Annotated in this window: 93 protein-coding genes and 3 tRNA genes (1 of these 96 only partly in view); 54 read left to right on the forward strand and 42 right to left on the reverse strand. The window is 64.4% G+C overall.

Features of this window, described 5'->3' with window-relative positions; genetic code table 11:
* Positions 1–442, forward strand: the 3' portion of a protein-coding gene (locus ACNEOT_RS01985; RefSeq protein WP_415971701.1) for a DUF2786 domain-containing protein. Its footprint begins 377 nt before the window's first position; only the last 442 of its 819 coding nucleotides appear in the window; its start codon lies off the left edge, out of view; it ends in the stop codon at positions 440–442.
* On the opposite strand, the gene ACNEOT_RS01990 is transcribed toward ACNEOT_RS01985, so the two are convergent.
* From ACNEOT_RS01990 to ACNEOT_RS02015, 6 genes are all read right to left on the reverse strand, one after another.
* Complete coding sequence (locus ACNEOT_RS01990; protein WP_415971702.1) at positions 443–1,255, reverse strand: MerR family transcriptional regulator; 813 nt, start codon at positions 1,253–1,255, stop codon at positions 443–445.
* A gap of 287 nt (positions 1,256–1,542) precedes the next feature.
* Positions 1,543–2,808: an MDR family MFS transporter gene (locus ACNEOT_RS01995; RefSeq protein ID WP_415971703.1), complete on the reverse strand. Its 1,266-nt coding sequence runs from the start codon at positions 2,806–2,808 to the stop codon at positions 1,543–1,545.
* On the reverse strand, positions 2,805–4,565 hold the full coding sequence (locus ACNEOT_RS02000; protein ID WP_415971705.1) for an ABC transporter permease subunit: 1,761 nt from the start codon (positions 4,563–4,565) through the stop codon (positions 2,805–2,807). The genes ACNEOT_RS01995 and ACNEOT_RS02000 overlap by 4 nt, the downstream gene beginning before the upstream one ends.
* 3 nt (positions 4,566–4,568) lie before the next feature.
* On the reverse strand, positions 4,569–6,053 hold the full coding sequence (locus ACNEOT_RS02005) for an ABC transporter substrate-binding protein (protein ID WP_415971707.1): 1,485 nt from the start codon (positions 6,051–6,053) through the stop codon (positions 4,569–4,571).
* Positions 6,054–6,070: 17 nt separating this feature from the next.
* Positions 6,071–6,751, reverse strand: a complete 681-nt coding sequence (locus ACNEOT_RS02010) for an ABC transporter ATP-binding protein (RefSeq protein WP_415971709.1) — start codon at positions 6,749–6,751, stop codon at positions 6,071–6,073.
* Between the two features lie 77 nt (positions 6,752–6,828).
* Positions 6,829–7,554 carry an ATP-binding cassette domain-containing protein gene (locus ACNEOT_RS02015; protein ID WP_415971710.1) on the reverse strand — a complete coding sequence of 242 codons (726 nt, stop codon included), beginning with the start codon at positions 7,552–7,554 and terminating at the stop codon, positions 6,829–6,831.
* 92 nt (positions 7,555–7,646) lie between these two features.
* Between ACNEOT_RS02015 and ACNEOT_RS02020 the strand changes: the two genes are divergently transcribed.
* The 6 genes from ACNEOT_RS02020 to ACNEOT_RS02045 all read left to right on the forward strand — a co-directional run bounded on the left by ACNEOT_RS02020 (position 7,647) and on the right by ACNEOT_RS02045 (position 14,823).
* Entirely contained in the window at positions 7,647–8,156 is a 510-nt protein-coding gene (locus ACNEOT_RS02020) for a TIGR04338 family metallohydrolase (RefSeq protein WP_415971712.1), read from the forward strand.
* A 52-nt stretch (positions 8,157–8,208) separates the two neighbouring features.
* Positions 8,209–8,973: an LLM class F420-dependent oxidoreductase gene (locus ACNEOT_RS02025; protein WP_415971713.1), complete on the forward strand. Its 765-nt coding sequence runs from the start codon at positions 8,209–8,211 to the stop codon at positions 8,971–8,973.
* An 86-nt stretch (positions 8,974–9,059) separates the two neighbouring features.
* On the forward strand, positions 9,060–10,868 hold the full coding sequence (locus tag ACNEOT_RS02030) for an ABC transporter substrate-binding protein/permease (protein ID WP_415971715.1): 1,809 nt from the start codon (positions 9,060–9,062) through the stop codon (positions 10,866–10,868).
* Between the two features lies 1 nt (position 10,869).
* Positions 10,870–11,616: an amino acid ABC transporter ATP-binding protein gene (locus ACNEOT_RS02035; RefSeq protein ID WP_415971717.1), complete on the forward strand. Its 747-nt coding sequence runs from the start codon at positions 10,870–10,872 to the stop codon at positions 11,614–11,616.
* Between the two features lie 133 nt (positions 11,617–11,749).
* The gene (locus ACNEOT_RS02040; RefSeq protein WP_415971718.1) at positions 11,750–13,807 is read left to right on the forward strand and encodes a PhoX family protein; all 2,058 of its coding nucleotides are present in this window, start codon (positions 11,750–11,752) and stop codon (positions 13,805–13,807) included.
* Between the two features lie 329 nt (positions 13,808–14,136).
* Positions 14,137–14,823 (forward strand): thioesterase domain-containing protein, encoded by a 687-nt coding sequence (locus ACNEOT_RS02045; protein ID WP_415971719.1) that lies wholly within the window; start codon positions 14,137–14,139, stop codon positions 14,821–14,823.
* 6 nt (positions 14,824–14,829) lie between these two features.
* Here the strand turns inward: ACNEOT_RS02045 and ggh are convergent, their stop codons facing one another.
* The gene (gene ggh / locus ACNEOT_RS02050; protein ID WP_415971721.1) at positions 14,830–16,167 is read right to left on the reverse strand and encodes a glucosylglycerate hydrolase; all 1,338 of its coding nucleotides are present in this window, start codon (positions 16,165–16,167) and stop codon (positions 14,830–14,832) included.
* A gap of 107 nt (positions 16,168–16,274) precedes the next feature.
* On the opposite strand from ggh, the gene ACNEOT_RS02055 reads away from it, so the two are divergent.
* Complete coding sequence (locus tag ACNEOT_RS02055; protein ID WP_415971722.1) at positions 16,275–16,790, forward strand: DinB family protein; 516 nt, start codon at positions 16,275–16,277, stop codon at positions 16,788–16,790.
* Between the two features lie 13 nt (positions 16,791–16,803).
* Positions 16,804–17,475 carry an SDR family oxidoreductase gene (locus ACNEOT_RS02060; RefSeq protein WP_415971723.1) on the forward strand — a complete coding sequence of 224 codons (672 nt, stop codon included), beginning with the start codon at positions 16,804–16,806 and terminating at the stop codon, positions 17,473–17,475.
* 177 nt (positions 17,476–17,652) lie between these two features.
* Here ACNEOT_RS02060 and ACNEOT_RS02065 read toward each other — a convergent pair whose 3' ends face one another.
* Both ACNEOT_RS02065 and ACNEOT_RS02070 read right to left on the reverse strand, forming a co-directional pair.
* Positions 17,653–18,489: a DNA-3-methyladenine glycosylase family protein gene (locus ACNEOT_RS02065; RefSeq protein ID WP_415971725.1), complete on the reverse strand. Its 837-nt coding sequence runs from the start codon at positions 18,487–18,489 to the stop codon at positions 17,653–17,655.
* Positions 18,489–18,860, reverse strand: a complete 372-nt coding sequence (locus ACNEOT_RS02070) for a VOC family protein (protein ID WP_415971727.1) — start codon at positions 18,858–18,860, stop codon at positions 18,489–18,491. Before ACNEOT_RS02070 ends, ACNEOT_RS02065 begins: the two co-directional genes overlap by 1 nt.
* A gap of 231 nt (positions 18,861–19,091) precedes the next feature.
* On the opposite strand from ACNEOT_RS02070, the gene ACNEOT_RS02075 reads away from it, so the two are divergent.
* Positions 19,092–20,063: an alpha/beta hydrolase fold domain-containing protein gene (locus ACNEOT_RS02075; RefSeq protein WP_415971729.1), complete on the forward strand. Its 972-nt coding sequence runs from the start codon at positions 19,092–19,094 to the stop codon at positions 20,061–20,063.
* Positions 20,064–20,084: 21 nt separating this feature from the next.
* A complete protein-coding gene (locus ACNEOT_RS02080; protein WP_415971730.1) occupies positions 20,085–21,119 on the forward strand; it encodes a helix-turn-helix domain-containing protein in 1,035 nt (344 codons plus the stop codon).
* Between the two features lie 30 nt (positions 21,120–21,149).
* Here the strand turns inward: ACNEOT_RS02080 and ACNEOT_RS02085 are convergent, their stop codons facing one another.
* Positions 21,150–21,497 (reverse strand): LuxR C-terminal-related transcriptional regulator, encoded by a 348-nt coding sequence (locus tag ACNEOT_RS02085; protein WP_415971732.1) that lies wholly within the window; start codon positions 21,495–21,497, stop codon positions 21,150–21,152.
* A gap of 284 nt (positions 21,498–21,781) precedes the next feature.
* On the opposite strand from ACNEOT_RS02085, the gene ACNEOT_RS02090 reads away from it, so the two are divergent.
* The 4 genes from ACNEOT_RS02090 to ACNEOT_RS02105 all read left to right on the forward strand — a co-directional run bounded on the left by ACNEOT_RS02090 (position 21,782) and on the right by ACNEOT_RS02105 (position 28,893).
* The gene (locus tag ACNEOT_RS02090; protein ID WP_415971734.1) at positions 21,782–22,969 is read left to right on the forward strand and encodes a hypothetical protein; all 1,188 of its coding nucleotides are present in this window, start codon (positions 21,782–21,784) and stop codon (positions 22,967–22,969) included.
* A 40-nt stretch (positions 22,970–23,009) separates the two neighbouring features.
* Positions 23,010–26,837, forward strand: coding sequence for a hypothetical protein (locus ACNEOT_RS02095; RefSeq protein WP_415971735.1), 3,828 nt, complete (start codon positions 23,010–23,012; stop codon positions 26,835–26,837).
* Between the two features lie 150 nt (positions 26,838–26,987).
* Positions 26,988–28,412 carry a phenylacetate--CoA ligase family protein gene (locus ACNEOT_RS02100; RefSeq protein WP_415971736.1) on the forward strand — a complete coding sequence of 475 codons (1,425 nt, stop codon included), beginning with the start codon at positions 26,988–26,990 and terminating at the stop codon, positions 28,410–28,412.
* Between the two features lie 55 nt (positions 28,413–28,467).
* Entirely contained in the window at positions 28,468–28,893 is a 426-nt protein-coding gene (locus ACNEOT_RS02105; protein WP_415971738.1) for a pyridoxamine 5'-phosphate oxidase family protein, read from the forward strand.
* Between the two features lie 225 nt (positions 28,894–29,118).
* On the opposite strand, the gene leuS is transcribed toward ACNEOT_RS02105, so the two are convergent.
* Positions 29,119–31,941: a leucine--tRNA ligase gene (gene leuS / locus ACNEOT_RS02110; RefSeq protein ID WP_415971739.1), complete on the reverse strand. Its 2,823-nt coding sequence runs from the start codon at positions 31,939–31,941 to the stop codon at positions 29,119–29,121.
* A gap of 68 nt (positions 31,942–32,009) precedes the next feature.
* On the opposite strand from leuS, the gene ACNEOT_RS02115 reads away from it, so the two are divergent.
* From ACNEOT_RS02115 to ACNEOT_RS02130, 4 genes are read left to right on the forward strand one after another with little or no spacing between them, the layout of a single operon-like run.
* Positions 32,010–32,414, forward strand: a complete 405-nt coding sequence (locus ACNEOT_RS02115; protein ID WP_415973622.1) for an SdpI family protein — start codon at positions 32,010–32,012, stop codon at positions 32,412–32,414.
* A gap of 4 nt (positions 32,415–32,418) precedes the next feature.
* On the forward strand, positions 32,419–33,399 hold the full coding sequence (locus tag ACNEOT_RS02120; protein ID WP_415971741.1) for a DUF1648 domain-containing protein: 981 nt from the start codon (positions 32,419–32,421) through the stop codon (positions 33,397–33,399).
* Between the two features lie 9 nt (positions 33,400–33,408).
* On the forward strand, positions 33,409–34,404 hold the full coding sequence (locus ACNEOT_RS02125) for a bile acid:sodium symporter family protein (protein WP_415971742.1): 996 nt from the start codon (positions 33,409–33,411) through the stop codon (positions 34,402–34,404).
* 36 nt (positions 34,405–34,440) lie between these two features.
* Entirely contained in the window at positions 34,441–35,802 is a 1,362-nt protein-coding gene (locus ACNEOT_RS02130) for a glutamate decarboxylase (protein WP_415971744.1), read from the forward strand.
* Positions 35,803–35,865: 63 nt separating this feature from the next.
* On the opposite strand, the gene ACNEOT_RS02135 is transcribed toward ACNEOT_RS02130, so the two are convergent.
* Positions 35,866–36,483, reverse strand: a complete 618-nt coding sequence (locus ACNEOT_RS02135) for a YqgE/AlgH family protein (protein WP_415971746.1) — start codon at positions 36,481–36,483, stop codon at positions 35,866–35,868.
* A 118-nt stretch (positions 36,484–36,601) separates the two neighbouring features.
* Complete coding sequence (locus ACNEOT_RS02140; RefSeq protein ID WP_415971747.1) at positions 36,602–37,291, reverse strand: TetR/AcrR family transcriptional regulator; 690 nt, start codon at positions 37,289–37,291, stop codon at positions 36,602–36,604.
* Between the two features lie 117 nt (positions 37,292–37,408).
* Here ACNEOT_RS02140 and ACNEOT_RS02145 point away from each other — a divergent pair, with 117 nt between their 5' ends.
* Complete coding sequence (locus ACNEOT_RS02145) at positions 37,409–38,347, forward strand: NAD-dependent epimerase/dehydratase family protein (RefSeq protein ID WP_415971749.1); 939 nt, start codon at positions 37,409–37,411, stop codon at positions 38,345–38,347.
* Between the two features lie 10 nt (positions 38,348–38,357).
* The gene (locus tag ACNEOT_RS02150; protein ID WP_415971751.1) at positions 38,358–39,644 is read left to right on the forward strand and encodes an MFS transporter; all 1,287 of its coding nucleotides are present in this window, start codon (positions 38,358–38,360) and stop codon (positions 39,642–39,644) included.
* A gap of 149 nt (positions 39,645–39,793) precedes the next feature.
* Here the strand turns inward: ACNEOT_RS02150 and ACNEOT_RS02155 are convergent, their stop codons facing one another.
* Positions 39,794–41,260, reverse strand: coding sequence for a CCA tRNA nucleotidyltransferase (locus ACNEOT_RS02155; RefSeq protein ID WP_415971752.1), 1,467 nt, complete (start codon positions 41,258–41,260; stop codon positions 39,794–39,796).
* A 101-nt stretch (positions 41,261–41,361) separates the two neighbouring features.
* Here ACNEOT_RS02155 and ACNEOT_RS02160 point away from each other — a divergent pair, with 101 nt between their 5' ends.
* The 8 genes from ACNEOT_RS02160 (at position 41,362) to ACNEOT_RS02195 (ending at position 52,713) form a co-directional block, all read left to right on the forward strand.
* Positions 41,362–41,934 (forward strand): NUDIX hydrolase, encoded by a 573-nt coding sequence (locus tag ACNEOT_RS02160; RefSeq protein WP_415971753.1) that lies wholly within the window; start codon positions 41,362–41,364, stop codon positions 41,932–41,934.
* On the forward strand, positions 41,931–44,339 hold the full coding sequence (locus ACNEOT_RS02165) for a glycoprotein (protein ID WP_415971755.1): 2,409 nt from the start codon (positions 41,931–41,933) through the stop codon (positions 44,337–44,339). The genes ACNEOT_RS02160 and ACNEOT_RS02165 overlap by 4 nt, the downstream gene beginning before the upstream one ends.
* Positions 44,336–48,424, forward strand: coding sequence for a lipid II flippase MurJ (locus tag ACNEOT_RS02170; RefSeq protein WP_415971757.1), 4,089 nt, complete (start codon positions 44,336–44,338; stop codon positions 48,422–48,424). Before ACNEOT_RS02165 ends, ACNEOT_RS02170 begins: the two co-directional genes overlap by 4 nt.
* A 99-nt stretch (positions 48,425–48,523) precedes the next feature.
* Positions 48,524–49,105 (forward strand): RNA polymerase sigma factor SigM, encoded by a 582-nt coding sequence (sigM, locus tag ACNEOT_RS02175; RefSeq protein ID WP_415971759.1) that lies wholly within the window; start codon positions 48,524–48,526, stop codon positions 49,103–49,105.
* 59 nt (positions 49,106–49,164) lie between these two features.
* Positions 49,165–49,893 carry a hypothetical protein gene (locus tag ACNEOT_RS02180; protein WP_415971760.1) on the forward strand — a complete coding sequence of 243 codons (729 nt, stop codon included), beginning with the start codon at positions 49,165–49,167 and terminating at the stop codon, positions 49,891–49,893.
* Positions 49,894–50,024: 131 nt separating this feature from the next.
* The gene (trxB, locus tag ACNEOT_RS02185; protein WP_415973623.1) at positions 50,025–51,014 is read left to right on the forward strand and encodes a thioredoxin-disulfide reductase; all 990 of its coding nucleotides are present in this window, start codon (positions 50,025–50,027) and stop codon (positions 51,012–51,014) included.
* A 35-nt stretch (positions 51,015–51,049) separates the two neighbouring features.
* On the forward strand, positions 51,050–51,382 hold the full coding sequence (trxA, locus tag ACNEOT_RS02190) for a thioredoxin (protein WP_008711582.1): 333 nt from the start codon (positions 51,050–51,052) through the stop codon (positions 51,380–51,382).
* A gap of 137 nt (positions 51,383–51,519) precedes the next feature.
* Positions 51,520–52,713 carry an N-acetylmuramoyl-L-alanine amidase gene (locus tag ACNEOT_RS02195; RefSeq protein WP_415971762.1) on the forward strand — a complete coding sequence of 398 codons (1,194 nt, stop codon included), beginning with the start codon at positions 51,520–51,522 and terminating at the stop codon, positions 52,711–52,713.
* Positions 52,714–52,749: 36 nt separating this feature from the next.
* Here the strand turns inward: ACNEOT_RS02195 and ACNEOT_RS02200 are convergent, their stop codons facing one another.
* From ACNEOT_RS02200 to rpmH, 10 genes are all read right to left on the reverse strand, one after another.
* The gene (locus ACNEOT_RS02200) at positions 52,750–53,430 is read right to left on the reverse strand and encodes a GNAT family N-acetyltransferase (RefSeq protein ID WP_415971763.1); all 681 of its coding nucleotides are present in this window, start codon (positions 53,428–53,430) and stop codon (positions 52,750–52,752) included.
* Positions 53,431–53,694: 264 nt separating this feature from the next.
* Entirely contained in the window at positions 53,695–54,771 is a 1,077-nt protein-coding gene (locus ACNEOT_RS02205) for a ParB/RepB/Spo0J family partition protein (protein ID WP_415971765.1), read from the reverse strand.
* Between the two features lie 4 nt (positions 54,772–54,775).
* Positions 54,776–55,786: a ParA family protein gene (locus ACNEOT_RS02210; RefSeq protein WP_415971767.1), complete on the reverse strand. Its 1,011-nt coding sequence runs from the start codon at positions 55,784–55,786 to the stop codon at positions 54,776–54,778.
* A gap of 81 nt (positions 55,787–55,867) precedes the next feature.
* Positions 55,868–56,545 carry a 16S rRNA (guanine(527)-N(7))-methyltransferase RsmG gene (gene rsmG / locus ACNEOT_RS02215; RefSeq protein ID WP_415971769.1) on the reverse strand — a complete coding sequence of 226 codons (678 nt, stop codon included), beginning with the start codon at positions 56,543–56,545 and terminating at the stop codon, positions 55,868–55,870.
* A 159-nt stretch (positions 56,546–56,704) separates the two neighbouring features.
* Positions 56,705–56,899 (reverse strand): hypothetical protein, encoded by a 195-nt coding sequence (locus tag ACNEOT_RS02220; protein ID WP_415971771.1) that lies wholly within the window; start codon positions 56,897–56,899, stop codon positions 56,705–56,707.
* 1,342 nt (positions 56,900–58,241) lie between these two features.
* Positions 58,242–58,949, reverse strand: a complete 708-nt coding sequence (locus ACNEOT_RS02225) for a protein jag (protein WP_415971772.1) — start codon at positions 58,947–58,949, stop codon at positions 58,242–58,244.
* Between the two features lie 25 nt (positions 58,950–58,974).
* The gene (yidC, locus tag ACNEOT_RS02230; RefSeq protein WP_415971774.1) at positions 58,975–60,066 is read right to left on the reverse strand and encodes a membrane protein insertase YidC; all 1,092 of its coding nucleotides are present in this window, start codon (positions 60,064–60,066) and stop codon (positions 58,975–58,977) included.
* A gap of 4 nt (positions 60,067–60,070) precedes the next feature.
* A complete protein-coding gene (gene yidD, locus ACNEOT_RS02235; protein ID WP_415973624.1) occupies positions 60,071–60,391 on the reverse strand; it encodes a membrane protein insertion efficiency factor YidD in 321 nt (106 codons plus the stop codon).
* 5 nt (positions 60,392–60,396) lie between these two features.
* Positions 60,397–60,777 carry a ribonuclease P protein component gene (rnpA, locus tag ACNEOT_RS02240; protein ID WP_415971776.1) on the reverse strand — a complete coding sequence of 127 codons (381 nt, stop codon included), beginning with the start codon at positions 60,775–60,777 and terminating at the stop codon, positions 60,397–60,399.
* Between the two features lie 30 nt (positions 60,778–60,807).
* The gene (gene rpmH / locus ACNEOT_RS02245; RefSeq protein ID WP_026347786.1) at positions 60,808–60,951 is read right to left on the reverse strand and encodes a 50S ribosomal protein L34; all 144 of its coding nucleotides are present in this window, start codon (positions 60,949–60,951) and stop codon (positions 60,808–60,810) included.
* A 621-nt stretch (positions 60,952–61,572) separates the two neighbouring features.
* On the opposite strand from rpmH, the gene dnaA reads away from it, so the two are divergent.
* The 15 genes from dnaA (at position 61,573) to ACNEOT_RS02320 (ending at position 81,028) form a co-directional block, all read left to right on the forward strand.
* A complete protein-coding gene (gene dnaA, locus ACNEOT_RS02250) occupies positions 61,573–63,105 on the forward strand; it encodes a chromosomal replication initiator protein DnaA (protein ID WP_415971778.1) in 1,533 nt (510 codons plus the stop codon).
* A gap of 581 nt (positions 63,106–63,686) precedes the next feature.
* On the forward strand, positions 63,687–64,871 hold the full coding sequence (gene dnaN, locus ACNEOT_RS02255) for a DNA polymerase III subunit beta (RefSeq protein ID WP_415971779.1): 1,185 nt from the start codon (positions 63,687–63,689) through the stop codon (positions 64,869–64,871).
* Between the two features lie 117 nt (positions 64,872–64,988).
* Positions 64,989–65,915 carry a phosphogluconate dehydrogenase (NAD(+)-dependent, decarboxylating) gene (gene gnd / locus ACNEOT_RS02260; RefSeq protein ID WP_415971780.1) on the forward strand — a complete coding sequence of 309 codons (927 nt, stop codon included), beginning with the start codon at positions 64,989–64,991 and terminating at the stop codon, positions 65,913–65,915.
* Positions 65,916–67,166 carry a DNA replication/repair protein RecF gene (gene recF / locus ACNEOT_RS02265; RefSeq protein WP_415971782.1) on the forward strand — a complete coding sequence of 417 codons (1,251 nt, stop codon included), beginning with the start codon at positions 65,916–65,918 and terminating at the stop codon, positions 67,164–67,166. It abuts the gene before it with no gap.
* The gene (locus ACNEOT_RS02270) at positions 67,163–67,723 is read left to right on the forward strand and encodes a DUF721 family protein (RefSeq protein ID WP_415971783.1); all 561 of its coding nucleotides are present in this window, start codon (positions 67,163–67,165) and stop codon (positions 67,721–67,723) included. The genes recF and ACNEOT_RS02270 overlap by 4 nt, the downstream gene beginning before the upstream one ends.
* Positions 67,724–67,892: 169 nt before the next feature.
* Entirely contained in the window at positions 67,893–68,804 is a 912-nt protein-coding gene (locus ACNEOT_RS02275) for a metal-dependent hydrolase (RefSeq protein ID WP_415971785.1), read from the forward strand.
* Between the two features lie 32 nt (positions 68,805–68,836).
* Entirely contained in the window at positions 68,837–69,934 is a 1,098-nt protein-coding gene (locus ACNEOT_RS02280) for a PDR/VanB family oxidoreductase (RefSeq protein ID WP_415973625.1), read from the forward strand.
* 256 nt (positions 69,935–70,190) lie between these two features.
* Positions 70,191–72,233, forward strand: coding sequence for a DNA topoisomerase (ATP-hydrolyzing) subunit B (gene gyrB, locus ACNEOT_RS02285; protein ID WP_415971787.1), 2,043 nt, complete (start codon positions 70,191–70,193; stop codon positions 72,231–72,233).
* Positions 72,234–72,301: 68 nt separating this feature from the next.
* Positions 72,302–74,860, forward strand: a complete 2,559-nt coding sequence (gyrA, locus tag ACNEOT_RS02290) for a DNA gyrase subunit A (protein WP_415971789.1) — start codon at positions 72,302–72,304, stop codon at positions 74,858–74,860.
* Positions 74,861–76,270 (forward strand): DUF3566 domain-containing protein, encoded by a 1,410-nt coding sequence (locus tag ACNEOT_RS02295; protein ID WP_415971790.1) that lies wholly within the window; start codon positions 74,861–74,863, stop codon positions 76,268–76,270. It abuts the gene before it with no gap.
* Between the two features lie 109 nt (positions 76,271–76,379).
* Positions 76,380–76,453 (forward strand) — tRNA-Ile (locus tag ACNEOT_RS02300).
* 190 nt (positions 76,454–76,643) lie between these two features.
* Positions 76,644–76,716 (forward strand) — tRNA-Ala (locus ACNEOT_RS02305).
* A gap of 409 nt (positions 76,717–77,125) precedes the next feature.
* A complete protein-coding gene (locus tag ACNEOT_RS02310) occupies positions 77,126–78,076 on the forward strand; it encodes an acyl-ACP desaturase (RefSeq protein ID WP_415971791.1) in 951 nt (316 codons plus the stop codon).
* Positions 78,077–78,281: 205 nt separating this feature from the next.
* Positions 78,282–79,280 (forward strand): diguanylate cyclase, encoded by a 999-nt coding sequence (locus ACNEOT_RS02315; RefSeq protein ID WP_415971792.1) that lies wholly within the window; start codon positions 78,282–78,284, stop codon positions 79,278–79,280.
* A 116-nt stretch (positions 79,281–79,396) separates the two neighbouring features.
* Positions 79,397–81,028: an alpha/beta hydrolase gene (locus ACNEOT_RS02320; RefSeq protein ID WP_415971793.1), complete on the forward strand. Its 1,632-nt coding sequence runs from the start codon at positions 79,397–79,399 to the stop codon at positions 81,026–81,028.
* Here ACNEOT_RS02320 and ACNEOT_RS02325 read toward each other — a convergent pair.
* On the reverse strand, positions 81,023–81,403 hold the full coding sequence (locus ACNEOT_RS02325) for a hypothetical protein (protein WP_415971795.1): 381 nt from the start codon (positions 81,401–81,403) through the stop codon (positions 81,023–81,025). The genes ACNEOT_RS02320 and ACNEOT_RS02325 overlap by 6 nt on opposite strands.
* Positions 81,404–81,500: 97 nt before the next feature.
* Between ACNEOT_RS02325 and ACNEOT_RS02330 the strand changes: the two genes are divergently transcribed.
* Both ACNEOT_RS02330 and ACNEOT_RS02335 read left to right on the forward strand, forming a co-directional pair.
* Positions 81,501–82,037 (forward strand): peptidylprolyl isomerase, encoded by a 537-nt coding sequence (locus tag ACNEOT_RS02330; protein WP_415971796.1) that lies wholly within the window; start codon positions 81,501–81,503, stop codon positions 82,035–82,037.
* Positions 82,038–82,062: 25 nt separating this feature from the next.
* A complete protein-coding gene (locus ACNEOT_RS02335) occupies positions 82,063–82,992 on the forward strand; it encodes a rhomboid family intramembrane serine protease (protein WP_415971798.1) in 930 nt (309 codons plus the stop codon).
* A gap of 75 nt (positions 82,993–83,067) precedes the next feature.
* On the opposite strand, the gene ACNEOT_RS02340 is transcribed toward ACNEOT_RS02335, so the two are convergent.
* Together ACNEOT_RS02340 and crgA are read right to left on the reverse strand one after the other, a co-directional pair.
* Positions 83,068–83,553: a PH domain-containing protein gene (locus tag ACNEOT_RS02340; RefSeq protein ID WP_415971800.1), complete on the reverse strand. Its 486-nt coding sequence runs from the start codon at positions 83,551–83,553 to the stop codon at positions 83,068–83,070.
* A gap of 36 nt (positions 83,554–83,589) precedes the next feature.
* Positions 83,590–83,853: a cell division protein CrgA gene (gene crgA / locus ACNEOT_RS02345; protein ID WP_032396997.1), complete on the reverse strand. Its 264-nt coding sequence runs from the start codon at positions 83,851–83,853 to the stop codon at positions 83,590–83,592.
* A gap of 192 nt (positions 83,854–84,045) precedes the next feature.
* Here crgA and ACNEOT_RS02350 point away from each other — a divergent pair, with 192 nt between their 5' ends.
* On the forward strand, positions 84,046–84,792 hold the full coding sequence (locus ACNEOT_RS02350; RefSeq protein ID WP_415971803.1) for a DUF881 domain-containing protein: 747 nt from the start codon (positions 84,046–84,048) through the stop codon (positions 84,790–84,792).
* Between the two features lie 13 nt (positions 84,793–84,805).
* The gene (locus ACNEOT_RS02355; protein ID WP_415971804.1) at positions 84,806–85,447 is read left to right on the forward strand and encodes an aminodeoxychorismate/anthranilate synthase component II; all 642 of its coding nucleotides are present in this window, start codon (positions 84,806–84,808) and stop codon (positions 85,445–85,447) included.
* Between the two features lie 30 nt (positions 85,448–85,477).
* On the opposite strand, the gene pknB is transcribed toward ACNEOT_RS02355, so the two are convergent.
* The 7 genes from pknB to ACNEOT_RS02390 all read right to left on the reverse strand — a co-directional run bounded on the left by pknB (position 85,478) and on the right by ACNEOT_RS02390 (position 95,157).
* Entirely contained in the window at positions 85,478–87,415 is a 1,938-nt protein-coding gene (gene pknB / locus ACNEOT_RS02360) for a Stk1 family PASTA domain-containing Ser/Thr kinase (protein ID WP_415971805.1), read from the reverse strand.
* Positions 87,412–88,776, reverse strand: a complete 1,365-nt coding sequence (locus ACNEOT_RS02365; RefSeq protein ID WP_415971807.1) for a serine/threonine-protein kinase — start codon at positions 88,774–88,776, stop codon at positions 87,412–87,414. Before ACNEOT_RS02365 ends, pknB begins: the two co-directional genes overlap by 4 nt.
* A 5-nt stretch (positions 88,777–88,781) precedes the next feature.
* Positions 88,782–90,266 (reverse strand): peptidoglycan D,D-transpeptidase FtsI family protein, encoded by a 1,485-nt coding sequence (locus ACNEOT_RS02370; protein ID WP_415971808.1) that lies wholly within the window; start codon positions 90,264–90,266, stop codon positions 88,782–88,784.
* Positions 90,263–91,720 carry an FtsW/RodA/SpoVE family cell cycle protein gene (locus ACNEOT_RS02375; RefSeq protein WP_415971809.1) on the reverse strand — a complete coding sequence of 486 codons (1,458 nt, stop codon included), beginning with the start codon at positions 91,718–91,720 and terminating at the stop codon, positions 90,263–90,265. Before ACNEOT_RS02375 ends, ACNEOT_RS02370 begins: the two co-directional genes overlap by 4 nt.
* Positions 91,717–93,147, reverse strand: coding sequence for a PP2C family protein-serine/threonine phosphatase (locus ACNEOT_RS02380; protein WP_415971811.1), 1,431 nt, complete (start codon positions 93,145–93,147; stop codon positions 91,717–91,719). Before ACNEOT_RS02380 ends, ACNEOT_RS02375 begins: the two co-directional genes overlap by 4 nt.
* The gene (locus ACNEOT_RS02385) at positions 93,144–93,608 is read right to left on the reverse strand and encodes an FHA domain-containing protein FhaB (RefSeq protein WP_037195344.1); all 465 of its coding nucleotides are present in this window, start codon (positions 93,606–93,608) and stop codon (positions 93,144–93,146) included. The genes ACNEOT_RS02380 and ACNEOT_RS02385 overlap by 4 nt, the downstream gene beginning before the upstream one ends.
* A gap of 145 nt (positions 93,609–93,753) precedes the next feature.
* Positions 93,754–95,157, reverse strand: a complete 1,404-nt coding sequence (locus ACNEOT_RS02390; protein WP_415971814.1) for an FhaA domain-containing protein — start codon at positions 95,155–95,157, stop codon at positions 93,754–93,756.
* A 207-nt stretch (positions 95,158–95,364) separates the two neighbouring features.
* Here ACNEOT_RS02390 and ACNEOT_RS02395 point away from each other — a divergent pair.
* The 4 genes from ACNEOT_RS02395 to ACNEOT_RS02410 all read left to right on the forward strand — a co-directional run bounded on the left by ACNEOT_RS02395 (position 95,365) and on the right by ACNEOT_RS02410 (position 103,021).
* Positions 95,365–95,450 (forward strand) — tRNA-Leu (locus ACNEOT_RS02395).
* Positions 95,451–95,865: 415 nt separating this feature from the next.
* Positions 95,866–100,455, forward strand: a complete 4,590-nt coding sequence (gene gltB, locus ACNEOT_RS02400) for a glutamate synthase large subunit (protein WP_415971816.1) — start codon at positions 95,866–95,868, stop codon at positions 100,453–100,455.
* On the forward strand, positions 100,448–101,899 hold the full coding sequence (locus ACNEOT_RS02405) for a glutamate synthase subunit beta (protein WP_415971818.1): 1,452 nt from the start codon (positions 100,448–100,450) through the stop codon (positions 101,897–101,899). Before gltB ends, ACNEOT_RS02405 begins: the two co-directional genes overlap by 8 nt.
* 216 nt (positions 101,900–102,115) lie before the next feature.
* Positions 102,116–103,021, forward strand: coding sequence for a cutinase family protein (locus tag ACNEOT_RS02410; protein WP_415971820.1), 906 nt, complete (start codon positions 102,116–102,118; stop codon positions 103,019–103,021).
* Here the strand turns inward: ACNEOT_RS02410 and ACNEOT_RS02415 are convergent.
* Entirely contained in the window at positions 103,000–104,526 is a 1,527-nt protein-coding gene (locus ACNEOT_RS02415; RefSeq protein ID WP_415971821.1) for an MFS transporter, read from the reverse strand. The two genes, ACNEOT_RS02410 and ACNEOT_RS02415, sit on opposite strands and share 22 nt — an antisense overlap.
* A 99-nt stretch (positions 104,527–104,625) precedes the next feature.
* On the opposite strand from ACNEOT_RS02415, the gene ACNEOT_RS02420 reads away from it, so the two are divergent.
* Positions 104,626–104,922 carry a putative quinol monooxygenase gene (locus tag ACNEOT_RS02420; protein WP_415971822.1) on the forward strand — a complete coding sequence of 99 codons (297 nt, stop codon included), beginning with the start codon at positions 104,626–104,628 and terminating at the stop codon, positions 104,920–104,922.
* Here the strand turns inward: ACNEOT_RS02420 and ACNEOT_RS02425 are convergent.
* From ACNEOT_RS02425 to ACNEOT_RS02435, 3 genes are all read right to left on the reverse strand, one after another.
* On the reverse strand, positions 104,857–106,359 hold the full coding sequence (locus tag ACNEOT_RS02425; protein ID WP_415971824.1) for a phage infection protein: 1,503 nt from the start codon (positions 106,357–106,359) through the stop codon (positions 104,857–104,859). The genes ACNEOT_RS02420 and ACNEOT_RS02425 overlap by 66 nt on opposite strands.
* Before the next feature lie 87 nt (positions 106,360–106,446).
* Positions 106,447–107,061 carry a histidine phosphatase family protein gene (locus ACNEOT_RS02430; protein WP_415971826.1) on the reverse strand — a complete coding sequence of 205 codons (615 nt, stop codon included), beginning with the start codon at positions 107,059–107,061 and terminating at the stop codon, positions 106,447–106,449.
* Positions 107,062–107,065: 4 nt separating this feature from the next.
* The gene (locus ACNEOT_RS02435; protein ID WP_415971828.1) at positions 107,066–107,977 is read right to left on the reverse strand and encodes a LysR family transcriptional regulator; all 912 of its coding nucleotides are present in this window, start codon (positions 107,975–107,977) and stop codon (positions 107,066–107,068) included.
* An 82-nt stretch (positions 107,978–108,059) separates the two neighbouring features.
* On the opposite strand from ACNEOT_RS02435, the gene ACNEOT_RS02440 reads away from it, so the two are divergent.
* On the forward strand, positions 108,060–109,292 hold the full coding sequence (locus tag ACNEOT_RS02440; protein ID WP_415971830.1) for an MFS transporter: 1,233 nt from the start codon (positions 108,060–108,062) through the stop codon (positions 109,290–109,292).
* Here ACNEOT_RS02440 and ACNEOT_RS02445 read toward each other — a convergent pair.
* The 4 genes from ACNEOT_RS02445 to lysX form a co-directional block, all read right to left on the reverse strand.
* Positions 109,278–109,709: a DUF4190 domain-containing protein gene (locus ACNEOT_RS02445; RefSeq protein WP_415971832.1), complete on the reverse strand. Its 432-nt coding sequence runs from the start codon at positions 109,707–109,709 to the stop codon at positions 109,278–109,280. The two genes, ACNEOT_RS02440 and ACNEOT_RS02445, sit on opposite strands and share 15 nt — an antisense overlap.
* A 177-nt stretch (positions 109,710–109,886) precedes the next feature.
* A complete protein-coding gene (locus ACNEOT_RS02450; protein WP_415971834.1) occupies positions 109,887–110,891 on the reverse strand; it encodes a beta-ketoacyl-ACP synthase III in 1,005 nt (334 codons plus the stop codon).
* Between the two features lie 100 nt (positions 110,892–110,991).
* On the reverse strand, positions 110,992–111,888 hold the full coding sequence (locus ACNEOT_RS02455) for an alpha/beta fold hydrolase (protein ID WP_415971835.1): 897 nt from the start codon (positions 111,886–111,888) through the stop codon (positions 110,992–110,994).
* A gap of 106 nt (positions 111,889–111,994) precedes the next feature.
* Positions 111,995–115,306 (reverse strand): bifunctional lysylphosphatidylglycerol synthetase/lysine--tRNA ligase LysX, encoded by a 3,312-nt coding sequence (lysX, locus tag ACNEOT_RS02460; protein WP_415971836.1) that lies wholly within the window; start codon positions 115,304–115,306, stop codon positions 111,995–111,997.
* Positions 115,307–115,343: the final 37 nt, after the last annotated feature.

A 115,343-nucleotide genomic window follows, 5' to 3' on the forward strand; every position in this document is an offset into this window, starting at 1 on the left:
GCGAGCATCGGACGCGTACATCAAATCCGGTGCCTACAAGTCCGAGACGGCGATCCGAACCGTCACCGAGATCAAGAACCGCCGGCGCTACACCCGGCGTGAGGAAGTACCCGTCGCAGCCGTGACGGCACGGCTGAACTTCCAGACCGCATTCGCGTCGCGCATCGGCCAACGGCTTGCGCAGGTGAAGAAGGACACCGAGGCCACAGCCATCGAGCAAGAGCAACAGGGCGCTGGGACGGCGCTGGTGTTGCGCAACAAGGAGATCGAGCTCCGCGACTACTACCGGCAGACATCAACGGCGCGTGGACACTGGCGTGGCCAGAGCGCGAATGCCGGATACTCCGAGGGTGCACGCAAGGCCGGGGATCGAGCGGGGCGAAACGCGAAGATCGGCGGGCATGCCGAGATCGACGGCGCGAGCAGGCAGCTGGGTCGCTGACTACTGTTTTCGCGGCGAGGCCGCGAACACCGGCCACCCGATTTCGGTGCGCCAGAGCGTCGGATTCTCGGTATCACGCGGGCCGACGGTGTAGACTTCGCGCACCGGCCCGGCGATCTTCAGCCCGTTGGTCTCCACGTACACCCCCAGTGCGCCGTAGGTGACGTCGATGTCGTCGTGCGGCCCGAGATGGACCGTCACCGCGAGTTCGGTGGGTTGTAGCGTCATCGGCCGAATTCTGTTGCTGGACGGCGCAGTTGCAGTCGGCACGTAGACCGTCATGGTGCCGCGCCCCTCGGTGAACAGTTCGTTGTCGTACAGCCCACCCGCAGGGCCCGCCGGTTCCATCACGGCTGCGTCGATCTCGGCCATTGCCGCGCTGTACCAGTCGAGCACGTCGGAGGCGTCCACCATCTCGGAAATTGCTGCGACAGAGCATTGCTCGGTGAGAACGCGTTCGACTTCGATGGTGGGCGGAACCGGATCCAACAACCGGCGCAGAGCCGTCACCGCTGATCGAGTGTCGTCCAACTGCCGCTCCAGGCGGGTGAGATGTTCGCTGATCAGTCGGGCTCGGGCGTCGGGATCCGGTGTGCTCACGATCGACCGCACATCACGCTCCGGCATCTGCATACTGCGGAACCGCCTGATGATCTGCGCCGTCGCGACCTGATCCGTTGCGTAGTAACGGTAGCCGGAACAGTCGTCGACGGTCGCGGGCTCGAGCAAACCCGACTCGTGATAGCGCCGCAGGGTCTTCACCGACAGGTGCGTGATCCGGGAGAACTCACCGATCGTCAGCAATCCGTTCATGTCGACATTCTCACCCCTCCCGGTGGGGGAGAGTCGACGCTGGCGTGTAGTCGGGTCCGCCGCAAACGCGAGCGCATTCGCCAGGTACGCGCGGAATAGCCCCGGAATCCGACGCGAATCTGCTCGCGTATGACAAACGCGCGCGCGTTTGCGGGGAATGGGGGCGGCGGAGAACGCGGGGCGCGGCGGGGAATGGGGGCGGCGGAGAACGGGGCGCGGCGGAGAACGCCGGGCGGCGGGAAGAAGCCGACGTGCGGTCGGTCGGGGCCGTCGAAACCGAAGCAGCCTCAGTCCAGGCGCGCCAGCACCACGCGCAGACCGACGACGCTGGCGATGGGAAACAGTGCGGCGACCAGCCACGGGATGGCTGCGCCCCAGCCGGTGTCGGGGGAGGCGTCGATCACCGCTCCCACTGCGATCGAGCCGATGAGCACTCCGATGCCCCCGAGTGAGGCCATGAAGCCGTAGTACGAGCCGAGACGGCGTTCTGCCGCCATGAGCGGCACCAGATCCCTGGCCTGTGGCATAGCGATCATCTGACCCAGTGCCAGCAGCAGCACGAACAACGCGGCCGGAATCAGTCCGATCAGGCCCGTCAGCTCCAGTGGAGCGAGGACCGCGACGAGGACGAACGAGACTGCCATGACGGCGAATCCGATCGGCAGCGTGATGCGCGGAGATACCGCGGCGACGCGTCGGGTGATGGGTAATTGCGTCGTGACGACGAGTATCGCGGAGAGGGCGAAGAACCAGCCGAGTACCGTCTGCGATCCCCAGGCGCGTTCGACTTCGAGGGGAAGCAGTAGATACAGCTGGTTGTAGGCCACTAGTTGTGCGCTCATCGCGACGGCGAAGAGTACGAAGGTTCGGTTGCGGATCACGTCGGTCCAGCCCGACAGCCACGGATCGTCGCGATGTTCGCCCGGCTCGCGGGGCAACCACGTGATGTGTGCGGCGATGACGAGAACGAAAATGCCTGCGGCCGTGAGGCAAGCGATCCGGAAGTCGGCCAACAGCAACAAAGACCCGATCAGCGGGCCGGTGAACGAGCCGATCTGATTGCACACCGACAGCAGAGCGAAGGTCTGCACGCGAGTGGCGCCACCGCTGCGTTCGCTCTTACCGGCTTCGACGGCGATCGCGGATTCCACTGCGGGAGAGAACAATGCGGCCGCAAAGCCGACCAGGACCGTCGCGGCCACGACACCAGCGAGAGAATCGAAGGCAGCGAGGCCCAGGAATCCCAGAACTCGTAGGACACAACCGACGAGAACCACCGGTTTGATGCCCCACCGATCGGCCAGTGTGCCGCCCACGAAGAACAGGCCCTGCTGAGAGAACGTTCGGATTCCGAGCACCACTCCGACGAGGGCGGCCCCGAGCCCGAGGTCACTCGTCAGGTGCACCGACAGATACGGCAACACCATGAAAAAGCCGATGTTGAAGGTCATCTGGGTCAGGACCAGCAATCGCACGGTGGGCGTCGCACGCCCCAGATCGACGAGGAACGACCACCGCCACCGCGTCGGCGATCGGTCGATTCCGGTGCTCATGTACTGCGTCCTCCTGCGTCGGCCGTCTCGATGACGGTACCGGTTGTCTGTGTCGTTCTCACCCGCCCCGATGTGGCACTGGCGACGGACACCGCGAGGACGGCCAGAGCGATCAACGACGCCAACGGTGCTGCCGCAACCCACGGTGCTCGCTCGACGGCACCTACTCCGTCGGAGAGGATCAGTCCCCAGTCCGCGGTGGGCGGTTGTGGTCCGAGCCCGAGGAATCCGAGGGCGGCGAGCGCGAGCGCGACTCCGGGAAGTCGAATCATGGCGTGCCGCAGTACTGCCGGCAGCACGCCGGGAACGATGGAGCCGAACAGTATTCGACCGTTACCGGCACCGAGGGTGGGCAGGATGGAGATGTAGGGCTGTGCTCGCGCCTCGTCGACGAGTGCGGCGGTGTGCGCGGCGAGCGGTGCCCACGTCACGATCAGCACGGCCACCGCGGCACCGCCGGCGCTCGGACCCCAGATCGCGGCGATGAGGATGCCGGTGACGACGGGTGGGGCGGCATTGGTGACCTCGACGAGTCCTCGGGTCGCCCGGGGGACCAAGCCCAGCAGCACCCCGACGACCAGGGCCGCTAGCGTGACCGCCAACGACAATCCGATCGACCGCAAGGCTCCGTCCGCTACTCGGGCCAGCAGGTCGCGGCCGGAGGCGTCGGTTCCGAAGGGAAACGCCGACGACGGGGAAGCGAACTTCTCACGAGTGGTGATCTGGCCGTCCCGAGGCAGACCCACCGACACCATGACCGCCAGAAGCGATGCGGCACCGATCGGGACGATCCACCGGCGCGGTGACGGATGGAACACTCCGGCAGGGATCGGCATCGCCTTCTCGTGCAGTGCGCTGCCGAGCAGCAACCGGCGCACGAGCTCTGCGGCGATACCGAGTGCCGCGCTGACGGCCAGCAGCAGCAGGATGTCGATCTGTAGGGCGGGCAGGTCCTGCGACTGGGCGTCACCGAGAGTCGAACGCCCCAATCCCGGTATCGCAAACACCTTTTCGACGGCCACTGCACCGCCCGTCATCGCGACCATGATCAAGCCGACCTGTGACGCGAGACCGGGGACAGCGCGGCGCAGCACAGCGAGAGCGATCTGTGGCCGGGAGAATCCAGCCACAGTCCAGGTGGTGACCCATCCTTCGGTGAAGGTGACGGCCACCGCGTCGGCAAGCAGGCGTCCGATCAATCCACCTGCCGGAAGCCCCAGTGCCAGTGCGGGTAACACCGCGTACTCCGGTCCGTTCCAGCCGTAGGCCGGGAACGACAACCACACTGCTCCGAAAACCACGAGCACCGAGGCGAGCAGAAACTCCGGCAGCGACGTCAGGGCAGCCGCAATGCTTCCACCGGTACGTTTCGGCGTGCCACGCAGACCCGCCCGCATGCTGGGCACCACGACGAGGGACGCCGTGACGAGTGCGACGACCATTGCGAAACCCATCAGGGTCAGGGAGACGGTCAGCGCGTCGAGTGCGCCGGGCAGCACGGGTTTGCCGGTGTTCCAGGAGTTTCCGGGGTTGCCCGACGCGATGCCGGTGAGCCAGTTCCAGAAGGTTCGTAGTGGCCCGGCGTCGAGACCCAGATCGCTGCGGATCGCCGCAAGGGCCTCGGGGGTTGCCTCTTGCTCGGCCGAGCGTGCCCGCAGAATGCTCAGTGCGGGATCTCGGTCGGACAACCACGGCAGCATGCCGACGAGAAGTACGACCCCCGCCACCGCGAGCAGCCGTGAGACAGTCGTTCTCACCGCCTACTCGAACGCGGTCTGGTTGGTGATCAAGGTGCGCTCACGTGGATCGCGGGCCACGCCGGTCACGCCCTCGGACTCGCCCTGGATGACGCGTTCGTGCAGCAGCGGTACCGCCGCGTCCTTGTCGAGGATCAGCTTCTCGGCGTCGAGAACGGCGGCGCGACGCTCATCTCCCGGCTCGGTGGCAGCGGCGTCGGCCAGCGCCGCGTCGACCTGCGGGTCGCAGAACTGCGAGATGTTGAACGATCCTTCGCAAGCGAAGTCGGAGTACATGTATGCGGCCGGGTCACCGGAGTCGAGGACGGTGGCGCGGGAAAGGATGAACGCATCGAAAGCACCGGCAAGAGCGTCGGTTTCGATGAACTGGTACTCACGAACCACCTGTTCGACCACGAAGCCCTTGGCCTCGAGCTCCTGCTGCAGCAGCACGGCGACCTCGGGGAGCTCGGCCCGATCCGTGAAGGTGGCGAGGGTGATCTTCTTGCCTGCGGGATCGCCCGCCGGTGCCTCGGTGCGCGCCGGACGGTCGGCAGCCCATGGCAGGGCCGGGCCGAGTAGCCCGTTCGCGGCGTCGGCGCGGCCCTCGTACACCTGCTCGACCAGACGGTTGCGGTCGATCGACTCGCGCGCGGCAGCGCGCATGGCCGGGTCGGCGAAGGCCCCGGACGCGGTGTTCAGGTACAGGGTGTTGGTACGCGGCATCGGCACCTCGTGCACCAGTGCCTGGTCGACGTTGGCAGCCTGCGATACCGGAATCGCCTCCACCACATCGGCGGTGCCGTTACGCAGTGCCGCGGCGCGGGCCGTACCGTCGGGCACGAAGTCGACGTCGATGCCGGAGATCTTGGCCGGCTCACCCCAGTAGTCGTCGTTACGGTCGAGGGTGGCAGTGGACGTTCCGTTCACTGCCTTCAGCACGAAGGGCCCGGTGCCGGTTCCGATCGGGTTGCTACCGCCTGTCGAGTACGCCTCGGGTGCCAAAATGGCCAACTGTGGACTCGACAGCCGCTGCGGTACAAGTGGATCCACGTCAGCGGTGGTTACCGACACACTGTCGGCGTCGGTCGCGGTCACCGTCATCTCGACGCCGTCGAGAATGCGCGGTTTGGGTGCCGACTGTGTTGCGGCTGTCAGCGCGGTGGCGACGGCCGCCGCATCGAGCGGGGCCCCGTTGTGGAATGTGACGTCGGGCCGGACGTCGAAGTTCCAGGTTCGGTCGTCGACGCGGTTCCACGCGGTGGCCAGACCCGGCTCGGCCTCGCCGAGATCGTCGAGAACGATCAACGTCTCGGCCGTGGACCAGCGCGAGAGCTTGAAGGCGTCGTCACTGAACTGGGACAGCCCCGACCGGGGCGGCTGCAGCATCGCGACGCGAACGCGGCCCTCCGTATCCTCGGACGATGCCGCGGTGGAGGAAAAACACCCGGTGAGCGTCAACGTGCCCACTGCTGCAAGCGCGCCTACCCGAAACATGTTGCTGGTCAATGTAACTCCTGTAGTTCTTAGGTGAGCCGGGGGACGGCATCGATCAAATTTCGGGTGTGCTCGTGCTCGGGCCGGGTCAGAACTGCTCGAACAGAGCCTGTTTCGACAATGCGACCCCGGTGCATGACCGCGACGTCGGTGCAGAGCCGGGCAACAGCCGACAGGTCGTGGCTGACGATCAGCAATGCACCCGGTACGCCGGCCAGGACGGAGAGCACCTGTTCTCGCAGGTCGGGATCGAGTCCACTGACCGGCTCGTCCGCCAACAGATACTGGGGCGCGCACGCTACGGCGCGGGCAATGGCAACGCGTTGCTTCTGCCCGCCGGACAGCTCGGCCGGGCGGCGAGCCAGGAATTGCGCATCGAGCCCGACGGCCGACAACGCACTGCTCGCCATGGCGCGGTGATCACCCTCGACGCCGAGCAGTCGTAGCGGCGTTGCGACCAGGTCGAGGACACTGCGGCGCGGGTCGAGGCTCGTCGCCGGATCCTGCGGAATGTACTGCACTCGACGGCGAAACCACCGCAACGATCGAGCCGATCCGGGGCGGACGGGCTGCCCGTCGAGGGTGATCCTTCCGCCACTGGGAGCATCGACGGCCAGCAGCAGGCGCAGCAATGTCGTTTTTCCTGAACCGGATTCGCCGACCAGACCGATCCGCCCGGCCGGCGGTACAGCGAATGTGACTGCATCCAAGGCGGTATGGGACGTGCCATGTCGGTCGTACTGTCGTGTGACGGCCGTGGCCTCCACACCGGCCGGTTCTCCCACAGTCACAGCGCGACCAGCTGACGGAACGGATCCGCCGCCCGAGCCACCTCGATCATCTGCCGTGTGCGATCCGATCGCGGGCTCTTCAGTACGCCTGCCGTGGAACCGGATTCGATGATGCGTCCGGAATCCAGAACGAGCAGATGGTCGCACAATTGCGTGGCCACCGCGATGTCATGGGTGATCAGCAGCAGCGACGGTACCTCTCGCAGCGCGTCGAGCACACGCGCCTGACTCAACACGTCGAGTGCGGTGGTCGGTTCGTCGGCTATCACCAGCGAGCTCTCCCGAGCCAATGCCAATGCGATGCAGACGCGTTGACGCTGACCGCCCGAGAGTTCGAGTGGGTGAGATGCCAGGATGCGGGCCGTGTCGTGCAGTCCCACTCGCGCCAGCAGCGCGGCTGCGTCGGGAGTGCGCAGTTGCCCGCCGACGGTGACCATCGGGTTCAGCGCGGTCGCGGAATCCTGGAAGACCATCGCCGGACGCGCGGAGCGAGGCCGACGCGGTGTCGGAACTCCGGCGACGTCGTGACCGTCGACGACGATCCGGCCGGAGCAGGTGATGCCCGGCGGCAGCGCTCCGACGAGCGCGGAAGCGATGGAGGACTTGCCCGATCCCGAGGCACCCAGCAGGCCCACGCGTCGACCTGCTGGGATCTCGAACGAGATGCCGTCGACGAGGCGGGTGCGTCCGGCGTCGATGCAGAGGTCATCGACGACGAGCACAGGATCTCCTCACAAAGTGGGAACGACTTCGACAATCGTTGTCGATAGAACACTAGGGGAGTCCGCAGGCCAACACAAATTAGGCTGGCCGGATGAGCAGGCCGAGAGATACGCAGCGGTCGGCCGTGTACGACGCCGAACAGATGGTGCGGATCATGTTCGATCGAGCCGAGGAGCGCGACAACCGCGTCGTCGAGGTGCTGGGCTCACAGCTGACCCTGCCCGTCGAGCGCAAGTTCGCCTCGCTCGCATCGGTGCAGACGTACGTCGACGCGGTGCTGGCATTGGACTGGGTGCCGGCCACCTGGCCCGACGCCGGCCGGACGGTGACCGTGCGGGCCAGGTCCGGATCGGCCGCCGCCCATTACGAATCGGACACCGCGACCGTTGCCGTGCCGCTGCATCGGGGAAATCGGGCATGGGCGTTGCGGGAGCTGGTGGTGTTGCACGAACTGGCGCACCACTTCGCCGACGAGAACGAGCAGCAGCACGGCGGCGCATTCGTCGACCGCTACATCACCCTCGTCGGCGAGATCATCGGCTCCGAAGCGGGGTTCGTGCTGCGGGCGATGATGGCCGAGAACGGCGTCCGCATCGGCTAGTGCCGCCGAGGTGCATCATGGAAGACGCAGCCCACACGACGAGGAGACGTACATGACCGTCAAGATCGGTGTTCAGCTTCAGCCCCAGCACGCGCCCGACTACCAGTTGATCCGCGACGCGGTGTTGCGCTCGGAAGATGCGGGCGTCGACATCGTGTTCAACTGGGACCACTTCTATCCGCTGTACGGCGACCTCGACGGTGCGCACTTCGAGTGCTGGACGATGCTGGGTGCCTGGGCCGAGCAGACGTCGAACGTCGAGATCGGCGCTCTCGTCACCGGTGGCGGTTACCGCAATCCGGATCTGTTGGCAGATATGGCGCGGACCGTCGACCACATCAGTGGAGGCCGCCTGATCCTCGGCATCGGAGCCGGTTGGAACGAGAAGGACTACGACAACTTCGGCTACGAATTCGGCACGGCCGGTTCGCGTCTGGCGTTGCTGAAGGAGAGTCTGGCCAGAATCCGACACCGCCTCGACGTCGGAAACCCGGCCCCCACCCGCGACATTCCGATTCTCATCGGCGGCGGGGGCGAGAAGAAGACGCTCAAGCTGGTGGCCGAGTACGCGCACATCTGGCACAGCTTCGCCGACCTCGACGCGCTGAAGCGCAAGTCCGAGATCCTCGCCGAACACGGCACCACTGTCGGGCGCGACACCTCCGGCATCACCCGCTCGGTCTCGTGGCCGGGAGCAGAGACAGCCCAGGACTTCGTCGACGCCGGAGCCACTCTGTTCACCGTCGGCACCGGCGGCCCGGATTACGACCTCACCGAACTGAATGCGGCCATCGCGTGGCGGGACGCACACAAGTAGAGACACGTCACGGCAGTTCGTTGAGCGAAACCCTTGCGCGTGGCGCGTTTGGGTGAGTGGGCCCTGGTCCGCTTAGGCTTTTCTTCATGGTTGCCGTACGCGCTTCACGCGCGCTCGTGGTTCTCGTTCTCGGGCTGTTGATGGCTCTCACGCTCGCCGCGTGTGGAACATCCTCATCCGATGATCAGGCGGCAGCAGGTCCGACCGACCTGTGCGCCCCTCCCGGAGTCGACAGCGCGTCGTCCACCCCGACGAACTTCGACGCCGCAGCAGCAGCTGCGACGGAGGACAAGTACACGACTGCGAACGTCACTCCGCTGGATCGGATCGACACGAACGCGCTGGGATTGGCGACGCCGGGAGTTCTGACCGTCGGCACCCTGTCCGACGCCCCGCCGAGCATCTGCTTGGATTCGGCCGGCCAGTACACCGGATACGACAACGAGTTGTTGAAGGCCATCGCCGCGAAGCTCGGTCTGCAGATCAACTTCTCGGGCACCGAGTTCTCGGGTCTGCTCGCGCAGGTTGCCGGCCGCCGCTTCGACGTCGGGTCGTCCTCGATCACGACGACCGACGAGCGACGCAACACCGTCGGGTTCACCAACGGTTACGACTTCGGGTACTTCTCCCTCGTTGCGACGACCGGCGGTCCGATCACCAAGTTCGAGGATCTGAACGCGGACACCAGGATCGGCGTGGTGCAGGGCACCGTGCAGGACGACTACGTGGTGAACACGCTCGGCCTCGATCCGGTGAAGTTCCCCGATTACAACACCGCGTACGCGAACCTGAAGACCGGTCAGATCGACGCGTGGGTCGCCCCGTCGCAGCAGGCCGAGGGACTGGTGAAGCCCGAGGACGGCACGGCGATCACCCAGAACACGTTCTCGCTGAACAACTTCGTCGGTTGGGCTGTCGCACGCGAGAACCAACCGCTGATCGATGCCCTCAATTCCGGTCTCGACGCCGTGATCGCCGACGGCACCTGGGCCTCGCTGTACTCCAACTGGGTACCTCGCGAACTTCCCGAGGGTTTCAAGCCGGGCAGCAAGGCTGCTCCCGCTCCCGAGCTACCGGACTTCGCCGCAATCGCGGCACAGAACGACGCAAATGCTCCCGAAGCCGTTGCCGTGCAACCGAAATCGACACTGGCGCAGTTGGGAGATACATTCTTCGACTGGTCGCTGTACAAGTCGGCCATCCCCGACCTGTTCAAGGTGGGCCTGCCGAACACGCTGATTCTGGCGTTGGCGTCGGGCATCATCGGTACGGTCCTGGGGATGCTGCTGGCCCTGGCCGGGCTCTCGCGTACCCGCTGGCTCCGGTGGCCGGCACGCATCTACACCGACATCTTCCGGGGACTTCCCGCGGTGGTCATCATCCTGATCATCGGACTCGGTATCGGACCGGTGGTGCAGGGTCTGACCGGCGGAAACCCGTATTGGCTCGGCGCTGCGGCACTCTCGCTACTCGCCGCGGCGTACATCGGTGAGATCTTCCGATCCGGCATCCAGAGCGTCGAAGCCGGACAAATGGAAGCTGCACGGGCGCTGGGCTTCAGCCGTCGTCGATCGATGAATCTGGTGGTCGTCCCGCAGGGTGTCAGACGCGTCCTGCCTGCACTGATGAACCAGTTCATCTCGCTGATCAAGGACTCGTCGCTGATCTACTTCCTCGGACTGCTCGCCACCCAACGCGAGCTGTTCGCCGTCGGACGAGATCTCAACGCACAGACCGGAAATCTCTCACCGCTCGTCGCGGCCGGACTGTTCTACCTGGTGCTCACAGTGCCGCTCACCCATCTCGTGAACTACATCGACAAGCGACTGCGCACCGGCAAGGCCGAGCAGACGCTGGACCCGGTCGAGCAGGCCATCGTCGTGGAAAGAGGCTGACATGACTTCCGTTTCCCAGCAACGCAGTGTGTCGCTGACAGGCAAGGACATCCACCTGTCCTTCGGTAACAACAAGGTGCTGCGTGGAGTGAGCATCGACGTCCCGGCCGGCACGACCACGACGGTCATCGGCCCTTCGGGCTCGGGCAAATCCACGCTCTTGCGCGCCCTCAATCGACTGCACGAGCCCGAACAGGGCGACATCTTGCTCGACGGCAAATCGGTGCTGAAGGACAACCCGGACGAACTGCGTCAACGCATCGGCATGGTGTTCCAGCAGTTCAACCTGTTCCCGCACAAGAGCGTTGCCGACAATATCGCTCTCGGACCACACAAGTTGCTCGGCCTGTCCAAGGAAGCGGCCCGCGCGGCCGCGATGGACCAACTCGAATTGGTCGGCCTCGCCAACAAGGCGGACTCGCGTCCGGGCAACCTCTCCGGCGGCCAGCAGCAGCGCGTCGCCATCGCCCGAGCACTCGCCATGAAGCCCGAGGTGATGTTCTTCGACGAGGCGACCTCCGCTCTCGACCCGGAGTTGGTCAAGGGTGTGCTGGCGCTCATGGCCGACCTCGCCAAGGGCGGAATGACGATGGTCGTGGTGACCCACGAAATGGGCTTCGCGCGGTCGGTGTCGAACAAGGTGTTGTTCATGGATCACGGCAGCGCCGTCGAAACCGGAACGCCGGAGCAGTTGTTCGACGATCCGCACACCGATCGACTGAGGACGTTCCTCTCGCAGGTGCTGTAGCAGTGGTGTGGACGAGTGCCACAGGAGGCACTTGTCCACACCACTGCCGGAGGCACGTTAGGGCAACCTCGTTGTCCGCAACTTCACCTGAACGTTCCTTTACTTTCGCTTTTGGGTGACAGCGTGCCGTCTCATGAAGCCACTACCCTTGTTCGCGGTTCACGACGGAAGCTCCAAGCGATCAGCATTGACGTGCAAGTACAAGTGCGGGGATGCGTGTTTCCACGAGGTTCCCAACACTTCGAAGGGTGAGTACTTCGGCGACATCGTCAAGACCGCGATGTCGCGGCGCGGTGTGATCAAGGGCGGTGCCATGGCAGTGCTCGCCGTGGGCGCGGGTAGCGCTCTCGCGGCGTGCTCGACCGACGAGCCGGCCACCACCGGAAGCGGAACCTCGAGCACGTCCGGTGCAGATACCCCACCCGTCGACGGCGTGGATTTCGTTGCGGTGGAACCGAACACCGAAGACGCCGTCGTGATACCCGAGGGCTACGAGCAGGGAATCGTCATCCGCTGGGGCGACGCGGTCGTCGCAGGTGCCCCGGCGTTCGACTTCGACCGTCAGACCGGTGCCGCACAAGCGATGCAGTTCGGGTTCAACAACGACTTCGCCGGCCTGCTGCCGATCGAGGGCACGCCCAACGCGCACCTGTTGGTGGTCAACCACGAGTACAGCACCGAGCCGGCCATGTTCAAGGGCTACGACGCCGAGAACCCCACCCGTGAACAGTTCGACGTCGCCATTGCCGCGCACGGACTCTCCGTGGTGCAGGTTCAGGGTGAGTCGGGCACCGGCAAGCTGACCCCCGCGATGGGTCAGTACAACCGCCGCATCACCGGCAGCACCGAGTTCGTCGTCACCGGCCCTGCCGCAGGCAGCGAATTCCTCAAGACGAGCGTCGATCCCACCGGCACGAAGGTGTTCGGCACGTTCAACAACTGCTCGGGTGGCCTCACGCCGTGGGGAACCGTCCTCTCCGGCGAAGAGAACTTCAACCAGTACTTCGCCAATGCCGAAACCGTCACGGATCCTGTTGTGGCCGAGCGACTCTCGCGCTACGGCATCGAGGGTGGCGCCAGCGAGCGCAAATGGGAACGCTTCGACAAGCGTTTCGATCTTGCTCAGGAGCCCAACGAGCCCAACCGGTTCGGGTACATCGTCGAGGTCAACCCGTGGGATCCGCAGTCGGCTCCGATCAAGCACACCGCGCTGGGACGCTTCAAGCACGAAGCTGCCACCATCTACATCACCGACGACGGCACCGTCGTCGCCTACAGCGGCGACGACGAGCGCTTCGACTACATGTACAAGTTCGTCTCGACCCGCAAGATGATGCCTGGCACCGGTGCGGCCGCGATGCGCAACAACCTGACGCTGTTGGACGCGGGCACGCTGTACGTCGCGACCCTCACCGGCGACACCCCCGACGCGATCGACGGCTCGGGAACCCTGCCGTCCAACGGTGAATTCCGTGGCACCGGCAAGTGGATCCCCTTGCTCGAAACCGGCGAGGACGGCCGGGGCAAGTCCCTGGTCGACGGCATGTCCGCCGAAGAGGTCGCAGTGTTCACCCGTCAGGCAGGCGACAAGGTGGGCGCGACCAAGATGGACCGCCCGGAGGACTTCGAGCCCAACCCGGTGACCGGCAAGGTCTACGTTGCGCTGACGAACAACTCCAACCGCGGAACCGAGGGCAAGGCTGCCGCCGACGAAGCCAACCCTCGCAACAAGAACAAGAACGGACAGGTCCTCGAACTCGACGACGAGCACGCGGGCACGTCCTTCACCTGGAACCTGCTGCTGGTCTGCGGTGACCCGAAGGAAGCCGACACCTACTTCGGCGGGTTCGACAAGAGCCAGGTCAGCCCCATCTCGTGCCCCGACAACCTCGCGTTCGACTCCAAGGGCAACCTGTGGGTCTCCACCGACGGCAATGCACTCGACTCCAACGACGGCCTGTTCGCCGTGGTGCTCGACGGCGCGCGTCGCGGTGAGACCCGCCAGTTCCTGACGGTTCCCGCGGGCGGCGAGACCTGCGGTCCGATCGTCTCCGACGAGCGCGTCATGGTTTGCGTACAGCACCCGGGCGAGAGCGACGACGCCACTGCCGATGCACCGATCTCGCATTGGCCCGACGGCGGCGACACCCAGCCGCGACCCTCCGTGGTCGCAGTCTGGAAATCGGCGTAGCAACTACGTTCGTGCAGTGAAACCCGGCGGCACCCCTGGTCGACACAATCGGCCACGGGTGCCGTCGGTCGTTCATTGCAGATGGGCTCGAACCCAAACCAGTGCACGGGTCACGGCGAGTTCGGTTCTTTGACCCGCGTTCCCGGTATCGGTGTACGAAACCGGGCATTCGATGGTGAACATTCACTAATGCGTTCTGTCCACAGACGTGGTTGAGTCGTCGGTAATGAGACGTGGGTAACACTCACGCTGCCGACGGCGACATACCCAGAGTCGGCATCAACAAACCATGCAAACACGAATTACATCTCTTGGCTCGGAGGCGCACCATGACTGTCGTGAACGATCTCTCGAATCTGGCTTTCACGGAACTCGACCCATCCAACTATGCGGTGCCGACCATCGCGCCGATCCGAACCACCGGTCACCTCGACCCCGTGTTCTGCATTCACCCGTTGGTGGGTCTGGTGGATTGCTACGCAGGTCTGGCAGCCCACGTCGACGACGACCGTCCCGTCTACGGCGTCCAGGTGTCCGCCTCCGGTGAGCGCGCGGAGTCCCTCCCGGCCCTGGCAGCGCAGTATGCCGACGACATCGTTCGCGTCCGGACCACCGGCGCCGTCCACCTCCTGGGCATGTCGTTCGGTGGAGTTCTCGCCCACGCCATCGCCGTCGAGCTGCAGAGCCGCGGGATTACCGTCGGAGCGCTGACGCTGCTCGACAGCGACCCCGTCCGTGCCCGCGCCGAGGGCGCAGACCTCCTGGGTTCCATGGGTGACGACATCGATCGCAGCCACGTCGAAGAACTGCTGGCCGTCGCATCGCACAACGACGAACTCGTCCAGCGACACCTGCCCGGCATCTACTTCGGCGACATCCTCGCGGTCTCGTCGGTGGGATCCGACTCCGGTTCGCCGTGGCATCCCTTCGTCTGCGGCACCGTCGCCAAGTACCTGGTGCCCGACGCCACCTCGTTCGACGTCGTCGGACCGTTGGTAGAGAGCTACCTCAGCTGAATTTCGCTACCCCAGCCAATCCAGCACCGCAGCAGCCGTCCAGGATTGCTGCATGCTGCCGAGCGGCTTGCCGGTGAACGGCTCGTAGTACTCGGCAAAGCTGCCGTCGCTGGCCTGACGCAGTCCCTCGTCCCGTAACGACAGTGACCGCTCCGACCAACCGCGGCGCGCGAACGCCCACGAGAACAACCATGTCATCACCGGCCACACCGGCCCACGCCAGTACTCGCGAGCGCGAAAATCCTTGGACACCGGGGACGTCGACGGCGGAACCGCGTACCGCAGATCCGGATGTCCGCAGAACCTGGTTCCCTCGAAGATGCGAAGAAGGTTGCGCTCCTGTTCGCGAGGCAACCCACCGCACAGCAGCGGCGCGAACATCGCGATGGTCTCGGTGCCGATCCACTGACCAGTTCGCAGGTCGAAGTCACGAGCCCCGCCGGAGCGAGCGTCCGTCGTCGCAACGACGCCCTTGCGGAACTTCTCCGCCCACGACCGCAGCTCGCGAACGTCGGCGTTCGGACGTGAATGGTCCTCCCCGATGGTCGCGAGTACGTCACATGCCACCGCAAAGATGGCGCTGACGAACACGTCCTCGACTGCGAAGCTCATCTTGGTCTTCAGTGCGTCGTCGTCGTACCCGACCTGCTTCATCTCCTCCACCAGCCAGATGTAGCGGTCGTATTCGAGATTGCTGGGCCGTTGGGAGGCGTCGGTGATAACGGCCTTGTCCTCGCGGAAATACGGATCCATTTCTCCGGGAACCACATTGGCGTAGGCCGAATCCCACCGCGGCGAGTTGTCCATTCCCGATTCCCAGCCGTGGAACAGCGCGATGCGTCCGTTGTCGTCGACGTCGCGGGCCTGGGCGAGCCAACGATGCCACCGCACCAGGTCACCCCAGCGGCGATCGAGGAACTCCTCGGCAACGGCACGCGTCGTACGTCCGTGACGCTTGGAATGATCGAGAATGCGCTGGACCGCAATTGCGTGAACCGGCGGCTGGGTGATCCCCGAGGTCTGCGGGCTCATCGGTGCGTGCGAAGCGAGAGTTCCGGTAGCCCAGCGAGCCGGTCCGGGAAAGTACCCGTCCACCCCGTTGGCGAAGACGATGTGCGGGATCATTCCGTTCTTCCACTGCGCCGAGAGCAAAGTGTCCATCTCCACCACGGCGCGTTCAACGCTCAGCGGAGCGAGTCCGACGGACACGAATGCCGCGTCCCAACTCCACATGTGCGGGTACAGCCGCGGGGCGGCACTGGTCATGGTGCCCAGGTCGTTGCCCCTGAGCAGATATGCTGCGCGCGCCGCCAGCTGCGTGGAAGTGAAACCTCGATCGCCCATGCAGATAGTTTGCGTCCGTGGGCGAGATTCTGCTCGGTTGACATCGAGGACCGAACCTGTCCGCATCTATTCCTAATGTGGGCGTCACCAGCCAACAGGAGGACACGATGACCACAGAGAACGCCGACATCGCGAATATGCTCGCCGAGCAGCGCGCCAACTTCCTCATCACCGTCCGCGGCATCAACGAGGAGCAGGCACGCACCCGAACCACCGCGAGCGAACTGACCCTCGGCGGGCTGCTGCACCACGTCGTCAACAACGAACGGCACTGGATGAAGGTGATCGCCGACCTGGACGCGACGGCCGAGTTCGACATGGCCTCCGCCGGCGGCGAATACCTGATGGCGGACGACGACACCGTTGCAGGCCTGGTCGCCGAATGGGAACAGGTGGCGGACGCAACCTCGGCTGCGCTGGAAACCTTGGACCTCGACCTTTCCGTTCCAGTCCCGACGGCACCTTGGGCACCCGAACGCATCTGGCAGAGCGCACGATTCACGGTGTTGCACATCCTGCGGGAAATATCCCAGCACGCCGGACATGCCGACATCATTCGCGAGGAACTCGACGGCGCGAACACCACCCGGACCTGGGCCTCCGAAGCGGGAATGAGCTTCTAGCTAACCTGGCTTCATGACTCGTACTGCGTTGGTGACCGGAGCAAGCCGAGGGCTCGGTGCCCATATCGCTCGACTGCTCGCCCCCGATCATCACGTCCTCCTCGGCGGACGGTCGGCCGAATCGCTCGCATCCATCGCGTCCGAGTTGGACGGGTCGACGCCATGGCCCGTGGAACTGACCGATCCCGACGCGGTGGCGGCGGCCGCGTCGGGTATCGATTCTTTGGATGTGTTGGTGCACAACGCGGGAGTTGCGGCGCTGGGAACGGTCGAGGAGTCGACGGCGGAGGATTGGCGTCGACAGTACGAGGTGAACGTCATCGCCGTCGTCGAGCTGACTCGGTTGCTGCTTCCTGCGCTACGTAAGGCGAACGGGCATGTGGTGCTGATCAATTCGGGTGCCGGCATTCGCGCGAACCCGGGTTGGGGCGGGTACGCGGCCAGCAAGTTCGCGCTGCGCGCCTTCGGAGATGCCCTGCGACTGGAGGAGCCGTCGTTGCGCGTCACCTCGGTACATCCTGGACGCATCGACACCGACATGCAGCAGGAAATCGTCGCGCACGAGGGTGGGGAATACGACGGCTCGAAGTTCCTGCAGCCCAGCACCGTTGCTCGTGCGGTGCGGAACGCAATCGATACCCCTGCCGATGCGCATCCGACGGAACTGGTGCTACGCACCAGGTGAACGGCAGCTGCATTCAGTTCTGCCGGTGGCCGGGGTGGAGGGTTCCCAGCAGCAGTATTCTCTCGAACGGTGCACTGCCGGAGACCCGAAAGATCGCGGGTCGAAACGGACTGCGGTATTCGTACCACCCGGCCTCACCGGAAGTCACGAAATCCGCATTCGCGGAATCGATTTCGCCTACTCCGACGCAGCTGCGCGCAACAGAAGTCCGACCCAACTTCGGTACGGCCGCCACTGCTCAGCGACACCCGCGACGTCGTCGGTGTCGTAGAACTGTCGAATGGCCGCTGTCATTCGCTTCTCGTGTCGTGGCAACGCGTCGGGAACACCGACGCCGCGGATCATGATCAGTTCCGCCGAGAAGGGCCCGATTCCCGCCAGCTCTTGCAGCTCGGCAATGGCGTCGTCGTAGGACTGTGCCCGTAGATGGTCACGGCTGAGGAGTCCACTCGACGCCGCTGAACCGAGCTGCCGTAGTTGTTCGGTCTTTGGGTCGGTCAGACCCTTGAATCCCGACTCGAGCTGTTCCAGGCGCGCGGGAGCGGGAAACGCGCCGAGGACGCCGAGTTTGTCGCCGAGGCGTTGTTTGATCCCTGCGGCCTGGCTCATCCGGATGCGATGACCGATGATGCACCAAGCTGCCGCTTCGTACGGGGTGTAGAACAACACCGGCCGCAGCCCAGGGAAACGCGCGTGCATGCTCGCGACCACCGGGTCGTTCGATGCTGTACCGGCGAATCCGGACCCATCGACATCCGCGCACAGGATGCGTTCGACGTCCCGACGAACGAGGTCGGCGAGATCTCCGGACACCGAACCCACGATCTCCCCGTGGACTGTGCGTCCGATCTGGCGGAGGTGAACGCCGACAGTGGTCCACTCGCCGTCCACTGCCCACGCGAACGCCATCGATCCACCGGACTCATCGATGGTTGTTCCCGGAAACCCCATGGCGAACGATGCGGAGGCGTCGAGGCGGAACTGCTGGTCGACCGTGATCGTGAACTCGTGCATCAGCTGTTGTGGATCGTGACCGCGTATCCCTCGGGATCGCGGAAGACGAAGGTGCGGCCGAACGGTCCGTCGAACGGCGGCGTCAGGATGGGGACATCCCCGGCTGCCAGCCGATCGTGGAGACCGTCTGCATCGTCACAGGCGAGCCACAGCGCAACGCCCAAACCTGGCTGCCCGGAATCGAGTTCGGTTCCCGGCAGTGGCTCTCGCACTGCAAACGCGATCGGTGAGGTGGTGAACACGACGGCACCGGGAGGAGAATTCGGTGCCCGGACCAGCCCGAGCTTTTCTTCGTAGAACGCTGCAGCGCTGTCGACATCGCTGACCTGAAGGGCGAGGAAGCTGGGTCCGGAAACAGTCGGTGTTGGCATGGGGATCCTTTCGTTACTCGTCAAGATCTTGACGTGAGACCAATGTATGTCAAGTTCTTGACATCGGTCAAGCCAATGTTCGAGTTGCGATCGAATCCGCGCCGAAGTGCTACCCATGGCACCGGACCGACGACAGCGGCCGGTGCCCATCCGACAAGTGTCGGATTTTTCGGATTTACTTCCTACACACGGCCGGTGACTTGCAGTCCCATCGAGCGCAGGATGGTGCACATGACCACCTTTCCCACACTCGACCCCGAACTCGCTGCAGCCGTCACGATGCTCCCCGAAGTCGATTTCGGGGACATTCCCGCCGCCAGGTCCACCTTCGATGCTCTGGTCGGCGCGCTGGTGTCCGAACTTTCCTACGACGGCGTCGATGTCCGCGCACTTGCCGCCCCCGGGCTCGACGGTGACCCGGAGGTACCCATCGAGTTCTTCACACCCCACGCCGTCGAGGGACCACTGCCGGTACTCGTGTGGATACATGGAGGCGGATTCGCGATCGGCACCGCTGAATCCAGCAACTCGTTCTGCGTCGACGTCGCGCGAGAGCTGGGGTTCGCAGTTGCGAACGTGGAGTACCGCCTCGCTCCCGAGACACCGTTTCCCGGACCGTTGAACGACTGCTACGCGGCTCTGACCTACATCCACACTCATGCCGACGAATTGGGCCTCGATGCCTCCCGAATCGCACTCGGAGGCCAGAGCGCGGGCGGCGGTTTGGCCGCGGGGACAGCTCTCAAGGCACGCGACGAGGGAGTTGTTCCGGTCGCCTTCCAGCACCTGGAAATCCCTGAACTGGACGATCGGCTGACCACGGTCTCGATGACCGACTTCGTGGATTCGCCGATGTGGCACCGCCCCAACGCAATTCTGTCGTGGCGGTACTACCTGGGCGAGAGCTACTCGGGCCCGGACGATCCCGATGTCTCGATCTACGCCGCGCCGGCCCGCGCCACCGACCTGGCCGGGCTGCCCCCGACCTACCTGTGCACCATGGAATTGGACCCACTGCGCGACGAGGGAATCGATTACGCGCTTCGTCTGCTCCACGCCGGCGTCAGCGTCGAGCTGCACTCGTTCCCCGGCACCTTCCACGGATCCGCATTGGTCGCCGGCGCCGAGGTGAGCATCCGGGGACACGCAGAGGCTCTCGCCGCTCTGCGACGAGGGTTGCGCAAACGGGTGCCGACCTCGTAGCTTCCCTGAATGCAAGGACTGATGTATCGGCTAGCGGAGCTCGACGCCGACTCCGCGGGCCTGGTACGTGTGATCGACTATTTCGATGCGCTGGTCAGACACGGTGCCGATACCGCGGCGATGATGCGGGCCAGCGCAGCGCTCGCAGACTGCACCGTCGGAATGGACGTCGCCGGATCGACCGACTCGAGCCGCACAACGCGACGATGCGATCCCGGTGGCCGTTGGTCCCCGCAGCCCCAACGGCCACCATCGTCGACGAAGGACGTGGTTGTCGACGACGTGGTAGTCGGGACGGTGTGGATCGAGCGGGTCGGAAAGCCGCTCCCGCTCGACGACATGCTCGTCGACCGGATGGCCATCACCGCGGCGGCCATCCTGCACCCTCGACGAACACTGACGGACTACGAGCACACCACGAACCTGTTGTTCCCGATGGACGAACTGGCGGTACTCACCGCCTGCGCGGGGCTCGGCATCGATCCCGAAACCGAGCTGCGTGTTCTGGTGTACGACACCGACACGGGCTTGCACAGTCCGCGTGCGACGGCTGGACGTGCGGTTGCTGTCACGGTCGACGACGCCGTCGTCGTCCCGGTCGTGCGTATCGACGAAATTGTCGAATCAACTGCAGCTGTTGGCATTTCGCTGCCATCGACAGCATCGACATCTCACCTCTACGTGGGATCCGCGTACTTCGCGAGAAGTCAGGCCACGGAAGACAAACGAATTGTCGACGCATCCGAGCTAGGTGCCCTCAACCTACTTGCGCCGGGCAATTCCATTCCACACGAGAGTATTCCGGACCTCGTTCGCGCTCGACAACTGACCGAGACCGCGACCGGACGTGAACTTCTCGGGACGTTGCGGGTGTACCTCCGATCGGGGTCGTTACGCGCCGCAGCCAACCGAATGCACCTGCACCACAGCAGCGTCGCACACCGTCTGGCGAAGCTGTCGGACCATCTCGGTTACACCGTCGATGCCATAGAGAACCGACCCCGAGCCGCGTCGATGGTCATGGTGATCGAAAGCCGAAGACCCCGGCGCACCTAGCATCCTCGCCGGTGCACCGAAGTGCGTCGCTCAGAGGTCGTCGAGTGCCACGATGCCGTCCTGCAGGGCCCGTGCGACCAGTGCCGCCTTCGTGGGCGCGGCTCGACCGACGCGGGAGTACTTGTCACGGATTCGCGTCAGGTGGGTATTGACGGTTCCCAGCGCGATGTGGAGGCGGGCACCGACTTCCATTTTGGAGTCGCACACCAACCAGACTTCGAGAACCGCAATCTCGCGCTCGGTCAGTCCGGGGGCGGCGTACACCGGCGCCGATCTCGGTCGCGGGCCGCGGGATCGCCCCTGGCCGATGGGGGCACGTGCAGCCCCGGGCATCGCAACTCGTGCCTGTACCTGGGGTCGATGACCGATCAACACCATCCGGGCCTCCTCGTGGATGTGGCCTACAGGCCGGTATGCATCTGACCACGGCTGTCGAATCCCCTGCAACACAATCCGATTCGAGGAAGCCATCGAGCGCGGGGTTCCATCTACACAGCGATGTAGTTTGAACTAAATCAAGCAGGCTTGGGGTCCGGATTGCTATAGTTCGTTGTCCATTCAGGTGCTGTGCAGTTCAGTGAAGGCGGTTTACGTTGAACCCGAGGCCGCTCCCACGCGAACAATTCCTCCAAGCCGGGTACCGGCTCCTGAACGACGTCGACATGACCGATCTCGCACGGTCGATGTCCATCTCGGCAGTCGTCGACGGTGCCGGGCTGTCACATCAAACCTTTCACAACACCTACCCCGGCAACTCCCGTAGCGGCGGTTTCGGCGGCAAAGAGGCATTCGTCGCAGACCTGCTCGAGAACCTCACCGTGAACTACAGCGGAACTGCGCCGACCGACCCCCCGGCCGGCGTGCTTGACGCTGCCGCACCGGTGACTGCATTGTTCGAGGACCTGACCTCGGGCCTGATGCGTCGCCGCCTCATCGCCATCCTCCTCGCCGCCGACCACGAGGGGGCACGCAAAGCCGTCGTACCCGAATTCGAACGCCTGGACGCAGACCTGCGCACCATGGTGGGTCAGGCGATCCAAGCTCAGGGCGGCTCCGTCCGCCAACCGATGACGCTGACGTCCGTGACGACCGTCCTCGGAGCCGCACTCGACGGGCTCGCACTACGAGAGATGCTGACTCCCGGTTCCGTCTCCGGCAACGAGATCGCCGCAGCGACCACATCGATCCTCCGGTGGGCCATCGATCCACTCCACACCGACCGGAAAGCAGTCGAGCCCGAGCAGACCGAGCCGGCCGAGAGCTCCGACGCTCTACGGCCCGACCTCGAGGCCGACGTGATCGCGGCAACCGAAACTCTGTTCGTCGACAACGGCTACTTCCTGGTCACTCTCGCAGACATCGCGGCGGCAGCACGAATTCGAGTCGACGACCTTCGCAGGCTGTTTCCGAGCAAAGTCGACATCATCGTCGCCGGGTTGAAGCCCGAATTCGATCGTGTGCTGCGGTTGCGTCGCGCCGACGAGCGACTGGGCGTCGAGCCCACCATCGCCCTTCGACGAACTCTGACCGCGCTGGCGGAGTTCGTCATCGACAACCGAGCCATGAGCTCGGGGATGCTGTTGGCCCTGAGCTTCGAGCAGTTCCAGCAACCCAGCACGGTCACCACCGTATTGGAGAATCTGTACCTGCCTTCCGCTGTCGTCCCGATCCTCGAGCGAGGGCGTGAAATCGGAGTGTTCAGCGAAGATGCGCCTGCGCTCGAGGCCGCCATCATGCTGACCAACAACATCCTCTTTCGTTGTCTGACAAGGCCTTCCGAAACGGCTACCGAGGTAGCGCTGGGTGTGTTGCGCATCCTGATGCCCGGCGTCGCGACACGGACGCGGTGATAGTGCTGCACACACGCAGCCGGATCGACGGCGCGAGGAGGTGAGCGTCACCGACACGGGTTCGGCGGGCTGGGCTCGCTTGGATCGGCTGTCACAGCATCTCCTCGACGACATTGGGCATCGACCCGACAACGACGAAAACTGGTATGTAGAGCGCGATATCGAGGCGGCGTTGCTCCGACGCACACTTGCGGGATCCGAACCGCAGATCGTCGTCGGTGAAGCGGGACACGGAAAATCGACGCTGCTGTGGTCGCTTCATCGGGCGCTGCGGAATCAGGGACTACATCCGTTGCTGGTGTCGGCTACCTGGCTTCAACGGGGCGTCGACGAAACCCCCACAGCCTCACTCGACGAGATCATGTCGGCCGTCGCCGACAGAGCGGGCGCAATTCTACTTCTCGACACCGCAGACCTCATGCTGCACAGTCGATCTGCTCGGCACAACGTCATCGACCTGGTCACGGTTCTGGCGCGGACTGCAGTTCCTGTCGTTCTGACGACAAGGCCCATGGAGGGGCAGAGCCTTCCGCCGAATCTGGGGCACAAGACCACCCTCGGGCCGTTTTCCTCGAACTCCGAACTGCCCACCGCAATCGAAGCGTTGACAGTCGAATTCATCGCCGACGACTCCGTCATGCCTGCGCATCCGGTATCGGCGATCCAATCTGCTCGGGCACGCGGCGCTCTGGTGGACGACGTATGCACCAGCCCCTTGTTACTGCGACTTCTGTTCTCCTTGTCCGCACCACATTTCCCTCAGCTGGAACTCGACGTCACCGGCCTCTACAACCTGTTCTGGTCTCGACGCATAGTCAGCGATCACCGATCGGGACCGGAAGTACCGGCCGAGGACACCGACGACCTTTCGGCCGCTGCCGGGTTTCTGGCAATCGCCATGCTCGCATTGGGAACACCCGAGCCGCCCCTCGACGTTCTTGTCCGACGCGCGGCCCAGGTCGCTGCATCGACGGGGCATGCCTGTGACGACATCGTCCTACGCAGGCACGTACGTGCACTGACCCGGCGCGGCGTCCTCATCACAACCGACAACCGTGCCCGTTTTCTCCATCAGACGTTCTTCGAGTTCGCTGCAGCGAAGGGGCTCGCAGCCAGGGGTGCCGAGGACGAACTGCCCAGATTGATTGCGCGAGTGGCCAAGACACCGGACGACCTGTTCGTCGGTGCCGTCGTCGAACAGACCCTGATCATCCTCGGGGCAGACGCGTTGGCTCGACCCGCCCTCCGCGCGGGTTGTCGGACTCTCATCGGCACCGGTCACCCGCATCCCATCTCGATCGCCATGACCGCCTGGGCGCATCACCCGGCAATCCTCGAACTCACCACCGACATGATTGCTGCGGTCACCGACGACCAGCTGCGTCGATTCCTACGGACTCTGCCGCGCGTGCACGGCCACACCGAGTCCGTCGCCGAGCACCTGCACCGACTGTGGTTGCAACGCCCCGAGTTACGCACAGCGATTGCGACCACGGCGGCATACCTCGTCGGACAGGGCCCGGACGCGATCGCCGCCCTGGTCCGCCGTACCGGGATGTACGCCGAACTCGCTGCCACCCATCAGAACTACCTGCGCTCGAACAACGAACCCCGCACGCTCCTGCTGGCGTTGGCCTTGGTCGCGCCCGACCTCGTTCGCGATGCGGTACTCGAGGTGATTGCGGGGCTCACCGCTCCCGTCGGTCGGGCCGAGCGATCTCCTGCGCGGCAAGGCAAGAACACGATCGCTCGGTACCTGCACACTGTCGCCGAATCTTGGACTGCACTGTGCGACAACACTTTTCTCGTTGCTCTCGAAGATTCGGTGAGACCAGTACCGACCGGCCCGGCCGACGTCGACGCAGAAGCCGTCTGCGATGCCCTCGCAGCCGTCGTCGCTGCCGACATTCGTCGTGGGTACCTCGAACCCGGCTGGGAGCGAGGGTGGTTGGAGTCGGTAGACGTCGTGTGCGCAAAAGTCGAACACCACGGCGATGATCGGGATCCGATCGTCGAAGCACACCTGATCGCGATCGGCGTCGTACTCGGTCACCTCGACGAGGACCGCGGCCCGGTGATCGACGCAACGCTCGCGCGGTTGTTCTCGCTGTCCGGCGACGCCGCACCCCGACAACTCGCTCGAGGGTTCTCGCGCGAAATCCTCACCACACCTTCTCCCGCCCGAAAAGCGCTGATCGCGCTCCTGTCTGCAATGTTGGACGGCCACCTGCCCGCCGAACATCGAATCAGCACTACCGGGCCAGAGCTGTGGGCGTCGGTCGCGCGTCGGATATCGACGGATGCGGCCATTCCGATCGACGTCGTCCGGGACATTCTCGCTGCGTCGCTCGCTACCTACCGCGACGAACCACAGCTGTTCACGACGGGCAACCACCTCGTCGCTCTTGCCCCGGCTGCAATCATCTGGGGTGAGCCCGCTGCGGTCACCGCGGGGCACACCCTCAGCCGCATCGACGTGACCGACGTCCTCGAGCGCCGTTCCGCGAACATCTTCCTCGACCACGCCCGCGATCGGGCACACCAACGACCGGACCTGCTCGTTCCCATCACACTGGCCGTAGCCCACCGTGTGGGTCGCACCGAAACAGTCGACGACCTACTGCGCCAAAGAGCTAATCACGCAGTTCTGCAGTCGAATCGGTCTCTGCTGCAACGCTGGATCGAGGAGCTGCTGGCCAGCCAGGGCATCAGCGGACACACCGGCACCGATCTGCTCAGCACCCTGATGCAGCACAACATCATCCGTCCCAACATCGGACTGCTCACGTCATGGTTGGAACGGTCCACGAACCCCGAAATCAAAGCAATCCTCCTCACCGACATCGGCATCAGCGCCCGGCATTCGGGAACGACCACATCCGCCATCGACCTGTTTGCGCGATTCGTCACCGTGAGAACAATTCCTCCCACGATCTCGGCGGGCCAGGGCGAGCGACCTCAACCAGTGGTCGTCGAGGCGGCAAGAAATGCACTTCTGGAAACCATTGCACACCAACCGACCTCGTTCGTCGAGCAATGGCCGACAGTTCACTCGCTGACATTCGCACCGCGCCTGACCGACCCCCAGGAGACCGACCTGGCCGGTCTCGAGCACCTCGCGCAATTCCTCCGCCTCGAAGCCGAGAACGGCCACATCGACGGGGCGATCGACCACCTGGTCAGCACTGGTTCGACCCTCGCATCCCTCGAGAAGAACCTCCGAGCCTCCGCGCCCGACAGGTTGAAAGGCGCAGTCACCGCCATTCTCCGGCGGGCTCACGAGCGGCACTACGAGCAGCTCGCGCACCTGGTTCGTATCGCGCCGCCGCGGATGTCGGTGCAGCTGATCCACGGATTGCTGGGCTCGCCCCAATTCGCCGAGCGCGCACAGGAGTTCGGCCACCGGCTGAACATCGTGCCCAGGGTGATCGGAACCGGTACGTTCCACGAAATACTCGTTCGTCACGACAGCTCGCTGCACGGCGGAGCGTTCCCACCGCAATCGAGCGAAACGTGGGCCCTCACCGAGAACGACCGACGCCTCGTTCGCGCACTGCGCCGTGTCGAGGAAACCCGGGGAGATCTCGAACGAGCCACAGACGCGGCATACCGTGCGATTCGCCGCGCCGCGGGGAGTAGGGACGACGACCACCTCGCGCGAACATTGTTCAGCATCTCCCGATCTGCGTTCTATCGGCTGAAAGCCGGCTCGAGCTGGAGTGCACCCGGACGGGATCTGTGCGCCGACATCGATGCCCACGGAGAATCGATCGGCCACCACTTCGGTCTCACGCAGTTGCACGACGCCTACGTGGCGGCTGCTCAGGAGGCCGACGATGCCCGCCATGCAAGGGGCGGGCTCGAGTAGCCGCCCGTTCGAGCACTTCGTTGCTGTTCGTCAACAGTTCCGAATTTCTCGAGCAGTCGAACAACTTCACAATGAGATCGGATCGACATGTCCCTGAACGTCATTCGTCCACCGCCGGACCGGCGGCAGACACGATCGAAAGGTCATGCCATGAAACCGGCGGATCTGCACGACCCCTCACACACGGCCCTCCGGCTCGTCCAATCCATTGCCCTGTCGGTGCCCGCATATCGCCGTCTCCTCGACCAGCACGGAATCGACGCCTCCGCGATCGAAACGATGACCGACCTCGAACAGCTGCCGACCACCTCGAAGGACACCTACCGACGCGCGAACGCACTGTCCGACCTTCAGGCCGGGCGGCCGGAGGACGTCGAAACGATCGCGAGCAGCGCCGGCTCGTCCGGGACCCCAACCTTCTGGTCACGCGGCCAGCGGAGCACCGACCACGGAGCAGCAATGTTCGGGCACGTTCTGCGGGAATGCGCGGACACCGAGCACAGAGCGACTCTCGCGCTCGTGACCTTCCCGCTCGGGCCGTACATCGGGGGAGCCTTCATGTACGCCATGCTGCTCGAGCTCCGCAAACGTGGTCACCGACTGTCCATAGCCACACCCGGGATGGATCCCGACGTGGTCGCCGACGTCGTGTCCGAGGCCGCAGACGGATACCAGCAGATCGTGATCTTCGCCTATCCGCCGATCGCGCGGGACCTCCTCGACACCCATGGCGACCTGTTCCGACGGCACAACGTCGTCATCATCGTCGGCGGTGAACCCGTGAGCGAAGCATGGCGCTCCCTCGTCCACACCATGTTGGGCGACAATCAGGGAGACCGGGTGCGGGTGGTGTACGGGGCCACCGACGTCGGATTCGTCGGTTACGAAACAGCCGCCACGATCACCGTGCGCTCGGCGGCAGCTCGAGATTCGGGGTTGAACCTCGCGATGTTCGGAACCGAGTACGCCGACGAAGATATCGTCCAGCAGCCCGCCTTCGTGCAGTATCGGCCCGAATTCACCTACATCGAAGTCGATTCCGACGGCTACCTTCTGTTCACGGTCGGTGGAGTACTCCCCCTTGTGCGTTACCGCGTGAACGACAGGGGAGACACACTCGTCGGCAGTGCTGTACGAGCCCGACTGGTCGACGCCGGGTATCCCGCTCTCGCAGAAGACATCGACCCGAATGCCCACTACCTGTTGGTATTCGGGCGCACAGATGTCGCCGCCATCTACAGTGCCGTCAACATCTATCCCGACTACTTCCGGCCTGCCGTCGAACACATCTCTTTGGCGACTCGATTGACCGGTCGGTTCATCGCTCGTTGCGAGACCGACAACGAACAGCGTCAAACCCTGACTCTCGACGTCGAGCTTCGCCCCCAGCAACAGCCGGACCCCGAGACGGCCGAGCAGGTCCGACAACTCTCCATCGCCAGCCTCCGACAACTGAGCGCGGAGTACCGCGTCGTTCACGATCAGAAAGGCCAAGAGGCAGAACCAGTCGTACGCCTGCGACCATTCCGCTCGGACGGATTCGTCACGGGCGGAAAGCAGAAGTCGGTCGAGTAGGGCCCGCGCCGCTCGAGGTCTGGAACTTCGCCCCTGAAAGTTCTACCGTTGCTCCATGGCACTGTCGAAGGCAGAACGTAAAGAATTTCTGGCCGAGTCTCACGTCGCCGCGCTGTCCGTCGCTGCGGGACCGGATCGGGGTCCGTTGACCGTCCCCATTTGGTACGACTACACGCCGGGCGGTCATGCGTGGGTCCTCACCGGGAAGACCTCGAAGAAGGCCGAACTCATCAGAGCTGCAAAGCGATTCACACTCATGATCGAGCAGTCGAATCCCACCATCAGATACGTATCCGTGGAGGGTCCGGTCACTCGCGAAGAACCGTGCACCCCGGACGTACTGCGCGCCATGGCGGCGCGCTACCTACCGCCGGAGAAGGTCGACGGTTATCTCGAGATGGCCGAAAGCGAGCACGAGGAGAGCGTGGTATTCCACCTACACCCGGAGCATTGGCTGTCGGCAGATCTGGGTGCGATCTGACGCGTCGAACTCGAAGCTGGGGACGTATTTCGGCCGAAATACGTCCCTGACTTCGAGTTGGGCGGAAGATGTGCCCATGTTCGGACGACTGATGACCGCCATCCGCTGAAGTCGCAGTTATGCAGTTGAATCGACCCGAATCTGTCGCATAACCGCGAAGTCGCAGTTATGCAGTGATATCAGGCCGAAATCAATGCACAACTGCGAGCTCGGCGGAGGCGGGAGCTACTTCAGGACGATGTTCACCATTCGACCCGGGATCACGATGACTTTGGTGGGGGCCTTGCCTTCGAGCAGTGCCAGAATTTTCTCGTCGGCCAGTGCGGTTTTCTCCACGTCGTCCTTGGTCGCATCGGCAGGCACGGTGATACGACTGCGCACTTTGCCGTTGACCTGAATGGGGTAGTCGACGGTATCGGCGACCAACCACTTCTTCTCCACACGCGGGAAAGGCCCGTGCGCCAACGACTTCTCGTGCCCGAGCCTGCTCCACAATTCCTCGGACAGGTGCGGTGCGAGCGGAGCGAGCATCAGAATCAGCGGCTCGACGACCCCGCGCGGCGCACCGTCGGGGTACGCCTTGGTGATGTGGTTGGTCAGCTCGATGAGCTTGGCCCCGGCCGTATTGTCGCGCAGTGCAGCATAATCCGCATGCACGCCGTCGATCACCCGGTTCAGCACACGCAACGTGTCCTCGGTGGGCTTGGCGTCGGTGACGCGAACCTCGCCGGTCACCTCGTCGAGGACCAGTCGCCACACACGCTGCAGGAACCGCTGCGCGCCGACGACGTCCTTGGTCGCCCACGGCCGTGAGGTGTCCAGCGGGCCCATCGACATCTCGTAGACGCGCAGGGTGTCGGCACCGTACTCGGCGAAGATCTCGTCGGGGGAGACCGAGTTCTTCAGGGACTTACCCATTTTGCCGTATTCACGGTTGACGGGCTGATCGTTGTGGAAGTACCCGCCGTCGCGTTCGACGACCTCGGCCGCAGGCACATAGACGCCACGCGCGTCGGTGTACGCGTAGGCCTGAATGTAGCCCTGATTGTAGAGGCGACGGTACGGCTCGCTCGAGCTGACGTGACCCAGATCGAACAGCACCTTGTGCCAGAAGCGCGAGTACAGCAGGTGCAGCACCGCATGCTCGACGCCACCGACGTAGAGATCGACGCCGCCCGGGTCGTTGGGCCCGTGGATCTCCGGACGCGGTCCGACCCAGTACTTTTCGTTCGCGGGGTCTGCGAATGCCTCGGAGTTGGTGGGGTCGATGTAGCGCAGCTGGTACCAGGAACTACCGGCCCACTGCGGCATCACGTTGGTGTCGCGGGTGTAGGTCTGCAGCCCGTCGCCCAGGTCGAGCTCGACGTTGACCCATTCGTCGGCCTTGGCCAGCGGCGGGGACGGCTCGGAGCCGGCGTCGTCGGGGTCGAACGACACCGGGGCATAGTTCTCGATCTCCGGAAGCTCCACCGGCAGAGCAGAATCCGGGAGCCCGTGCGGATTTCCCGCGGCGTCCCAGACGATCGGGAACGGCTCGCCCCAGTAGCGCTGGCGAGCAAAGAGCCAGTCGCGCAGCTTGTACTGAATGGTGCCGCGGCCGGTACCGTCTGCTTCCAGCCGCGCGATGACGGCGGCCTTGGCCTCGTCCACCGGCAGACCGTCGAGGAAGTCGGAGTTCACCAGAGCGCCGTCGCCGACGTAGGCCGCCTCGGTGACGTCTCCGCCCGAAATCACCTCGCGTACAGGCAGACCGAACGCAGTGGCGAATTCCCAGTCGCGCGCGTCGTGTCCGGGGACGGCCATGATCGCGCCGGTGCCGTAGCCCGTCAGCACGTAGTCGGCGATGAACACCGGCACCTGCTCACCGTTGACCGGGTTCTTCACGTAGGAACCGATGAAGACGCCGGTCTTCTCCTTGTTCTCCTGCCGCTCCAGATCGGACTTGGCGGCGATCGACGCACGGTATGCGGCAACGGCTTCCGCGGGAGTCGCGGCTCCACCGGTCCACTTGTCGGAAACGTCGGTGGGCCACTCGGGAGCAACCAGCCCGTCGACCAGATCGTGCTCGGGTGCCAGCACCACGTAGGTGGCACCGAACAGCGTGTCCGGGCGAGTGGTGAACACCTCGATGTTCGAGAACGAGACCTGTGCACCGCGCGAGCGCCCGATCCAGTTGCGCTGCATGGTCTTGACCTTCTCGGGCCAATCCAGGTACTCGAGGTCGTCGACCAGGCGTTCGGAGTACGCGGTGATGCGCATCATCCACTGCCGCAGGTTCTTTCGGAACACCGGGAAGTTTCCGCGATCGCTGCGACCGTCGGCCGTGACCTCTTCGTTGGCCAGCACCGTGCCCAGTCCGGGGCACCAGTTGACCATCGAGTTGGACTCGTACACCAGTCGGAAGCCGTCGATCACCTCGCGGCGCTCATCGACAGTCAGCGATTCCCAGGAACGGCCGTCGTCCAACGAGCGTTCACCGGAAGCGAAGGCTGCCTCCAGTTCCGCAATGGGCCGCGCTCTACCGAGGTCCGCGTCGAACCAGGAATTGAAGATCTGCAGAAAGATCCACTGCGTCCAGTGGTAGAAGTCGACATCCGTCGTTGCCAGGGACCGTCGACGATCGTGTCCGAGACCCAGCCGACGCAATTGGCGTCGCATATTGGTGATGTTGTTCTCGGTGGTGCTGCGTGGGTGCGTGCCCGTCTGTACGGCGTACTGCTCGGCCGGCAGACCGAACGCGTCGTAGCCGAGCGCGTGCAGCACATTGCGACCCTGCATGCGGTGGTAGCGCGCGAAGACGTCGGTGGCGATGTAACCGAGTGGGTGACCGACGTGCAGGCCGCTGCCCGACGGATACGGGAACATGTCCTGGACGAACAGCTTGTCCTTCGGAACATCTCCGGCGAGCGTCCCGACCGGGTTGGGCGCGTCGAAAGTGCCCTGGGACTCCCACAGGTCTTGCCACTGCTCCTCGAGACGCCCGGCGAGTTCGGCTGTGTAGCGGTACTCGGGAGCGGACTCGGTGGGTGCTTCAACGGAATCGGTCACACCTACCAGCCTAAAGTGTGATGCGGCCCGCCTGGTACCAGGACCTCGATGCGCCGTATCCTGGCGAGGTGGTCATCGTCTCGGTTGTGTTGTTCGTGCTCGCCCTCGTCGTCGGCGCCGTTGCTGTTGCGTCGCTGCTGGGCCGGCTCCCGCGTAACCGTTTCGCAGGGGTCCGCACCGCCGAGGCCATGCGTGACGACGAGACGTTCACCCTCGCCAACCGCGTCGCCGGGCCGACTACCGCCGCATCGGCGCTGGTGCTGGCTATCGGCGCAGTATCCGCTCTCGCACTGACCGGCATTCTCGCCGTCGTCGGCGTAGTCGTCGCCATCGTGGCCGCGCTCTTCATCGCCGCCGCGGGCGGATCCGTCGGGGCCCGCGCAGCTGCGGCCGTCCCGCCACCCGCCGAGGCAGACGGGTGCGGAAGCTCGTGCATCTCGTGCAGCCTCAAGGACGCCTGCCAACCGAGCTGAGCAGATGAAAGCGAGAGCTGCGCGCACGTTCGACCCCGCCGGGGTCGTCTTCGGTGTATTCGTCCCGCTTGCGGTTGCCGCCCTCGGACTCGTTCTGGCGTACGTGTGGAGCGGCCGGCTGCCCGAGCAGGTCGCCACCCATTTCAGCGGAACCGAACCCGACGACCTGTCCAACCCCCTGTCCAACGCCTGGACCCTCGCGGTGGTGATCGTTCTGGTGGGCGGCGGGTGCAGCGCCGTTGCGTCGCTGGCTCGGGTGCTGCTGATCATGCGCCGAACGATGTTGATCATCGGACTGACCGTCGTCGGGATGATCGGCGTCCTACAGATTGCAACCCTCACCCGCGAGCTGGACCTGGCGTCCGCGCAGAGCGTCACCATCCCGGGTTGGGCCATCGCGGTGGGGACCGTCATCGGGTTCGTCGCCGGGTTGTTCGGTGCGTCGAGACTGCAGGATTACCGCGAACGCGTCGACGCCACCTCACCGCCGCACCCCGATCTCCCGCGCTGCAGCCCTGAGCTACCCCTGGTGGTCTACGTCGGTGCCAGTCGCGTCGCGGGCCTCACCGTCGTAGTGGTGTCTCTGGCCGGCGCCGCCCTGACGTGCTATCTGTCCGGGTCGCTGTGGCCCATCTTCTTGTTCGTACCCCTGACGATTCTGATTCTGTCGCTGCTGCGATTCACCGTCCACATCGACAGCGACGGCCTGTACGTCTCGAGCCTGGGCATGGCCGCGTTCGATTACGACATCACCGAAGTCACCGGCGCATCGGTACGGACGGTCGACCCCTCGAAGGACTTCGGCGGTTGGGGTCTGCGGGCCAAGGGACGCGGCAACTACGCCGTTGCCACCGACGCCGGCCCCGCGGCCTTCGTCACTTTCGCCAACGGTGACCGGCTCACCATCGGTTCCGGCGACGCGGAGAAGATTGCAGGGACACTCAACGCCTTGACCGCTCGTACCCGCACCGAGACGGTGGATTAAGTTAGCCGAGTGAAGTTGTTGCGGGATACCGTGCTGGATCCCTTCCTGTTGGGGATCTTCGCGGTGGCAGCACTGGCGAGTATCTTCCCCGCCACCGGCACGGCGGAGACCGTTCTGAGCTGGATCACCCGAATCGCCATCGCACTGCTGTTTCTCATCTACGGCGCTCGACTCTCACCGCGCGACGCCTGGGACGGCATCAAGCACTGGCGACTGCACTCGGTGATCCTGGCATGCACCTACCTGCTGTTCCCGGCCCTCGGACTTGCCCTTCGGATCCTCGTACCCGGTCTGATCAGCGACGACCTCTACACGGGAATGCTGTTCCTCTGCCTTGTTCCCTCGACCGTGCAGTCCTCCATCGCCTTCACCTCCATAGCCCGAGGCAACGTTGCCGGTGCCGTGGTGAGCGCGTCGTTCTCCAACATCATCGGGGTGTTCGTCACCCCACTGCTGGTGATCGCCTTGATGACCACCACCGGTTCGGTGAGCATCGACCCCAGCTCGATCCTCGATATCGTTCTGCAACTGCTGCTCCCGTTCGCCGTCGGTCAGCTGATCCGGCCCTGGGTGACGGGATGGCTCACCCGACACAGCGCACCGACAAAGCTCGTCGACCGGGGATCGATCCTGCTGGTCGTCTTCGCCGCCTTCAGCGAATCGATGAACCAGCACGTGTGGTCCTCGGTAGCGGTATGGCGCATCGCCGTCGTCGTCGCGGTATGCGCCGCGCTGCTCGCCCTGGTACTGACGATCACCTGGTACGGAGGCAAGTGGTTGGGCTTCGCCTTCGAGGATCGGCTGGTTCTGTTGTTCTGCGGATCCAAGAAGAGCCTGGCCAGTGGACTACCCATGGCCGCGGTACTGTTCGTCGGCCAACCCGTCGGACTGATCGTGCTGCCGCTGTTGATCTTTCATCAGATTCAGCTGATGGTGTGCACCGTGATTGCCCAGCACTTCGCCCGGCGTCCGGAACAGAGCCCGGTGCGCAGCGTCGCGGACTAGATTGGGTGTCACTCGAGCCGATCACGGGAGAAGACGATGACCAGGAAAATCCATGCCGACAGTATCGTCTCTGCCGCCTATACCGGCCGGCTCGCCACCAATCCTGTACCGGCACTGCGCCTTCCCGAGGATCAGCTCGATCCCGAAGCCGCCTATCGTTACATCCACGACGAACTGATGCTCGACGGTAGCTCGCGCCTGAATCTGGCCACGTTCGTCACCACCTGGATGGATCCTCAGGCCGAGAAGCTCATGGCCGAGACGTTCGACAAGAACATGATCGACAAGGACGAGTACCCGTCCACCGCTGCCATCGAGGAACGCTGCGTCAACATCGTCGCCGACCTGTTCCATGCGCCCGGGCTCGACCGCGAGGACCCGTCGTCGGCCACCGGCGTCTCCACTATCGGATCGAGCGAAGCCGTCATGCTCGCCGGATTGGCACTCAAATGGCGCTGGCGGGCCAAGGGGACGGGCACAGGAATGCCGAACCTGGTGCTGGGCAGCAATGTTCAAGTGGTGTGGGAGAAGTTCTGCCGCTACTTCGACGTGGAGCCCAAATACCTACCCGTCGAACGCGGACGCTACGTCATCACTCCGGAACAGGTTCGAGATGCCGTGGACGAGAACACCATCGGCGTCGTCGCAATACTCGGGACGACGTTCACCGGCGAACTCGAACCGGTGCAGGAGATCTGCGCCGAATTGGACCGGGTCGCGTCGAGCGGTGGGCCCGACATACCGGTGCACGTCGACGCGGCCAGCGGCGGATTCGTCGTACCGTTTCTGTATCCCGAACTCGAATGGGACTTTCGGTTGCCGCGCGTCAAATCCATCAATGCAAGTGGTCACAAATACGGTTTGACCTATCCGGGAATCGGATTCGCCGTCTGGCGAACCAAAGAAGACCTCCCCGAGGACCTCGTGTTTCGCGTCAACTACCTCGGTGGAGACATGCCCACCTTCACACTGAACTTCTCGCGACCGGGCAATCAGGTGATCGGGCAGTACTACAACTTCCTGCGACTCGGGCGATCCGGCTACACCGACATCATGAAAGCGTTGCGCGACACAGCAGTTCGCGTCAGTCGACACCTCGACAAACACCCCGACATCGACGTGATCACCAACGGATCGGCCATCCCGGTGCTGTCCTTCATGCTGAAAGCGGACTGCGGATTCACCGTCTTCGACGTCTCGCACGAACTCCGCGCCCGCGGCTGGCAAGTACCCGCATACACGATGCCCGACAACGCAACCGACATCGCCGTGCTGAGAATCGTCGTCCGAGAGGGCTTCAGCGCAGACCTGGGCCGCATGCTGTGCATCGCCATCGACGAGGTGATCGACGGACTGAAAGTGGGCGGACATTCCCAGGCTCGACCCTTCGCGCATTAGTGCCTACGGCAGTGGTGCGGTTAAGTGCCGCCTGGGGCACTCAACCGCACCACTGCGAAGCACTCAATTCCGATCGACGTCGATCGGATGCGATGCCAACAAGGCCAACGGCATCGGCTGTCGACGCAGCACGTGCGCCCACAGGTCGATGCGCGGTGGGCCGATCACATCGGATGGCAAGGCCGACAACACCATCCAGTCCTCACGGTCCAGTTCGCCTTCGAGTTGGCCGAAGGTCCAGCCCGAGTATCCGGCGAAGATGCGCACACCCTCGACCAGTGGCGCGATATCTGCCGGATCGGAATCGAGATCGACCATCACCACTCGGCCGTCGACACGGCGCAGACCGGGTACGCCGTCGATCGACACGCCGGTACGTACCGTCGCCAGACACAGGGCCGAATCTCGCTTGACCGGCCCACCCACGTACAGCGCCTGCGGCTTCGCTGCCAGATCGGACCAATTGGGCAGAACGTTGTGTACGGCTGTCTCACTGGGACGGTTGATCACGACGCCGAGGCTGCCTGCGTCGTTGTGTTCGATGATGTAGATGACTGTGCGCCGGAACGTGGGCTCGACGAGTTCGACCGACGACACCAACAGACTGCCGGGGCGGACATCGCGCAAGGCCGATGCCGTCTGGTCCTCGGGTTCCTCCGCATGCGCTGCCACGTCACTCATTGTGGCACCGCGCACGCTCGGATGTGGCGCAAGCCATGCGGCCAGTCCCCATGGGTCGTTCCGCAGGGTCCACTCCCGCCCCATGGGTCATTCCGCAGGCTCCACTCCCGCCTGGCGCCTACTCCAGCCCAGCGATCTTGGTGAGTACTCCCAACTGGTACTCGAACAGATCATCCCTGCTGGCAAACGTCGTGGTGCCGTACTGATCGAACACATCGAAGTTGATCGCTCCGAACAGCGACGCCCACACCATGACCCCGAGGGCGATCAGCTCGTCGGGCAGATCCACCCCCATCTCCTGTCGGATCTCCTCGAAGCTGCCGTGCAGTGACACCAATTCGGGCGGTCCGGTCTCGACATCGGGACGACGGGTCTGCCACGCCGAGTTCAGAACAGCCACCAACGTGGTGATGACGCGGGTACCCGGCCCGGTGGTCTGTTCGGCGGGCGCGTGGTAGCCGGGCACCGGACTGCCGAACAGCAACGCGTACCGCGCCGGATCGCGTAGTCCCCAGTGCCGCACCGTCCGACCGAGGGCCAGGAACTGCTCCTTTGGTCCCTCGGCCGCGTCCACCGCTGCCTCGACGGCATCTCCGAGCTCGGTGTACGCGTCGACGACCAGCAGAGTCAGCAGCTCGTCTCGGCTCGAGACGTATCGATAGACGGCGGAGGACACCACGCCGAGATCCCGCGCAACGGCGCGCAGCGACAGCGCCGCAGCGCCGTCGGCGGCCAGGTGTTCGCGGCCGATGCGCGTGATATCGGCCAGAGTCTGCGCGCGGGCGCGGGTCCGGGGGGTGCTTGCCATGCCGTTCACAGTAATTGCTGCTCTTTTCAGAGAGCAGTGCTCTTGCTTTCTTGCCGATGCAGGCGCACACTCGACACATCAGAGAGCACCGCTCTCGTTTTATCGAATGGAGCGATCATGACCGAACTTCACGTCGTCACCGGAGCCGGACCCGTCGGGTGGACTGTGGCCGAACAGCTTGCTGCACAGGGGCACTCGGTGCGGGTTCTGACCCGATCCGGCAGCGGGCCCGTCCATCCGAGGATCGAACGGCGCGCCGTCGACATCGAATCCGCGGATCTACGACCGCACCTGGACGGTGCCACCGCCATCTACCACTGCACCCACGTTGCCTACGAGAACGCGGTGTGGCGAGACAAGCTGGTCGCCATGGAGAACCGCGTGCTCGACGCGGCTGCGGGCAGCGTCGTCGCGTTTCCAGAGAGTCTGTACGCCTACGGCCGCGTCGACGGGCCGATCCGCGAGGATTCACCCCGCACTGCCACGTTCCGCAAGCTGGGTGTGCGTACCGAACTTCTGGCCGCACGTGACGCTCATTCGACCCCCACCGTCAGCGTCGCCGCCTCGGACTTCTACGGTCCGCGTGTGCACATCTCCCACATGGGCGACCGGGTGATCGAGAACATTTTGGCCGGCAAGCCGATTCGCGTCGTTGCCTCCGCCGATCTACCTCACTCCTTCACCTACGTGCCGGATTTCGTGGCGGCCATGATCACTGCCGCGGCCACGCCCACTCTGTGGAACACCGTCCTACACGCTCCGACCGCTCCCGCGGTCACACAGCGCGCGATGATCGACATGCTTTCTGCAGCAGCACAATTGCCGACGCCGAAAGTCGGCACCATCCCGGCCTGGGCCATGAGAGCGCTCGGCCTGGTTTCCGGACCCATGAAAGAGCTGGGGGACACCCTGTACCAGTTCCGCTACCCCTACATCCTCGACTCGAGCCGCAGCGAGAAGATCCTCGGGCAACAACCGACCCCGCTCGCCGACGGCGCCGCAGCAACGATGGCGTGGTGGAAGGCTGCGGTTCCCGCGGTGGTCAGCGGCAACTAGAGTCCCCTCGGTGAACGACGCATCCTTCCGTACCCGCCTGCGTGAGTCCCCGGGGGTAGGCAAACTCACCACCGTTCGGTTCGCCGGTCAGTTCGGCGACGGCTTGTTTCAGACGGCGCTCAGCGGTGCCATTCTGTTCAATCCGGAGCGCGCGACGAATCCGGCCGAGATCGCAGCCGGGTTCGCGGTGCTGCTCGTACCGTATTCGTTGGTCGGACCGTTCGCCGGAGCACTGCTCGATCGCTGGGACCGCCGATCGGTCCTGTTGTGGGCCAACGTCGTTCGGATCGTACTCATCGTCACCACGGCATCACTCCTGTCCGCCGGAGTCGACGCCACCCCGTTGTTGCTGTTGGCCTTGGCCACCGTGGGGCTGAGTCGGTTCGTACTCGCCGGGGCGTCCGCGTCGCTACCCCACGTGGTTCGACAATCGTGGCTGGTGCCGATGAACTCGGTGCTGGCAACCGTGGGATCCGGCTTCGCCGCTGCCGGCGCCGGGCTGGCGGTGACGGTCATCGGCATCATCGGGGCCGGGGATCTCGGCTCGGGCGTTGCCGTGGGTCTCGCCGCAACCGGATCGGTCGTCGGGGCACTCGCCGCCGCGCGGTTCCGCCCGCGATCTCTCGGACCGGGCGTCGAGAGCGGCACCGCAAGCCCGCTGAAAGACGTTGCTGCAGGGCTGAAATCGGGCGCATCGGCCGTCTGGCGTTCGCCCGGTGTGACCACCGCGATGATCGGGATCGGCGCGCACCGAGTGGTGTTCGGAATCAACACCCTGATCATGGTGCTGATTCTTCGCGAAGCTACCGCCGGCTCACTGCCCGGCGGCCTCGCGGGCTTCGGCATCGCCGTCGGTGCCACGGCAATCGGAATGTTCCTCGCCGCCCTGATCACACCGTTTGCCGTTCCCCGGTTCGGACGCAGCCGCACGATCGCCGTCGCCCTCGTGCTCGCCATTGCCGCGCAACTCGGTGCTGTCGCGGGCCTGACACAGACCAGCCTGCTCGTCGGAGCATTCCTACTCGGCATTGCCGGGCAGACCGTCAAGCTCAGCGGTGACGCAGCCATGCAGATCGAGATCGACGACGCCCATCGTGGACGCGTCTTCGCGTTGCAGGACACCGTGTTCAACGTGGCGTTCGTCGCTGCCCTCGCAGCCGCGGCGTTCGCTGTGGGCCCCGACACGACCGATCTGAGCCAGGACCCCACCGCGCACCGCCTGGTGTTCGTGGGGGCAGGAATCTACGCCCTCGGCCTGGCAGCAGCGGTGCTCGACACCAGGCGCGCACGCCGCTGAAAAGGTGTGTCTTCTCGTATCGGACCGATGGTTTCGTCGGAGAACACGGGGCACCGCATGCACGGTCGCAGGTGTTGGCCGAGCTTCGCTCGTCTTGAGTAGAAGTTCGTAGTGGGCTACCAATTTCCGTGCACGTGCGCGGGACGCGCCTATTGCGTGGGCCACCACTCGAGCAGGGCCGCCTCGGCATCCTCGCGGGGGAGCGGTCCGCGGTCGAGGCGCAGCCCTTTGAGGAACTTCCACGCCTTGCCCACGTCGGGCCCGGCCGGAATACCGAGCAACTCCATGATCGCGTTGCCGTCGAGATCGGGGCGAACCCGCGCCAGGTCTTCCTGCTCGGCAATTCGAGCGATCCGTTCCTCGAGATCGTCGTAGGTGGCTTGAAGAGCGGCGGCACGACGCTTGTTCCTGGTGGTCGAATCTGCTCGAACCAGCTTGTGCAGCTTGGGAAGTAGCTCGCCGGCATCGGTGGCGTAGCGACGGACGGCCGAGTCGGTCCACTGACCCTTGCCGTAGCCGTGGAATCGCAGGTGCAGGAACACCAGATGCGAGACGTCCTCGATCATCTTCTTGGAGTACTTCAAGGCGCGCATACGCTTACGCACCAGCTTGGCACCGACGACCTCGTGGTGATGGAAGCTGACGCCGCCGCCCGGCTCGTTGCGTTTGGTATCCGGCTTGCCGATGTCGTGAAGCAGTGCAGCCCAACGCAATACGAGATCGGGATCGCCGTCCTCGAGATCGATCGCCTGCTTCAGCACGGTCAGTGAGTGGGTGTAGACGTCCTTGTGCTGGTGATGCTCGTCGATCTCGAGCTTCATGTTGGGAACCTCGGGAATGATGCGCTGCGCCAAACCCGTCTCGCACATCACGTCGATTCCGTCGATCGGGTGCGCGCCGAGAATCAGCTTGTCCAGCTCCACCTGGATTCGCTCGGCCGTGATGCGGTCGATCTGCTCCGCCATGTCCTCGATCGCCCGGTGCACCCGAGGCATCAGAGAGAAACCGAGCTGGGAGACGAACCGCGCGGCGCGCAGCATGCGCAGGGGATCGTCGCCGAACGAGACCTCCGGTGCGGACGGTGTATCGAGAACGCCTTCGAGCAGCGCGTCCATGCCGCCGAGTGGATCGACGAACTCCTGCCCGCCGTCGGCTCCGAGCCGCACCGCCATGGCGTTGACGGTGAAATCGCGTCGAACGAGGTCTTCTTCGAGGCTGTCGCCGTACTGCACCTCGGGATTGCGGGACACCTGGTCGTAGGAATCGGTGCGATAGGTGGTGATCTCGATCGTCTGACCGTCTTTGGCCGCACTGATGGTCCCGAACGCGATGCCGGTGTCCCACTGATTGTCGGCCCAGTCCGACAACAGCGCCTGCACGTCCTCGGGCCTGGCGTCGGTGGTGAAATCCAGATCGGTACCGAGACGGCCGAGAACCGCGTCACGCACCGATCCGCCGACGAGGTAGAGCTCGTGCCCGGCCGCGGCGAACAGTGCGCCGAGCGGAGTCAACACCGGGGCGAGTTCGCGCAGCGTCACAGCAGCTCCGGCCAGCAACCTCTCCCGGCGGGCATCGGTGTGCTCGGCGGAAACGGAGGACAGGGACTGATCGGCCACGGTGGAAGAGCCTACTTGCGCCGAGCCGATCGATTGTCCCGGCCTTGACCCCGCGGTGCGGCACGGCTGAGGAGTGCGCACAGGCAACTAGTATGGATCGGGTGTCTGCTGCCGAACGTGCGAACAGGAGCCGCCGCAACCCGCGGCGGCGTCAGGCACGCGCCGACACCGAGGCGCCCAAGCTGCGCACCGTTCGGGAAACTTCGGCAGGCGGCCTGGTGGTCGACGGTCTCGACGGTCCTCCCGCCAATCGCTGCGCAGCCCTGATCGGCCGCACCGACCGTCGCGGACGCCTGCTCTGGTCCCTGCCCAAGGGTCACATCGAGCAGGGCGAAACCGCCGAGCAGACGGCCATGCGCGAGGTCGCCGAGGAAACCGGCATCCGCGGTACCGTCCTGGCGTCACTGGGCAGCATCGACTACTGGTTCGTCACCGAGGGCCGACGCGTCCACAAGACCGTCCACCACTACCTGCTTCGATTTCTCGGGGGCGAACTCTCGGACGAGGACCTCGAAGTCACCGAGGTCGCGTGGGTTCCGTTGACCGAACTGCCGTCGAGGCTCGCCTATGCCGACGAACGCAAACTCGCCGCCATCGCCACCCGCCTGATCGAAGACATGAGCAACGGCGATACGAGCGGCAACTCGAACGCACCCATCCCCGGCGGGAAGTGATCGTGCTGGCCCGGAAGGTCGCAGCCGCCGCAGTGACCTCGTTTCTCCTTGCCGTAGCACCATCCGTCGGCACGGCAGCGTTGATCCCCGCGCAGCTTCCGAATGCAGCGGCCCAGCCCGACGCCTCCGTCGGCGACACCAGCAGCACCAGCGCTGTTCCCGATACCCCGATGACGCAGGCCGGGGACCCCTTTCTGACGCTGAGCATCGAGACCGTCGCCCCCTCCACCGTCACCACCAGCAGCGACCCGTTCGTGACCGTCCGCGCCACGGTGAGAAACACCGGAGACCGACGCGTCGACGACGTCAGCGTTCGCATGCAGGCTTCCGCCGCGATCGACACCACCGCCGGGCTCCGGACCTCGTTGACGCTCGACCAGGACAGATTCGATCGCGTCGGCGATTTCGTCACGGTCGCCGAGTCGTTGGAGAAGGACGAGAGTCGCCAGTTCGACTTGTCGATGCAACTGCGCAGCACCACCGAGCCCTCGCTGGGAATCGAGACTCCCGGCGTCTATCCGTTGCTGCTCAACGTCAACGGCACGCCCGAGTACGGCGGAACCGCCCGACTCGACGACGCCCGCTTCCTCCTGCCTGTCGTCGGGCTGCCCCGCAACCCCGGCGAAATGGACCCCACCAACCCGGGCGCGATGCCTCTGCCTCCCAACACCCGCAACCCCGTCGCGATGACGGTGCTGTGGCCGCTGGCCGACATTCCTCGCCTCGCTGCCGGAATTCCCGGTTCGGTCGACGAGCGCGTTCGCCTGATCGACGACGAGCTCGCCGGCGAACTCGCCTCCGGCGGTCGGCTCGACACCCTGCTCAAAGCCGTCGAATTCGCCACCCAAACCGGCCTGGATCCCGACGGCAAACTGGCGTCGAGCCTGTGTATCGGCCTGGATCCCGACCTGCTCGTCACCGTCTCGAACATGGCGCGCGGCTACCTCGTCGTCGCGAACCCTGCCGATCCGGCCGGCGCGACCCGCGAAGGCACCGGAAGCGCAGCCGCAGCCCAGTGGTTGTCCCGACTCGAAACGATCGCGTCGAGCACCTGCGTGACGGCGATGCCATTCGCGCAAACCGACCTCGGGGCCGTCGCCGATATCGGCGATCCCACTCTGCTGAGCAGTGCCATCAGCGCCCCGGCCGATATCGTCGACGGCATCCTCGGCATCACCTCCACCCGCGGCTTCACCTGGAGCACCACCGGTGGAGTCGACTCGAATACCGCCGATGCTCTGCGATCGGCCGGGACCGGCACCGTGCTGGTCGCCGACAACGCTCTCAGCCCGCCGACCTCGGCGCCCACCTCCCCGTTGGTCTCGACCGACAATGCGTCGACCGAAACCCCGCCGTCGGCAACTCTTGCCGCCACGCGCTACGACGCCGCCACCGCGGCAGCACTGGCAGGCGTCGGTGCCACCCCGTCCACGCCCGCCCTCACCCCCGCTGATCAGCGCTTCGACCTCGCTACCGACTCGCGCACCGCACGCCTTCAGGACGCCCTCGGCGCCATCAACTTCCATGCGCTCGTCGGTGCCGATCGGCCGGGGCGCAGCGTGACCGTCGCACCGCCGCAGTACTGGACCGCAGGGGGCGACGAACCGTCGGCCATCCTGTCGACGGTGTCCTCGCTACTGCGATCCGGACTCGCAACGCCCCGACCGCTGGCCGAGTTGCTGACCGAACCTGCGTCCGGTACCGCGGTGACCAGCGTCGACGCGGCCACCGAGCTCGATACCGGCACCATCGACCTGGTGCGGTCGCAGAGCGCCAGGATCGACACCCTGATGCAGTCGCTCGTCGAAGATCCCCAGTCGGCTCTCACCCCACGCTTGTTCACTGCTCCGCTGCGCGAGGACATGCTTCGGGCACTGTCGACGGCGGGTCGCGCCGGCGCCGTCAGCGAAGAAACCTCCACCATGGCGCGGGACCGGCTCACCGCCACCCGCATCGGACTCGACACCATCTACGGATCGGTGACGGTGCTGGCCCCGGGCGGCGTGTACACCCTTGCCTCCGAACAGAGCCCGCTGCTGCTGGTGGCGCGCAACGATCTTCCCGTGCCGGTCAACGTGCTGCTCCGCGTCGATGCACCGCCGGAGATGACGATCAGCGACGTCGGCGTCACCCAACTTCCGGCCCGCGGATCACGGACCATCACCGTCCCCGCCGAGGTAGACGACACCCGCAACCTGTCGGTCGATTTCTCCGTCACGACCCTCGACGGCAGCCGGCTCGGTGAGGTGTCGACGGTATCCGTGCGATCGAACGCATACGGCCAGGCACTGGCGATAATTACCGCCTGCGCCGGCGCTCTCCTACTGTTACTTGCAGGTCGACGCCTCTGGCATCGATTCAGAGGTCAACCCGACCCGGCCGACGAAGGGTACGAGAGACCATGACAGGCAACGTCCCGTACGACGGCGACCTGCCGCGCTCGCGCCTGCCCGCATCGCAGGTGTTCCGACGTACGACGCCACCGCGGCCCGCGCCCTGGGAACGGCAGTCGCCGCCCGAGATGCGCTCGTACCCGGCACCGCCCTCGCTCGACGGTCAGCCGGCCGCCGACGACGCCGTCACTCAGCTCATCCCACGGTTCCGGGAGGAGGACTATCCGCAGGCCCCGTCCGGCGCGGTCCCTCCGACTCAGACCCCGCCAGGCGGAAAAGACTCGGCACCGCAGCCCGAACCGAGGCCACAGAAGTCGCTGCTGGCCGCGTCGGGTTCCATCGCGGTAGCGACCCTGGTCAGTCGCATCACCGGATTCGCCAAGCAGGTCGCCATGACGGCAACCCTCGGCTCGGCGATCGCCAGTGCATTCACCATCTCGACGATCCTGCCGAACATGATCTCCGAGCTCGTCCTCGGAGCAGTGCTCGGAGCCATCGTCGTGCCGGTGCTGGTGCGCGCCGAGCAGGAGGACGCCGACGGCGGACGTGCATTCGTTCGACGCTTGTTCACACTGTCCGTGGCGCTGTTGGGCACCGTCGCGCTGGCCGCGACGGTCGCCGCACCTCTGCTGGCGCGTCTGATGCTCGACGACAATCCGAAGGTCGACGAAGACCTGACCATCGCGTTCACCTATCTGGTGCTGCCCGCGCTGATGTTCTACGGACTGTCCGGCCTGCTCACGGCAGTGCTCAACACCCGGCAGAACTTCAAGCCCGGAGCCTGGGCACCGGTGTGCAACAACGTCGTCGTCCTCGCAGTCTTCGGGATCTACTTCCTGATGCCGGGCGAAATCACGGTCGACCCGGTCGAGATGACAAATCCGCAGCTGCTGATAATCGGCCTCGGCGTCACCGCCGGTGTCATCACGCAGGTGCTGGCCCTCATCCCCGCGCTGCGTCGCGAACGCATCGACCTGCGTCCACTCTGGGGTTTCGACGATCGACTCAAGAAGTTCGGCGGCATGGCCGCTGCGATCGTGCTCTACGTCGTCATCAGCCAGGTCGGGCTGGTCGTCGCCACCAACATCGCGTCGGGCACCGACGACGCGAGCAACGTGATCTACTCGCAGGCCTGGATCGTGCTGCAGCTGCCCTACGGCATCCTCGGCGTGACGGTCCTGACGGCCATCATGCCCAGGCTCAGCCGCAACGCCGCCAACGGTGACACCCCGTCCGTGGTCGACGATCTCTCGGTCGCCACCCGGCTGACGATGGTCGCGCTGGTGCCGATCGTCGTGTTCCTGACCTTCGCGGGGCCGTGGGTGGGCGAGGCGCTGTACGGCTTCGGCCGGTTCGCCGATGTCGCACCCAGACTCGGCGAGGCCGTGAGCTGGTCGGCGTTCTCCCTCATCCCATATGCCCTGGTCCTGATCCATCTGCGGGTTTTCTACGCCCGCGAGAAGGCCTGGACGCCCACGTGGATCATCCTCGGCATCACCGCCGTCAAGATCGGCCTGTCTCTGCTCGCCCCGATCGTCGCGTCGAATCCGGATCAGGTAGTGCTGCTTCTCGGAACGGCCACCGGTCTCGGGTATACCGTCGGCGCGATCATCGGCGGATACCTGCTGCACAAGAGCTTGGGCAACCTGCGGATGGCCAACGTCGGCAAGACGATCTGGCTGGTCCTCATCGCCTCGCTGGCCGGTGGCGCGGCAATGCTCGCGATCGATCGAATCCTGGGTCTCGACGCCGTGACGAACGGTTGGGTCGGCAACTTCGCCCGCGTCGCGATCGACGCCGTCATCATGCTCGGTATCACGTTCTCGATCCTCTGGTTCGGCAAGATCCCCGAAGTTCTGGCAGTCACCGTGGCCCTGAGTCGTGTCGTTCGGAAGTTCCGCGGTACACCCGATGGAACGGACGCCGATCCGGCCGCCGCAGAAACCGGCGTGATTCCGGTTATTCGAACCGAGCCCACATGGGACACTGCGCGGGATCGGCTCCCGTACCCTGGTCATCGGCACCCGGGGGCAGAAGCCAACGCAGGTCGACCGTTCGCAGAACAACACGGGGCATATTCGCCTGAAGGAGTGACAGTGACCGACGACGATGTTGCTGGGGGGCCGGCGCAATCTCCAGCAAACGAAGCCGACCGAACGAGCGGCGGAGTCGAAGTCGACACTCAGGACCGCAGCGAGCCTGCCACTTCTTCCAAGACACCCTCCACGTCACCGGACGTGACGGGCGAGCAGGACGGCGCGAAGGCCGCCGACAAGACGGCTCCGAAGCCGGTCGATCGGACGGTTGCCATCTCCAAGGCTGCTCTCGAGGCACGTCCCACCGACAAGACCATCTCCATCTCGAAGGCAGAACTGCCGGCCGAGAAGCCGAGCGAGAAGAAGCCGACGCCCGAATCGAAGCCCGAGTCGGACGCGGAACCGAAGTCCGAGAAGCCAGCAGCGGCCGCGAGACCCGACTCCGAATCCGACGCAACCACCGCGGAGGAATCCGAGGTCGCCACCGCGGCAGCACCGGCGACCGCTCCGGAGCGCACCCTCCGCGGCCCCACCCTCATTCCCGGAGCATCGGTTGCAGGTGGACGGTATCGACTGCTCGCACCGCACGGCGGCGCGCGTGGACTCAAATTCTGGCAGGCCCACGACGTCAAGCTCGACCGCGAGGTCGCATTGACCTTCGTCGACGCCGATCAGCAGTCCACCGCATCCCCGAACGACCGCACCCAGGGTCCGCAGGCAATTCTCTCGCGCACGCTGCGTCTGGGTCGGATCAATTCACCCGGCCTCGCCCGCGTACTCGACGTGGTGCGCGGTAGCTCCGGCGGCATCGTCGTCGCAGAGTGGACCCCCGGCCGATCGCTGCGCGAGATGGCCGACACCGTCCCGGCACCCACCGGCGCCGCCCGCGCGATCAAGGTACTGGCCGCAGCGGCCGAGGCAGCACACCGCAGCGGAGGTGCTCTGTCGATCGATCACCCCGACCGCGTGCGCATCAGCACCAGCGGCAACGCCGTGCTCGCGTTCCCCGCGACACTCGCCGACGCAGATCCGAGCTCGGACGTCCGCGGTCTGGGCGCGATGCTCTACGCCCTGATCACAGCCAGGTGGCCTTTGTCCGACACCACCGGCGGTGCCGTCGTATCCGGTGATGCCGCTCCGGCGCGCAGCGTCGGTGGCATGCGACCGGCCGACCGTGACGACAAGGGTGCACCGCTCGAGCCGAGGCAGATCCGTCCGGACGTTCCGTTCGAGATCTCCGCCGTCGCTGTGCGGGCACTGGAACAGAACAGCGGAATTCGCACTGCTGCCACCGTCCAGCACGTGCTCGATCAGGCTGCCGTCGTCAACGACAAGACGGATCTGATGCCTGCTCTTCGTCTGGGCCAACGCGCACCGGGTGCCAGCGGGCATTCGCTCGCCGATCCCGATGAAATCGCGGCCGAGAAGGCCAAATCGATGCGCACCAACATCGCCATCGCGGTACTCGGCGCACTGACGGTGCTCGTGCTCGCGTTCGCCGGCTACTTCCTGTTCAGCTCGTTCGCAGGCGACACCACCGATGCGCCCCTCGACACCCAGGAATTCGGTCTCACGACCCCCGCCGCCGCGCCGCCGGTCGGAGATGCCGCGGCACCTCCCGTACAGAGCGGCGGACCAGTGGCGATGAGCGGCGTCAGCGTCTTCTCCCCGCAGGGTTCTGCAGACAATCCGGGTACCGCCTCGAACGTGATCGACAACAACCCGAGCACGGCATGGACCACCGACTCCTACTTCCAGCAGTTCCCGGCGCTGAAGAACGGCGTCGGACTGCTCGTGTCCATCCCGTCGTCGTCGCTGAAGAATGCGTGGATCGAATCGACGTCCCCCGGGACGGTCGTCGAGATCAGGTCGGCCCCGAACGACTCGCCCAGCCTGAGCGACACCACACTGCTCGGTGAGGCCACGCTGCAGAACGGCCGAACCGACATACCGCTGAACGGCACCGAGCCCACGGGCACTGTACTCGTGTGGATCACCTCGCTCGGCGAACAAGATGGCCGCATCGCCACCTCGATCTCCGGGATTGGTTTCGACTCCTAGATCCAGCGTCCGATTGGCAATTCGGGCTCGTTTCGTACTTCACGGTCTCGATGGCTTAGGCTCCCCCCAATGCGTTGACACGGGGGGAGCCGTTTTCGTATGACCGAACGTATCGATTCGGTGCCAGGGGAGCGCACGGATGCGGAGCTTCTGGCTGCCCATGCCGCCGGGGAGCCGAACGCCTTCGCGACGCTGATCTACCGGCACCACGAGCATCTGTGGCTGACGGCCCGTCGTACCAGTTACACGCCCGAGGATGCCTCCGATGCTCTGCAGGAGGCGCTGCTCTCCGCCCATCGCACTGCCGGATCGTTTCGTGCCGACGCCGCCGTGCGGAGCTGGTTGCACAAGATCGTCGTCAACGCCTGCCTCGACCGCATCCGTCGAAACAAGGCACGCCCCTCGGTTCCGTTGAGCGAGAACGAAAGTCACGAGCCCGTCTCTCCCAGGGACCGAATCTCGGAGACCGAGACCAGCATTCTCGTTCGGCAGGCCCTGATGACATTGCCACCCGACCAGCGCGCAGCCGTCGTCGTGGTGGACATGGAGGGTTATTCGGTGGCCGACGCCGCCGAGCTGCTCGGCGTTCCCACCGGAACCGTCAAGAGTCGTTGCGCTCGCGGTCGACTCAAACTGTCGACGCAACTCGCATACTTGAAAGACGCAGGGAACCGAATCTAGCCCCCACGCGTCTATACCGTGTGAGAGAGAAAGCAGATTCGGCGAAGGGAGGCAGGAACGTGTCGTCGATCACCGACCCGCTACAAGCCCCGTTCTCGCCGGAACTGCTCGCCGATTTGCATGCGGACGCGCTTCCCGATGACGTCAGCAGACAACTGTGGCCCCTTGTTCGCCAGGACGAGGACTCGATGCGGGTACTTGCCGGTCTCGACGCCGTGTCGGCTCGACTGCACGAGATGGGCGAGGATCCGACCGGGACCTTGCCGATCCCCTCCCACGTCGCTCAGCAGATCGACCGCACGATTCACACGGTCGAACAATCGGCGACCACTGCGGGCGTCGTCGTTCCCATCGCATCTCGCAAGCGCCATCGCATACTCGGAATCGCCGCTGCCGCAGCACTTCTGGCAGCCGGGTCCATCGCCATCGCCGCAGTCCGGCACTCACCGGACGAACCCGAATCGATCGTCGCCAACCCGTCCCCTGATCCGGATTCGTCGTTGGTGCTCGATTCCGCCGACCTCGACTCCGGCTTCGCCTTCAGCATCATCGGCAAACGCGATCCAGGCGCTCTCGCCGATCCCGCCGACCTCGCTGCCTGTCTTCGGTCCAACGAGGTAGACCCGGCCACCACCGTTCTCGGATCGAGTCGAGTGCGCGTCGACGGTCGAGACGGAACCCTGCTCGTCCTCGCCGGAGCGCAGCCTTCGCAGTTCATCGCCCTTGCGGTGGGCAACGACTGCGGTGCCGCCAACCCCGACGTGCTGACGCGTCGCGATATCGGTTGACACGTCTCTCGGCGGGGAACAACTGCCTCTAGGGTGGTGTTGACCAGATGTACGTCGAAGACCAGCGTGCAGTGTGCGCCGGACTGTCGACGGCAAGTACACGCACGCCGCACAAGATCGGAAGGTCTGCATTGAGCACCCCCAAGGTTCACGATCTCATCATCGTCGGTTCGGGACCGGCTGGTTACACCGCCGGCGTCTATGCCGCACGAGCAGAACTCGAGCCGATCCTGTTCGAGGGAACGCAGTTCGGCGGTGCATTGATGACCACGACCGAGGTCGAGAACTTCCCCGGGTTCCGCGAGGGCATCATGGGCCCCGATCTGATGGAACAGATGCGTGAGCAGGCAAAGCGCTTCGGTGCCGACATCCGCACCGAGGACGTCGAAGAACTCGAGCTGACCGGCCCGATCAAGACGGTATCCGCAGGTGGCGAGACCTACCGCGCTCGCGCGATCATCCTCGCCATGGGTGCTGCAGCTCGCTACCTGTCCATCCCGGGTGAGGAGAAGTTGCTCGGACGCGGCGTCAGCGCCTGTGCCACCTGTGACGGCTTCTTCTTCCGCGATCAGGACATCGCCGTCATCGGTGGTGGCGACTCGGCCATGGAGGAAGCGACTTTCCTCACTCGTTTCGCGCGCAGCGTCACCATCGTGCACCGCCGCAGCGAGTTCCGGGCGTCGCGCATCATGCTCGAGCGTGCCAAGAACAACGACAAGATCCGATTCCTCACCGACACCAAGGTGCTCGAGGTCCTCGGCGACACCAGTGTCACCGGTATCTCGCTCGAGCACGCACTGACGGGCGAGAAATCGATCCTCAACGTGACCGGGATGTTCGTGGCGATCGGCCACGATCCCCGCAACGAGCTGGTCAAGGGCCAGGTAGCGCTCGACGACGCCGGCTACGTCAAGGTCGCATCGCCGTCCTCGGCAACCTCCGTCGAAGGCGTGTTCGCCGCCGGTGACCTCGTGGACCACGTCTACCAGCAGGCCATCACCGCTGCGGGCACAGGTTGCACCGCCTCGATCGACGCCGAGCGTTGGTTGGCCGAGCAAGGCGACATCACCACCAACACGCTCGAACACGCCGACCAACCGGTCGACGCCATCAACGCCTGACAGGGCACCGAGCTTCACACATCGAGGAGATAGAAATGTCCGACGACAAGAGCACCGTTACCATCACCGACGCGTCGTTCGTCGACGATGTCCTGACCAGCGAGAAGCCTGTCCTGGTCGACTTCTGGGCCACCTGGTGCGGCCCGTGCAAGATGGTCGCCCCGGTTCTCGAGGAGATCGCGGCCGAGCACAAAGACAAGCTCACGATTGCCAAGCTGGACATCGACGCCAACCCGCAGGCCGCTCGTGACTTCAAGGTCATGTCGATTCCGACGCTCATCCTCTTCCAGGGTGGCAAGCCGGTCAAGCAGATCGTCGGCGCAAAGGGCAAGGCCGCGCTGCTCAAGGACCTCGAAGGCGTTATCTGACTCACCCACGCTTGGTGTGGATTGCCGCAGAAGCCAGTCTTTCTGCGACAATCATCTGATGTGCCGATGCTTGCATCGGCACATCAGCGCATCGAAGTGCGTGTGACCGTCAGGACGATCGAGAGGGTTTTTCCAGGATGCAGGAGCTCAGTCACGGCGATTCCGGACCCGCCGTTGCCGAGGTCCGCGGCACTCTCTCGGCACTCGGCTTCCTCCACGAGGCGGTCGTTCCGCCCGGCCCGATGGACGACGGCCACTGGACGGCCCCCGGTTCCGTGTTCGACGCGGCCCTCGGCGGTGCAGTGCGCGCATTCCAGCAACACCGTGGCCTGTTGGTCGACGGTGTGGTCGGCCCGGCGACGTATCGGGCGCTCAAAGAAGCGTCGTACCGTCTCGGCGCGCGCACCCTCATCTACCAGTTGTCCGCTCCGTTGTACGGCGACGACGTCGCCTCGTTGCAGACGAGACTGCAGGACCTGGGTTTCTACAGCGAACGCGTCGACGGTTTCTTCGGGCCTCGGACGCACGAGGGTTTGTCCTCGTTCCAACGTGAGATCGGACTGTCACCGGACGGCATCTGCGGACCGGCAACGCTGCGTTCACTCGATCTGCTCGGTACCCGTGTGACCGGTGGATCGCCCCACGCGATGAGCGAGGAAGAACTCGTCCGTAAGTCCGGACCGCAGTTGACCGGTAAGCGCATCGTCATCGATCCCGATCTCGGCGGCGCGGATACCGGACGCATCGTCGAGGGCGTACTGGGCCGTGTGTCCGAGTCCGAGATTCTGTGGGATCTCGCCAGTCGCCTCGAAGGCCGGATGGCCGCCACAGGGATGGAGACGTTCCTCTCCCGTGCGCGCGGTACCAATCCCTCCGTGGCCGATCGCGCCGAGACCGCCAATGCCTGGGGCGCCGATCTGATGATCTCGTTGCGCTGCGCATCGAGCACCAGCCCGGTGGCCAACGGCGTCGCCAGTTTCCACTTCGGCAATTCGCACGGTTCCACATCCATGATCGGCCAGGTGCTGACCAGCTACGTGCAGCGTGAAATCGTTGCTCGCACACCGCTTCTGGACTGCAGGAGTCATGGAAGAACGTGGGATCTTTTGCGGCTCACCAACATGCCGACCATCCAGATCGACCTCGGATACCTCACCAACGAATCCGACATCGAAGTGCTCAGTGACCCGCGGTTCCGCGACATCATCGCCGAAGCGATCCTGATCGCCGTCAAGCGTCTGTACCTACTCGGTCAGGATGATCAGCCGACCGGAACGTTCACGTTCGCCGAATTGCTCGCCGAAGAACTCGCTGCGTCCGATCGCCCCTGAACTACCGCGCGCCCGGACGCGTCGATCGGTGAGTGATCAACGCGCCCCCACGGTCGACTTCTGTTCGATGTCGACGACGGAGATGCTGGCCGCGATCAGCAGCTGCTCGAGTGCAGATTCGACGTCCTGCTTCCACCCATGATCGCGATCCAACTCGAGTCGCAGTCTCGGAAATCTGTGGTGGGGGGCAATCACCTCGAAGCCGACCTTTTCCAGGAAGTCCGCTTCGATCATGCACGTGGACGCCGAACACGTCAGCTGAGCCGTGGCGTTCGGAACCACCGGTGTGGCGTCGTCTGCATTGCGCCGGATTCCGAAGGCTTCGAGTGCGCGGACTCCACGATTCACGAGATCGCCCACAACCGCCTGGATCAGTGTGGCCGAGTGCAGATCGGCGTCATCCGGCGAATCGATTCGAAGCTGAGTCAGTAGGACGGCATCGTGGCTGACGGGCGATGTCGGGAATGTGGTTGCTCGCGGGACTGCCCGGGGTGGACAGTACAACGCGCATCCGATCGTCTTGCCGTCGACAGACAGCAATTGTCCACACGATCCCCACTCGAGCATGATGGTCGACAGCCACACTTCGTTCTCGAATTCGAGGTCGACCGAGGAACTCTCCGACGCCGGATCGAGTACCCAAAAGCTGCACCGCCGCGAATGCGTCGGCAAATGCTCGAAAGAACCGAGCGTCACTCCGGTCACCATCGCCGACACCGCTTACCTCTGCCTTCATGCACTCGTTCAACGCGAGAATTCTCGATCGTGGTCGATCTGCTCCTCGACCAGGATGTCACACGGGTCGTTCCGCAGGCTACATTCCTGTGATTCCATCACCTGGCCCGTCGGGTGGAGCAGATCGTTCAAATGTGTTGTATGACAGTGCTTTTCGAGCAGACTACGAACTTTCGAGACCAGCGCCAGTCGAGCTACGTCACAGTGACGTTTCGACCGCGTATGGATGGTCCTGAAAAATCGCGGCTACTTTTTCTTCTGCGCTTCCATCATTTCGACGATCCTCTGAAGGTCGTCGACCGAACCGAATTCGACCACGATCTTGCCTTTTCGCTTACCGAGACTGACAGTCACCCGCGTATCGAACGAATCCGAGAGGCGATCGGCAACGTCCTGAAGGCCAGGCATTTGAATCGGCTTGCGCCGGGGTGCCGGTTCCGGACTCTTTCCGTCCTCTCGATTGGCGAGAGTGACGGCCTCTTCGGTCGCGCGGACGGACAGTCCTTCGGCAACGATTCGCGCTGCCAACGACTCCTGCGCATCCGATCCAGCGTCCAGCGACAGCAATGCCCGAGCGTGTCCTGCCGACAGAACTCCAGCCGCCACTCGTCGTTGCACGGGGATCGGCAGCTTCAACAGACGAATCATGTTGGTGACGACCGGCCGGGACCGCCCGATTTTCGCGGCCAACTCCTCATGGGTGACGTCGAATTCTTCGAGCAATTGTTGATAGGCGGCCGCTTCTTCGAGCGGATTGAGCTGCACCCGATGAATGTTCTCGAGCAATGCATCGCGCAACATCGCATCGTCTGCGGTCTCCCGCACGATCGCAGGGATCGTTTCGAGGCCGGCTTCCTGACTTGCACGCCACCGACGCTCGCCCATGACGAGTTGATATTTCGCGTCTCCGGCGAGAATCGAACCCGACACGAGGCGAACCACGATGGGCTGCATGAGCCCGAATTCACGGATCGAGTGGACCAGTTCGGCCAACGATTCGTCGTCGAATACGAGTCTCGGCTGCTTCGGATTCGCCTCGATCCGGTCCGGGGCAATCTCACGGTAGACGGCACCGACGGGGGAGAGGTCGTCTCCACTGAGCACCGGTGGAGTCGGTGTAGGCGCCGTGGCGGTCTCGGTGGCATCCTCGGCCGCGGGCGTCTGCTTACGCTTCGTGGAGGTGTCCGGGCGATCTTTCGCGTTGCGATCCGCGCCGATGATCACATCTGCCGCAGCATTGCCGAGCCGTGGTCCGGCGTCCGGGCCGGTCGGAATGAGCGAGGCCAGGCCTCGACCGAGACCACCCTTACGTGTCTGACTCATCTGTCTACTTCTTTCGTGCTTCGTCGATACCGGCCGACCGGGCCGCAAGCTCTCGTCCGGCGTCCAGGTAGCTCATCGCGCCCCGCGAGCCGGGGTCGTAATCGAGCACCGTCATACCGTAACCGGGAGCCTCGGATACCTTGACGCTCCGAGGAATGACGGCCCGAAGAACGGCGTCTCCGAAGTGCTTGCGGACCTCTTCTGCCACCTGGTCTGCCAACTTGGTGCGCCCGTCGTACATCGTGAGGATCACTGTGGATACGTGCAGTTCGGGATTCAGATGCGACTGCACCAACTCGATGTTGCGGAGGAGCTGGCCCACACCCTCGAGCGCGTAGTACTCGCACTGGATGGGAATGAGCACCTCGGTCGCAGCGACGAGCGCGTTGACCGTCAGCAGACCGAGCGAGGGCGGGCAGTCGATCAGAATGAAGTCGGCATCGATCCCGGCGAGCTCCTCCACCGACAGCGCCGTTTTGAGGCGCCCTTCGCGAGCGACCATCGACACCAGTTCGATCTCTGCTCCAGCGAGGTCGATGGTGGCCGGGATGCAGAACAGCCTCTCGCTGTGCGGACTCTGCTGAACCGCGTCCATGGCTTTCACCTCACCGATGAGGACCTCGTAGCTCGACGGCACACCGGAGTGGTGCTCGACGCCCAGAGCCGTGCTGGCGTTGCCCTGAGGGTCGAGATCGACTACCAGAACCGTCAGACCTTGCAGTGCGAGCGCGGCAGCCAGGTTCACCGCTGTGGTCGTCTTACCGACTCCACCCTTCTGATTCGCGATCGTCAGCATGCGACGCTTCGCGGGCTTGGGGAGAGACACCGATCCTGGATGCAACACCTGACTGGCTCGATGCGCCGCAGCCCCGATGGGAGTGTCGTTCGGTGAGATCGCGTTGGTGTACTCGAAGCCGGAACTGGCCGTCACCTTGGACTTGCTCTCCGAGTTACTGGACGCGTTCTTCTTGGACGCTGTTTCACGTGAAACAGCGGGATCGGACCCACCCGACATATGTGCTCCTTAGTGCGGAACTGATTGTTTCAAAAGGATCGATCGGATCGAGCGTGGGACGTGTGGGCCCACGATCGTAAATCAGTGACGACTCAGTCTCCGCGGTTCTCGTACCGCTCTGACGACGATGGTGGGAGTGGGCAGCAGACCCACTCCGCACTCCACCACCTCCAGCTTGCCAGCACCCATCCGGCTCAGGGAAGTGCGGTCGCGTTCGATCTCTTCTCCAGCACTCGAACCCTTCAGAGCGAGCATCCGGCCGTTCTCGTGGACCAGAGGCATCGACCATTTGGCGAGCTTCTCCAACGGCGCCACGGCTCTCGAGGTCACCACGTCCGCGCCGCCGGCTTCCTTCTTGACGCCGGGCTGCTCCGCTCGGCCGCGCACGACGAGGATGTTCAAATCATGCTCGTCGATGAACTCGGCGAGGTACACGGTGCGCCGCAGAAGCGGTTCGACGAGGGTTACCCGCAGATCGGGTCGAGCGATCGCCAGGGGGATACCGGGCAGGCCCGCGCCACTTCCGATATCCACGACGGTCTCGCCCTCGTCGATCAGCTCCCCAATCGCAGCACAATTGAGGATGTGGCGCTCCCACAGCCGCGGCACCTCACGCGGTCCTATGAGCCCTCGCTCGACTCCGGCCGTAGCCAGGGAATCGTGATATCTCTGCGCTAGTTCTAGCCGATCACCGAAAATCTGCTCTGCGACGACCATCATCTGGTTGCGATCCGAGCCTTCTTGTTCCACGTGAAACATCTTCCCGTGCTTGGGCTCGGAACGCCAAACGACATCGCTGTAAGTACGAATTTTGCGGCCATGTCTTCCGTATTCTCCCGAATTTGGGCAGTCCGACATTCGAGGGAAGTCGCCGCACGGAGACGTTGAGGTTGGCATGTCGATGCGGTTGTCGGGGCATCAGTGATCCTCGTCCGTAGTGCCGAGGATCTCGACAAGCCAACCTGGGGGAGCATGCAGCACGACCGGATGATCCTCGCCGCTGCTACCGATATCGACCGAAGCGAAATCGACGATGCCACGACGGCCCAGCCGATCGTCGAAGCCACCGCACACCACCTCGGTCCACTCTGCTGAACCAACCGAGATCGACACCGCTAGCCGTCCACCTATCACGGGCTCACACCCCGGGCTCTGCACAGGAACGGAACTGCACTGTCCAAACGCGGCACCGTCACGATCCTGGTGCCGTCGGTCTCGGCCACAGAATGTTCACGCCGCCCGTAGGGATCTGATGTGATCGTGATTCTTCCCGACCGTATTGATGTCGGTGAGATCGGCATTCGTCACGCCACAATCAACCGGAAGAACCCGCCTGACATCACAGCATCGAGACCACCGTCCACCGTGCCGATGTGAACTGAGTCGATAATGACGTGCTTCCTGGCTCCGATGTTTCACGTGAAACCAGCGTTGCCAATCGTGTGGGACTAGCTTCTACGCAGCCGTGAAGATCGGAGCTCAACCAGTAGCGCGCGGATTCTGGCCGTGCCAATCGATGCCTGTAGAGCCGACCGCTCCACATGCCAAGGGGGAGCGGTCGACGGCGCTGTGCGCGCCCGGTCATTGCACTGATCGAAGTCTTTGCTACTTCTTCGGCAATGTTCGGTTACGCCGTCGACCTACGCGCGCCGGCTCGACTCCGACTCTCGATCGAAGTCGGAGCGGCGCGACCCTCACTCCGGCTGTAGCCGCACCCGGCTCGAGGCGCGGGTCCATCGACCGATTGGTGCCGCGCCGATTCCTCGTTAGATGACTCTCGCGCAGTGTCTGGTGTCGCATCCACGTAACCAGTGTGCGAGCCGCGGCATCACAGATCGGCGTTGAGGGTGCGTGCTCTCATCTCGACATCGGACCCGCCCAACGGGTCAACACTTCCTCGATCCGCAGAACTGTCCGAGACGATGCCATCATTCACCGTCAGACTATCGAGATCGGTAGATGCCTGCCTTCTCCATCCGTCACGATTCGCGACGTGAGATCCGGCTATGGGATCCGCCCTCGAACTTCCTCGGCCGGCCGCCCCGAACCACCGACGTAGACGCCAAGGGTTGCGGTGTTTCACGTGAAACCAGGGGGCTGGAACCTGACACGGCGTCCGAATGCATCGGCAGCGGTCCGCGCCTCCGCGACGGCGAAACTCGCAAGATCGCGGAAATGCAGACACAGGCTGACTTTCGATGGTGATTTTGTTTCACGTGAAACAAGACCATCACAGCGTCAATTGCGAACCCTTGATACGTCATCGACACCCGTCACAGTGACGAAAGCATCGCGCATGCGTGGATCAGCGAAATCCGCTGTAGATTCCGGTTTCACTGCCCCTCGAGACTGCATCTCGTTCAGAATTACACGGCTGGGATTCACGACGCGACAGCCACATCCGGATACGACAATGGCCCCCACCGAAGTGGGGGCCATCGATTGTGTCGGTTGGCTACGCCTTGACGACAACCACTCGTCGAGACGGTTCGACGCCGGTGCTCTCGCTCGCGACACCGTCGATCTTCGCAACCGCGTCGTGAACGATCTTGCGCTCGAACGGCGTCATGGGGGTCAGTTCTTCGCGCTCACCGGATTCGATGACTCGCCGCGCCGCTTCGGCACCGAGGTCACCGAGCTCCGTACGCCGTTTCGCGCGCCAGCCTGCCACGTCGAGCATCAACTTGCTGCGCTCACCCGTCGATTGCTGAACGGCCAAACGCGTCAGCTCCTGCAAGGCGTCGAGAACCTCACCCTTTCGCCCGACGAGCTTGGCGAGATCGTCTCCACCGTCGATGCTGACAATGCTGACGATGGCACGGTCACCTTCGACGTCGAGATCGATATCCCCGTCGAAGTCCAGAACGTCGAGAAGCTGTTCGAGGTAGTCGCCGGCAATCTCGCCTTCTTCGACCAGGTAGTCCTCGTCATCATCATCGTCGTCGTCATCCGATGCGTCTTCCTCGGACTTGTCGTCGAGGTCGGCCTCGGCTACCGATTCCGCGGACGCAGAATCGGCGGCCACAGATTCCTCGGCTGCCTCCACGTCGACCGCACCTGCTTGATCGGCCTCGACCACCACGTCACTCACTCCATTTCCGGATACCGCACCGACTGTCTTCTGCACTTCGTGGTTCTGAGCTTCTTCTACGTCCGCTGCCATGTTCGTCCTTCTCTCGACGTGTCGGTCAGCGCCGCTTGCGCTTGGTCGACCGGTTCCGGTTCGCCTGCGGTCTCGGTTTGACCGGCGATGCGGCACCGGTGGTCGAACCCGAGGTCCCATCGACCGTCTCAGCAGTCGACGCGTCGCCGTTGGGCGTCATCTTCGACAGCTTGGGTCGCGCACCGGGCTTCGGCTTGGTGGTCGACACGGGCTTGACCCCGGGCTTCGGTGCGTTCTCGGAACGCTTCTCCACCGCGGCCGCCGCCTTCGCGGCTTCTTCCTTGTCGATCTTCCCGAACACCAGGTGCTGCTGCGCGTACGTCCAGGTGTTGTTGCTGACCCAGTACAGCAGGATTGCGACAGGCAGCAGGGCACCGAACACGAGTACGCCGAGTGGGAACACGTACAGGGCAAGCTTGTTCATGATCGCGGACTGCGGGTTGGCCGCTGCTGCCTCACTCTGACGAGCGACCGATGCGCGCGAGTTCATGTGCGTCATGATCGCCGCGATGATCATCAGCGGGACGGAGACGGCCACGATGACCCAGGTGGACGGGATCGTTGCATCCGGGCCTACGGCGAATGCGTTGAGCTGGTCCTGCGGCATCGTGATCCACGCCGAGATGGGAGCACCGAACAGTCGGGCATCCAGAAAGGACTGCACGTCGGCCACGTTGAACGCGTAGTTCGACAGCTCGCGGTTCTCCTCGGGGGACAGACCGAGCTGACCGAAACCTGTGCCGGTGCGGTTGAACGACCGCAGCACATGGAAGAGACCGATGAACACCGGCGCCTGCGCCAGCACCGGCAAGCAACCCATCAGCGGATTGAAACCGTGCTCCTTCTGAAGCTTCTGCATCTCGACGGCCATTTTTTGCTTGTCTTTGCCGTACTTCTTCTGCAGAGCCTTGATCTGCGGCTGTAGCTCCTGCATCTGCCGCGTGGTACGGACCTGCTTGACGAAGGGCTTGTACAGAATCAGGCGGAGGGTGAAGACCAGGAAGACGACGGACAGTGCCCAGGCGAACCCATTGCTGGGATCCTGGAACACAAAGCCGAACACCTTGTGCCACACCCAGAGAATCCAGGCAACCGGGTAGTAAATGAAGTCGAGCACGGCTCTATGTACTCCTCTGTTCTTCCACTCGCGCGAGATCGTGGTGTTCTTCGGTTTCGGTCGGATCGGTGACGGTCGCGCGCCACTTACCGGGTTCGGGCACCGGGTCCCAGCCTCCAGAGTGCCAGGGAGCACATTTGAGAAGGCGGACGACTGCCAGCACAGAGCCCTTCGTCATCCCGTGAACCTGGAGCGCCTCGATGGCGTACTCACTACAGGTGGGGGAGAAGCGACAGGTGGGAGGTCTCATCGGGGACACGTACGTGCGGTACAACCCGATGCAGTAGACGAGTGTTCGAGCAGGAATCGAACGAAGGTTGCCCATGAACGTCATGACGGCGGACCCTTCGGAGGTTCGAGAAGACCGAGCTTCTTCAATCCTGAACGCAGTTGAATCAGTAGATCTGCCGACGAGGCAGTGGCGGATCCGGGCAGAGCGCGAATCACCACGTCGGTGGTCTCGGGGAGCACACCGATGACATCGGTACAGATATGCCGAAGCCGGCGCGCAACTCGATGACGAGTTACGGCCGGCCCGACTGCCTTGCTGACGATCAGTCCGAAACGTGGCCCCCGAACGGTGGATGCGATGTCCTGCTCGTCACGCACAACAGCGTGAACAACCAGGTCCGATCTACCCATTCGGCGTCCTCGACGCACCGCTACGGAAAAATCACGTGCTCGGTGTAGTCGATTCGGCTCAGGAAGCATCCCGAGCTCCAAGCTTCGGACGAACAGATATCAGGCTGTGAGTTCTTTACGGCCCTTGCCGCGACGTGCGGAAACGATTGCACGACCCGCACGGGTACGCATACGAAGACGGAAGCCATGAACGCGCGCGCGGCGGCGATTGTTCGGCTGGAACGTCCGCTTGCCCTTGGCCACGGTCAACACTCCTCGAGATTCGAAGACGCCGAACTGTCGGCGCCTGCTGGAAAGGTACTCAGCGAGATCGGTTGATCTCGCTTGCCTCCCGAGCGAGAAATCCGAGTGAAGACAGACTGTGAGCAGCCAGCAAGCATCGGCCACCTCGCTATTGGGTGACTGTTCGAGAGTACTGATCGAGTCCCCGGCGGTCAAACTCGCTCCGAACCGACGGTACTCACGGTTCATACACAGGCGACGGGCATTCGCTGCCCCCGGAGGTGTGATGCGCGTCGAGATCGCTGCCGAACGACCGCGTACAGCGAGACGATTCGTCCGATCGCACTACAGACAGCTGCCATCGGTGCAGGTCAGACTGACGCGATCGCCATACCACGAAGCCGGACGCGCTTTCGGGTCACACCGGTGTCGTTTATCCACACCTGTGGATAATTGTGTGGAAACACAGTTCAGGTGGCATATTCGTACCTTGCGGGGTCCACCCACGGACCCTGGTCTCGGCCGCAGCGACGCACGAACGACGACGCTATCCGACGACGTCGTCGCGCGGGTACGAAACGACGCACGGATGTACGCGTCGGACACCGCCCGAGACCAATGCTCGACGACGGAGGGCCCAAAGTGAACGACGATCCGGATGCGCTGACGCGCATCTGGCCCGAGGTGGTCGCGGAGCTCACCTCCGACCGACACAGTGGGTCGCCGCTGACCAAGGGCCAGAAGGCCTGGCTCGCGCTGGTCAAACCGCTGACGTTGACGCAGGGGTTCGCCCTCCTCGCCGTTCCGTCGACCTTCGCTCAGGAAGCGATCGAACGCGATCTGCGCGAACCCATCCTCGGCGCCCTCGGGCGTCACCTGGGACAAGGCGTCGAAGGACTCGGCGTCCGCATCTCCGCTCCCGAGGACGAGAAGATCGACTCCGAGCGATCGACGTATCCCGACGCCGCCAGTTCGCCGACCTATCGGCGCCGCGTGCTGACCAGCAGGGACGACGAACCGTCGGACTCCGAGACCGCCGACTACGAAGAAGTCGACGACGAGCGTGAAGCCCTCGCCAGCGTCCAGAATTCGTGGCCGACGTATTTCACGAAGCCGCCGGAGTCGACGCCCCCCTCCTCCGGTGCCAACAGCCTCAACTCGAAGTACACCTTCGACACCTTCGTGATCGGCGCCTCCAACCGGTTTGCGCACGCGGCCGCGGTGGCGATTGCCGAAGCACCTGCCCGCGCGTACAACCCGCTGTTCGTGTGGGGGGCGTCGGGACTGGGCAAGACGCATCTTCTGCACGCGGCCGGGCACTATGCACAGCGACTTTTTCCCGGCATGCGCGTCAAGTACGTCTCCACGGAGGAGTTCACGAACGACTTCATCAACAGCCTTCGTGACGACCGCAAAGTGGCGTTCAAGCGCCGCTACCGCGAAACCGACGTGCTGCTCGTCGACGACATTCAGTTCATCGAGGGCAAGGAGGGTATCCAGGAAGAGTTCTTCCACACCTTCAACACCCTGCACAACGCCAACAAGCAGATCGTCGTCTCGTCCGACCGGCCTCCGAAGCAGTTGGCCACCCTCGAGGAGCGGCTCCGCACTCGCTTCGAGTGGGGCCTGATCACCGATGTGCAGCCGCCCGAGCTCGAGACACGGATCGCCATTCTGAGCAAGAAGGCTCGGATGGACAGGCTCGACGTGCCGCACGACGTCCTGGAACTGATCGCCAGCCGCATCGAACGCAATATCCGTGAGCTCGAAGGTGCCCTGATTCGTGTGACGGCCTTCGCCTCGCTCAACGGCCAGGCTCTCGACCTCACCCTGGCCGAGGTGGTGCTGCGCGATCTCATTCCCGATTCGTCGAGTCTGGAGATCAATGCGGCCACGATCATGGCCGTCACCGCGGAGTACTTCAACACCTCGATCGAGGACCTCTGCGGGCCAGGAAAGGCCAGAGCGCTGGCCATGGCCAGGCAGATCGCGATGTATCTCTGTCGCGAGCTCACAGATCTGTCGTTGCCCAAGATCGGGCAGACGTTCGGTCGAGATCACACGACGGTGATGTACGCGGACAAGAAGATTCGCAAAGAAATGACAGAGCGTCGCAAGGTCTACGACCAGGTTCAGGAGCTGACTGCGCGAATCAAGCAGCGCTCGAAGCGGTAGGCCACGGGGCGCACAGACACGAACGCGACGGCACCGAATCCATGACGGGTTCGGTGCCGTCGTCGTTTCTCGTCGGATGCGGAGACCGATTTTCGACGCGACTTCGAAGTATTTTCCGGGCGTCGACCATTGATTCACACCTGTGGATAACCATGTGGACAACATCGAAGTTCTGGGGATGGAGTGTGGGTGCCTGTGCACCGATGTGATTCGTCCACAGGCAGCCACTCGTCAATCGCGTATTGGTCCCGAGTTCATCCCCACGACACCACGCTTGGCCACCAGCGGATCGAACGTTCCGTGCACAGATTCCACAGGACCTATTAATACTTCTGTTTTCTCCTTGAAAGAACTTCTTTGAAAACAGGTGTTGGGGAGCGATCCGTTCACAGGTCCTCGAGATCCTGCGAATCCCACGTTCTCGGCGAGCCTCGAGCTTTCGTCTTCGGTTCGGAGGGCATACGGTGTGCTTGGCCTGGATGTGCCACACTCGTCGTTGCATCGGTTCGAGCCGCAACGATCGTGGTTGCACCGCCGGCCAGTGAAGACGAACGCCACCGAACGAGAGGAAATGCCGAGCGATGGAGCTTGGAAGTTTGAAGTTTCGCGTTGCTCGTGAAGATTTTTCCGATTCCGTTGCGTGGGTAGCCCGTAGCCTGCCGTCTCGGCCGCCCGTTCCCGTTCTCGGTGGAGTTCTTCTCGCCGCAGACGAGCAGGGGCTGACGGTCTCCGGATTCGACTACGAGGTCTCCGCTCAGGTCAAAGTGTCGGCCGAGGTGGCCACCGCAGGCCGAGTCCTGGTGTCGGGCAAGCTACTTGCCGACATCACGAAGTCGCTGCCGAACAAACCGGTCGATGTCACGGTCGACGGAACCCGCGTTCTGATCAACTGCGGCAGCGCCAAGTTCTCGCTGCCCACGATGCCGGTCGAGGACTATCCGCAGCTCCCCGAGTTGCCCAGCCAGACCGGTTCGTTGGCCGGCGACGTGTTCTCCGAGGCCATTGCCCAGGTCGCCATCGCGGCCGGCAAGGACGACACGCTGCCCATGCTGACCGGCATTCGCGTCGAGATCGACGGCACGAACGTCGTTCTCGCAGCGACCGACCGTTTCAGGTTGGCCGTGCGTCAGGTCGACTGGACTCCCGCCGGCGCCGATACCACCACCGCGGTGCTCATCCCGGCGAAGACCCTGTCCGAATCTGCGAAGACGCTCGGCGGCAACGCCGGCTCGCCCGTCGAGCTGGCTCTCGGTTCCGGTTCTTCGATCGGCAGCGACGGCTTGCTCGGTATCGTCAGCGACGGGCGCCGCACCACAACCCGCCTGCTCGATGCAGAGTTCCCGAAGTTTCGTCAGTTGTTGCCTGCCGAGCACACGGCAGTGGCGACCCTCGAGATCTCCTCGCTCATCGAGGCCATCAAGCGTGTGGCCCTCGTGGCCGAGCGTGGGGCGCAGGTTCGCCTCGAATTCAACGCCGAGGGTGTGCTGCTCTCCGCCGGTGGCGACGACGCAGGCCGCGCCGAAGAGGCACTGCCCGCCGATTTCCAGGGCGAGGCACTGACCATTGCGTTCAATCCCGGCTACCTCATCGACGGACTGTCGTCGCTGCACAGCGAGAAGGTCACGTTCGGGTTCACCACGCCGAGCCGACCCGCAGTGCTACGGCCGACCTCGGACGAGGAGCTCGTGCCCGATGATGCAGGCAAGTTCGCGGCGCCCCAGTCCGAGTACACGTACCTGCTGATGCCGGTCAGGCTGCCGGGCTGATCCTGCCTGGTTACTGTTGAACCTGCGGAACGTCGAGTATCGATTCTTCGGGTCGGTCCGCAGGTTCCACTCACGCTCGACCGGATCTACACCTGATACAGACAAGGACGCCTCATCATGCAGCTGGGCTTGGTCGGTCTCGGAAAAATGGGCTTCAACATGCGCGAGAGGCTGCGCGAGCACGGTCACGAGGTCATCGGCTACGACCCCCGACCCGAGGTGACGGACACTCCGTCTCTTGCCGGTCTGGCGGAGTCGTTGACGGCACCGCGCGTGGTGTGGGTGATGGTTCCTTCGGGCAAGATCACTCGCGATACCGTCACCGGTCTCGCGGAGGTGCTCGAACCGGGCGATCTGGTGATCGACGGCGGAAACTCACGGTTCACCGACGACAAGCCCAACGCAGAGCTGTTGGACGCCAAGGGAATCGGCTACATCGATGCCGGCGTTTCCGGTGGCGTCTGGGGCTTGAAGAACGGCTACGGCCTGATGGTCGGCGGGCAGGACGAGCACGTGGCCCGTGCGATGCCGATCTTCGATGCGTTGCGTCCGGAGGGCGAACGCGCAGACGGTTTTGTGCACGCAGGTCCGGTCGGTGCCGGTCATTACTCGAAAATGGTCCACAACGGCATCGAGTACGGGCTGATGCAGGCCTATGCGGAGGGCTACGAGATCCTCGAGGCCGAGGAGCTCGTCCAGGACGTGCAGGGAGTGCTGCGGGCCTGGAGCAAGGGCACGGTCGTGCGATCCTGGTTGCTCGATCTGTTGGTCGAAGCGCTCGGTCAGGATCCGGAGTTCAGCGAGATCTCGGGGTACACCGAGGATTCCGGTGAGGGCCGTTGGACCGTCGAGGAAGCCATTCGCCATGCTGTCCCCGCGCCGGTGATCTCGGCGGCGTTGTTCGCGAGATTTGCTTCGCGACAAGAGGATTCGCCTGCGATGAAGGCTGTTTCGGCACTGCGAAACCAGTTCGGCGGGCACGCGGTCAAGAAGGTCGACGCCGACGAGACTCTACGCGCACCGGCACCGAAGAACACCGAGTAAGTGTTCGTCCGGTCTCTGCAGCTACACGATTTCCGATCCTGGGACGACGTCACCGTCGACCTGGGACCGGGTTCGACCGTGTTCGTGGGACCGAACGGACACGGCAAGACCAATCTGCTCGAGTCTCTCAACTATCTGTCGACGCTGTCCTCGCATCGCGTGTCCTCGGACGCACCGATGATCCGTGCGGGCGCGGCCAAGGCGTTCGTCGGCAGTGCGGTGGTCAATCACGGGCGTGAGCTGATCATCGATGTCGAACTTCTCGAAGGCAGGGCCAACAAGGCTCGGATGAATCGATCACCGCTGCGGCGTCCGCGCGAGATCCTGGGCGTGTTGCAGAGTGTACTGTTCGCCCCCGAGGATCTCTCGCTCGTTCGCGGCGATCCCGGCGAGCGGCGACGCTACCTGGACGAGCTTCTCACCAGCCGAATTCCTCGAATGGCCACTGTCCGTGCCGATTACGACAAGGTGCTGAGGCAGCGGTCGGCTCTGCTCAAGACAGCGAGTGGATCCTTGCGTCGAGGATCGTCCTCCAACGACGGGGCGAGTGCTCTTGCCACCCTCGATGTCTGGGATGGTCATCTGGCCGCTCACGGTGCCCGATTGCTCGCTGCCAGAATAGGTTTGGTGCACGAGCTGCTGCCTTTCGTGCAACAGGCCTACAGTTCGATCGCTCCGGAATCACGATTGGCTGCCGTTGCCTACCGATGCAGTCTCGCCGACGCGTTGCCGCCGGAGTTCTCCGATGCCGATCGTGCACCCGAACCCGACGATATCGAGGTATTGGAAGCTGCATTCCTGCACCAGCTTTCGGTGATGCGGCAGCGCGAGATCGAACGCGGGGTGTGTCTGGTGGGCCCCCATCGAGACGATTTGGAGTTGATGCTCGGTGATCGACCGACCAAAGGCTTTGCCAGCCACGGTGAATCGTGGTCGTACGCACTCTCGTTGCGGCTCGGGTCCTTTGCGCTGCTGCGGGAAGACGGCACAGACCCGGTACTGATGCTCGACGACGTGTTCGCCGAACTCGACCGCAAGAGGCGGACCGCGTTGGCAGCAGTGGCGGCAGGCGCAGAGCAGGTTTTGATCACGGCCGCGGTACCGGAGGACGTACCTCCCGAACTCGACGCTCGGCGCTACGGAGTCGAGGCGACGCAGGACTCGGATTCCGGTGCAGCAGGTAGGATTTCGCGCATCACGGACTTGACGAGTAGGACCGACATCGCGATCTCGGAAAGTGACGTTCGATGAACGACGAGGCGACACCCGCAGACAACGGTGAGACACCGGAGCTGAAGGGCGTCGATCTGGCGCGTCGAGCACTCGAGGACGCGCGGGCGGCGGCCAAGGCCAGTGGTAAGTCGGTGGGGCAGGGACGGTCGTCGCCGACCGGTGGAGTTCGAGCACTGCGGGGCCGTCGTCGACGCGGTTGGTCGGGTGCCGGTCCGGACGACCGGGATCCACAGGCGTTCGGGGCGCTGGCGAATTCGATTGCGTCCAAGCGAGGGTGGTCGGCGAAGGTGTCGGAAGGTGCCGTGCTGGGTCGGTGGCCCAGTGTGGTCGGGGAGGACATCTCGGCCCACGCGGATCCCACCGGTCTCAAAGACGGGGTGTTGAGTATTTCCGCAGAGTCCACGGCGTGGGCGACGCAGTTGAGACTGATGCAGTCGCAGATCTTGGCCAAGATCGCGGCGGCTGTCGGTCACGGCGTGGTGACGTCTCTACGCATCACCGGGCCGACGACGCAGAGCTGGAGAAAAGGCGAACGACACGTGCGTGGACGGGGTCCCCGCGATACGTATGGGTAGTGAGACGTCCCAACGATGACTCTCCGAATAGGCTGCCCCAGGTGATCCTCAACAGATGTTGGGGCCTGTGTTGCTGTCACGTGGTCGATGTGCGTAGCGTGATTCACGACACTCAGCGGTCGGGGGATCGAGGATGGTGGTCCACGCGGCCATCGGACGAGGAGAAGTTGTGTCTGCACCAACGAAGAAGGCATCGGCCGTCGATGTCGACGGAACCCCCGAAGACAGAGTCGTGCTACATGCCCGAAACGTCGACTTCGACTGGAATTCCCTGCCGCTGCACTACATGGACGGCAACCCGCTCGCGACGCACCTGATCAACGTGATGCACCTGCTCCTACCCGAGGGTGAGGAGTGGTTCGTGCGCACGTTCAAGGAAGCGTTGCCGCTCATCCACGACGATCAACTGCGTGACGACGTCATCGGATTCATCGGCCAGGAAGCCATGCACGCGCAGGCACACACCGATGTTCACGATCAACTCAGGGCACACGGCATCGATGTGGATCCGTACGTCGACCAGATGAAGTTCCTGTTCGGACGCGCCCTGGGTAATCGCTCGGGCCACGGACAGAACAGCCTGGTCGAGCGCCTTGCCTTGATCGCAGCGGCCGAGCACTTGACCGCCTTCCTGGGCGATTGGGTCCTCAATGCGTCGGAGTTGGACGAAGCCGACGTCGATCCGATCATGTTGGATCTGCTGCGTTGGCACGGTGCCGAGGAGGTCGAACATCGATCGGTGGCCTACGAGGTGATGCGGTACTTCGACGTCCGCCCGGCACGCCGAATCCGCACGTACGTCGTCATCGCGCCCACGCTCGTGTGGTTCTGGACCCGCGGTGTTCGGTTCCTCATGAGTCAGGACCCCACGCTGGCACACCTGCCGGCCAAGCAGCGCACGCCGTCTTTTCGGGAGTTCCGACGGGTGGCCAAGTCCGGCTTGTTCCCGACACCGATGTCGATGGTGAAGGCGTCGTTGCGCTACTTCAAGAGCACGTACCACCCCTCCCAGGAAGGGTCGACGGCGCAGGCAGTCCAGTATCTGGCCACCTCACCGGCGGCCAGGTCCGCCGATCGATGACCAAACGCACGTTGCGGAGCAAGCTCGGCGCAATGGCACAGATGGTGGACTCGTTCCGGGCGGGACGCACCATACCGAACAACCTGTACGGCCGGGACGAGCCCGATCAGACGGTGTCCTTGGTCACCGATGCGCTCGACAAATGGTTCGCTCTACTCGACGGTGACGCGTACGACGCGTCGTACGCGGCGCCTCCGGTCGCGCGGACTCGAGAACTGACGTTGGTCTCTCGCCAGGTGCTCTGTACCGACGAGCAGGTGGTGCAGTTGACCTTCGCTGCCGCCGACGGGTCTGCCCTACCCGCGTGGGCACCGGGAATGCACCTGGACTTCTATCTCCCGTCCGGCCGTCGTCGTCAGTACTCACTGTGTGGTCCGGCGAACGAGAACACGTACTCGATCGCAGTGCGACTGGTGCCGGACGGCGGTGGTGGGTCACGCGAAATGCACGACCTCTCCGTCGGTACGAAAGTCGCAATTCGCGGACCGCGCAACGGCTTTCCGTTCGTACCGTCCGAACACGCGCTGTTCGTGGCCGGTGGTATCGGCATCACCGCCATCATCTCGATGGTTCGTCGTGCCCGTGAGTCGGGCATGAATTGGCACCTCGTCTACTGCGGCCGCTCGCGGGAATCGATGCCGTTCCTCGACGAGATCGCGGGCTGGGAAACAGATCGCGTGACCGTGCGTACCGACGATGTGGACGGCATGCCGTCGAGCATGGATCTGCTCGGTGCTGCTGCACCCGGTGGCTCGGTCTACGTGTGCGGACCGCCGCCGATGATCGACCTCGTGCGTGCCTCGTTCGATTCGTTGCCTGCGACGCACCTGCATTTCGAGCGGTTCTCGCCTCCGCCGGTGAAGAACGGCTCCGAGTTCGAGGTGCAGCTGGTCGATTCGGGAGACATCATCACGGTCGGTGCGGACGAGACTGCGCTGCATGCCATTCGGCGGCTGCGTCCCGATGTGGCGTACTCCTGTCAGCAGGGATTCTGCGGAACGTGTCGGGTTCGCGTGCTCAGCGGAACACCGCAGCATCGAGAGAATCGGTTGACTGTCGAGGAGCAGCGTCACGAGATGTTGATCTGTGTCTCGCGCTCCGAGGGCGAACGGATCGTGCTCGATCTGTAGCCGGATCGCCGGTTTTACCCTTCATATTTGCCGTCCGGCACCGTGAAAATGCGCCTGTGAAGCAATCAGGGGCCTTTTAGGGGTGTCATCGTGCCCATGCTGTCGCAGGCAACCAGTACTATGGACCGGTACGACATAAGCCCGGAAAAAACGCATGGACCCGGGCGCGGTCCACTCGACTGTGCTCGTCCCTGCGGTAGCACCCTGTCGGGGTGTGAGCGGGGTAGTGGACGCGTAGAAGGAGAACCAGCTAACCGTGGCTGCCCAGAAGTCAGGTAACGACGAGAACAGCAAGGATTACGGCGCTTCGTCCATCACGGTCCTCGAGGGCCTGGAAGCAGTTCGTAAGAGGCCCGGTATGTACATCGGTTCCACCGGTGAGCGAGGCCTGCACCACCTGATCTGGGAGGTTGTCGACAACTCCGTCGACGAGGCCATGGCCGGTTACGCCTCCACCGTCGACGTCACCATCCACGTGGACGGCAGCGTCGAGGTCAAAGACGACGGCCGCGGTATCCCCGTCGCCATGCACTCCTCCGGTGTCCCCACCGTCGAGGTCGTCATGACCCAGCTGCACGCAGGCGGCAAGTTCGACTCCGACTCCTACGCGGTCTCCGGTGGCCTGCACGGCGTCGGTATCTCCGTCGTGAACGCCTTGTCGACCAAGGTGGAACTGCAAATCGCGCGTGACGGTCACCGCTACACACAGACCTACGACTACGCCAAGCCGGGTCCGCTCGAAACGGTCGGCAATACCGACGAAACCGGGACCACCGTTCGCTTCTGGCCGGACGGAAAAATCTTCGAAACCCTCGATTTCAGTTTCGAGACCGTGCATCGTCGCCTGCAGGAAATGGCGTTCCTGAACAAGGGAATGACCATCAACTTCACCGACGAGCGGGTAGCCCCGACCGACGCCACCGAGGAAGAACTCGGCGAGACGGCCGAGGCTCCCAAGACGGCGGAGGAAGAGCAGGCCGACGCCGCGAACGCCAAGCCGGCGAAGGTTCGCAAGCGGTCCTACCACTACCCCGACGGTCTGGTCGACTTCGTCAAGCACATCAACCGCACCAAGACCGCGATCCACAACTCGGTCGTCGGCTTCACCGGCAAGGGTGAGGGTCACGAGGTCGAGATCGCCATGCAGTGGAACGCCGGTTACTCCGAATCGGTGCACACGTTCGCCAACACCATCAACACGCACGAGGGTGGAACCCACGAAGAGGGTTTCCGTACTGCGCTGACCTCGACGGTCAACAAGTACGCGATCGAGAAGAAGCTCGTGAAGGAAAAGGACGTCAAGCTCACCGGCGACGACATCCGCGAGGGCCTGGCCGCAGTCATCTCGGTACGAGTGGGCGAGCCGCAGTTCGAGGGTCAGACCAAGACCAAGCTCGGCAACACCGAGATCCGGTCGTTCGTGCAGAAGGCGTGCAACGAGCATTTGGCGCACTGGTTCGAATCGAACCCGGCCGATGCCAAGACCATCATCAACAAGGCGGTTTCCTCCGCGCAGGCCCGAATGGCTGCCCGGAAAGCACGAGAGTTGGTGCGCCGCAAGAGCGCAACCGACATCGGCGGCTTGCCCGGCAAGCTCGCCGACTGCCGTTCCAACGATCCGAGCAAGTCCGAGATCTACATCGTGGAGGGCGACTCCGCAGGTGGCTCGGCCAAATCCGGTCGCGACTCGATGTTCCAGGCGATCCTGCCACTGCGCGGAAAGATCATCAACGTCGAGAAGGCCCGTATCGACCGCGTCCTCAAGAACAACGAGGTCCAGTCGATCATCACCGCGTTCGGCACCGGCATCCACGACGAGTTCGACATCACCAAGCTGCGCTATCACAAGATCGTGCTGATGGCCGACGCCGACGTCGACGGCCAGCACATCTCCACGCTGCTGATGACGTTGCTGTTCCGGTTCATGCGTCCGTTGATCGAGAACGGTCACGTCTACCTCGCCATGCCGCCGCTGTACAAGCTCAAGTGGAGCCGCGGCGAACCGGATTTCGCCTACTCCGATCGCGAGCGCGACGGTTTGCTCGAGGCCGGCATCGCCAACAAGCGCAAGATCAACGTCGAGGACGGCGTCCAGCGCTACAAAGGTCTCGGCGAGATGAACGCCAAGGAGCTGTGGGAAACCACGATGGACCCGGCAGTGCGAGTTCTGCGTCTGGTCACCCTCGACGACGCGGCTGCGGCAGACGAGCTGTTCAGCGTGCTGATGGGCGAAGACGTGTCCGCACGCCGAAGCTTCATCGCGCGCAACGCGAAAGATGTTCGCTTTCTTGACGTTTAGTCACTTCCCTGAACGCGCCGACGAGTTCTCTCGGCGCGTTCGGGTGACCGTTTCTCGAGGAGATTTGCATGTCTGACATCACCGAACCGCCGGTAGGACCCCCGCCTGCAGGACCGCCGCCGGGTTCGACCACCAACGCCGAGGGCGGCGACCGGATCGATCCGGTCGACATCCAGCAGGAAATGCAGCGCAGCTACATCGATTACGCGATGAGCGTCATCGTCGGTCGCGCACTGCCCGAGGTCCGTGACGGACTCAAGCCGGTGCACCGCCGAGTGCTGTACGCGATGTACGACTCGGGCTTCCGGCCCGACCGCAGCTACGTCAAATCCGCACGCCCCGTTGCCGAAACGATGGGTAACTACCACCCGCACGGCGACACCTCGATCTACGACGCCCTGGTGCGTCTGGCCCAGCCGTGGTCCATGCGGTACCCGTTGGTCGACGGCCAGGGCAACTTCGGTTCGCGCGGCAACGACGGCGCCGCAGCCATGCGATACACCGAGGCACGGTTGACCCCGCTCGCGATGGAGATGCTGCGCGACATCGACGAGGAAACCGTCGACTTCATCCCCAACTACGACGGCAAAACCCAAGAGCCGACGGTACTTCCGTCTCGGGTGCCGAACCTGTTGATGAACGGCTCCAACGGCATCGCCGTCGGTATGGCCACCAACATTCCGCCGCACAACCTGCGTGAACTGGGCGACGCGGTGTTCTGGGCCCTGGACAACTTCGAGGCGGACGAAGAAGCGACTCTCGCGGCCTGCATGGAACGCGTCAAGGGTCCCGACTTCCCGACGCACGGACTGATCGTCGGTGGACAGGGCATCCAGGACGCGTACTCCACCGGTCGCGGTTCGATCCGCATGCGTGGCGTCGTCGAGATCGAAGAGGACTCCAACGGTCGTACCACCATCGTCATCACCGAGTTGCCCTACCAGGTCAACCCGGACAACCTGATCACCTCGATCGCCGAGCAGGTCCGCGACGGCAAGCTCTCGGGCATCTCCAAGATCGACGACGAGTCCTCCGATCGTGTCGGTATGCGCATTGTCGTGACCATCAAGCGTGACGCGGTCGCGAAGGTCGTGCTCAACAACCTCTACAAGCATTCGCAGCTGCAGACGAGTTTCGGCGCGAACATGCTCTCCATCGTCGACGGCGTTCCGCGCACCCTGCGGCTGGATCAGATGATCCGGTTCTACGTCACTCACCAACTCGACGTGATCGTTCGTCGTACTCGATACCGGTTGCGCAGAGCGGAAGAACGGGCGCACATCCTGCGCGGACTCGTCAAAGCTCTCGACGCACTGGACGAGGTCATTGCGCTCATCCGCGCGTCGCAGACGGTGGATCTGGCCAAGCAGGGCTTGATCGACCTGCTCGACATCGACGAGATCCAGGCCCAGGCGATCCTGGACATGCAGCTGCGGCGCCTCGCAGCCCTGGAACGTCAGAAGATCATCGACGAGTTGGCAGAACTCGAACGCACCATCGCCGACCTGCAGGACATTCTGGCCAAGCCGGAGCGTCAGCGTCAGATCGTCCGAGACGAGCTCGCCGAGATCGTCGAGAAGTTCGGCGACGACCGTCGTACCCGCATCATTGCTGCGGACGGGGACGTCAACGACGAAGATCTGATCGCCCGGGAGAACGTGGTCGTCACGATCACCGAGACCGGATACGCCAAGCGCACCAAGACCGACCTCTACCGTTCGCAGAAGCGCGGCGGTAAGGGAGTGATGGGAGCGGGGCTCAAGCAGGACGACATCGTCAGCAAGTTCTTCGTCTGCTCCACGCACGATTGGATCTTGTTCTTCACCACCAAGGGTCGCGTCTACCGGGCCAAGGCGTACGAGTTGCCCGAGGCGAACCGCACCGCCCGCGGTCAGCACGTCGCGAACCTGCTCGCCTTCCAGCCGGACGAGCGCATCGCGCAGGTCATCCAGATCAAGACCTACGAGGATGCTCCCTACCTGGTCCTGGCCACCAAGGGCGGACTGGTCAAGAAGTCGCGTCTGACCGATTTCGACTCCAACCGCAGCGGCGGCATCGTCGCGGTCAACCTGCGTGGCGACGACGAGTTGGTCGGCGCGGTGTTGTGCAGTAACGAGGACGATCTGCTGCTGGTCTCTGCACTGGGTCAGTCGATCCGGTTCTCTGCCACCGACGAGGTGCTGCGGCCGATGGGCCGCGCGACCTCCGGCGTACAGGGCATGCGCTTCAACGGCGAAGACGAGCTGCTCTCGCTCAACGTCGTGGCCGAGAACAAGTTCCTGCTGGTCGCAACGTCGGGTGGCTATTCCAAGCGCACCGCGATGGAGGACTACCCGCAGCAGGGCCGCGGCGGAAAGGGAGTGCTGACAATCCAGTACGACCCCAAGCGTGGCACGCTGGTGGGAGCTCTCATCGTCGACGACGAGGACGAGCTGTACGCCATCACGTCCAGTGGTGGCGTGATCCGGACCGCTGCCAAGCAGGTTCGGAAAGCCGGCCGACAGACCAAGGGTGTGCGGTTGATGAATCTCGGTGAAGGCGACACACTGCTCGCGATCGCGCGCAATGCCGACGAGATCGAACCGGATGCTTTGGGCACCGAAGACGATGCAGCGAAGGAGTCGTAAGTGAGCACTCCCAACCGGCCTGGCAGCAGGCCCGGCCCCAGCGGTGGACCGGACAGTCGGGACGCCGCGCGTACCGAGCAGTCCGCGCCGCCCGAGGGAGCTCGACCGGGCAGCCGGCCGCAGCCCGCCACTCGTCCAGCGCCCGCAGCGGGTCGCGGCCCGGCCCCGCAGGCCGGTCGCCCTCCGGTCCGTCCGGCACCGGGTGCGCCGAACGGTCCGGCACGTCCGGCGCAGGGACCGCCGCCGCAGCGACCACCCGCGCAGCAGGGGCCACCACCCCAGGCTCCTCGTGGAGCGAGGGAGCAGGGTCCGCCCGCACCTCGGCCGGGACAGGCTCCGGTCGGTCCTCCGCAGGCCCAATCGCCCCAGACTCCCGGCCGTCCGCCCGGACCAGGTCAGCAGCCGGCCGGCCGGCCCAACGGTGGTCCGCCGCCGAACGGACAGCCACCGCAGCGGCAGGCACCGGCCGGTCAACCTGCGCGGCAAGCGGCCCCGCAGGCGTCGGCGGTGCAATCCCCGGCGGCAACCGAGGCAGTGCGCGTTTCGGAGGGCTCTGCCGAGTCGGCCGTTCCCAGCGACGCGACCCGTCCGCCCCAGTCGGCACCGGCTCAGGACCAAGCCGGTCCGGCAGCGACTCAGGCGATGCCGGCTCAGCAGGCCGATGGTCCGCAAGGCAGTCCTGGAACACCTCCGTGGCAGCGAGGCGCCGGTCAGCGTCCCGCACCGCAGGGTGCCGAGAACCGTCAGCAGCCGCAGAATCAGCCGCAGACCAACCTGTCCGGACGCGGCGCTGCGTTGCCTCCGAACGGGGAGTTCGAACGGTCTGCTCGGACGACCGCAGAGCCGATTCAGACCGAATCGACCGAGAACAAGACCGAACGGCGCGAAGCCGCACGGTCCAAAGCTGCGGTTATCGACGGCCCGACCCGGCACATCGAACGCAAGGATCTGGCGAAAGACATGCCGGATCTGTCCGCAGTGCGGCACCCGGAGCCGTCCCCGTCCGAGCGCGCAGCACCCGCGGCCATCACCGCCGTGCCCAGCGCGGACGGCGATCCCCTGCGAGCGACCATCCAGATCCGCAAGATCGATCCGTGGTCGACGCTCAAGATCGCCCTCGTGATTGCGGTGTCGCTGTTCTTCGTGTGGATGGTGGCCGTCGGGTTGCTGTACGCAGTGCTCGACGGCATGGGCGTCTGGGAACGTCTCAACAGCGCTTTCACCGAAATCGTTAACGAGTCCGGCGACGGCGGCCTGGTCAGTGCCGGGCAGGTGTTCGGCTACGCAGCGGTGATCGGTGTGATCAACGTCGTACTCTTCACCGCTCTCACGACCATCGGTGCCTTCATCTACAACCTGTCGTCGGACCTGGTGGGCGGCGTCGAAGTGACGCTCGCAGACCGCGACTGACCTGCAGAATCGATCACCGTATCGGGCCGTTTTGGAAGACAGCGGCCCGATACGGTAATCTCATCCCTCGGTTCGAGGAGAGGTTTTCTTCGGCCCGAAGCAGTGATGAGGGCCTATAGCTCAGGCGGTTAGAGCGCTTCCCTGATAAGGAAGAGGTCGGAGGTTCAAGTCCTCCTAGGCCCACACCGAACGAACGAAAAGAGGCAGGACGTGAAAATCCTTCTTCTCGTCGCATCGGCGGTGATCGCAGTGCTGACACTATCGAAGGTGCGCTCGCAGCGCAGCACAGACGGCGTCTGGCACAGCATCCCCACCGTGTGACAATCGATCGGAGTGGACGTGTAAGGTTCGTCTACGATTACCAGCAACACCCGGGGCCTTAGCTCAGTTGGTAGAGCGCTGCCTTTGCAAGGCAGATGTCAGGAGTTCGAATCTCCTAGGCTCCACAAAGAAAAGGACGTCCACTTCGGTGGGCGTCCTTTTTTGTTTCTCCGTCCCCTCACCCCGGCACCGTAAGTCCACTCGATGTGCCATTGACCCCCGAAAAGTCCACTCGATGTGCCATTGAGTGCCCTGGGAACCGGGGCTCGCTCAGCGCGACGGTTGTGAACGAACCCAAGAGAGTCTGTGTGTCGGCGCCCACATATCCAGACCCTCGAGCGTTCTGTTTCGCAATCATGTCTCGGTCCATAACGTGTGCGGTGTGCAGTGACGTCGGTCCTCGGATCGATGTGAATGATCGCGACGGCGCACCGCAGGGGGGTGTGCCGTCGTTCGATCTCGGTGGGCGGTCTTCGCCACAGTCTCGAATCGGTTGGCGATTCGGGCACCTCGAATCTCGAAGGAGCCCCGCAGATGACGCGTGTTCTCGATCATGAAGAGCTGTTGACCGAGCTCGACGGCACGCTGGAAGCCAATTTGAACCGCCACTTGTCGATGGCGAAGGAATGGCATCCGCATGATTACGTTCCGTGGGATCTGGGGCGGAACTTCGCGGCGATGGGCGGGGAGGATTGGTCGCTCGAACAGTCGTCGCTGTCGGAATTGGCTCGTACAGCGATGATCACGAATTTGCTTACCGAGGACAATCTGCCGTCGTACCACCGGGGTTTGGCAGACAACTTCTCGTTGGACGGTGCCTGGGGTACATGGGTGGGGCGCTGGACTGCGGAAGAGAATCGCCACGGGATCGTGATGCGCGACTATCTGGTGGTGACGCGGGCCGTCGACCCCGTGGAGTTGGAGCGGGCTCGGATGCACCACATGACGGTCGGTATCGATGCGCCGATGGACGGCGCCAACTTTCTGCATTCCGTGGCGTACGTGACGTTTCAGGAGTTGGCGACGCGGGTGTCGCATCGCAATACGGGGTTGGCGTGCGGCGATCCGGTCGCGGATCGGATGTTGGCCCGTGTGGCTGCGGACGAGAACCTGCACATGATCTTCTATCGAAATCTCGGCGAGGCGTCGCTGGATCTGGTGCCCGATCAGATGGTGCGCGCCATCGCAGATGTGGCGACCGATTTCCAGATGCCAGGCCTGAACATGCCGAACTTCCGGAAGAACGCGATGATTCTGGCCAAGCATGGGATCTACGATCTTCGCCAGCATCTGGACGAGGTGCTGATGCCGGTCCTGCGGAAGTGGAATATTTTCGAGCGCAACGATTTCACCGGTGAGGGCGAGCGGGATCGCGATCGATTGGCCGCGTTCGTGGACGACTTGGCGGCCAAGGCGAGCAAGTTCGAGGAGTCTCGTGATCGGTTGCTCGCCAGAGAGGCTGCACGCGCCGAGAAGGCGTCCTGACCTGCTGCACCTTCCCTCTCCAGAGTCGTGGTCGTCGCCCTGAGGTGTTAGAGTCCGGGCATCGTTGGGTCATGTGAGTCGATGACCGTAGTGCGTGGGGAGGGCCGATGGTGCCTGGGGGGTATCGGGTGAGTGGTGGGGTTTCGGTCGGCGAACGCTGCCTCGAGGCGGCGAATTCATGGCTCTGCGCGGCTGGAATCGACTGGTGAGCAGGCCGAGGTTCGACGAGTCCGGCCGCATGCTCGCGGTGTTCGCGTCGGTCACCACGGTTCTGTACGCGGCAAGCGCGATTGCATCGTGGTCGGACCTGTCCGGCGTTCGGCAAGTTTTGGCTGCGTTGGCATTGGTCCTGGGTCCGCTGGCGATCGTCGTGCTGGCGAGGGCCGGTGTGCCGAGCCCCAAACAGGCTGTCGGATTCGCGACCGCGTTGTCGGTGGTGGCACTCGCGTGTGCCTTGGGGAGCAGCGACACCATGCCTGCGTTCCTCATCTGCGTTCAGGCGGCCATGTTTCTCGGTATGCACATCGGGGCGTTCTGGTCCGAACGTAGCGCAGGCATTTGGGTTGCGGTGCTTGCTGTTTCAGCGGTCATCGGAGCTGCGATCGCGCCGTACGGAACGCCGTTCATCAGTTACATCCTCGTGGCCCTCGGCATCGTCGGTGCCACCGAGGTGTTCGGTGTCTTCGCACGCCGAATGCGCTATTCCGCGACGCACGATGCGCTGACCGGTCTGCTCAATCGCTTCGGGTTCGAGTCCAAGATCGAGAAGATGCTGCCGGCGTGCGCTGCTCGTGGACTGTCGGTGAGCCTGGCTGTACTCGATCTCGACAACTTCAAGGAGATCAACGACGAGTACGGCCATATCGCCGGTGACGTCCTTCTGACTCGGGTGTCGAAGGCCTGGAAGGGACAGCTGACCAAGAGGGATGTTCTCGGTCGTCTCGGTGGGGACGAGTTCGTGTTGTTCATGCCGGGAGTACTCGAGAAGGAGGCGTGGCAGATCATCGAGCGACTGCGCCGTGCTCATCGCGCCGAATGGAGCGTGGGCCTGGCATGTATGCCCGCGGGCGTTCGCTGGGGTGAGATCTACCGGGCAGCCGACGCCGATCTGTACCGGGCGAAGCGGAGCAGGCCGCCGAGGGCGGGTCGGCCGTCCGACGCCGATGCCGGTTTCAGCGGCCCGATTCGCAGAATTGCGCAGTAACACGTATACACGCCATTGATCCCCAGATTTCATCCACAGGCTGGGGATAGACTTTTTCGCTCGGTGGATTTCTCGCGTTGACTCGTCGGATACGACGATGCTGCGGGGGATACGCAATGGTCACTCTCGACGAATTCAGATCATGGGACAGCCGAGTGCTGGTTGCCGCGTCCGAGGATCTGATGCGGCGGTGGCGCGAGTTGGCTGTCGTGCACGGTTCCGTCATGGACGACGTTGCACCTGAGGGGTGGGACGGTGCCGCGGCCGATGCGGCACGGGAAGCGATGGAACGCATCCGGTCCGATCTGGAAGACGTCGGAGCCGAGTTGCTCCGTATCGCGACGTGCACCGCGGACGCCTCGATCGACATGGCAGGTCTGGTCGCAGCGTTGCAGGCGGTGCAGCAATCGGCCACGGACGAGCGATTCGTCGTTGGATCCGACGGTTCGGTGACCGATGCCGCGGCGTCGTACTCGGTTGCGCTCGAGGATCTTTGGTCGGTAATGCGAGAGCGACGGCGGCGCCGTGAGGAGTTGGCCGAGCGCATCGTGCAACTGGTGCGCACTGCCACGGACTTCGACGACGCCCTTGCTCGACGCCTCGCCGAGCGAACCTCGGCCGAATCAGTCGCCACGGCGGTTGCGGCCTCGGTACCGCACGATGCGTCGCCGGCGGCCAATGCCGCCTTCTGGAGCGCGCTCTCACCCGCCGCACGCACCCGGTTGCTCGTCGAACAGCCCGCTCTGATCGGCAATGCGGACGGTCTGCCGGGTCGGGTGCGCGACAGCGCGAACCGACGGGTACTGGCCGCCGAACGTATTCGATTGCGTGCCGTCGAAGCCGAACTGCAGAAAGAGTTGGACGACAACGTCTTCGGTGGCATCTTCAGTGACGCCGATGCCGGACTCGAGCAGACTCGTAAGCGACTGGCATCACTCGATGCGATCGACGCAACGCTGGCGCTGGGGGCTCGGCAGCTTCTGGTACTCGACAATTCCTCGTACGAGGAGACGACGGCAGCCATTGCGGTGGGTGACGTCGATACGGCAACCCAAGTGGCCGTTTTCGTACCGGGGCTCGGTTCGACCGTGCACGGAAACATGCTCCGCTACGACGGCGACATGGAGAACTTGAAATCAGCTGTGCAGCAACTTCTGCCGCAGAAAACATCACAGGGTGCGGCAGTGGTGACATGGATGGACTACCAGGCCCCTCAGCTCGGTTGGAGCTTGCTCGACCCCGATCGGACCGTCGCATCCGGGTCGGCGGCCAGGGCGGGAGCAGAACGGCTCGTTCCGTTCCTGGACGGACTCGACGCCGCTCGTGCGAGCGATCCGCATCTGTCGGTGCTTGCCCACTCGTACGGTTCGCTCACCGCGGCATCGGCATTGCGTGACGACACCGGCGTCGACGAGTTCGTGGCGCTCGGATCACCGGGCCTCGGTACGCACACCCTCGCGGATCTTCAGGTTCCCGTCGGACATGTGTTCGCTGCCGAGGCCGGCGATGATCTGGTCGCCGACTTCGGTGCGTTCGGCCGCGATCCGGTCGCGCTGGACGGAATCAGGCAGCTCTCGGCCGATGGATCCGATGGCCGATCGGAGTCGATCGGGCACAGCGACTATCTGACCGAGGGATCCACCAGCGGATACAACACGGCGCTGGTGGTTGCCGACCGCAGCTCGGATGCCGGAACCACAACCAGGCCGGGCCTGTTCGATCTGCTGCAGAAAATTCTGTATCTATGACGACGTTTCGTCGTAGTCGGCCAGACTCGGCGGAACATCGGCGGGCGGCGGTACTTCGTTGCGGCGACGACCGAGGAAGAACACCACACCCGCAACGACGGCAGCCGCAGCACCGAGCACCAGGAATTTGCGGGTGTTCCGCGATCCCGATTCGATGGGCACCACCGCTCGAGTGCGGTTCGCCTCGGCTATTCGTTCTGCTGTCACTGCCCGTCGCTGAGCAGCTTGCTTGCGTGCAAGGCCGTACCCCCGCTTGGCCAACAGCAGGCCGACTCCGGCCGGCCCCTTGCTCGCAGCGGATGCGGCACCGAGCAGCGCGGACGCTGCGGTGCCGGTGGTCGACCGAACCCGATCGGGCTTCGTTGTGCTCGTCATACCCTCACTGTTCCACAACGGGCCCCTGCTGAACCCTCCCCGGACACACCCGCCCCGAAGCACCGTTGTGAACTGCCCGGTCACCCGAGATGGCACGATGGTGGGCGTGACTTCACCAAACAAGACCCAAACGGCCACGCTGCACACCAACCGCGGCGATATCGTCATCGAACTGTTCGGCAATCACGCCCCCAAGACCGTCGCGAACTTCGTCGGTCTCGCGGACGGATCCAAGGAGTACACGACGCAGAACGCGTCGGGTGCCAAGACCGGACCGTTCTACGACGGCGCAGTCTTCCACCGCGTCATCGACGGCTTCATGATCCAGGGCGGCGACCCCACCGGCACCGGTTCGGGTGGACCCGGCTACAAGTTCGAGGACGAGTTCCACCCGGAGCTTTCCTTCGATCGCCCGTACCTGCTGGCCATGGCGAACGCCGGCCCCGGAACCAACGGCTCGCAGTTCTTCATCACCACCGGCAAGACCCCGCACCTCAACCGCAAGCACTCCATCTTCGGTGAGGTGACCGACGAGGCCTCGAAGAAGGTCGTCGACGCGATTTCGAGCACGCCCGTCGGTCGCGGAGATCGCCCGGTGGACGAGGTCGTCATCAACAACATCACGATCGCCTGATCTACCCGAAGGATTCGAAGAAGAGATGACGACCCCCGGCTGGGGTGGCGCGTACGGCGACCAGCCCAACCCACCCCAGTCGGTGTGCGTCCGACATCCCGATCGCCCCACCGGACTGGGCTGTTCGCGATGCGGCCGGCCTGCCTGCCCGCAGTGTCTGCAACCCGCCGCCGTCGGCCAGCACTGCGTCGATTGCGTGCGCGAGGGCAACAAGAACGTTCGCACTGCCCAGACCATCGCCGGGGCGCCGATGACGCGATCGGCCAAAACCCCGTTGACCTATGCCTTGATCGCGATCAATGTCGTGGTCTTCGGCGTCACCGCGGCTCAGTCCGGCGATGTCATCAGCAACTTCAACGGTTCCTCGCTGGCCAGGGCGTGGTCCCTGAACAGTCTGCTGGTCTCCGACGGAGACGTATTTCGCCTGATCGGTAACGGATTCGTTCACATCGGACCGATTCACCTGCTGGTCAACATGTTCGCGCTCTATCTCATCGGCCGCGATGTCGAACTGGTCCTGGGCCGCAGCCGGTACCTCGCCGTCTACTTCTTGTCGTTGCTCGGCGGTAGCGCCTCGGTGATGCTGTTCGAGAACCCGCTGTCTCTCACCGCCGGCGCCTCCGGTGCCGTCTTCGGTCTACTGGGTGCCCAGGCCGTCATCCTGCTCAGGCTCAAGCGAAGCCCGGCACCGGTTCTGATCGTCATCGCACTGAACATCTTCATCAGTATCTCGATCCCCAGCATCTCGCTGTGGGGTCACATGGGCGGACTCGTCGCCGGAGCCGCCGCCACCGCTGGTCTGGTGTTCCTCCCCAACCGAAGCCGCGGCACCGGAGAATCACGAGCCATCGCCGGACTGTCCATGGCCTGGCTCTCGGTGATCGCCGTTGCTCTCGTAACCCTGGGAATCATTGCACTCCGCGTACTGGACCTGCGCGCCCGAATGGGCCTCTAGTAGTCCACTCGATGTGCCATTGACCCCCACAAAGGCCACCAAATGTCACATTGAGTACCCGTGGGGCGCGGCCGGTCAGGTGTTCGGGGGCACCAGACCGTGGATGTCGAGGGCGTCGAATACGTCCTGAGGGTCGGTGCCGAGGTCCCATCTGCCGAAGATGATCAGTCGGTCGTCGTCTTCACCGGGTGGGCGGATGTCGAGTTCGAGCATCGGGACGCGTCGGCCGAATCGCGGGTAGCGCACGATGTGCGCGCGCACGATGTCGGCGCGCGAGTAGGTGCGGATGCCGCTGAGTCGTTTGATCACCATCGATCCGTCGCGGGTGATGGCGAGGCGGGGGCGCTGCACGGCTGCGAGTGCCGCGATTGTCCACATTCCGACGGCTGCGAGTCCGACGAGGAATGTTCCGGCAGCGTCGGTGGATGACAGCGCGGCTCCGATTCCGAGGGCAAATCCGCCTGCGACCAGCGCTCCGATGGCGACGACGGGCGTCGCCCAGTGCTGTTCGTACACACCCTGTGGATTGTTCGAAAAGTTATCCACAGGGGTTATCCACATTGGGGATGAATGACATCGATGTAACTCGGACGGCTGTCAGCGCCATCGCATGGTCATGACGAGTCCGACGACCATGAATCCGAAGCCGATCAGGAAGTTGTAGGCGCCGAGGTTGCCGATGAAGGCGATGTCCTCGGAAGCCAGGTAGTAGACGATCAGCCATAGCAGCCCGACCAGCATGAATCCCAGCATCAGCACCACGTACCAGACCGGCGAGGGCCCGGCGTTGACCTTGACCGGCGTACGGTTCGCCGGGTTGATCGTGTAGTCGTTCTTCTTCCGTACCTTCGACTTCGGCATGGCTTCCTCTTTGCGTTCGTGACGGCTGTGGCATTGCGGCCGGGCCTGTGGACAACTGACGGTGGAACCTGTGGAGCCGCGCATCCCCGGGCTATTGTCGCCTGGAGGACCGTGACGGTCATCGACCCGGCTGTTGTACACGCTAACGCAGGTGATCCCAGCACCGACCCACCGGACAAATTGCGAGCACTTGTGACACGACGTTCGACCGCCTCCGCCGACACCCGCTGGTGGGTGCTCGTGGTCGCGGTGTGTGCTGCCGTCGGTCTGCTGCTCGGAACCACCAGGCATGTTTCGGACGGCACCGAGTTACGTGGCGGGGACACCACTCGACTCGCCGATTTGGTCGACGCCGCCCAACGCAGCACCGACGACGCCCAGCGAAACAGAGACACTCTGGAGCAGCAGGTCGAATCCCTTCAACAGCGTGCCGCGACAGGGGACACCACCGTCGCCGACGCGTTGGCGCGCGTCGATTCTCTGGCCGACGCGGCGGGACGCGAGGCCGCAACGGGTGCGGGACTGACCGTCACGATGGCCGACGCCCCCCGCGGACCCGACGGCTCGTATGCGTCCGACGCGTCCGTGGACGATCTGGTGGTTCATCAGGTCGATGTTCAGAGCGTGCTCAACGCGTTGTGGGCCGGTGGCGCGTCGGCGATTGCCATGCAGGATCAGCGGCTGGTGGCCTCGTCGGCTCCGCGCTGCATCGGGAACACCCTTCTTCTCGGCGGCCGGACGTACAGCCCGCCCTACGTGATGACGGCGATCGGTGATGCGGATCGGCTGCGCGCGGCGCTGAAGAACGAGCCGGGCGTGCGCCTGTACGAGCAGTACGCACTCCGGTACGGCCTGCGTTACGACGTGACGGCCTACCAAAACCTTTTGGTGCCCGCGTACACCGAAACGGTGCGCATGCGGTTTGCGCAGCCTCGCTGAGTACGCTGTCCGCATGCGTATTCTCGTCGTCGACAACTACGACAGCTTCGTCTTCAACCTCGTCCAGTACCTGGGCCAGTTGAATGCCGATGTCGAGGTGTGGCGCAACGACGACGAGCGTCTCACCGATCGCGATGGGGTTGCGGCGCAGTTCGACGGCATCCTGCTCAGCCCGGGACCGGGCACTCCGCAGCGTGCCGGTGCCACGATGGATCTGGTCTCGGCGAGCGCTCGGACGAAGACGCCCCTGCTCGGGGTCTGTCTCGGTCATCAGGCGATCGGCGCTGCCTTCGGTGCCACCGTGGAGAAGGCCCCGGAACTGTTGCACGGTAAGACGAGCCTGGTGCACCACTCGGGCGTAGGCGTTCTGGAGGGGATGAACGAACCCTTCACCGCCACCCGGTACCACTCGCTGACCGTCCGCGAGGAGACCATCCCGGCGGAACTCGAGATCATCGGGCGTACCGAATCCGGCCTCGTAATGGCGATGAGGCACACCGAATTGCCGATACATGGCGTCCAGTTCCACCCGGAGTCCATCCTCACCGAGGGCGGACATCGCATGCTGGCCAACTGGCTCACCGTCTGCGGTATGCCGACCGATCCGGGTCTCGTCGCCAAGCTCGAAGCTCAGGTCGCCGAAGCTTTCGCCTGACCTTCTCGCTGGACCCCGTGAGGCCGGCACCTACCGGCTGGGGATTCCCAACGCCCCGATGCTGACGGTGATGGTGTCGCTCTTGCTGATCTCCGAGCCGGCCGGCTGTGTCTGGTTGACGACTCGACCCACCATCAGCGGGTCCAGCGTCGACTGACTCGACGTCGAGAGGTTCGCCACCGTTCCGGTCCACCCCGCCGATTGCAGGGCGGTCAAGGCCTGAGCCTCGGTGAGGCCGGACAGGTCCGGCATCGGGATCTTGTCTCCGTTCGAGACCCGAAGCGTCACGACCGTGTTCTCGGCGACGGTGGTGCCCCCGGCGGGGTCGGTCGAGACTACTTGTCCCACAGGCGAACTGGAGTCGATGTTCTGGACCTGCACGCGCAGTCCGGCACCCTCGACGTTCGGTTGCGCCACCTCGACCAGCTGGCCGACGACGTTGGGCATCCGTACCTGCGCCGGCCCGGAACCGAGCGTGATGCGGACCTGCGAGTTCGCGTTCATGCTGACGCCCGACGACGGATTCTGCTCGACGACCTTGTCGAGATTCTCGGGTGTCGACGGAGCGCGAGCGACGGTGGCATCGAGTTCGAGGCCCACCTGGTTCAAGGCATCGGAGGCCTGCTGCTGGGTGAGTCCGGTCAAACGCGGAACCTGGACCTGCTGCGGTCCCGAGGACACGTCGAGCTGGATATCGCCGGGCGTTTCGGTCTGCGATCCGGCGGCCGGGGTGGTGCCGATGGCAGCTCCTTCCGGAACCGACGCGTCCGGCTTCTCCTGGGGACGCACGCGAAGACCGACGTTCTCGAGCTGGCTCTGAGCCTCGTCCGCGGACAGTCCGGCGACCGTGGGCACGGTGACGGTCTTGGGGTCCGCTCCGGGGCCGAGCGACCACAGGAACGCACCGACGATCGCGACGACGACGAGCGCGGCCGCGGAGATGAGCGCGATCTTGAGGCCACGACGGCTCTTCGGCTCGTCGTAGTCCTCCGTATGGCGCGACGCGCGAGGTGCCGCCGCGGGAGCAGCAGGCTTGTCCTTGCCGGAGAAATCGGCCTGACGGGAGTCGACCGAGCCGAGGATCGTGGTGCGGTCCTCGTCGTTCATCACCATCGGCGCGCTCGGCCGTTGGCCACCGAGGACCCGAACGAGATCGGTACGCATCTCGGCGGCACTCTGGTACCGGTTGGCGGGGTTCTTGGCCATCGCCTTGAGGATGATCGAGTCGAGTTCGCGTGGCACCGAGTCGTTGACCAGTGACGGCAGCTGAGGGTCCTCGCGCACGTGCTGGTAGGCGACGGCGACCGGCGAATCTCCCTTGAACGGAGGCTCGCCGGTGAGGATCTCGAACAGCACACAGCCGAGCGAATAGACGTCCGAGCGAGCGTCGACCTGTTCGCCGCGGGCCTGTTCGGGTGAGAGGTACTGAGCGGTTCCGATGACGGCCGCGGTCTGGGTCATCGGCGACGACGAATCGGCGATGGCGCGAGCGATGCCGAAGTCCATCACCTTCACCGCGCCCGCATTGTTGATCATGATGTTCGCGGGCTTGACGTCGCGGTGCACGATGCCGTTGCGGTGGCTGAAATCGAGTGCCGCACAGACGTCGGCGATGACCTCCATGGCCCGACGCGGTGCCATGGGTCCTTCGCCGCGCACGATGTCCCGCAGGGTATCGCCGTCGACGTATTCCATGACGATGAACGGGAGCGGACCGGCTTCGGTCTCGGCTTCACCGGTGTCGTAGACGGCGACGATCGCGGGGTGGTTCAGTGCAGCCGCGTTCTGAGCCTCACGTCGAAACCGCAGGTAGAACGTGGGGTCGCGCGCGAGATCGGCACGCAGGACCTTGATGGCGACGTCGCGGTCCAACCGAGTGTCACGTGCGAGATGAACCTCGGACATACCGCCGAAGCCGAGTATCTCGCCCAACTCGTAGCGCGCGGAGAGCGTACGGGGAGTCGTCATCGTTGTCCTTGTGGCTCTTGCGGGAATGGGATCTCGATCAGCGGCCGTCTCGTCGTCGTCGTCTGCGTGGGCTGCGCCGAGGTCGTCGTGGTCTCTTCGGTGGTCGTCGGCTCCTGCGAGGTCGTCGTCGTGGTCGTCGTGGTCGTGGTTTCTTCGGTGGTGGTTTCTTCGGTGGTCGTCGGCTTTGTCGTGGTTGTCGTGGTGGTGGTCGGTGCCGTGGTGGTCGTCGGCGTCACGAACGGTGTCGGCGTGTCGTCTCGGCCCCCGGTCAACAGCACGTAGCCGCCGATGAGGATGGCCAACAACAGCAGCCCGGCACCACCCCAGGCGAGAGCTTTCTGCCCCGCCGACATTCCGGTGGGTTCGGACACGGCTGCCGCGGCCGTTCCGGTGGCAGGTCCGCGGTACTCGCGCTGGGACGTCGGCATCATCTGCGTGCTCGACGGCGGCTGCGGGCTGGGCACGACACCGGGCATCATGACCCTGCCGGTGCCTGTGCCGCGTGAGTTACCAGGAGCGGGCGGTCGGCGACCTGCACGGACTGCGGCGACGGCGTCGGCGAACTCGCCGCCGTTGGCGTAACGCGCGGCCGGGTCCTTGACCATGGTGATCTCGATGAGTTCACGGACGGCAGGGGGCAGGTCGAGTGGCATGGGTGCCGGCATTTCGCGGACGTGCTTCATGGCCACGGTCAAGGCGCCGTCGCCCACGAAAGGTCTTGTCCCTGCGAGTACTTCGTATCCGACGACTCCGAGCGAGTAGACGTCGGAGGCCGAGGTGGCCTCCTCGCCGAGTGCCTGCTCGGGCGCGATGTACTGCGCGGTGCCCATCACCATTCCGGTCTTGGTGACCGGGGATGCGTCGACGGCCTTGGCGATGCCGAAGTCGGTGATCTTGACCTGCCCGGTGGGGGTGATCAGGATGTTGCCCGGCTTGACGTCGCGGTGCACGACGCCTGCGGTATGCGCGATCTGCAGGGAACGGCCGGTCTGCTCGAGCATGTCGAGGGCATGGCCGAGCGGCAGTCGAGACATGCGACCCAGGACGGCGTTGAGAGGCTCACCGTTGACCAGTTCCATCACCAGGTAGGCCAGTGATTCGCCTGCGCCGTCGCGGGTTTCGCCGTAGTCGTACACTCCGGCGATTCCGGGGTAGTTCAGTTGCGCGGTGGTGCGTGCCTCGAACCTGAAGCGCTGCAAGAACTCCGGGTCCTCGGAGAACTCGGCCTTGAGTACCTTGACCGCTACGCGGCGATCGAGGCGGTTGTCCATTGCCTCCCACACCTGCCCCATACCGCCGGTGGCGATGAGGCGCAGAAGTCGGTAGCGCTGCGCGATGACAGCTCCGTTGCTCAGTGGCACTGCACTCACCTCCCCTGCAATGCGGCTGCGATGACGGCCCGCCCGATGGGCGCTGCCACGGATCCACCGGTCGCGGCCAACGCGCGGTCACCGCCGTCCTCGACGATGACGGCGATGGCGACCTTGGGATCTTTCGCGGGTGCGAATCCGATGTACCAGGCGTGCGGCGGAGTGTTCCGTGGGTCGGATCCGTGTTCTGCGGTACCGGTTTTCGATGCGATCTGCACTCCGGGGATCTTGCCCTCGCCGCTGGTGTTGTTCTCCGACCCGATCATGAGATCGGTCAACGTAGCCGCCGTACTGGAGCTGATGGCCTCGCCCATGGCCTTCGGTTGGTAGCTGGACAGGTCCGACAGATCGGGAGACTGCAACTGCTGCACCAGGTTCGGGGCCATCCGCACGCCACCGTTGGCGACGGTCGCCGCGATCACGGCGTCCTGCAGCGGGGTGAGAGCAACATCGCGCTGGCCGATGCTGGACTGGCCGAGCGCGGCATCGTCGTCGATGGTGCCGACGGTGCTGTCGGCAACGGTGAGCGGAATAGTGGTGTCCTCGCCGATGCCGAACTTCGACGCTGTGTCGCGCATCTTGTCGGCCCCGGTGTCGATACCGAGTTCGACGAAGGCCGTGTTGCACGAGCGTGCGAAAGCTTCACGGAGCGTTGCCGTCTGGCCGCCACCGCATGTCGAGCCGTTGTAGTTCTCGAGGGTCGTCGAGGTTCCCGGCAACGTGATGTTCGACGCGGCCGTGAGTTGATCGTCCGGTGTCGCGCCCGCTTCGAGCGCGGCCGCGGTGGTGATCACCTTGAACGTGGATCCGGGTGGGTAGGTCTGCGAAATCGCCCGGTTCACCATCGGCTTCTCGGGATCGTTGCTCAGGTTCTCCCAGGCCGCCGTGGTGGCGCTGCCGTCGTGGCTGGCCAGCAGGTTCGGGTCGTAGCTCGGCGTGCTGGCCATCGCGAGGATGTTGCCGGTGGCGGGGTCGAGTGCCACCACCGAACCGGTGTAACCCTTCGCGGTGAGCTGGTCGTAGGCGACCTGCTGCACGACGGGGTCGATGGTGGTGACGACGTTGCCGCCGCGGGGATCTCGGCCGGAGATGAGGTCGAACAACCGTCCGCCGAAGAGCCGGTCGTCGGATCCGTTGAGCACAGGATCCTCGGCGCGTTCGAGACCGTTGCTCGAGTACAGCATCGAGTAGTACCCGGTGATCGGTGCGTTGGCTTGCGGGCTCGCCGGGGAGATCGAGTTCTGGGGGTAGGTGCGCAAGTACTTGTAGCGGTCGTCGGTCGCCACGGAGGACGCGAGTACTTGGCCGCCGGCCGAGATCTGGCCCCGCTGACGGGAGTACTCGTCGAGCAGGACTCGTGAGTTCCTGGGGTCCGTACGCAGATCGTCGGCCTTGATGACCTGGAGGTAGGTGGCATTGGCGAGCAGGGCCACCACCATGACCATCACGGCGATGGTCACGCGGCGCAGAGGAGTGTTCATGCGCGCTTCACCATTTCGGTCGGCGCTTCCGCGATGGGTGCTGCGGGGGTGGGCTTCTTCTTGGGCGTTGCCGGCTCACGGGCTGCGTCGGAGATCTTGATCAGCAGTGCGAGCAACAAGTAGTTGGCGAGAAGCGAAGATCCTCCGTAGGACAGGTACGGCGTGGTGAGGCCGGTGAGCGGAATGAGTTTGGTGACGCCGCCGACGACGACGAACAGCTGGATCGCGATGGTGAACGACAAACCGGCGGCGAGCAGTTTGCCGAAGCTGTCCCGTACGGCGAGTGCCGTGCGCATGCCGCGAACGATGAACAGCAAGTACAGGATCAGAACCGCGGTCAGGCCGATGAGGCCGAGCTCTTCTCCGACGGTCGCGATGATGAAGTCGGTCTTGGCGAACGGAACCTGGGACGGTCGACCACTACCGAGCCCGGTGCCTGCCAACCCGCCCGTGGCGAAGCTGAACATCGACTGGACGATCTGATAGCCGGTGTCGTTGTAGTCGTCGAACGGGTGCAACCAGGTGTCGGTACGGATCTTGACGTGGCCGAACACCTGATAGGCGAACAGGAACCCGACGAGTAGCAGCCCGAATCCGATGATGAGCCAGCCGACGCGCTCGGTGGCGATGTAGATCATCACCAGCACGGTCCCGAAGATCAGCAGCGACGTGCCGAGGTCCTTCTCGAACACCAGCACACCGACGGAGACGATCCAGACGACCAGGATGGGACCGAGATCGCGTGCTCGCGGAAAGTCCATGCCGAGAAAGTGCTTGCCGGCCACGGTGAACAGTTCGCGTTTGGCGACCAGCAGCGACGCGAAGAAGATGAGCAGCAGAATCTTCGCGAACTCCCCGGGCTGAATACTGAAGCCGGGCAGCCGAATCCAGATCTTCGATCCGTTGACCTCGGAGAATGCCGACGGCAGCATCGCCGGTATGGCCAGCAGCACCAGGCCTGCAAGTCCGACGGTGTAGCCGTAGCGGGCGAGCGTGCGGTAGTCGCGCAGCAGCACCAGCAGCGCGACGAAGCCGGCAATGGCCAGCGTCGTCCACAGCACCTGCTGGTTGGCATCCGGTGACGGAATGGGATTGCCGAGGTACTGGGCTTGCTGCTCGTCGGCCAGGTCGAGTCGGTGAATGAGCACCAGACCGAGACCGTTGAGCAGCGCCACGATCGGCAGCAACAGTGGATCCGCGTACGGGGCGAAACGTCGTACGGCCAGGTGCGCCACCGTCATCAGCGCGAGGTACGCGACCGCGTACTTCGCGAGATCCCAGGTGATGGTCTGTTCCTGACTGGCTTCGACCAGCACCAGTGAGATCGTGGTGATCAGAACGGCGGCACCGAGCAGAAGCAGTTCGACGCCACGTCGGTTCGATTGAATCGGTGCGGGAGCGAACCCCCCGGGCGGACTCGGGAAGGACCCTCCCGCGGACGCATTGGAACTCATCGAGTACCGGTCCTGCAGTTCTGGCCGGGAATCTGCGGAACCGTCGGTGTCGGAACCGCGGTGGTGGTCGGGGCAGCCTCGGGGGCGGCCGGAGGCAACGGCACACCGGGCGGCGGGATGATCGTCGTCGGCGCGGGCTCGACCGTCGTCGTGACCACGGGCTCGGTCTCGCAGACCTGCATCAGGTCACCGGAGGCCAAGCGCTCCACCTGACCGCGCGCATCGTTCAGCGATCCCGACGGCAGTCCGGCCGTGACCTGTTCGCGTGCGGCGGGCAGCAGATCGTCGATCTCGAACGGATTGCAGTCGGCCGGTGCGGCATCGGGGGAGGTCAGTGTGACGGCTCCGTCGTCGGCGAGGCAGCCGGTCAGTTCGACGCTCTGCAGCGAGTAGCCGAGAACCGAGCCGGGTAGGCCGCGGAACACGGTGACCTTGCTGTTGTCCGCGCCGACGTAGTAGTTGCCCTTGATGATCGAATTGGCAACGAGCACACCGATTCCCGCCAGTACGACGAGCGTCAGGGCGATCAGAGACCAACGCAGTTTGTGCGACTTCTTCTCCGGAGCCACCACGGGGGTGGTCACGCGCTTCGGCGTCGTACGTGGTGGACGCATGGCCGCGGCGCGTCCAGCTGCCGTATTGGGTGGCGGGGCGTCCTCTTCGTCCTCGGTGCTGGCGGCACCGCCGAGGATGGGGTGGCTCTGTCCGTAGTCGAGGTCGATCACGTCGGCGACGACGACCGTCACGTTGTCGGGGCCGCCGCTGCGCAGGGCGAGTTCGATGAGGCGGTCGGCGCACGGGCCGGTCTCGCCCTCGTTCAGGGTGTTCTCGATGGTCTCGTCGCTGACGACGTCGGAGAGGCCGTCGGAGCACAGCAGATAACGGTCGCCCGCACGTACTTCCCGAACGGTGAGAGTCGGCTCGATCTCGTTGCCGGTGAGGGCCCGCATGATCAGAGAGCGCTGCGGGTGTGTGTGCGCCTGCTCGGCGGTGATACGGCCCTCGTCGACGAGAGACTGAACGAACGTGTCGTCGCGGGTGATCTGCGTCAGCGAACCGTCGCGCAGCATGTAGGCGCGCGAGTCGCCGATGTGAACCAGTCCGATTCGCTTGCCCGCGAACAGGATTGCGGTCAACGTGGTTCCCATGCCGTCGAGCTCGGGTTCGTCCTCGACCTGATCGGCGATGGATGCGTTGCCTTCGCGGGTGGCTGCCTCGAGCTTGCCCAGCAGGTCCTCGCCGGGCTCGTCGTCGTCGAGGTGAGCCAACGCGGCGATCATCAACTGCGAGGCCACTTCACCGGCGGCGTGACCGCCCATGCCGTCGGCCAGCGCCAGCAGACGAGCCCCGGCGTACACCGAGTCCTCGTTGTTGGAACGAACCAGGCCGCGATCACTGCGGGCGGCATAGCGAAGGACGAGGGTCACGGGCGCAACTCGATCACGGTCTTGCCGACGCGGACAGGGGTTCCCAGTGGGACGCGAACAGCAGTGGTCACCTTGGCGCGGTCGAGATAGGTGCCGTTGGTCGAGCCGAGGTCTTCGACGTACCAATCACCGCCGCGCGGCGAGATGCGTGCGTGGCGAGTCGACGAATAATCGTCTGTCAGAACGAGAGTCGAGTCGTCTGCGCGCCCGATGAGGACGGGCTGCGTACCGAGCGAGATGCGCGTTCCGGCGAGACCGCCCTGGGTCACCACGAGGTACTTGGCCACCTTCTGCTTGTTGAAAGACGGAAGAACCTTCGAGCCACCGGAGTAGCGGGCGGGCACTCGCATGCCCGCAGCTGCGTAGATGTCACTGCGGAGGGTGCGAAGAACCGCCCAGACGAAGAACCACAGCAGGAGCAGAAAGCCCGCCCTGGTCAGTTGCAGAATCAATCCCTGCACGACGATTCACCTCCTTCTTCGCGATCGGACCTGCACCCCGCACGCTCGAAAGCCGCGGCGCGGCAGACATGGTTGCCTCGCAGCATCATAGGGTGACGCCACTCGTGTGGACTACATACGGGTGGACGAGCGTGCCTGTCGAGTGTCAGACGATCCGGACCAGAATTTCGGAGTGCCCGGCTCGGATGACGTCACCGTCGGCCAGCTGCCAGTCCTGCACCGGAGCGCCGTTGACGGTGGTGCCGTTGGTGGAGCCGAGATCGGAGAGCATGGCCACGCGGCCGTCCCAGCGGATTTCGATGTGTCGGCGCGAAACACCGGTATCGGGCAAACGGAATTGCGCGTCCTGGCCGCGGCCGATGATGTTCTGGCCATCGCGAAGTTGGAAATAGCGGCCGCTGCCGTCCTCGAGCTGCAGAGTCGCGGCGAGGGACTGATTCTGACCCGCGTACGCGGCCGGCTGGTCGTAGCCGTATCCGTCGCCACGGTCGGCCCCACCCTGCGGGTAGCCGCGACCGTAGGCGGCCGGGGCAGGCGGGTAGTCGTAGGCAGGCTGCTGATATCCGGGCTGCTGGTACCCGGCGGCCTGGGGCTCGGCATACCGGCCGGCCGGCTCGTTGTACGCCTGCTCTTGGTAAGGGGCCTCGGAGTACGCAGCTCCCTGTTCGGCACCGTTGTAGTCGTAACCCTGATCGCCGTAACCCTGGGCTTCGTAACCCTGAGCGTTGTAGCCCTGAGGGTCGTACCCCTGTTCCTGGCCGTTGGGCGTCCCGTAGGCCTGGGGGTCGTAACCCTGGTCCTGGCTTCCGGCGGCACTGTATGCCTGACCCTGCTCGGCGTACGGCTGCTCGTCGTAGCCCTGAGCGTTGTACGGCTGCTGCTGGTCGTAGCGCGGATCGTAATCCGCTGCAGGCGGGTAGGCCTGCGCGTCGTATCCGTTCTGCTCGCGCGCTGCGTAGCGCGGGTCCTGGCCACCGGCGTACCCGTTGCGCGCACGCGGATCTGGGCGATGACCGTCCGCGGGTTCGCGCTGCGGGTCGTAGCCTGGGTTCTGCGTCATGTGGCCGGCTCCTGGTATCGACATCGGTGGGGCAGACGGTCGCTGCGTAGCTGAAGGGACGGGACTGGGTGCCGGCGGTGCCGACGGGTTCGGTGCAGCAGTCGCCGATCGTCCCACATCGGGATCGACCGAGCCACTGGCGCGGAACTGCCCGGTGTGGAGAGTGGGCGACGGCTCGAAGCGAACCACCACGTCACCGTAGGTCTGCCACCCCTGATCTCGGATGTAGTCGTCGAGGTGCCGGGAGAACGCTTTGACCGTGAGTTCTCGATCACCGGCCAGCTCGTCGTGGTCGGAGGCGTTGATGGTGATCACGTAGCTGTTCGGTGCCAGGAGGTGGCCGCCGTCCAGGGGCCGGACCAGATCCGAGGCCTCCTGTTGGAGCGCGGCCTCGACTTCGGCCGGTACGACGCCTCCGCCGAACACGCGGGCGAAGACGTCGCCGACAGCGCCCTGGAGCTTGCGTTCGAAACGCTGAACGATGCCCATCGTGACCCCTCCTCTCTCTGTGTTCTTCCACCGTGTGGTGCCTGCGGCCGTGCTGTGCGCGAGGGCCGCGTGTCATCACGAAGTCTCGCTGCAAGCATGATATACGGTGCTGCCGACGTGGACCTCGTGCCGCCGTCGGCTCCCGGCAGCTCGAGGCGGCGATTTTCGGGCGCGGCAGGGTGCGTGTTAGTGTTCTCGCCGTCACCCGGGCGGGTGGCGGAATGGCAGACGCGCTGGCTTCAGGTGCCAGTGTCCTTCGGGACGTGGGGGTTCAAGTCCCCCTCCGCCCACCACACTGGCCGCAGCTGATTCGATCGCTGCGGCCAGTAGTTTTTTGCGGGTCGCTCACGACGAATCGTCTTACAGGCGTGTCATTCTCGGCCGATTCCAGCGGCTGGAGCCACTCTGCAGCCGCCGAGACTTCTTGTTTGCGGAAATTCGCAGGTGAAAGCCCGAAATAGGGTTACCTTATTTGCGGGAACACCTGGGTACTGACTTATCGTTCGTAATTGGATCGGCCTCACCATGGCCGGATCCGTCGAGACCTTCACTTTTCTACCACGAGCCCACCCGCCCGTGCAGAGGAAAGCGTGGACGATCGACAGGTGCTGCTTCAACGGCGAGGACGCACCGCAGGCCGTTCGTGCAGCCGGTTACACCACACCGTCGCCGACGAGTATCAAGGCTGGACTTATCCGAAGGCTAGGTATGAAGCACACTCCGGGCCCGCAAGGCCTCTACGATCCAGTCAACGAACACGACTCCTGTGGTGTCGCGTTCGTGGTGGACATGCACGGTCGACGCAGTCGCGACATCGTCGAGAAGGCGATCACCGCACTGGTCAACCTCGAGCACCGCGGTGCTGCCGGTTCCGAACCGAACACCGGTGACGGTGCGGGCATTCTGATCCAGGTTCCGGACGCGTTCTTCCGCGCCGTCGTAGATTTCGAGCTCCCCGCCCCCGGTGCGTACGCGACCGGTGTCGCGTTTCTGCCGCAGGGCCGCAGCGACGCAGCGCGTGCCTGCGAGGGCGTCGAGCGCATCGTCGAGAGCGAGGGCCTCACGGTTCTCGGTTGGCGCGAAGTTCCCACCGACGACTCCTCCCTCGGCGCTCTGGCGCGCGATGCGATGCCGACCTTCCGTCAGCTGTTCCTCGCTGCCCCCGACGCGTCGATCACCGACCTCGAGCTCGAGCGTCGTACGTTCGTCATCCGCAAGCGCGTCGAGCACGAGCTGGGTGAAGAGGGCGCGGGTAAGGACGGCCCCGGCCGCGAAACCGTGTACTTCCCGTCGCTGTCCTCGCAGACCTTCGTCTACAAGGGCATGCTGACCACCCCGCAGCTCAAGGGCTTCTACCTAGACCTGCAGGACGAACGTGTCGAAAGTGCACTCGGACTTGTGCATTCGCGCTTCTCGACCAACACGTTCCCGTCGTGGCCGTTGGCCCATCCGTTCCGGCGCGTCGCCCACAACGGCGAGATCAACACCGCCACCGGCAACGAGAACTGGATGCGCGCCCGCGAGGCGCTCATCACGTCCGACGTGTTCGGCGGCTCGGAAGCGCTCGAGAAGATCTTCCCCGTCGTCACCCACGGAGCAAGTGACACAGCGCGTTTCGACGAGGTGCTCGAGCTGCTGCACCTCGGTGGACGTAGCCTGCCGCACGCCGTGCTCATGATGATCCCCGAGGCGTGGGAGCGTCACGAGTCCATGGACCCCGCGCGTCGGGCGTTCTACAAGTACCACTCCTCGTTGATGGAGCCCTGGGACGGACCGGCATCGGTGTGCTTCACCGACGGCACCGTCATCGGAGCCGTCCTCGACCGAAACGGCCTGCGCCCGAGCCGATTGTGGGTCACCGACGACGGTTTGGTCGTCATGGCCTCCGAGGTCGGCGTTCTCGACATCGACCCGTCCAAGGTCGTTCGCAAGGTCCGGCTGCAGCCCGGCCGCATGTTCCTCGTGGACACCGCGCAGGGCCGCATCGTCTCCGACGACGAGATCAAGGACGAGCTCGCCGCCGAGCACCCGTACCAGCAGTGGCTCGACGAGGGCCTGACCTCCATCGACGATCTGCCCGATCGCCCGCACGTGCACATGCCGCACGATCGCGTGCTCATCCGTCAGCAGATCTTCGGGTACACCACCGAGGAACTCAACGTGCTGGTCTCGCCGATGGCGAAGTCCGGCGCAGAGGCCATCGGTTCCATGGGTACCGACACCCCGATCGCCGTCCTCTCGGCGCGCCCACGGATGTTGTTCGACTACTTCTCGCAGCTGTTCGCTCAGGTCACCAACCCGCCGCTCGACGCGATCCGTGAAGAGATCGTCACCAGCCTCGGCGGCACCATCGGACCCGAGGGCGACCTGCTCAACCCGGGTGCCGACAGCTGCAAGCAGATCGTGCTGCCGCAGCCGATCCTGCACAACGACGACCTTTCCAAGCTCGTCCACATCAACGACGAGGGCACTCAGGAAGAGCTTCGCTCGGTGGTCGTGCGCGGTCTCTACCCGGTCTCCGAGGGCGGTGAAGGCCTTCGAAAGTCGTTGGAGGCCATCCGCGCTCAGGTGTCGGCGGCCATCTCGGGCGGCGCGCGGATCATCGTGCTCTCGGACCGCGAGTCCAGCGAGAAGCTCGCTCCGATTCCGTCGCTGCTCCTCACCGCCGCGGTGCACCATCACCTGGTCCGGGAGCGGACCCGGACCAAGGTGGGCCTGATCATCGAGGCCGGTGACGCCCGCGAGGTGCACCACATGGCTCTGCTCATCGGTTTCGGTGCCGCAGCGGTCAACCCGTACATGGCGTTCGAGTCGATCGAGGACATGATCGAGCGCGGTGCCCTCACCGACATCGAGTTCGACAAGGCCGTCACCAACTACATCAAGGCCGCAGGCAAGGGCGTGCTGAAGGTGATGTCCAAGATGGGCATCTCGACCCTCGCGTCGTACACCGGAGCCCAGCTGTTCCAGGTCATCGGTCTCTCGCAGGAACTGGTCGACGAGTACTTCACCGGACTCAACAGTCACCTCGGCGGCATCGATCTCGACCAGGTCGCCGACGACGTCGCGGCACGACACGCGGTGGCGTACCTCGACAACCGTCAGGAGCGCGCGCACCGCGAGCTCGAGACCGGCGGCGAGTACCAGTGGCGTCGTGAAGGGGAGTACCACCTCTTCAACCCCGACACCGTGTTCAAGCTGCAGCACTCGACGCGCACCGGTCAGTACGACATCTTCAAGGAATACACGAAGATGGTCGACGACCAGTCCGAGCGCCTCGCGTCGCTACGCGGTCTGTTCCGTTTCAAGACCGAAGAGCGGCAAGCAATTTCGATCGACGAGGTCGAGCCGGCCAGCGAGATCGTCAAGCGTTTCTCCACGGGTGCGATGAGCTACGGCTCCATCTCGGCCGAGGCGCACGAGACCCTCGCCATCGCCATGAACCGCCTCGGCGGGCGCTCGAACTCCGGTGAGGGCGGCGAGGACGTCTCGCGGTTCGAGCCGGACGAGAACGGTGACTGGCGACGCAGTGCCATCAAGCAGGTCGCGTCGGGACGTTTCGGCGTCACCTCGCACTACCTGACCAACTGCACCGATATCCAGATCAAGATGGCGCAGGGAGCCAAGCCCGGTGAGGGCGGCCAGCTTCCGGCGCACAAGGTGTACCCGTGGGTCGCCGAGGTTCGGCATTCGACGCCCGGCGTCGGCCTGATCTCACCGCCGCCGCACCACGACATCTACTCCATCGAGGATCTCGCGCAGTTGATCCACGATCTGAAGAACGCCAACCCGCAGGCCCGCATCCACGTGAAGCTGGTGTCCGAGGTCGGCGTCGGAACGGTCGCGGCAGGTGTGTCCAAGGCGCATGCCGACGTGGTGCTCATCTCGGGCCACGACGGCGGCACCGGCGCGACGCCGCTGACGTCGGTCAAGCACGCGGGTGGACCGTGGGAGCTCGGTTTGGCCGAGACCCAGCAGACGTTGCTGCTCAACGGTCTTCGCGATCGCATCGTCGTGCAGGTGGACGGTCAGCTCAAGACCGGACGTGACGTCATGGTCGCCGCTCTGCTCGGCGGCGAGGAGTTCGGTTTCGCCACCGCTCCGCTCGTCGTCTCGGGCTGCATCATGATGCGGGTCTGCCACCTCGACACCTGCCCCGTGGGTGTGGCGACGCAGAACCCGTTGCTGCGCAAGCGTTTCGCGGGCAAGCCCGAGTTCGTCGAGAACTTCTTCATGTTCATCGCCGAAGAGGTTCGCGAGCTCATGGCCGAACTCGGATTCCGCACGCTCGACGAGGCCGTCGGCCAGGTGGGTCTGCTCGACACCACCGCGGCCAAGGAGCACTGGAAGGCGTCGAAGCTGGATCTGTCGCCCATCCTCGAAGAGGTCGAGTCGGCGTTCATGAACCAGAACCTCTACAACACCGGGGTTCAGGATCACGGTCTCGACAAGGCTCTGGATCAGCAGCTCATCGTGGCCAGCCGCGATGCGTTGGACAAGGGCGAGAAGGTCGCGTTCGAGTCCAAGATCACCAACGTCAACCGCACCGTCGGAACGATGCTCGGACACGAGGTCACCAAGGCGTACGGCGGCGTCGGATTGCCGGACGACACCATCGAGATCACGTTCACCGGCTCGGCCGGCAACAGTTTCGGTGCGTTCGTTCCCTCCGGTATGACGCTGCGCCTCAACGGCGACGCCAACGACTTCGTCGGCAAGGGACTCTCCGGTGGGCATCTGATACTGCGTCCGTCGCTCGATGCTCCCGAGGGATTCGTCGCCGAGGACAACATCATCGGCGGCAACGTGTTCCTGTTCGGTGCCACCAGCGGTGAGGCTCTCATCCGCGGTGTCGTCGGTGAGCGTTTCGCCGTTCGTAACTCCGGTGCGGTGGCCGTCGTCGAAGGCGTCGGCGATCACGGTTGCGAGTACATGACCGGTGGCAAGGTGGTCATTCTCGGCACGACCGGTCGCAACTTCGGTGCCGGCATGTCCGGCGGCGTCGCGTTCGTCTTCGATCCGAACAAGACGTTCGAGGCCAACCTCAACACCGAGCTGGTCGACATCGAGCAGCTCGAAGGTGACGAGTTCACCTGGTTGAAGGACATCGTCACTCGTCACCAGGAGCAGACCGGCTCCGAGGTGGCCGAGCGGATCCTCGCGGACTGGTCGCAACAGGTGAACCATTTCGTGAAGGTCATGCCTCGCGATTACAAGAAGGTACTGCTGGCCATCTCCGAAGCCGAGAAGAACGGCGCGGACGTGGACGAAGCGATCATGGAGGCAGCTCGTGGGTGACCCACAGGGATTTCTGAAGAACACGGTTCGCGAACTGCCCAAGCGGCGGCCCGTCGACCTGCGCCTGATGGACTGGAAAGAGGTCTACGAAGACTTCTCCAAGGACACCCTGCGCACCCAGGCCAGCCGTTGCATGGACTGCGGTATCCCGTTCTGCCACAACGGTTGTCCGCTCGGGAACCTGATTCCCGAGTGGAACGACCTGGTGTTCAAGGACCGCTGGCGCGACAGCATCGACCGGCTGCACGCCACCAACAACTTCCCGGAATTCACCGGACGGTTGTGCCCGGCCCCGTGCGAGGCGTCGTGTGTCCTGGGCATCAACCAGGATCCGGTCACCATCAAGCAGGTCGAGGTCGAGATCATCGACAAGGCCTTCGAAGAGGGTTGGGTCGTCCCGGTCTACCCGACGCATCTCACCGGTAAGACGGTTGCCGTCGTCGGTTCGGGCCCGGCGGGTCTCGCTGCAGCGCAGCAGCTCACCCGCGCCGGCCACACCGTCACGGTGTTCGAGCGTGCCGATCGCATCGGCGGCTTGCTGCGGTACGGCATCCCCGAGTTCAAGATGGAGAAGCGCCACATCGACCGGCGCCTGGCCCAGATGGAGGCCGAGGGCACCGTCTTCCGCACCGGCGTCGATGTGGGCGTCGACATCTCGGCCGACGAACTGCGCGAGCAGTTCGACGCCGTGGTCCTGTCCGGCGGTGCCACTGCCTGGCGCGACCTGCCCATCGAGGGCCGCGAGCTCGACGGCATCTACCAGGCCATGGAGTTCCTGCCGAACGCCAACCGCGTCCAGCAGGGCGACTTCGCCCAGCCGCCCGTCAGCGCCGAGGGCAAGAAGGTCGTCATCATCGGTGGCGGCGATACCGGTGCCGACTGCCTCGGTACCTCGCACCGTCAGGGCGCGGAAAGCGTCCACCAGTTCGAGATCATGGCCCGTCCGCCCGAGGAGCGTGCGACGTCCACCCCGTGGCCGACGTACCCGCTGATGTTCCGCGTCGCGTCCGCGCACGAGGAGGGCGGCGAACGCGTCTTCTCCGTCAACACAGAGCGTTTCGTCGGCGAAGACGGCAAGGTCACCGCACTCGAGGCCTGCGAGGTCGAGTTCAAGGCAGGCAAGTTCGAGAAGGTCGAGGGTAGCGAGTTCACCCTCGAAGCCGACCTGGTTCTGCTGGCCATGGGATTCGTCGGACCAGAGAAGGGCGGCCTGCTGACCGACCTCGGTGTCGACTTCAACCAGCGCGGCAACGTGGAGCGCACCAACGAGTGGGTCACCAACGTCCCCGGCGTGTTCGTGGCCGGAGACATGGGTCGCGGCCAGTCGCTCATCGTGTGGGCCATCGCCGAGGGTCGCTCCTGCGCAGCCGCAGTGGACACCTTCCTGCAAGGAGCAACCGCACTGCCGTCGCCGATCGTGCCCACCCAGGCGCCGCAGCGGTAGGTTGCGTTTTTGCCGAGCTCGAACCCACCCCCCTCGGGGGGATCAATGTCGCTTTGTTGCAGTCCGAGCGACTGAATCTCACATTGATCCCCCGGGGGAGGGTGGCCTCGGCCACACGGTTACGTCCGTTAACCATGTAGGCATCCGATGGTCACAGGCCCCTGGCATGGTCGAGACCGAACAAAGAACGTTCGATCTCCAGTGAGGCCCCTCCCCATGAGTGTCAAGAAGATCTGCGCCGGTATCGGCATTGCTGCAGCGGTTGCGTCCTGCGTGGTTGTCGGAGCGGCATCGCCCGCCGCCGCCGATCCGGCGGATTGCCCGTCGATGTACGTCGTGGCCATTCCGGGAACCTGGGAGACCAGCTCGGGCGCCGCCCCGAAGCCGGGGATGCTCACCGATGTCACCGATCGCCTCGGTAGCGATATCCGCACCGACTACGTCTCGTACCCCGCCACCGCGTTCCCGTGGGAGGGCGAGGTGTACGGGCAGTCCCGCGCAGCAGCCGTCGCCAACGCGGGCGGAATGCTGAAGGCTATGGCAGATCGTTGCGGCGCAACGAAATTCGGCATCATCGGTTACAGCCAGGGAGCGGACGCGGCAGGCGATCTCGCTGCGGCCATCGGCACCGGAGTCGGCGTCGTGCCCGCGGACAAGGTGGTGGCGGTCGGCCTCATCTCCGACCCGAAGCGCTCCGATACCGACGCCCTGGTGGGGCCGGCCGTGGTGGGAACCGGAGTGGGCGGGCCCCGCGTCGGTGGCTTCGGCTACGTCAGCCCCGTGGTGCGGACGTTCTGCGCCGTCGGCGATCTCTACTGCTCGACCCCGAAGGACGACTACGTGGCGCGGTTGGCCGGCTTCTTGGCCGTCTCGTCCAACCCTGCGCCCAACGCCGTCGATCAGTATTCGCAGGAGGCACAGTCCTTGATTGCGGACCTCGCCGCTGCCGGCGGTTTGCCGGTGCTCCAAGGCCAGCTCTCCGATCAGGCGAACGCTCAGCGCCAGCGTGAGATCGAGGCCTTCTACCGCTCCGGAATCCACCAGGAATACCAGAGCTACGACGTCGGAAACGGCCAGTCCGCGACGCGATGGTTGGCGCGTTACCTCTCCGACGCGGTCTGACGGCGTAACAGGACGAACACCGCGACCGCACTGACGGCCATCAGCGCGGCGCTCGCGCCGGAGGCGAGGTTGAATCCGTCGATGAAGGACGAGTTCGCGGCGGCGCTCAGTTGCGAGGCGTACGGCTCCGGCAGGTAGTCGGCGACGGCGACGGCACCGCCGATCGTCTCGCGCGCCGGCTCGGCAATGTCGGCAGGCGTCTCCGCGGGGATGGCGTCGTCCATGCGGTGTCGGTAAACCGTGCTGCCGATGGTGCCGAGAATCGCGATGCCGACGGCACCGCCGAGTTCTGCTCCGGTTTCGGACAATGCCGACGCGGCACCGGCCTTCTCGGGGGCCGCGGCGGTGAGCACGATGTCGGAATTGAGGGTCGATGCCGCTCCTATTCCGAAGGTCAGCACGGCCATGCCGGCGAGCAGGAGCGGCAGGCCGGAATCGGAGCCGACGAATGCCATTGCCGTGCAACCGATGGCGATGAACAGCAGGCCGCCCGCAATGATCGTGCCCGTGCGGATGATCTTGCTCAGCGTCGGCGCCAGCACGGCGCCGGCCGCTGCGGCGACGGCGGGAACCAGCAGCCACAGACCGGCTTCGAGCGGGCCGAGCCCGACGATGAGCTGGAGGTACTGCGAAGCGAACAGGCTGAAACCGGTCATGGCGAAGATGACCAGGAACTGCACCACGACCGCTGCGCTGAAGGCGCGTTCGGCAAAAAGGGTCACGTCGATCAGTGGGTGTGCGGCTCTGCGTTGCCGCAGAACGAACACCGAGCCCAGGCCCAGGCCGGCCAGAGCGCTTGTGGCCGTTGCGATGTCGATACCGTCCTGCGCGCCGTGCTTGACGGCGAAGACGATCGAGAGCATCGATGCAATGGCCAGGACGACGCTGAGCGGGTCGAACCTGCCGGGATCGGTGTCCTTGAACTCCGGGACCAGCAGCGGTGCGGCGACGAAGAGGACCACCATGATCGGGATGTTGATCAGGAAGACCGAACCCCACCAGAAGTGCTCGAGCAGAACACCTCCGATGACGGGCCCCACTGCTGCGCCACCTGCGAAACCGGCGGTCCACAGACCGATGGCTTCCTTGCGCTGAGCGGGATCGTGAAACATGTTGCGTATCAATGACAGTGTGCTCGGTGCGATGGTGGCTCCACCGATTCCCAGTAGTGCCCGAGCCACGAGCAGCATCTCGGGGGAGGTGGAGAACGTCGCCACCAGTGACGCGGCACCGAACACGACGGCACCGATCATCAGCAGGGTGCGTCTGCCGATGCGATCGCCGAGCGAGCCCATGGTGATGAGCAGACCGGCAAGCAGAAAGCCGTAGATGTCGAGAATCCACAGCGTTTGGTTGCTGGTGGGCTCCAAGTCGGCCGTCATGAACGGAAGAGCCAGATACAGCACCGACATATCCATCGATACGACGAGAATCGGCACCACCAGCACTGCGAGGCCGAGCCAATCCTTCCTGGTGGCGCGCTGCTCGGTTGCCGTCCGGCTCACTGTGATTTCCCTTCCCGAAATGGACACTTCAGCTTAGGTGGGTCGGGAGTACGTTCGGTGAAGAAAGAGTGTCTCGCCGAACGAAGGAAACATCACCTCATGACCAACGATCTGAAGGTCGTCGCCACGATCATCGCCAAGCCGGATGCCGTGGACGTCGTGCGCGACGGCCTCGCTGCCCTCGTCGCCGAGTCACGCAAGGAAGACGGCAACGTCTCCTACGAGCTGTTCGAGTCGGCGATCGAGCCGGGCACGTTCATCACCATCGAGGTGTGGAAGTCACAGGAGGACCTCGACGGCCACATGCAGACCCCGCACCTGCAGCAGGCGCTAAGCCAGTTCGGTGCCCATCTCGCGGCTCCGCCCGCCATCCACCCGCTCCGACCCGTCGCCTGAGTCACCCCGCGCGCTCGCGTAGACCAGCGCCGAGACGGCCAGCAAGGCCACCGTCGCACCGACAGCGAGCCACCCGGTCCCGCTCATCTCGCCCGACGCGATGATGCGGGTACCGGCGGCGGTGTAACTCATCGGCATGAATGCGGCGAGGTCGCCCCAGATCGGTGCCGTCGATGCGTAGGCGAAGCCGCAGACGACAACCTGCACCACCAGTGCGACGATGTTGACGACCTGGCCGACGACGGCCCCGAGCACCCGTTGGATCGCTCCAGCCGCCGCGAGGTAGGCCGCTGCGGAGGCGACAAGGAAAACGCCTGCTCCGAGCACCGGCCCGAGGGCTGCGTCGGTCGCGAACGCAAAGGCGAACGCTGCACTGACGCCTACCGCGGCGACGGCCGCAGCCACCGAGATCACCCGTGGCCTGCTGTCCTTGCCGAGTACTCGCACGAGACTGACGCAGCCGAGGGCTCCGAGGGCCACCAGAGCTGCGATCAGGTACGGGGTGGCACCGGTGCCGGTGGACGTCGACGTGGCCGCGAGATTCTGGTCGGCGGCGGCGTCATCGGTGGCGGCGACACCCTTGGGCAGTGCCGCGGAGGCGTCGCGCACGTTGGTGGCGATGCCGCTGACGATTCCCTCGACCGGTCCGACGGCTTTCACGAGCTGATCGGTGCCGGCTTTGAGCTGCTGGCCGCCGTCGTCGAGTTGGCCGAGCCCGTCTCGCAACTGAACCGTGGCGTCGCCGATCTGCGCGGTGGCCCCGAGGAATTGACTGTCGGGATCGTTGAGCTCGGTGGAGAGCTGCTGAGCCCCGCTCTTGAGGGTCTGCAGCTGAGCGAGGGTATCGGGCCCGAATGCCTGCGTGTTCAACGTGTCGATCACCCCGCGGATCTCACCGGAGATGGCGTCGGATCCGGGGTGCGGGAAACGATCGACCTGATCTGCAGTGGCCGCGAGTTTCGCGGTGAAATCGGACTGCAGGGCTCCGAAACCGGCGAGCTGGTCGACAACCTGGTCGACGCCACCGCTTATCTGCGACGCGCCGTCTCCGAGCTGGCCGATCCCGTCGCGGTACTGCCCGAACCCGTCGGCGAGCTGGATGGTTCCGTCGTGAGCCTGGGTGATGCCGTCGGTGAGTTGCACGACGCCGTCATTGAGCTGCGTTCCGCCGTCGGTCAGTTGGCCGACGCCGCTCGAGAGAAACGTGATGGGCAGCGATGCGCTGTTGAGGCTGCTCCTGGCCGCGGACAGGGGATCCGCCGTCTGCTGTTCCGGAGCCGGAGACTGTTCGGTGTCGGCGACGACGGTGGTGGTCGCGGCGGACTCGCCGCTGAGGTCGTAGCCGGTGCCGAGTGCGAATGCACCCACCGCCACCAGAGGAAACGCCAGCGCAGTGAGAGCAACGGCAGGACGTCGGAAGATACGCAATTCACCCATGATGAATTCGAGGCTAACCGCCGTCCTCGGCCCGGCTGACCAGTCGGGACCGTCGGAGGTCGCGTTTTGGGCCCTCTACCTGCGAGTTTAAGAGCTCTCTGTGGATTGCCGGTTGCGGGGCAGCAGGTCCCACACATGTTCGGTCTCGTTCACCGAGGAGACCGACCTCGCGCCACTTCGTGAGAACAGCACACGCGTCACCGAGCAGTAGTCGATGGGGAAACCGAGAACCTTCGGGGTCTGCAGAATGTCCTGCAGCAGAATATTGATCACGCCGCCGTGAGCGAAGAGCGCAACGGTGTCGGTGTGTTCGCCGGCCGAGACGATATCGGCGACCCCGGCCAGAACGCGCTCGCGGAACGCTCGCTCGTCGACCTGCTCGGGTAGATGCCCGGCCTTGATGCGCTCGAAGGCCTCGCGGAATTCGGTCTTGGCCGACTCGATGGGAACGTAGCCGCCGAAGTCGCGGTCGTATTCGGTGAGGCGCTCGTCGGGCTCGACGGTCAGGCCGAGCCGGTCGGCCAGCGGCTGCGCGGTCTGGACGGCGCGTAGCTGCGAACTCGAGACGACCCGGGAAATCGGGAACCGCGCCAAGGCGTCGGGCACCCGCAGGGATTGTTCGACGCCGAGCTCGGCGAGAGCGGGATCGGCCGAGGTGTCCGATCGTTGCGGGAGGGCGTGCCGCACCAGAACCAGTTGCATCGACTCACCTAATCACGAGTGTTCGACCGCTGCGCAGCACCATCGATCGGAAGGCCGCCACCTGACGTGGCGTGTCGGCCCCCGGCTGCCACACCATGCCGATTCGCCTGCGTGCGGCCGGCTGCGTGAGCCCCACGTCCACGGTTCCACCTTCGCCGCCGTGCGCGCGGATTCGCGGCAGGATGGCGATACCGAGGCCGGCACCGACGAGTCCGCGCACGGTGTGGGTGTCCTGTCCCTCGAACGCGATGCGGGGGGTGAATCCGGCGTCGGCCCACAGCTCGTCGCAGATGGACCGCATCCCGAAGCCGTGACCCATCGCGATGTAGCTCTCGTCTGCGGTGTCGGCGAGATCGACCGACCTGCGTGCGGCGAAGCGATGATCGGCCGGAACCACGAGCATCAACCGCTCGTCGTAGAGCTGAAAGGAGTTGTCGTCGGTGTGCTCGGCGCTGAGGGAGACGAACGCCAGGTCGGATGCCCCGTCGGCGAGTCGGTCAAGGCAGCGCGCGCGGGCACCCTGGTCCAGATCGAACGTGACGGCCGGATGGTCGACGCGGAACTGGCGGATCAGCGCGGGAACGACGTCCTCGCCCAGGGTGTTCTGGAACGCAACGGCGATGCGGCCGCGGGCCCGGGCGTCGTGCTCGGTCATGGCGTCGATACCGGCATCGATGTCGCTCAGTGCCCGCTGTAGGTAGGGAATCAGCACCCGGCCGGTGCTGGTGAGCACGATTCCGCGGCCGCGTCGCTCCACGATGTCGACGCCCAGGATGGCCGACGCGCGGGCGATCTGGCGGCTGACGGTGGGCTGCGGAACGCCGAGGGCGTGGGCTGCGTCGGTGATGTGCTCGGTGTCGGCGACTGCGACAAGGGTCGGCAGCAGCGGCAACAACTCGATCGCTTCGCGACGCATTGCCGAATCATATCGTTGTCGTATCGGTTGTGTGCTTCCCATGCATTGGACGAATACCGTGAGCACTTCTAACGTGATCTGCATGACTACGACGCAGCCAGGCGTGCTCGGCTGGGAGGGCCACCTCAGGGGATCGCGCGAATACCGCCGACTCGTGCTGGCGTTGCTGTTCGCCGGAATCGCAACGTTCGCTCAGTTGTATTCGGTGCAGGGCATTCTCCCGCTCATTGCCGCCAATCTCGACATCACACCGTCGCAGTCCTCGCTCGCCGTGGGTCTCGCGACGGTCGGTGTTGCGGTGTCGGTGATTCCCTGGTCGGTGGCAGCCGACCGCATCGGTCGAGTCCGAGCGATGACGGCGTCCATCCTCGTCGCGACAACGCTGGGGTTGCTGGTGCCACTCGCGCCGTCTCTCGAAGTGCTCCTGGTCGTTCGCTTCTTCGAAGGCGCTGCGCTGGGCGGACTTCCGGCCATCGCGATCGCGTACCTGAGCGAGGAAGTGCATCGCAATCACACGGCGCTGGCGGCAGCGACCTACGTCTCCGGGACGACCCTCGGCGGACTGCTCGGGCGTATCGTCGCGGGACCCGTTGCGGAACAGACCAATTGGCGCATCGGCACGTTGACCGTGTCGGTGATGGCAGCATTGGCCGCAGGATTGTTCGTGTGGCTGGCCCCTCGGCCGCGAACGACGCTCGTGCACAGCCGGATCGGTGACCTGCCGGGACGGCTCTGGGTGAACCTGCGAGAGCCGGGGATGCTTGCACTGTACGGCCAGGGATTCCTGCTGATGGGCGGCTTCGTCGCGATCTACAACTACCTCGGATTCCGCTTGGAGGCCGTGCCCTTCGGACTCCCGCAGTCTCTGATCAGCCTGATCTTCGTGGCGTACCTCAGCGGTACCGTCTCCTCACGGGTGGCGGGCAAGCTCGCCACCGAGCACGGAAGATCGGCGGTGCTCGCCGGATCGACCGCGACGATGATCGTCGGAGTGGCGTTGACGACGGCGTCGAACCTTGCGGTGATTCTGACCGGATTGGTCATCCTGACCATGGGATTCTTCGCCGCCCACGCCATCGCGTCGGGCTGGACGGGTCAACGCGCCATCCACGGCCGTGCGCAGGCTACGTCGCTCTACAACCTCTTCTACTACGGCGGATCGTCCATCGTCGGCTGGATCGGCGGTGTCGTCTTCCAATCCCTGGGATGGAACGCGTTGGCGCTGTTCGTCATTGCACTGGCAGTGATCGCCGCTGTGTGGGCCGCGTGCCTGAACAGTCGACTGTCGCGGTCGGTCGAGTCAGTACGTGGATGAGCCCGAGGCCGCAATCGCGAAAATGATGATCGCACCGACGATGACTACGAAGAGCGCAATGGTGACGTATCCGATGACCAGGCCGGCGGTCGCGAAACCCGACCCGCCCTCGCCGGTGCGCTTGATCTGACCCCGCGCAATATGGCCGCAGACCACGGCGCAGATCGATGCGAACAACGGCAGAAACGTCAGACCCAGAATGGCCAACACCATCGAGACGATCGCCAACGTGTTGGTGGCCGCCGGAACCTGATACCCGCCCGCATACGGCGCATTCCCGTATTGGGGATTCGGATACTGGGGATTCTGATACTGCGCATTGGGATCCTGATACGGCGGATACTGCTGCCCGCCGTACGGCTGATCGTTCTTGGACGCGTCGAACGAATCACTGCTCTCACCCTGCGGATAGCCCATGGCGGGAGTGTGACACCTCGAGACAGTCGCCGCAAGCGGATCGTCGGCTCGCCCACACCGCCGCCCGTAGTCCACTCGATGTGCCATTGACCCCCGAAAGGGCCACTGGATGTCACATTGAGTGCACTCGGGGGTGGGCTCGCACACGCAGATCGCGTGCGGGCGGGTGTGAATCGACTACAGGGTGGGGAGTTTGACTACCTGGCCGGCGTAGGACAGTCCGGCACCGAAGGCGAGCAGGAGCGCGGTGTCTCCTGCTTTTGCTTTTCCGGTGCGCAGGAGTTCTTCCATGGCCAGTGGGATGGAGGCTGCCGAGGTGTTGCCGGTTTCGGCGATGTCGTTGGCGACCGGGGTGCCCTCGGCGAGGTCGAGGCTCTTGGCCAGCAGTTCGGTGATGCGGCTGTTGGCCTGGTGGGGGATGAAGGCGTGGATTTCGTCGGCTTTGATGCCGGCGACGTCGAGTACCTTCTGCGCGGCTTTGCCCATTTCGAATGCGGCCCAGCGGAAGACGGAAATGCCGTTCATCCGGATCCAGGGGCGTTCCATGTCGGCTTTGGTGATGTAGTCGTACCAGTCGATGGTCTGGACGATGGCGTCGGACTGTGAGCCGTCGGAGCCCCAGACGGCGGGTCCGATTTCGGTTTCGTCGCTCTGTCCGACGACGACGGCTCCTGCGCCGTCGGCGAAGATGAATCGCGTGGTGCGGTCGTAGGGGTCGGTGGTGACGCTGAGCTGTTCTGCGCCGATGACGAGGACGTACTTGGAGGTTCCGGCCTTGACGAGGTCGGATGCGACGGCCAGGGAGTAGCAGAAGCCTGCGCAGCCTGCGCAGATGTCGAATGCGGCCGGGCCTTTGGTGCCGAGTCCGTGCGCTACTTTCGCGGCGGCCTGGGGTGTCAGTTCGAGGTGTGTCGATGTGGCGACGATGACGGTGTCGACTTGGTCGGCGGTGATTCCGCTGGCTTCGAGGGCCTTGCGGCCTGCCGAGATGGACATCTGCACGACGTTTTCCTCGGGTTCGGCGAAGCGCCGATTCTTGATTCCGGAGCGTGTCTGAATCCACTCGTCACTGGAGTCGATGAACTCGCAGATCTCGTCGTTGGTGACGATGCGTTCGGGGCGGTGAACGCCCAGACCCAGCATCTTCGACTGTCGGCCCTGCGTTGTGCTGATCGCACCCATCTTGAATTTCCTCTCGTGCTACCGCGCCATCGCCAAGCTTCGGCTCGGGTCTTGGGCTGCGGGCTCGGTGACACACGTTACGTGCGTCGCCGCAGGAGGTTCACACCAGTTCGGCGATGAGGGCTGCTACCTCGGCGGGTTTGTCGATCATGACGTGGTGATGCGCGGGTATGACGACGGTGAAATCGGCCTTCAGGTAGTCGGCCAGTTTTCGTTGGGTTCGGATCCACCGTTTGCCCCACGGGGAGGGTCGGCCGGTGTGTGCGGCCGCCACGGTGACGGGCACGTGAAGCGGGTATTGCTTGCGAATGCGGTTCAGTTCGACGGCAAGATCCGAATACACGACGTCTTCGACCAGCGCAGCTGCGAGGTAGGCGGGCCGGCGATAGATGTCGTCGACCCAGTCGAATGTCTCCTGCGGGGTGCCGTCGGGCGGGGTGGCCTGGTTGAGAACGCGGCGCACGCGCGGTCCGACCAGCCTTTGCACTCCAGTTTTGCTGAGCACAGTCGCAATTGCGTGCGCAGCCTTCAGGCGAACGGCCGCGGGGATGATGCGTCGGGGGTCGGATTCGGCGCTGGAATCGAGGAGCAGTACGCCACGGATGCGCGACGCGTACAGCCGGGCGACGGCCTCGGCGTAGAACCCGGCAATCGAGTGACCTGCGACGACGGCAGGTTCGGCAATGCCGAGTGCATCGAGGACGCCGACGATTCTGTCTGCTTCGCCTTGGACGGTGGGAGTCACACCCTCGGGCAGGGGATCGCTGAGCCCGAACCCGGGGCGGTCGAGCACCACCACCCGGTGATGTGCGCTCAGGATGTCGACGGTGTCGTTCCAGTCGAACCAGTTGCTTCCGAGGCCGCCGCAGAGAACGACCGTGGGGCCGGTTCCGCGAACGAGCAGGTGCAACCGTTGACCGTCCACCTCCACGTATCGACCCGGAGGATGTTTCACGGGAAACAGTGCATTGCGCTCGGTTCGATAACCGTGATCCATGTTCGCTCCAAAGCACATTGCCGACCTGTTGACTGTTTCTGCCTCCAGTTTCCATCATTTGCCCCGTTTTGCCCACTCGTACTCGTGGGAAGGGCTCGGGGGCGGGTCATTGACGGGGTTTGGCCAGCGGGAATGCCAGCGTCTCGCGGATGCTGCCTCCGGTGATGAGCATGACTACCCGGTCGACACCCATCCCGAGTCCACCCGTCGGCGGCATTCCGTGTTCGAGTGCCTGCAGGAAGTCCTCGTCCAGGCTCATCGCCTCTTCGTCGCCGCCTGCCGCCAACAAGGACTGTTCGGTCAGGCGTCGGCGCTGATCTACGGGGTCTGTCAATTCGCTGTACGCGGTGCCCAGTTCGACACCCCACGCGACGAGGTCCCACTTCTCCGCCACCCCGGGGATGCTGCGATGCGGCCTCGTCAACGGCGACATCGACGTCGGGAAGTCCTTGTAGAAGGTCGGGAATTCGGTGTAGTCCTCGACGAGGTGCTCGTACATTCCCTGTGCGACGGCTCCAGCGTCCCAGGTCTTTTCGTACGGGATGCCGTTCTCGTCGCACAGCCGTTGCAGTTCCGCGAGTGGCGTCGACGGCTCGACGGGTACGCCCAACTTCTCGGCGACGGCACCGTGCAGTGTCTTGACGGGCCACTCACCGGAGATGTCGATCTCGATCATCTCCCCGTTCGGGCCGTCGGGACGCAGGATGACCTCACGCCCGTGTGCCGCGACGGCCGCCCGCTGAATCAGCTCGCGGCACAACACCATTGCGCGCTCGTAGTCGCTGTGCGCCTCGTATGCCTCGAGGATCGTGAACTCGGGGTTGTGCTTGAAGTCCGCTCCCTCGTTGCGAAACACGCGGCCGATCTCGAACACCTTCTCCATACCGCCGACGCACAGCCGCTTGAGATACAGCTCCGGGGCGATCCGCAGGTAGAGATCCATGTTGTAGGCGTTGATGTGGGTGACGAACGGCGCTGCGTTCGCACCGCCGTGCACCTGCTGCAGGATCGGGGTCTCGACTTCCATGTACCCGCGCTCTCCCAACGAATCGCGAAGGGATTTCACCACATTGGAGCGTGCGATCAGCAGGGAACGGGCGTCGCGATCGATGGCCAGATCGACATATCGTTGGCGCACCTTGGCTTCCGGGTCGGTCAGTCCGCGGTACTTGTCCGGCAACGGATGCAAGCATTTGGCGTTCATTCGCCAGTCCGTCGCGAGCAGAGACAGCTCACCGCGTTTGCTGCGACCGATGGTGCCACTGACCTCGATGAGATCGCCGAGGTCGAAATCGGCGTCGAAGTTCTCGATCGATTCCCCGACGCGATCACGGTCGAACAGCACTTGAATATCCGCCGACCAGTCACGCACCACGGCGAACGCGACACCGCCGTAGTCGCGGATTCGCAGGATGCGTCCGGCAATGCGCACCGTGGTGCCCTGCGGGGATGCCACCGCTGCCTCGACCGTGTGGGTGGGGGGATAGGCGACGGGATAGCCCTCGATGCCCTCGCGTTCGAGGCGTTCGAGCTTCGACATGCGCACGCGCACCTGGTCGGGACGCTTACGGGCCGGTGTCGGCTCGTCCGAAACGGTGTCGGGCCCGCTGCCGTCGGGATGAATGTCGTCGGCGTCGGCCAGGGCTGCAGGCACCGCGACGTGGGATCCGGTGTGTTCGGAGCCGCGGCGGAACGTCGGGAGAGTGAGAAAGCCTTCGGCGATGGCCGACGCGACGCCGACCTTGGGTAACACCCGATTGTCGGCGAAGCACAGGTAACGCGGCTCCCACTCCGGCAGATACTTCACATTCGAGCGATACAGCGCCTCGAGCTGCCACCACCGCGAGAAGAACACCAGCACACTGCGCCAGATCCGCAACACCGGTCCGGCCCCGATCCGGCTGCCCTCCTCGAACGCTGCGCGGAACACGGCGAAGTTCAACGAGATCTTGCTGACGCCGAAATGATCTGCGCCGGTGGCGAGCTCGGTCACCATCAGCTCGATCACCCCATTGGGCGACGCCGGATCACGACGCATCAAATCCAGCGAAGCACCCGTACGACCCCACGGCACCAGCGAGAGAACACCGACCACCTTCTCGCCCTGAACCGCCTGCACCAGAAGACAATCACCGTCCAGCGGATCACCCAATCGCCCCAACGCCATCGAGAAACCGCGCTCGGTCTCGGTATCGCGCCACGCATCCGCACAGGCAACGATCTCCGACATCTCCTCGGAAGAAATATCACGATGACGACGCACGGTGACCACGACGCCCGCTTTGCGAGCCCGGCTGACCGCCTGACGCACGGGGCGCATCTCGCGTCCATTGAGGTTGAAGTTCTTGGTTTTCAGGATTGCTTCGTCGCCGAGTTCGAGGACGCTCAGCCCGGCTCGCTTGTAGGCGGTGGCACCGATTTCGCTGGCCCCCATGACAGCTGGGGTCCAGCCGTACTTCTCGGCCAAGTCCAACCATTCCGAGATTGCGTGCGGCCAGGCCTCGGGGTTGCCGATGGGGTCACCGCTCGCCAGACACACGCCGACCTCGACGCGATACGTCACCGCCGCCTTGCCACTGGTAGCGAAAATGACTGCCTTGTCGCGGCGGGTGGCGAAGTAGCCGAGGGAATCGTCGGCACCCCACTTGTCGAGCAGGCCGCGCAGGGCGGACTCGTCGCGGCCGGTGAGCGCATTGCTCGACCGCTGCGACCGAAACAGCGTCACGACGGCCCCCAGCAACGCCAACGCACCGAACAGACCCAACGCTGTGTTCACGAAACCGTTCGGCCTGCCGTCGAACTGTTCGTTGTCCACCGTCGCCAACGCCGTGACGCGGTTGAACGCCCACAGGAACGTCTGGCTCTCCGGCAACGACCCGGGGAACAATGCAACCAACGCCCACCCGATCACCGTCCCGACGGCCGCGCCCAGCACGAGCACCCCGAGCGCCTTCCACACCGCACCCCGACGGACCCGCGTGTAGAACTCCTTGCGCGCAGCGATCAACAACCCCGTCACGACCACGTGAACGGCCAGCGCAATCCACGAATTGACGTTCTTGTCCAGGATGCCCTCGACGACATTGGTGATCGCCAGCAACACCAGATAGATCGTCAGCAACCACCAGGCAATGCGCTTGCGACTCGCCAACGCCGCCGCCAACAATCCGACAACCAACGCCCACGACAAACTCGTATCCGGAGCATCGAAGTAATACGTATCGACGTACTCCCGAGGCGCATGAATCAAATAACGCAGCGTCGGGGACAGACTCCACAGAAACAACAACACCGCGAACACACCGAGCACCAGCCCCGCGATATGAGGCACCTCGCTCCAACGACCGCGCTCGGGTGGCACGAACGACCGAGGAGCCGCGGATCCGGACCGCTCCGAGGGAACTGCTGTCGCTGTCATGTCTCACTCCCGAAGTCAGAATGCACTTGCAAAGTAG

It is taken from the genome of Rhodococcus sp. 077-4 (assembly GCF_047782425.1).
GTDB lineage: Bacteria > Actinomycetota > Actinomycetes > Mycobacteriales > Mycobacteriaceae > Rhodococcoides.

What these genes read in the sequence shown, in the direction of transcription:
- dnaN (WP_415971779.1), top strand. Translation starts at nt 63,687, where the DNA reads ATGGAGCTTGGAAGTTTGAAGTTTCGCGTTGCTCGTGAAGATTTTTCC.
- ACNEOT_RS02440 (WP_415971830.1), top strand. Translation starts at nt 108,060, where the DNA reads ATGACTACGACGCAGCCAGGCGTGCTCGGCTGGGAGGGCCACCTCAGG.
- ACNEOT_RS02340 (WP_415971800.1), bottom strand. Translation starts at nt 83,553, where the DNA reads ATGTGGATAACCCCTGTGGATAACTTTTCGAACAATCCACAGGGTGTG.
- ACNEOT_RS02370 (WP_415971808.1), bottom strand. Translation starts at nt 90,266, where the DNA reads ATGAACACTCCTCTGCGCCGCGTGACCATCGCCGTGATGGTCATGGTG.
- ACNEOT_RS02270 (WP_415971783.1), top strand. Translation starts at nt 67,163, where the DNA reads ATGAACGACGAGGCGACACCCGCAGACAACGGTGAGACACCGGAGCTG.
- ACNEOT_RS02145 (WP_415971749.1), top strand. Translation starts at nt 37,409, where the DNA reads ATGACCGAACTTCACGTCGTCACCGGAGCCGGACCCGTCGGGTGGACT.
- ACNEOT_RS02080 (WP_415971730.1), top strand. Translation starts at nt 20,085, where the DNA reads ATGTATCGGCTAGCGGAGCTCGACGCCGACTCCGCGGGCCTGGTACGT.
- ACNEOT_RS02320 (WP_415971793.1), top strand. Translation starts at nt 79,397, where the DNA reads ATGGTCACTCTCGACGAATTCAGATCATGGGACAGCCGAGTGCTGGTT.
- ACNEOT_RS02055 (WP_415971722.1), top strand. Translation starts at nt 16,275, where the DNA reads ATGACCACAGAGAACGCCGACATCGCGAATATGCTCGCCGAGCAGCGC.
- gnd (WP_415971780.1), top strand. Translation starts at nt 64,989, where the DNA reads ATGCAGCTGGGCTTGGTCGGTCTCGGAAAAATGGGCTTCAACATGCGC.
- ACNEOT_RS02330 (WP_415971796.1), top strand. Translation starts at nt 81,501, where the DNA reads ATGGTGGGCGTGACTTCACCAAACAAGACCCAAACGGCCACGCTGCAC.
- yidD (WP_415973624.1), bottom strand. Translation starts at nt 60,391, where the DNA reads ATGGGCAACCTTCGTTCGATTCCTGCTCGAACACTCGTCTACTGCATC.
- ACNEOT_RS01990 (WP_415971702.1), bottom strand. Translation starts at nt 1,255, where the DNA reads ATGAACGGATTGCTGACGATCGGTGAGTTCTCCCGGATCACGCACCTG.
- gltB (WP_415971816.1), top strand. Translation starts at nt 95,866, where the DNA reads ATGAAGCACACTCCGGGCCCGCAAGGCCTCTACGATCCAGTCAACGAA.
- ACNEOT_RS02100 (WP_415971736.1), top strand. Translation starts at nt 26,988, where the DNA reads ATGAAACCGGCGGATCTGCACGACCCCTCACACACGGCCCTCCGGCTC.
- trxA (WP_008711582.1), top strand. Translation starts at nt 51,050, where the DNA reads ATGTCCGACGACAAGAGCACCGTTACCATCACCGACGCGTCGTTCGTC.
- ACNEOT_RS02070 (WP_415971727.1), bottom strand. Translation starts at nt 18,860, where the DNA reads ATGCCAACACCGACTGTTTCCGGACCCAGCTTCCTCGCCCTTCAGGTC.
- ACNEOT_RS02040 (WP_415971718.1), top strand. Translation starts at nt 11,750, where the DNA reads ATGAAGCCACTACCCTTGTTCGCGGTTCACGACGGAAGCTCCAAGCGA.
- ACNEOT_RS02310 (WP_415971791.1), top strand. Translation starts at nt 77,126, where the DNA reads ATGACGCGTGTTCTCGATCATGAAGAGCTGTTGACCGAGCTCGACGGC.
- ACNEOT_RS02090 (WP_415971734.1), top strand. Translation starts at nt 21,782, where the DNA reads ATGACCGATCTCGCACGGTCGATGTCCATCTCGGCAGTCGTCGACGGT.
- ACNEOT_RS02455 (WP_415971835.1), bottom strand. Translation starts at nt 111,888, where the DNA reads ATGGATCACGGTTATCGAACCGAGCGCAATGCACTGTTTCCCGTGAAA.
- ACNEOT_RS02075 (WP_415971729.1), top strand. Translation starts at nt 19,092, where the DNA reads ATGACCACCTTTCCCACACTCGACCCCGAACTCGCTGCAGCCGTCACG.
- ACNEOT_RS02325 (WP_415971795.1), bottom strand. Translation starts at nt 81,403, where the DNA reads ATGACGAGCACAACGAAGCCCGATCGGGTTCGGTCGACCACCGGCACC.
- ACNEOT_RS02435 (WP_415971828.1), bottom strand. Translation starts at nt 107,977, where the DNA reads ATGCGTCGCGAAGCGATCGAGTTGTTGCCGCTGCTGCCGACCCTTGTC.
- ACNEOT_RS02210 (WP_415971767.1), bottom strand. Translation starts at nt 55,786, where the DNA reads ATGTCGGGTGGGTCCGATCCCGCTGTTTCACGTGAAACAGCGTCCAAG.
- ACNEOT_RS02420 (WP_415971822.1), top strand. Translation starts at nt 104,626, where the DNA reads ATGACCAACGATCTGAAGGTCGTCGCCACGATCATCGCCAAGCCGGAT.
- ACNEOT_RS02065 (WP_415971725.1), bottom strand. Translation starts at nt 18,489, where the DNA reads ATGCACGAGTTCACGATCACGGTCGACCAGCAGTTCCGCCTCGACGCC.
- ACNEOT_RS02410 (WP_415971820.1), top strand. Translation starts at nt 102,116, where the DNA reads ATGAGTGTCAAGAAGATCTGCGCCGGTATCGGCATTGCTGCAGCGGTT.
- lysX (WP_415971836.1), bottom strand. Translation starts at nt 115,306, where the DNA reads ATGACAGCGACAGCAGTTCCCTCGGAGCGGTCCGGATCCGCGGCTCCT.
- ACNEOT_RS02020 (WP_415971712.1), top strand. Translation starts at nt 7,647, where the DNA reads ATGAGCAGGCCGAGAGATACGCAGCGGTCGGCCGTGTACGACGCCGAA.
- rnpA (WP_415971776.1), bottom strand. Translation starts at nt 60,777, where the DNA reads ATGCTTCCTGAGCCGAATCGACTACACCGAGCACGTGATTTTTCCGTA.
- ACNEOT_RS02140 (WP_415971747.1), bottom strand. Translation starts at nt 37,291, where the DNA reads ATGGCAAGCACCCCCCGGACCCGCGCCCGCGCGCAGACTCTGGCCGAT.
- ACNEOT_RS02280 (WP_415973625.1), top strand. Translation starts at nt 68,837, where the DNA reads ATGGCACAGATGGTGGACTCGTTCCGGGCGGGACGCACCATACCGAAC.
- ACNEOT_RS02130 (WP_415971744.1), top strand. Translation starts at nt 34,441, where the DNA reads ATGACCAGGAAAATCCATGCCGACAGTATCGTCTCTGCCGCCTATACC.
- ACNEOT_RS02170 (WP_415971757.1), top strand. Translation starts at nt 44,336, where the DNA reads ATGACAGGCAACGTCCCGTACGACGGCGACCTGCCGCGCTCGCGCCTG.
- sigM (WP_415971759.1), top strand. Translation starts at nt 48,524, where the DNA reads ATGACCGAACGTATCGATTCGGTGCCAGGGGAGCGCACGGATGCGGAG.
- ACNEOT_RS02425 (WP_415971824.1), bottom strand. Translation starts at nt 106,359, where the DNA reads ATGGGTGAATTGCGTATCTTCCGACGTCCTGCCGTTGCTCTCACTGCG.
- ACNEOT_RS02335 (WP_415971798.1), top strand. Translation starts at nt 82,063, where the DNA reads ATGACGACCCCCGGCTGGGGTGGCGCGTACGGCGACCAGCCCAACCCA.
- ACNEOT_RS02430 (WP_415971826.1), bottom strand. Translation starts at nt 107,061, where the DNA reads ATGCAACTGGTTCTGGTGCGGCACGCCCTCCCGCAACGATCGGACACC.
- ACNEOT_RS02375 (WP_415971809.1), bottom strand. Translation starts at nt 91,720, where the DNA reads ATGAGTTCCAATGCGTCCGCGGGAGGGTCCTTCCCGAGTCCGCCCGGG.
- ACNEOT_RS02120 (WP_415971741.1), top strand. Translation starts at nt 32,419, where the DNA reads ATGAAAGCGAGAGCTGCGCGCACGTTCGACCCCGCCGGGGTCGTCTTC.
- crgA (WP_032396997.1), bottom strand. Translation starts at nt 83,853, where the DNA reads ATGCCGAAGTCGAAGGTACGGAAGAAGAACGACTACACGATCAACCCG.
- ACNEOT_RS02060 (WP_415971723.1), top strand. Translation starts at nt 16,804, where the DNA reads ATGACTCGTACTGCGTTGGTGACCGGAGCAAGCCGAGGGCTCGGTGCC.
- ACNEOT_RS02030 (WP_415971715.1), top strand. Translation starts at nt 9,060, where the DNA reads ATGGTTGCCGTACGCGCTTCACGCGCGCTCGTGGTTCTCGTTCTCGGG.
- ACNEOT_RS02390 (WP_415971814.1), bottom strand. Translation starts at nt 95,157, where the DNA reads ATGGGCATCGTTCAGCGTTTCGAACGCAAGCTCCAGGGCGCTGTCGGC.
- pknB (WP_415971805.1), bottom strand. Translation starts at nt 87,415, where the DNA reads ATGACGACTCCCCGTACGCTCTCCGCGCGCTACGAGTTGGGCGAGATA.
- ACNEOT_RS02445 (WP_415971832.1), bottom strand. Translation starts at nt 109,709, where the DNA reads ATGGGCTATCCGCAGGGTGAGAGCAGTGATTCGTTCGACGCGTCCAAG.
- ACNEOT_RS02045 (WP_415971719.1), top strand. Translation starts at nt 14,137, where the DNA reads ATGACTGTCGTGAACGATCTCTCGAATCTGGCTTTCACGGAACTCGAC.
- ACNEOT_RS02225 (WP_415971772.1), bottom strand. Translation starts at nt 58,949, where the DNA reads ATGGCAGCGGACGTAGAAGAAGCTCAGAACCACGAAGTGCAGAAGACA.
- ACNEOT_RS02105 (WP_415971738.1), top strand. Translation starts at nt 28,468, where the DNA reads ATGGCACTGTCGAAGGCAGAACGTAAAGAATTTCTGGCCGAGTCTCAC.
- ACNEOT_RS01995 (WP_415971703.1), bottom strand. Translation starts at nt 2,808, where the DNA reads ATGAGCACCGGAATCGACCGATCGCCGACGCGGTGGCGGTGGTCGTTC.
- ACNEOT_RS02450 (WP_415971834.1), bottom strand. Translation starts at nt 110,891, where the DNA reads ATGGGTGCGATCAGCACAACGCAGGGCCGACAGTCGAAGATGCTGGGT.
- ACNEOT_RS02035 (WP_415971717.1), top strand. Translation starts at nt 10,870, where the DNA reads ATGACTTCCGTTTCCCAGCAACGCAGTGTGTCGCTGACAGGCAAGGAC.
- ACNEOT_RS02205 (WP_415971765.1), bottom strand. Translation starts at nt 54,771, where the DNA reads ATGAGTCAGACACGTAAGGGTGGTCTCGGTCGAGGCCTGGCCTCGCTC.
- rsmG (WP_415971769.1), bottom strand. Translation starts at nt 56,545, where the DNA reads ATGTTTCACGTGGAACAAGAAGGCTCGGATCGCAACCAGATGATGGTC.
- ACNEOT_RS02025 (WP_415971713.1), top strand. Translation starts at nt 8,209, where the DNA reads ATGACCGTCAAGATCGGTGTTCAGCTTCAGCCCCAGCACGCGCCCGAC.
- ggh (WP_415971721.1), bottom strand. Translation starts at nt 16,167, where the DNA reads ATGGGCGATCGAGGTTTCACTTCCACGCAGCTGGCGGCGCGCGCAGCA.
- ACNEOT_RS02195 (WP_415971762.1), top strand. Translation starts at nt 51,520, where the DNA reads ATGCAGGAGCTCAGTCACGGCGATTCCGGACCCGCCGTTGCCGAGGTC.
- ACNEOT_RS02085 (WP_415971732.1), bottom strand. Translation starts at nt 21,497, where the DNA reads ATGGTGTTGATCGGTCATCGACCCCAGGTACAGGCACGAGTTGCGATG.
- ACNEOT_RS02135 (WP_415971746.1), bottom strand. Translation starts at nt 36,483, where the DNA reads ATGAGTGACGTGGCAGCGCATGCGGAGGAACCCGAGGACCAGACGGCA.
- ACNEOT_RS02355 (WP_415971804.1), top strand. Translation starts at nt 84,806, where the DNA reads ATGCGTATTCTCGTCGTCGACAACTACGACAGCTTCGTCTTCAACCTC.
- gyrA (WP_415971789.1), top strand. Translation starts at nt 72,302, where the DNA reads ATGTCTGACATCACCGAACCGCCGGTAGGACCCCCGCCTGCAGGACCG.